At 42.7% G+C, this 115,343-nt stretch carries 80 protein-coding genes and 1 tRNA gene (2 of these 81 cut by a window edge); 31 read left to right on the top strand and 50 right to left on the bottom strand.

Translation table 11 applies throughout. From position 1 onward, the window contains the following. From PP181_RS00690 to PP181_RS00680, 3 genes are all read left to right on the top strand, one after another. A protein-coding gene (locus PP181_RS00690; protein WP_272635595.1) for an outer membrane protein assembly factor BamB family protein crosses the window boundary here: on the top strand, nt 1-1,725 show its 3' portion. Its footprint begins 525 nt before the window's first position; only the last 1,725 of its 2,250 coding nucleotides appear in the window; the start codon falls outside the window, past its left edge; its stop codon occupies nt 1,723-1,725. A gap of 61 nt (nt 1,726-1,786) precedes the next feature. Further along, complete coding sequence (locus PP181_RS00685; protein WP_272635594.1) at nt 1,787-2,998, top strand: cupin domain-containing protein; 1,212 nt, start codon at nt 1,787-1,789, stop codon at nt 2,996-2,998. A gap of 210 nt (nt 2,999-3,208) precedes the next feature. Beyond that, a complete protein-coding gene (locus tag PP181_RS00680; RefSeq protein WP_138257845.1) occupies nt 3,209-4,396 on the top strand; it encodes a fumarylacetoacetate hydrolase family protein in 1,188 nt (395 codons plus the stop codon). Nucleotides 4,397-4,641: 245 nt separating this feature from the next. Here the strand turns inward: PP181_RS00680 and PP181_RS00675 are convergent, their stop codons facing one another. The 7 genes from PP181_RS00675 to PP181_RS00645 all read right to left on the bottom strand — a co-directional run bounded on the left by PP181_RS00675 (nt 4,642) and on the right by PP181_RS00645 (nt 16,744). Further along, nucleotides 4,642-7,353: an alpha/beta hydrolase-fold protein gene (locus PP181_RS00675; RefSeq protein WP_272635593.1), complete on the bottom strand. Its 2,712-nt coding sequence runs from the start codon at nt 7,351-7,353 to the stop codon at nt 4,642-4,644. 36 nt (nt 7,354-7,389) lie between these two features. Then, entirely contained in the window at nt 7,390-8,145 is a 756-nt protein-coding gene (locus PP181_RS00670) for an alpha/beta hydrolase (RefSeq protein WP_272635592.1), read from the bottom strand. 187 nt (nt 8,146-8,332) lie between these two features. Beyond that, complete coding sequence (locus tag PP181_RS00665; RefSeq protein WP_272635591.1) at nt 8,333-10,084, bottom strand: glycoside hydrolase family 43 protein; 1,752 nt, start codon at nt 10,082-10,084, stop codon at nt 8,333-8,335. A gap of 30 nt (nt 10,085-10,114) precedes the next feature. Then, nucleotides 10,115-11,473 (bottom strand): glucuronyl esterase domain-containing protein, encoded by a 1,359-nt coding sequence (locus PP181_RS00660; protein WP_272635590.1) that lies wholly within the window; start codon nt 11,471-11,473, stop codon nt 10,115-10,117. A gap of 17 nt (nt 11,474-11,490) precedes the next feature. After that, a complete protein-coding gene (locus PP181_RS00655; protein ID WP_272635589.1) occupies nt 11,491-12,693 on the bottom strand; it encodes an esterase in 1,203 nt (400 codons plus the stop codon). Nucleotides 12,694-12,704: 11 nt separating this feature from the next. Next, entirely contained in the window at nt 12,705-14,270 is a 1,566-nt protein-coding gene (locus tag PP181_RS00650) for a glycoside hydrolase family 43 protein (protein ID WP_272635588.1), read from the bottom strand. A 2-nt stretch (nt 14,271-14,272) separates the two neighbouring features. Continuing rightward, nucleotides 14,273-16,744, bottom strand: a complete 2,472-nt coding sequence (locus PP181_RS00645) for a glycoside hydrolase family 95 protein (RefSeq protein WP_272635587.1) — start codon at nt 16,742-16,744, stop codon at nt 14,273-14,275. Between the two features lie 211 nt (nt 16,745-16,955). Here PP181_RS00645 and PP181_RS00640 point away from each other — a divergent pair, with 211 nt between their 5' ends. The 8 genes from PP181_RS00640 (at nt 16,956) to PP181_RS00605 (ending at nt 29,906) form a co-directional block, all read left to right on the top strand. Further along, nucleotides 16,956-17,972, top strand: coding sequence for a zinc-binding alcohol dehydrogenase family protein (locus PP181_RS00640; RefSeq protein ID WP_272635586.1), 1,017 nt, complete (start codon nt 16,956-16,958; stop codon nt 17,970-17,972). 13 nt (nt 17,973-17,985) lie between these two features. Next, complete coding sequence (locus tag PP181_RS00635; protein ID WP_154917359.1) at nt 17,986-18,819, top strand: amidohydrolase family protein; 834 nt, start codon at nt 17,986-17,988, stop codon at nt 18,817-18,819. A gap of 6 nt (nt 18,820-18,825) precedes the next feature. Continuing rightward, on the top strand, nt 18,826-19,620 hold the full coding sequence (locus PP181_RS00630) for an SDR family oxidoreductase (RefSeq protein WP_154917358.1): 795 nt from the start codon (nt 18,826-18,828) through the stop codon (nt 19,618-19,620). Between the two features lie 19 nt (nt 19,621-19,639). After that, on the top strand, nt 19,640-20,965 hold the full coding sequence (gene fucP, locus PP181_RS00625) for an L-fucose:H+ symporter permease (protein WP_154917357.1): 1,326 nt from the start codon (nt 19,640-19,642) through the stop codon (nt 20,963-20,965). Beyond that, complete coding sequence (locus PP181_RS00620) at nt 20,962-21,312, top strand: L-rhamnose mutarotase (protein WP_138257833.1); 351 nt, start codon at nt 20,962-20,964, stop codon at nt 21,310-21,312. Before fucP ends, PP181_RS00620 begins: the two co-directional genes overlap by 4 nt. A 510-nt stretch (nt 21,313-21,822) precedes the next feature. Further along, nucleotides 21,823-24,903 carry a SusC/RagA family TonB-linked outer membrane protein gene (locus PP181_RS00615; RefSeq protein WP_154917356.1) on the top strand — a complete coding sequence of 1,027 codons (3,081 nt, stop codon included), beginning with the start codon at nt 21,823-21,825 and terminating at the stop codon, nt 24,901-24,903. A 31-nt stretch (nt 24,904-24,934) separates the two neighbouring features. Then, nucleotides 24,935-26,467: a RagB/SusD family nutrient uptake outer membrane protein gene (locus PP181_RS00610; protein WP_272635584.1), complete on the top strand. Its 1,533-nt coding sequence runs from the start codon at nt 24,935-24,937 to the stop codon at nt 26,465-26,467. A gap of 184 nt (nt 26,468-26,651) precedes the next feature. Continuing rightward, the gene (locus PP181_RS00605) at nt 26,652-29,906 is read left to right on the top strand and encodes a VCBS repeat-containing protein (RefSeq protein ID WP_272635583.1); all 3,255 of its coding nucleotides are present in this window, start codon (nt 26,652-26,654) and stop codon (nt 29,904-29,906) included. 80 nt (nt 29,907-29,986) lie between these two features. Here the strand turns inward: PP181_RS00605 and PP181_RS00600 are convergent, their stop codons facing one another. The 4 genes from PP181_RS00600 to PP181_RS00585 form a co-directional block, all read right to left on the bottom strand. Then, nucleotides 29,987-31,024: a glycoside hydrolase family 43 protein gene (locus PP181_RS00600; RefSeq protein ID WP_272635582.1), complete on the bottom strand. Its 1,038-nt coding sequence runs from the start codon at nt 31,022-31,024 to the stop codon at nt 29,987-29,989. Between the two features lie 5 nt (nt 31,025-31,029). Then, nucleotides 31,030-32,484 carry an MFS transporter gene (locus tag PP181_RS00595; protein WP_272635581.1) on the bottom strand — a complete coding sequence of 485 codons (1,455 nt, stop codon included), beginning with the start codon at nt 32,482-32,484 and terminating at the stop codon, nt 31,030-31,032. A 10-nt stretch (nt 32,485-32,494) separates the two neighbouring features. Continuing rightward, complete coding sequence (locus PP181_RS00590; RefSeq protein WP_272635580.1) at nt 32,495-33,613, bottom strand: endo-1,4-beta-xylanase; 1,119 nt, start codon at nt 33,611-33,613, stop codon at nt 32,495-32,497. A gap of 307 nt (nt 33,614-33,920) precedes the next feature. After that, the gene (locus tag PP181_RS00585) at nt 33,921-38,066 is read right to left on the bottom strand and encodes a hybrid sensor histidine kinase/response regulator transcription factor (protein WP_272635579.1); all 4,146 of its coding nucleotides are present in this window, start codon (nt 38,064-38,066) and stop codon (nt 33,921-33,923) included. Nucleotides 38,067-38,525: 459 nt separating this feature from the next. Between PP181_RS00585 and PP181_RS00580 the strand changes: the two genes are divergently transcribed. Then, nucleotides 38,526-39,611, top strand: a complete 1,086-nt coding sequence (locus tag PP181_RS00580) for a Gfo/Idh/MocA family protein (RefSeq protein WP_272635578.1) — start codon at nt 38,526-38,528, stop codon at nt 39,609-39,611. A 230-nt stretch (nt 39,612-39,841) separates the two neighbouring features. On the opposite strand, the gene PP181_RS00575 is transcribed toward PP181_RS00580, so the two are convergent. After that, nucleotides 39,842-41,194 (bottom strand): hypothetical protein, encoded by a 1,353-nt coding sequence (locus tag PP181_RS00575; protein ID WP_272635577.1) that lies wholly within the window; start codon nt 41,192-41,194, stop codon nt 39,842-39,844. Between the two features lie 99 nt (nt 41,195-41,293). Then, nucleotides 41,294-42,187, bottom strand: a complete 894-nt coding sequence (locus tag PP181_RS00570) for a hypothetical protein (protein ID WP_272635576.1) — start codon at nt 42,185-42,187, stop codon at nt 41,294-41,296. 212 nt (nt 42,188-42,399) lie between these two features. Between PP181_RS00570 and PP181_RS00565 the strand changes: the two genes are divergently transcribed. Further along, entirely contained in the window at nt 42,400-43,515 is a 1,116-nt protein-coding gene (locus PP181_RS00565; RefSeq protein WP_272635575.1) for a Gfo/Idh/MocA family protein, read from the top strand. 87 nt (nt 43,516-43,602) lie between these two features. Here PP181_RS00565 and PP181_RS00560 read toward each other — a convergent pair whose 3' ends face one another. The 3 genes from PP181_RS00560 to PP181_RS00550 form a co-directional block, all read right to left on the bottom strand. Beyond that, on the bottom strand, nt 43,603-44,268 hold the full coding sequence (locus PP181_RS00560) for an outer membrane beta-barrel protein (RefSeq protein ID WP_272635574.1): 666 nt from the start codon (nt 44,266-44,268) through the stop codon (nt 43,603-43,605). A gap of 348 nt (nt 44,269-44,616) precedes the next feature. Continuing rightward, nucleotides 44,617-45,576, bottom strand: coding sequence for a 2-hydroxyacid dehydrogenase (locus tag PP181_RS00555; RefSeq protein WP_272635573.1), 960 nt, complete (start codon nt 45,574-45,576; stop codon nt 44,617-44,619). A 16-nt stretch (nt 45,577-45,592) separates the two neighbouring features. Then, nucleotides 45,593-46,414 carry a 3-keto-disaccharide hydrolase gene (locus PP181_RS00550; protein ID WP_272635572.1) on the bottom strand — a complete coding sequence of 274 codons (822 nt, stop codon included), beginning with the start codon at nt 46,412-46,414 and terminating at the stop codon, nt 45,593-45,595. Nucleotides 46,415-46,542: 128 nt separating this feature from the next. On the opposite strand from PP181_RS00550, the gene dinB reads away from it, so the two are divergent. The 6 genes from dinB (at nt 46,543) to PP181_RS00520 (ending at nt 59,212) form a co-directional block, all read left to right on the top strand. Further along, nucleotides 46,543-47,757, top strand: coding sequence for a DNA polymerase IV (dinB, locus tag PP181_RS00545; protein ID WP_138257992.1), 1,215 nt, complete (start codon nt 46,543-46,545; stop codon nt 47,755-47,757). Nucleotides 47,758-47,867: 110 nt separating this feature from the next. Then, nucleotides 47,868-50,900: a DNA polymerase III subunit alpha gene (locus PP181_RS00540; protein ID WP_272635571.1), complete on the top strand. Its 3,033-nt coding sequence runs from the start codon at nt 47,868-47,870 to the stop codon at nt 50,898-50,900. A 395-nt stretch (nt 50,901-51,295) separates the two neighbouring features. Continuing rightward, the gene (locus PP181_RS00535) at nt 51,296-54,382 is read left to right on the top strand and encodes a SusC/RagA family TonB-linked outer membrane protein (RefSeq protein WP_272635570.1); all 3,087 of its coding nucleotides are present in this window, start codon (nt 51,296-51,298) and stop codon (nt 54,380-54,382) included. 39 nt (nt 54,383-54,421) lie between these two features. Continuing rightward, nucleotides 54,422-56,167, top strand: coding sequence for a RagB/SusD family nutrient uptake outer membrane protein (locus tag PP181_RS00530; RefSeq protein ID WP_272635569.1), 1,746 nt, complete (start codon nt 54,422-54,424; stop codon nt 56,165-56,167). Nucleotides 56,168-56,295: 128 nt separating this feature from the next. Beyond that, nucleotides 56,296-57,342, top strand: a complete 1,047-nt coding sequence (locus PP181_RS00525) for a phosphatidylinositol-specific phospholipase C1-like protein (RefSeq protein WP_272635568.1) — start codon at nt 56,296-56,298, stop codon at nt 57,340-57,342. An 88-nt stretch (nt 57,343-57,430) separates the two neighbouring features. Beyond that, nucleotides 57,431-59,212 (top strand): alkaline phosphatase, encoded by a 1,782-nt coding sequence (locus PP181_RS00520; protein ID WP_272635567.1) that lies wholly within the window; start codon nt 57,431-57,433, stop codon nt 59,210-59,212. 68 nt (nt 59,213-59,280) lie between these two features. Here the strand turns inward: PP181_RS00520 and PP181_RS00515 are convergent, their stop codons facing one another. The 4 genes from PP181_RS00515 to PP181_RS00500 form a co-directional block, all read right to left on the bottom strand. After that, on the bottom strand, nt 59,281-60,732 hold the full coding sequence (locus PP181_RS00515) for a TolC family protein (protein WP_272635566.1): 1,452 nt from the start codon (nt 60,730-60,732) through the stop codon (nt 59,281-59,283). Further along, on the bottom strand, nt 60,725-63,967 hold the full coding sequence (locus PP181_RS00510; RefSeq protein ID WP_272635565.1) for an efflux RND transporter permease subunit: 3,243 nt from the start codon (nt 63,965-63,967) through the stop codon (nt 60,725-60,727). The genes PP181_RS00515 and PP181_RS00510 overlap by 8 nt, the downstream gene beginning before the upstream one ends. A 21-nt stretch (nt 63,968-63,988) precedes the next feature. Further along, on the bottom strand, nt 63,989-65,071 hold the full coding sequence (locus PP181_RS00505; RefSeq protein ID WP_272635564.1) for an efflux RND transporter periplasmic adaptor subunit: 1,083 nt from the start codon (nt 65,069-65,071) through the stop codon (nt 63,989-63,991). Nucleotides 65,072-65,197: 126 nt separating this feature from the next. Then, complete coding sequence (locus tag PP181_RS00500; protein ID WP_272635563.1) at nt 65,198-65,611, bottom strand: hypothetical protein; 414 nt, start codon at nt 65,609-65,611, stop codon at nt 65,198-65,200. A 314-nt stretch (nt 65,612-65,925) separates the two neighbouring features. Here PP181_RS00500 and PP181_RS00495 point away from each other — a divergent pair, with 314 nt between their 5' ends. Together PP181_RS00495 and PP181_RS00490 are read left to right on the top strand one after the other, a co-directional pair. After that, nucleotides 65,926-66,336, top strand: coding sequence for an SRPBCC family protein (locus PP181_RS00495; protein ID WP_138257812.1), 411 nt, complete (start codon nt 65,926-65,928; stop codon nt 66,334-66,336). Nucleotides 66,337-66,473: 137 nt separating this feature from the next. Further along, nucleotides 66,474-66,884, top strand: coding sequence for a VOC family protein (locus PP181_RS00490; protein WP_272635562.1), 411 nt, complete (start codon nt 66,474-66,476; stop codon nt 66,882-66,884). Nucleotides 66,885-66,953: 69 nt separating this feature from the next. Here PP181_RS00490 and PP181_RS00485 read toward each other — a convergent pair. From PP181_RS00485 to PP181_RS00460, 6 genes are all read right to left on the bottom strand, one after another. After that, nucleotides 66,954-67,027: transfer RNA gene (locus tag PP181_RS00485), tRNA-Asp, on the bottom strand. Between the two features lie 72 nt (nt 67,028-67,099). Further along, entirely contained in the window at nt 67,100-68,029 is a 930-nt protein-coding gene (locus tag PP181_RS00480; protein WP_272635561.1) for a DUF58 domain-containing protein, read from the bottom strand. A gap of 73 nt (nt 68,030-68,102) precedes the next feature. Beyond that, entirely contained in the window at nt 68,103-68,420 is a 318-nt protein-coding gene (gene trxA / locus PP181_RS00475; protein WP_138257780.1) for a thioredoxin, read from the bottom strand. A 108-nt stretch (nt 68,421-68,528) separates the two neighbouring features. Further along, nucleotides 68,529-69,749 (bottom strand): multiheme c-type cytochrome, encoded by a 1,221-nt coding sequence (locus tag PP181_RS00470; RefSeq protein WP_272635560.1) that lies wholly within the window; start codon nt 69,747-69,749, stop codon nt 68,529-68,531. Between the two features lie 17 nt (nt 69,750-69,766). Beyond that, a complete protein-coding gene (dnaE, locus tag PP181_RS00465) occupies nt 69,767-74,203 on the bottom strand; it encodes a DNA polymerase III subunit alpha (protein WP_272635559.1) in 4,437 nt (1,478 codons plus the stop codon). Between the two features lie 243 nt (nt 74,204-74,446). Then, nucleotides 74,447-74,902, bottom strand: coding sequence for a ferritin-like domain-containing protein (locus PP181_RS00460; protein WP_138257777.1), 456 nt, complete (start codon nt 74,900-74,902; stop codon nt 74,447-74,449). Between the two features lie 313 nt (nt 74,903-75,215). Here PP181_RS00460 and PP181_RS00455 point away from each other — a divergent pair, with 313 nt between their 5' ends. Together PP181_RS00455 and rimM are read left to right on the top strand one after the other, a co-directional pair. After that, on the top strand, nt 75,216-75,800 hold the full coding sequence (locus PP181_RS00455) for a 30S ribosomal protein S16 (RefSeq protein WP_272635558.1): 585 nt from the start codon (nt 75,216-75,218) through the stop codon (nt 75,798-75,800). A gap of 8 nt (nt 75,801-75,808) precedes the next feature. Continuing rightward, nucleotides 75,809-76,336 (top strand): ribosome maturation factor RimM, encoded by a 528-nt coding sequence (gene rimM / locus PP181_RS00450; RefSeq protein ID WP_272635557.1) that lies wholly within the window; start codon nt 75,809-75,811, stop codon nt 76,334-76,336. Here the strand turns inward: rimM and PP181_RS00445 are convergent. Beyond that, on the bottom strand, nt 76,333-77,376 hold the full coding sequence (locus PP181_RS00445) for a sugar phosphate isomerase/epimerase family protein (RefSeq protein WP_272635556.1): 1,044 nt from the start codon (nt 77,374-77,376) through the stop codon (nt 76,333-76,335). The genes rimM and PP181_RS00445 overlap by 4 nt on opposite strands. Continuing rightward, complete coding sequence (locus PP181_RS00440; RefSeq protein ID WP_272635554.1) at nt 77,373-80,183, bottom strand: DUF7133 domain-containing protein; 2,811 nt, start codon at nt 80,181-80,183, stop codon at nt 77,373-77,375. The genes PP181_RS00445 and PP181_RS00440 overlap by 4 nt, the downstream gene beginning before the upstream one ends. A gap of 186 nt (nt 80,184-80,369) precedes the next feature. Here PP181_RS00440 and PP181_RS00435 point away from each other — a divergent pair, with 186 nt between their 5' ends. Continuing rightward, nucleotides 80,370-81,812, top strand: coding sequence for a sulfatase family protein (locus tag PP181_RS00435; RefSeq protein ID WP_272635553.1), 1,443 nt, complete (start codon nt 80,370-80,372; stop codon nt 81,810-81,812). 70 nt (nt 81,813-81,882) lie between these two features. On the opposite strand, the gene PP181_RS00430 is transcribed toward PP181_RS00435, so the two are convergent. Further along, entirely contained in the window at nt 81,883-83,835 is a 1,953-nt protein-coding gene (locus PP181_RS00430) for a CHRD domain-containing protein (RefSeq protein ID WP_272635552.1), read from the bottom strand. 111 nt (nt 83,836-83,946) lie between these two features. On the opposite strand from PP181_RS00430, the gene PP181_RS00425 reads away from it, so the two are divergent. Beyond that, on the top strand, nt 83,947-84,660 hold the full coding sequence (locus tag PP181_RS00425) for a tRNA1(Val) (adenine(37)-N6)-methyltransferase (protein ID WP_272635551.1): 714 nt from the start codon (nt 83,947-83,949) through the stop codon (nt 84,658-84,660). A 50-nt stretch (nt 84,661-84,710) separates the two neighbouring features. Continuing rightward, on the top strand, nt 84,711-85,889 hold the full coding sequence (locus PP181_RS00420) for an acyl-CoA dehydrogenase family protein (protein ID WP_272635549.1): 1,179 nt from the start codon (nt 84,711-84,713) through the stop codon (nt 85,887-85,889). A gap of 320 nt (nt 85,890-86,209) precedes the next feature. Here the strand turns inward: PP181_RS00420 and PP181_RS00415 are convergent, their stop codons facing one another. From PP181_RS00415 to PP181_RS00400, 4 genes are all read right to left on the bottom strand, one after another. After that, nucleotides 86,210-87,559: a GH1 family beta-glucosidase gene (locus tag PP181_RS00415; protein ID WP_272635548.1), complete on the bottom strand. Its 1,350-nt coding sequence runs from the start codon at nt 87,557-87,559 to the stop codon at nt 86,210-86,212. An 8-nt stretch (nt 87,560-87,567) separates the two neighbouring features. Continuing rightward, a complete protein-coding gene (locus PP181_RS00410; RefSeq protein ID WP_272635547.1) occupies nt 87,568-88,563 on the bottom strand; it encodes a glycosyltransferase family protein in 996 nt (331 codons plus the stop codon). A 14-nt stretch (nt 88,564-88,577) separates the two neighbouring features. After that, a complete protein-coding gene (locus tag PP181_RS00405; RefSeq protein WP_154917303.1) occupies nt 88,578-89,438 on the bottom strand; it encodes a UDP-2,3-diacylglucosamine diphosphatase in 861 nt (286 codons plus the stop codon). A 786-nt stretch (nt 89,439-90,224) separates the two neighbouring features. Beyond that, a complete protein-coding gene (locus tag PP181_RS00400) occupies nt 90,225-91,100 on the bottom strand; it encodes a nucleotidyltransferase family protein (protein ID WP_246160798.1) in 876 nt (291 codons plus the stop codon). Nucleotides 91,101-91,300: 200 nt separating this feature from the next. Between PP181_RS00400 and hemN the strand changes: the two genes are divergently transcribed. Beyond that, nucleotides 91,301-92,662, top strand: a complete 1,362-nt coding sequence (hemN, locus tag PP181_RS00395; RefSeq protein WP_272635546.1) for an oxygen-independent coproporphyrinogen III oxidase — start codon at nt 91,301-91,303, stop codon at nt 92,660-92,662. Between the two features lie 24 nt (nt 92,663-92,686). Continuing rightward, nucleotides 92,687-93,508 carry a universal stress protein gene (locus tag PP181_RS00390; protein ID WP_138257765.1) on the top strand — a complete coding sequence of 274 codons (822 nt, stop codon included), beginning with the start codon at nt 92,687-92,689 and terminating at the stop codon, nt 93,506-93,508. 59 nt (nt 93,509-93,567) lie between these two features. Here PP181_RS00390 and PP181_RS00385 read toward each other — a convergent pair whose 3' ends face one another. From PP181_RS00385 to PP181_RS00335, 11 genes are all read right to left on the bottom strand, one after another. Continuing rightward, nucleotides 93,568-94,959, bottom strand: coding sequence for a Gfo/Idh/MocA family protein (locus PP181_RS00385; protein WP_272635545.1), 1,392 nt, complete (start codon nt 94,957-94,959; stop codon nt 93,568-93,570). Between the two features lie 92 nt (nt 94,960-95,051). Next, nucleotides 95,052-95,447 carry a group III truncated hemoglobin gene (locus PP181_RS00380; RefSeq protein WP_154917299.1) on the bottom strand — a complete coding sequence of 132 codons (396 nt, stop codon included), beginning with the start codon at nt 95,445-95,447 and terminating at the stop codon, nt 95,052-95,054. A 38-nt stretch (nt 95,448-95,485) separates the two neighbouring features. Then, on the bottom strand, nt 95,486-95,974 hold the full coding sequence (locus PP181_RS00375) for a GTP-binding protein (protein ID WP_272635544.1): 489 nt from the start codon (nt 95,972-95,974) through the stop codon (nt 95,486-95,488). A 10-nt stretch (nt 95,975-95,984) separates the two neighbouring features. Continuing rightward, nucleotides 95,985-96,689 (bottom strand): sulfite exporter TauE/SafE family protein, encoded by a 705-nt coding sequence (locus PP181_RS00370; protein WP_272635543.1) that lies wholly within the window; start codon nt 96,687-96,689, stop codon nt 95,985-95,987. A gap of 5 nt (nt 96,690-96,694) precedes the next feature. After that, a complete protein-coding gene (locus tag PP181_RS00365; RefSeq protein ID WP_272635542.1) occupies nt 96,695-97,141 on the bottom strand; it encodes a FixH family protein in 447 nt (148 codons plus the stop codon). Between the two features lie 14 nt (nt 97,142-97,155). Beyond that, on the bottom strand, nt 97,156-98,574 hold the full coding sequence (gene ccoG, locus PP181_RS00360; RefSeq protein WP_154917296.1) for a cytochrome c oxidase accessory protein CcoG: 1,419 nt from the start codon (nt 98,572-98,574) through the stop codon (nt 97,156-97,158). Between the two features lie 132 nt (nt 98,575-98,706). Continuing rightward, nucleotides 98,707-99,690, bottom strand: coding sequence for a cbb3-type cytochrome c oxidase N-terminal domain-containing protein (locus PP181_RS00355; RefSeq protein WP_154917295.1), 984 nt, complete (start codon nt 99,688-99,690; stop codon nt 98,707-98,709). Then, nucleotides 99,687-99,878 carry a CcoQ/FixQ family Cbb3-type cytochrome c oxidase assembly chaperone gene (locus PP181_RS00350; protein WP_125221360.1) on the bottom strand — a complete coding sequence of 64 codons (192 nt, stop codon included), beginning with the start codon at nt 99,876-99,878 and terminating at the stop codon, nt 99,687-99,689. The genes PP181_RS00355 and PP181_RS00350 overlap by 4 nt, the downstream gene beginning before the upstream one ends. 2 nt (nt 99,879-99,880) lie before the next feature. Beyond that, entirely contained in the window at nt 99,881-102,082 is a 2,202-nt protein-coding gene (gene ccoN, locus PP181_RS00345; RefSeq protein WP_154917294.1) for a cytochrome-c oxidase, cbb3-type subunit I, read from the bottom strand. Nucleotides 102,083-102,088: 6 nt separating this feature from the next. Further along, nucleotides 102,089-102,292, bottom strand: a complete 204-nt coding sequence (gene ccoS, locus PP181_RS00340; protein WP_138257756.1) for a cbb3-type cytochrome oxidase assembly protein CcoS — start codon at nt 102,290-102,292, stop codon at nt 102,089-102,091. A 92-nt stretch (nt 102,293-102,384) separates the two neighbouring features. Continuing rightward, on the bottom strand, nt 102,385-104,781 hold the full coding sequence (locus PP181_RS00335; RefSeq protein ID WP_272635540.1) for a heavy metal translocating P-type ATPase: 2,397 nt from the start codon (nt 104,779-104,781) through the stop codon (nt 102,385-102,387). 121 nt (nt 104,782-104,902) lie between these two features. On the opposite strand from PP181_RS00335, the gene PP181_RS00330 reads away from it, so the two are divergent. Next, nucleotides 104,903-105,592: a Crp/Fnr family transcriptional regulator gene (locus tag PP181_RS00330; protein WP_272635539.1), complete on the top strand. Its 690-nt coding sequence runs from the start codon at nt 104,903-104,905 to the stop codon at nt 105,590-105,592. An 86-nt stretch (nt 105,593-105,678) separates the two neighbouring features. Then, on the top strand, nt 105,679-106,584 hold the full coding sequence (locus PP181_RS00325) for a universal stress protein (RefSeq protein WP_272635538.1): 906 nt from the start codon (nt 105,679-105,681) through the stop codon (nt 106,582-106,584). On the opposite strand, the gene PP181_RS00320 is transcribed toward PP181_RS00325, so the two are convergent. The 6 genes from PP181_RS00320 to hutH all read right to left on the bottom strand — a co-directional run bounded on the left by PP181_RS00320 (nt 106,577) and on the right by hutH (nt 114,374). Continuing rightward, nucleotides 106,577-106,804 (bottom strand): hypothetical protein, encoded by a 228-nt coding sequence (locus PP181_RS00320; RefSeq protein WP_272635537.1) that lies wholly within the window; start codon nt 106,802-106,804, stop codon nt 106,577-106,579. The two genes, PP181_RS00325 and PP181_RS00320, sit on opposite strands and share 8 nt — an antisense overlap. Before the next feature lie 62 nt (nt 106,805-106,866). Beyond that, nucleotides 106,867-108,060, bottom strand: coding sequence for a hypothetical protein (locus PP181_RS00315; protein WP_272635536.1), 1,194 nt, complete (start codon nt 108,058-108,060; stop codon nt 106,867-106,869). A 424-nt stretch (nt 108,061-108,484) separates the two neighbouring features. Further along, the gene (gene hutG / locus PP181_RS00310) at nt 108,485-109,462 is read right to left on the bottom strand and encodes a formimidoylglutamase (RefSeq protein ID WP_272635535.1); all 978 of its coding nucleotides are present in this window, start codon (nt 109,460-109,462) and stop codon (nt 108,485-108,487) included. Nucleotides 109,463-109,518: 56 nt separating this feature from the next. Beyond that, the gene (locus PP181_RS00305) at nt 109,519-111,537 is read right to left on the bottom strand and encodes a urocanate hydratase (RefSeq protein WP_272635534.1); all 2,019 of its coding nucleotides are present in this window, start codon (nt 111,535-111,537) and stop codon (nt 109,519-109,521) included. 8 nt (nt 111,538-111,545) lie between these two features. Continuing rightward, nucleotides 111,546-112,796 (bottom strand): imidazolonepropionase, encoded by a 1,251-nt coding sequence (gene hutI / locus PP181_RS00300; protein ID WP_272635533.1) that lies wholly within the window; start codon nt 112,794-112,796, stop codon nt 111,546-111,548. Between the two features lie 3 nt (nt 112,797-112,799). Then, nucleotides 112,800-114,374 carry a histidine ammonia-lyase gene (gene hutH / locus PP181_RS00295; RefSeq protein ID WP_272635532.1) on the bottom strand — a complete coding sequence of 525 codons (1,575 nt, stop codon included), beginning with the start codon at nt 114,372-114,374 and terminating at the stop codon, nt 112,800-112,802. An 85-nt stretch (nt 114,375-114,459) separates the two neighbouring features. Here hutH and PP181_RS00290 point away from each other — a divergent pair, with 85 nt between their 5' ends. Next, nucleotides 114,460-115,343, top strand: partial view of a LysR family transcriptional regulator gene (locus PP181_RS00290; RefSeq protein ID WP_272635531.1) — the 5' portion only. The gene runs 7 nt beyond the window's last position; 884 of the gene's 891 nt are visible here — the first part of the coding sequence; its start codon is at nt 114,460-114,462; its stop codon lies beyond the right edge, outside the window.

The raw sequence follows: 115,343 nt of genomic DNA, 5'->3' as shown, positions 1-115,343 counted from the left end.
TCAATAACCCGTATTCAATCTATGATGCCAGGTGTCATTTATGACAATCTATTGATATTGGGGTCCGCGCCCGGAGAAGGATATTTTTCGCCGCCGGGTCATGTCAGGGCCTATAATGTGGTCACTGGTAAAATGGAGTGGATATTTCATACAATTCCCCATCCTGGCGAATATGGCTATGAAACATGGCCAAAGGATGCTTACAAATACGTGGGCGGTGCCAATGTTTGGAGTGAAATCTCCGTAGATGAGGAAAGGGGAATCGCGTATTTGCCCATTGGTTCACCTACGTATGATTATTACGGGGCCGATAGACTAGGAAGTAATCTTTTTGCAAATTCCTTGGTTGCCGTAGATGCCAAGACAGGAGAAAGATTTTGGCATTACCAAACGGTACATCATGATTTGTGGGATTATGATCTATCACCTGCACCTCAACTACTAACAGTGAACAAGGATGGGAAAAAAATAGATGCGGTTTCCATAGCCACAAAACATGGATTTGTTTTTGTGTTTGATCGGGTATCCGGGGAACCTTTATTTCCAATCGAAGAAAAACCATTTCCAAAAAGCGAAATGCCTGGGGAAGAATCTTGGCCTACCCAACCCATAACATCACTTCCTAGTTTTACAAGACATGAGGTAACCAAGGAAAATTTGAATCCATATTTTTCGGATAGCCTTCGACAGGATTGGCTTAAGCGGCTGGACTCGGCAAAAACCGGTCTGTATGTGCCGCCATCGGATAAATATGAAACCCTAATGATGCCTGGAGCCTTGGGTGGTGCCAACTATGGTAATACTGCTGCAGATCCAGAAAAGGGAATAATGTACATAATGACCCAAGAGTATGCCTCAACGTACAGGTTAAATAAAGTGGAACCACCTAAAAATGAATTGACGAATAATGATGTTGATAAGGTGAAATCGCTCTACGGGTCTTCGTGTATTGCCTGTCATGGTCCAAATATGGAGGGTGGTGCGGGACCTTCCCTAAAAAATTTGGGACACCACATGTTTTATGAGGATTTTAGAAATATCGTAATCAACGGAAAAGGGGTCATGCCTGGTCTGATACATGTGGACGAAGCCTCTTTAATGGCGTTGTTTCAGTTTTTGGGGGGTGATCCTGAACGTAGAAATTTTAGACGTGGCCAACGTGAAGATGTACCGATTAAAGGGCCAGTTGTGGCTTCAGGAGGCGTGGATATTCCCCCGGATACCCAGCGTGGCGCTCCCATGCAAGAGTATCCTGAAGGCACTGATCATCCAGAAGTAAGGTACACCACGGATTATGGTTTGGACTGGCCGGGTTTAATTGACCCACCTTGGTCTTCGATCCTTGCATATGACCTCAATAACGGAACGATAAAATGGAGACGGCCCATTGGCGTGGACTCCCTTTATGCAAAAGGGGATGAGACCAAGGGAGCTCCAAATGGTACACAACGTAAGGGTATGGTAATTACCTCTACGGGTATCGTATTTGCTACTGCCAAAGGAGGCAAGGTATATGCATTTGATAGTGAAGATGGAAGCGTACTATGGGAAACTACTTTGAGCAATGAAACCAATGCCCAACCAAGTATGTTTACTTTGAACGGTAAGGAATATTTGGTCATAAATGCTACTTCCAATTTTAGAAGCGATAGTTACGATCATTCAAAAAAGTCGGGAGCCATTTCCAAAGGGTACGTGGTTTACGGGATACCGGATAAAAAATGACTTCTTTCGTAGGGGTTAAAAATGATAATTTTTCGAATCGATTAAAATATAGTTAACTCTTATGAAACCAATACTTAGTTTTTTGTGCTGTCTTTTGGGCAGTATCTGTATAGCGCAAAACCTCAATGAAAGGGTGGTCCATAATGACCCTTCTACCTATCGGGATTTGTCTAGTGTGCACGCAGGTGCAGGTACAATGGGTTTTACCCAGTTAGTAGGTAGAAATGATCTGGCCACTAATTTTTTGTATTTACATTCTGGAATAATTCAGCCTAAATCTGGGATAGGCCATCATTTTCACCATTCCATTGAAGAGATGTACGTTATTCTGGATGGGGAGGCGGAGTTTACGATTAATGGAAGAACATCGACCCTAAAGGGGCCGGCATTAGTTCCCTGCAAACTTGGCGATTCCCATGGTATTTATAATGCCTCTGGAAAACCTTTAAAGTGGTTGAATTTTGCCGTAAGCGAGGTAAAGGCAAGGGGAGATGCCTTTGATTTGGGAGACGATTTATCCAAAACCAAAAAAGATGGCGCCCCTGTGTTTGTAAATGCTCAATTGAACAGGAGCCAACTTAAAGAGGACGAAAAGGCCCATTATGGAAAGGGAGCAAAGTTTAAAAGAATTTTGGGACCCGAAATCTTTAGAACCGCTTGGCACCATGTGGATCATCTAGTAGTGCCGGCAGGGACCAAAACAGAAATGCATCGATTGGAAGGTACAGAGGAGGTTTATTACATTATGAAAGGAACAGGGTCCGCTACAGTAGGTTCGTCCACGGTAGAGTTAAAGAAAGACGATTCCTTCTTTGCCAGCTTGGGAGAGGAGATATCATGGTCTGGTGATGGTGAAGATTTGGAAATTTTGGTGATTGGTATAGCCGCATCCAATGAAAGTGGGCATAAAATTAATAAACCCTTGAACCGACCCAAGGCCATGGCATTGCAAATGGACTTTGTGGTAGATGCGGAAAATGCGGCAGCTTTTGAAAAAATGTACTATTCCATTTATGTTCCCGCAATGGTCGTACAAGACGGATATTTAAGTTCTAAACTACTTCGTCTTTTTCCTCAAGATTTGTCAAAGGAGATCCAAGCGGAACCAACTATATTCAACTACCAAATTCAAATATCTTTCGATACGGAAGAAAATAGGAGAAAATGGGTGGCCAGCGACCAGCATCAAATTGCATGGCCGGCAGCATCAGGACTTGCCAAGGAATTTAAGTGGCGAGGCTACGATGTTATGGGCGATGATGTGCAGCATTAAAATAGTCGTTCTTAAAATGGGTCGGCATTTTCCTTGTTAGAAATAAAGGCTTAAAAATGGTTTCTTATTTTTAAGATGGGTAAATAAGCATCCAGACATTTATTGAAAACAAGATTCGACACCTCGTAAGGCGATGTTTTAGAATAAAATTAGGCAAATACATGGCAATACAACAACGATTGTACAACCCACTAAATATCAAAACTATACATGGATAAAAATCAAATAATCCCAGAATTGGCTAATGAAGGCATATGGATAGGAAGATGCCACGTTCCAAAAAAAAACGCTTTTAAAAATATAGCGGGACCCCACGTGATTTGGGCCCATAAGGGAATAGTTTATGATCTGTCCTATTATTTTAAATCTACCAGTGAACTTATCAATACTAGTTCTTATAAAGAGTTTCTAAAGGTGAACGACCAAAATATTACCCAAATAGGAAAGCTGGAAGAAATATTGGAGAACTCCATATTCCATAATAGGGATGAAGAAAAACCTTTTCTACTGGCGCCTAACGATACCCAGGCGGTAAAGGCGTGCGGGGTAACTTTCATTAAAAGCCTATTGGAACGTGTAATTGAGGAGAAGGCAAAAGGTGATCCCATGTTGGCGAATGAGATAAGGGAAGAAATTACGGCTACCATAGGGGAGGGTCTAAATAATGTTAGACCTGGCTCTGACCATGCCATGAAATTAAAGGAAGAACTGAAGAAACGGGGTATCTGGTCACAATATTTGGAAGTAGGTATAGGGCCGGATGCCGAAGTATTCACTAAGTCCCAACCCTTTTCTTCCGTTGGTTTTGGCGCTGAAGTAGGGGTTCACCATGATTCTGGTTGGAACAACCCAGAACCAGAAGTGGTATTGGTAGTGACCAATAAAGGGCAAATAGTGGGTGCCACATTGGGCAACGATGTTAACCTGAGGGATTTTGAGGGAAGGAGCGCCTTATTACTTGGCGAAGCGAAGGATCAAAATGGCTCATGCGCCATCGGTCCGTTATTTAGAATGTTTGACGATACGTTCTCCCTGGAGCATTTAAAAGCTTCAAAAGTATCATTAAAAATTGAAGGAAAAGATGGCTTTCTTTTAGAAGACTCCAGTGATATGGGGGAAATAAGCAGGTCTCCGGAGGACTTGGTGAGTCAGGTATTGAGCGATAATCATCAATATCCCGATGGGTTTGTACTTTTTTGCGGAACGATGTTCGCCCCTACGTTGGACCGGGACAAAGAAGGTATGGGCTTTACCCATAAAATAAATGATAAAGTGGTAATTGCATCTCCCAAACTTGGCCAATTGGTTAATTGGGTAAACTTAACGAATAGGATTCCAAGATGGCAATTTGGAATCAATGCCTTTATTGATTATACCCTAAAAAGAATGATCGGCTAGTATTAGCTATAGGTTGATGCTGTGGTAAATTGAAATCCCCCTTCTTAAGAAACTGATTTATTTGTTCCTAAACCTATTGTTTTATTACTCCCAACCTCTGTAAATAGCAATTTTCAATTGTGCTTACAGGGATTGGGAGTCAACATAGATTACATTGTATTGGATAAGTTCAAAGTATAGAATTCATGAGGAAATTGCTTAATAGGCCTTTTGTTTTTTCCATAGTCACTATTTTTCAAAAGGTTTCATTTTGTAAATAAGCGCTGTGCAAATGTATAAAGGTCATGTCGCCATACGGGCCATGTATGTCCTCCTGGATATTCGCTGTACTCATATTTGATACCTATCTCGTCAAATTTTTTCATCATTACTTGACAGTTTTGGTAGGCGATATCCTCTTTACCTCCCATCGAAATAAAGAAGCGGTTCAAATTGTTATTGATTTTCTCGGTATGCTCTTTCATAAGTGCATATTGGGGACCCGATAACTCATCGTTATTCGCGAACCATCCCGAACTGAAAACACCCAGATAAGCGAACATGTCCGTGTTCTGAATGCCTGCGTATAGTGTTTGTAATCCACCCATGGACAGTCCGGCCAAGGCTCTATTTTCAGCTCCTGTCTTAACACGGTATTTGTTTTCCACAAAGGGTATCGCTGCTTGCTTAAGTTCGTTTTCAAAGGCCTTCAGTGAATTTTCGTTGAATCCGGCGAGACCGCCAGAGGAAACATTTCCGTCCAAAATGGCAATAATCATCGGTTCAGCCTCATTTCCGGCAATTAAATTGTCCAATATTAGATTGGTCTTCCCTTGCATGGCCCATCCCCGTTGGTCTTCACCACCGCCGTGTAAGAGGTAGAGTACCGGATAGTTGCCGGTTGACCCATCGTACCCCGGAGGTGTATAAACATACATTTCTCGCCAGGAACGGGATGCCTCGGAATAGTACTTGTTAATTCGAATATCACCATGGGGAACATCCTTTAAGCTGTAGTATCCATCTCCCTTGAACGGTATCTCGATTCCACTGGCCATACGACCCATTCCATAAAATGATTCGCTGGCAGGATCTGCAACCGCTACCCCGTCGATGATCAGGGAATAGTAATGAAAACCTTCGGTGATGGAGTCCGTGGTTACGGTCCAAAAACCTTCATCATCTATTTCCATGTCGTATTTTTTACCCAGGTCTATTTGTAGATTTTTGGCGTCCGGAGCCTTGGTCTTGAAAATAACACGCTTATCCGGTAGTATTTGAGGATAGGACGACCTTCTTATATTGGTACTTGCTGGTAATCCGAGCACGCTGTATTTGTTGAAAAGTGATTTATCAACCGGTTTAAAGAGTAATTGAGAAAACATGTACAAGTCATTTTTCCACACCTCAAAATCATGTCCACCTGGTTCCACATAAAAAATATGGAGTACATCGTGTGCATTCAAGTAATCACTCGTACGTTTGCTAAAGGGCATCAGACCGTCGGCATCGCCACAACTGATCCATAATACTTCCAATTCTTTAGCCTTTTCAGGATTTGGCAGTAATTCTTCAGGTACTTTTGTATTCGGAGCCGAAGAAAAGGCACCTACCCAAGAAAAAGTATCCAAATTGCCCAAACCAAAATTTAGGGTTTGCCCACCACCCATAGAGAGACCTGCAATGGCACGGTGCTCCTTATCCTTGTAGACTTTGAATTTTTTCTCGACGTACGGAATCAAATCGTTCAACAAGTCTTTTTCAAAAGTGGCAAATGCGGCCACTTTATCCTGGGCAAAAATATTACCCTCGGCCCGGTCATTTTTCATGGCGCGACCGTTGGGCATGACCACGATCATTGGTTCCAATTTTCCTTCCGCATAGAGATTGTCCAAAATTACGGCCGGAGCTCCATTTTTATACCATTCCTTTTCATCGCCACCGATGCCATGTAATAAATATAATACTGGATAGCGTTTTGATTTGGAATAACCTGGAGGGGTGTAAATGAGCGCTTTCCTTTGAGCTCCGACCGTTTTTGAATTATACAGAATACTGTCGATACGACCTTTCGCTATTCCGGACTTTTCCATATCAAACCCTTTAGGAGCGTGCCTTTCGGCAATTGGATTGTTGGCCTGATTACGAAGAACATTCAATAGTTTAATGGCATATCTTCTGCCAAGAATACGGTAGCCTTCGGCATTAAAATGAAGATTATCCTTTGCATCCGGCACTCCCTTTGACGAAACAATATGTGCATTGGGTATCGTTTCTGGAAGCGTTGCAACAATTTCGTTCATACTCGAACAAATACCGCCTTGATCCGCATGTACCATCTCACCGGCAATTAAAGGTGTTTTGGAAGCCTCGAGCCCCAAGTCTTTAAGCAGGTTGTCATATACTACTTTTACTTTTTTGGGCCATAGGGTGTCCCCGGTGTTCGATTCTCCCTGATGTAATAAAATACCCTTTATAACACCATCTTTTTGAGCAATCTTTGCCATCTCTACGAGACGACCATATGGATTTCCGTCGTATTCCTTAATCATATTCAGCATCCAATCTGGGGCTGTTTTGACATAATCCTCATAACCATCCTTGTCGAAAAGCTCAATTTTGCAACCTCCTACCGCTACATTTATGACCCCAACTGTAATGCTGTCGGGCAAACTTTCTACCATTGTTCTTCCGAAATAATCTGTAGGTGTAAGGCCTGTTTTACAACGGCATAGGGGTGGTATGGCCGTGTACCAATTTCCTTTCTTTCGATTAAGTTCCGGACAGTCTACTGCTGCCAAAACCTTAAAACGGTCGGTTACATCAATAGTATCCTGTGCTTCTATACGCGCATTGCCTTCCATGTTTGACTGACCAAAACTTAAATAAATATGGAAGTTTGGGTCCTGACCCATAATTTTTATGGAAGACATTAGGAGTATTGCCAAAACGCCGATGTGGATTCTTAGTTTTTTCATTTTTAGTGCTGTGTATCTAGTTTACAATTAAAAATATCAGTCATTCATTAATTGGTTCCTTTTCATCCAATCAAATAAGGGAGTAATCCAGCTGGAGTGTTTGAAAATAAATCCATGACCTCCTTTTGGATAAATATGCATTTCCACATTTACTTTTTTGTGTCTCAATTGTTCGAAATATTCAATACTATTGTCCACATCAACAGTGATATCATCTGCAGCATGCGTTATGTAAGCAATTGGTGTATTTGTATTCACTTGTAATTCATTAGAGAAAAGTTGAACATCTTCTTCACTTGGATTTTCACCAATTAAAGCATTTCGAGAACCATCGTGGGTTAAATTACTGGTCATGCTAATCACTGGATAAACCAAAATTTGAAAGTCGGGCCGTAAGCTTGTGTTCTTTGCATTTTCTATGTGGGCTTTTTCAAAATGGGTGGAAACAGTTGAAGCTAAATGCCCACCAGCAGAAAACCCCATTACACCAATTTTATCTTTGTTCAACCCCCACTTTTCAGCATTTTCACGTACTATTTTTATGGCTTGTTGGGCATCTTGTAAAGGGCCAATTTTTCTATTTACCATGATCTCATCATTTGGTAAGCGATATTTTAGAACAAAAGAGGCAATACCTTTTTCAGCTAAAATTTTTGCATTGTTAATGCCTTCACCTTGATAAACAACAACACTATAACCGCCGCCAGGAATAAGAATAACGGCTGTGCCTGTCGCTTTTTCGGGATTTGGTTTAAAATATTCCAGGGTAGGATGGGTTACATTCCTATACAAACCTTCTCCCGATTCTTTTATTTAAGAGGGTTTTGAATTTGGAATTTCAGAAGAATATAGATTTATTATTTCCTGAGCATTTATAGCGGAAAATGATAAGAAGAATAAAACTATATGATAAAAAATATTTTTCCCCATTAAGTAGATTTTAAGTTACTCGGTAATTACTTTTCAAAAAATAATTGTACTAATCCTCCAGTATGATGTCGTTACCTGATGTTGCATACAATCCTAACAAGGCACCGGTAAAACCTCCGGCAACATCGGTAGAAAGAATATCTCCAGAAACTGTTCCGCCAACCGTTTTGAAATCCGAACCGTTTACTGCATAACTGAATTGATATTCATCCCCTTCGGCTGATATTTTTAGGTCTATTGGGCCATTCAAATCAATCGGTTCCGTTGCTATGATTTTAGAAACTGTTTCTCCACGCCAATTGGGTTTACTGTTTTTCTGAAGAACTAAATAGTTTTGCTTTCCTTTTTTTGTGATACCGAATACATAATTGGAATTTTCATTTTGATAGGCCGTAACTCCGGCCATGTCTTTTTCCGATTTCGGCTCATATTCCAAAGTAGTTGTAAAGGAAAAGGTTCTATGCTGTTGCCGATGAAATAACGTTGAGGTAGGTTTTCGTTCCTTGATGTTGGTACTGAACGGGGAGATTTCCAAGCCTTTCTTTGTTTGTTTGATGAATGCTTCCCGTGTACCCCTTAAACCAATCCATCTATAATCCAGCTTATCCGAAGAGAAATTTTCTTCAAAGGTGAAGTTTCCATTGGGTATAAAACCATCTTGACCGGTTTTATTGGTTACGCCTTGCGGCATTTTAAGCTTTGGCTCCATAGGGACTAAGCCATTTTCGAAGACAGGATATTCACCGGACCAATCCACCGGTAGAATGAAGGTCTCCCGACCCGTATTAACGCGATTTTCTTCATTGGGTCTAATGGCAAGGAATACGCCGTAATATTGGTCATCCGGACCTTTAACCAAATCGGCATGACCGGCCCAGTCCACCATATTTTCTCTGTCTTTTGGAAAGTAACGTTGGGTCAAAATCGGGTTACTCGGAGCAGGAATGTAGGTTCCTTTTGGGCTATCACTTTTAAAAATCACTTCACTATGCCAGTCGCCCGTACCACCTTCCGCGCACATTAAGTAATAACTTCCGTCTTTTTTATAGATATGTGGTGCCTCGATCCAAATAGGTTTTTCGGTAATATCTACGCCACCATCTACAATGATTTCGTCTGTACCGGCTATTACTTGATCCTTCTCAATATCATATTCCCATATCTTGATGACCCTGTGCCCATTGTATAATTCTTTTCCTTTATCCGGGGCATCATTATGTACAACATACCCCTTACCGTCATCATCAAAGAAAATGGAAGGGTCAATTCCGCCAAAATCTAGCTTTTTTGGGCTGCCCCATCCTTTCATAGGATCTTTTGTTTTTACGATGATATTTCCTAGTCCCCCAGAAAAAGCCGTAACAATCATATAAAATGTATCATTATGAGGGTTGTAGGTTATACCAGGGGCATAAACACCTTGACTAATACCGGTATCATGAGGATTGAACTCTGTAATATCATCTAGAACACCACCTAAGTCGGTCCAATTAACTAAATCTTTTGAGTGGAAAATCGGCACGCCGGGAAACATGGCAAAAGAGGAGCAAACCATATAATAGTCGTCTCCCTTTCTGGTAATGGCAGGGTCTGGGTAACAACCCTGTAAAATGGGGTTATAAAATTCCCCTTCTTCCAATGGAAAATCGTTGTAGACCTGATCGTTACCCTCATAGATGACTTTGGTGAATATGGGAACGTTTTTTTTGGGTGGATACGTACTGTATTCCGAAACGGTAAAGCTTACCATTGCAAACAGCGATACAACGGCCATTGCTAAAAGTGTATTTTTTTTTCTCATTTTTAAATTATTCAAAAGTTGTATTAATTCTTATTCATCTTTCCAGTATTTATGTGCCCACGCAATCCAAGTACTCCAGTTGGGCCCTGTGCTATGGCCGCCCGCATGTTGTCTAAAAGCAACTTCTCCAGAAGTTAAAGCTTGACCAATTACCGGATATTCTTCGCTTTCCATACCTTTTTTGCCGAGTAAGGTATATACTGGGGTGGCATGAAGTCCTGCAAGGAACATGCCCTTTCCATCCACCCAATTTCCTTCGATGAGTGGCGAACCCACACTTATAAAAACTGGTCTTGGCGCACATAGGGCAATGAGTTCATGGGCATCAACGGGCAAGTCATTTACCGTGAGCGTGCTAGCGTACTTAATGAAATTGCCAGCAAACCAGTGGTACTCGCCGCTAGAAGCCAAATTTTCTACCATCTCACCATAATTCCTTCGTAATAGGGAAGCTCCTCCAGCACCAGAGCTACCAATAAAGCCCAAAGAAAACCGTGGGTCAAAGGCCATGGTGACCAAGGCCGCCTTACCATAGCGAGAGGTTCCTTCAATACCGATTTTTGAGGCATCGATTTTAGGATTAGTTTCATAGTAGTCCATGGCTCTTTCTGCGCCCCAGGCCCAAGCACGAAGCACGCCCCAATCTTGCGGACTTCTATGTTTTCCTTTGTTTGTCAAGCCGATGATGCCAGAGGTGAGTCCGGCCCCATGATCAGCCTGTACACTTGTGGGTACCAAAATGGCATAGCCCCAGTGCTGTGAGATGAGTTGCTGTTTCCATAAAGGTTCATAAGAGGACATAAAATAACTGCTAGGTTCTGCGGGAGGTGGACCAAAAGGCCAAGTGATAAAGCCAAAACGAGTGACCAATGGCACCGCCTTTTCAATGTTTTTGGGAAGGCCTATCAGCAATTCTATATTGACTTCGATATCAGGATGGTTGGAGTTGTTCACCTTACCCATAAGAAGCGTTTCTGTCACCGGATAGGGGCCTGCCGTGGTATCTTTTTCCGACACGACGGTCCAACTTACATTGGGTACATTTTTTGGGACACGACCATACATCTCCTTTTCAAATTGTACTACTATTTCTGGTCTTCTAATATTCCACCAAGCTTTTTCTGTTGCTACTGGAGTTCCGTTTGAAGTAACTAAAGGGTCGGGTAGGGAATAGAAACCAACTTTGTTCTCATCCGTATTAGCGTCATTGGGGTCAGTGGGATTTCCTGATGGTCCTGGACGATTGGGAATCGTAATCCCCAATTGCTCCTTCATTTGTGCAAAATCTTGTCGGGTATACTTGGCGATACTATCCCTTGACAAATCACTATTCTGGGCACCTACTAGGATAGTACTTAAGAAAATAAAGAAGTATAGTATTTTTTTCAAGTTGGAAGGATTTTTGTTCAGTTATCAAGGTCTTTCCAAAGGTTGGGCAGAAACCTATAATATAAGAGGTGCCGCCAAGTAGACCAGTCATGTCCACCCTTGCCGCCCACATAGTAGTCGTGTTCTATGTTGTGGTTTTTTAAGGCATCGACGAGGCCTTGGACCCTAGCATTGAAAAAACCTTCCGCTTCCTTGGTTCCTTGACCTACGAAAAGATAATCGACCTTGTCATTGACGTTTGGATCATTTAAGAAATCTTTCAAAGAAGTTTCCGCATCGGTATCTCCAGCACTGAGAATTCCAAAGTTCGCAAAAAGATCGAGCGACCTAAAACCGATGAACATACTGTGACGGCCTCCCATGGATAATCCGGAAATGGCTCTTCCTTGAGGAGATTCTATCGTACTGTAATTTCTATCTACTATTGGAATCACATGGTTTCGTAGCTCCTTTTCAAAAATATCAAAAGTCAGTTGTGCATGCTCAGGATGGTTTCTGTGGATGACCTGATTGTTGGGAATGGCAATAATCATTGGCTTTGCCTTGCCTTCTGCCAAAAGGTTGTCCATAATAAAATTTACCCTTCCATCATAAATCCAATTGGATGGGAGCTCGCCACTCCCTCCGACCAAATAGAGTACTGGATATTCTTTACTGGAATCATAGCCGGGAGGAGTGTATACATACAATTCTCTTTCGCCATTGGTGACATCCGAATGATAAACGTGACGCGTGACATTTCCATGGGGTACATTTTTCGCATCATAATACGAAGGTTCGTCACCATGCACCACCAAAGTACTGTATGGTGGCATGGCCGTAAAAGCGGCCTGGGTATTATTGGGATCTGCAATTTGTGCACCATCTACCCTAAAATGATACGAATACATATCCACCGGAAGGGGGCCAATAGTCAATGACCAGACCCCATCATCACCTTTGGTAAAAGGGATGGGCTCTCTTCCCTTGCCCAAGGCAGTGTTGATGGCTCCCGGGTTCAATTCCACATTTTTTGCGTCCGGAGCCTTTACCCGAAAAGTAACGGTGCGGTCATCATGCACTTCAGGAGAATTTACCGCTGCACTAAAAGGAATCAACCCTTCCGTATCTTTCTGGGGGTTATAGTCCAAGTTGACATTCGCTTGCTGACCAAAGCCAAGGGCTGCAGTTAAAAGCAGAGCCGAGGTGATAATTTGTAAATAAAAATTCTTAAAATTCATAGTAGTGTTTTTTAATCCAGTTCATTCTTAATCCGGAAATAGTCGAAATCCACCGAGCCTCCGGTTTGGGAAGTGGCATAATTGAAGAGCCCAAAACGGTATCCCATAAAGTGGGGTAGGGTGTAGGACATTTTTAATTCCGACCCTATTCTCTTCCAATTTTTGTTATCCAAACTATAATAAAACCAAGCCACATCCTTTTTGTCCGTAAAATCACAACTTGCTTTTAAATAGATTGTTTCTTGATTTAGTGCGAGCTCCTCCACCTTTTTTTCAGCTTCATCGTTTCCCTCAACCATGACAATTTTCTTTTTGTCATTTGCATGGGTTACACCCACCCAGCCGTAGTTTTTTTGGAGAAGCGCCAATCCGGCCTTATCACCTTCCTTCATGTTGGAAACGTCTATGGAGGTTACGCCCGTACAAACGGGTCCGATCGTTCGTTGTGTGAGCGTATTTCGGGTATCCACCAAGGTTTCGTCCGTTCGTCCTGTGGTCAATCGTAAAAAGCCCTTACGGTCCGAAAGTGACCATAAACTATCCACAGGGTTGTGGTTCCATTGCCAAACCAATGGAAGTATTAGATCATTATTTTTACGCTTGAACTCATCCGATGCTACAATGTTTGGTATTAGCCCATTACTTGGAGGTAAATCCAAGGAATCAGGGACTTTTCCATCTATGCCAAGTATGGGCCAACCATCTTCCCATTTGACCGGAACTATATATGGAATTCTACCCACGGAGCCATAATCCCTAAAGAGATAAGAAAACCATTTCCCATCCGGGGTATCTATGAGGCCGCCTTGGGCAACTCCTTTGTCCTGGAGCGCAAGTCTGCCTTCCCAAGGACCGTTGATGTTGTCCGCTCGATGAATTAATACGGTGCGCATGCCACCTCTTGGCCAAGTAATGTTGAAGAGATAGTATTTTCCATTGATTTTAAAGAGTTGTGAACCCTCCGCACCCAACATGATATTGTCACCGGCCGGGGCACTGGCGTTTTCAATCAAGACCCTTTCCGTTCCTTTTTTTACGCCGGACAAATCGCTTTCAAGTTCGGCGATCATCAATTTCCCGGCACCCCAAATCATGTATACTTTGCCATCATCGTCAAAATGGACCGTCAAGTCGTGATAGGAAGGTTCAAATGAGGTTTCGTTCCATGGACCATTTTCTATATCCTTGGTAGAAAAGACGTAGGTTTTTCCGGTGGTGGCTGCAAACGTGAAGACATAAAATGTTCCATTATGGTAGCGTATACAACTGGCCCAAGAACCCCTGCCGTAGGCATTTTTACCGTTTTCCATATTTATGGCATCCACCTCCCCGAGTCGGTCATAGGCATAGTTCACCAATTCCCAATTGACCAAGTCTTTGGATTTCATGATAGGAACCCCGGGACTCAAATGCATGGTGGTACTGCTCATATAGTATGTGTCTTCTACACGCACCATGGATGCATCCGGAACATCCGCAAACAAAATGGGGTTCTGTGCGTTTTGCTTTTGGGCATGAGCGGAAAACTGAAGCATCAGTAAAACGAGCAAAATAGTATGGGTGAAAAATCGGATCATGCTTACTTCTCCATTATAAAGGTGTATGTCTTTCCTTTTTCAGTTTCCAAATCGTATAGAAACGTATTTGCCAATTCTAGATTCTTCAAGGTGGCCTCCTTGGAAATTATGGGTGCAGCCGTTTCAGGTACATAAAAGAGTGGATTCGGATTTTCGTCTTCCACTTTTTTCAAGGTTCCTATTCCGACTAATTCTACGGCATTTGGAACTCGAAGTCGGAGGTTTCCTCCCAAATTCGATTTTATCGTAGCGACTACTAATTTTTTATCCTTCCATTCCATCGAAACCAATTCAAAATCACCCCGAGCTTTTAAACCGCCTACATAGCCGGACTTTAAGGCATCTGGAATGGCGGGGAGCAAATGAACCGAGCCATCGGAACTTTGCAACAACATTTCGGCAATACCGGAGGTACACCCAAAATTCCCATCAATTTGAAACGGTGGGTGCGCATCGAAGAGGTTATTGTAGGTACCGCCCCCGCCTTGGTTTATGCCGACCGGGGTCAACTGGTCCTTTATCAATTTATAGGCATGGTTGCCGTCCTGCATTTTGGCCCACCAGTTTACCTTCCAGCCCATGCTCCATCCTGTAGAGACATCACCACGTTGCAGTAATGTATTTTTTGAGGCTGCAAAAAGTTTGGGAGTTCGGTAGGGCGAAATCTGGTTGGACGGAAAGAGACCGTACAAATGAGAAATATGCCTATGATGATCTTCGGGTGAATCCACATCATCCAACCATTCCTGTAATTGATTGTGCTTGCCCACTTGCATAGGTGGGAGTTGTTTTCTTAGCATTTTAAGGGAATCGGCAAAAGCTTCATCCTTTCCCAAAATTTTAGAGGCTTTGATTGCGCTATTGAAAACATCCAGAACCAATTGATTGTCCATGGTGGAGCCAGCCGTAATGGAGGACCCTTGATGTTCTTTTGGGGCGTTTTCGGGAGAATTTCCAGGAGCAACTACCAGATAGGGATAATTCGGATGTTCAACCAAAAAATCGGCATAGAACTCGGCAGTACCTTTTAAAACGGGATAGATGGATTGTAAAAATGAGGTATCACCGGTATATAAATAGTGTTCCCAAAGATGTTGACTGGTCCATGCACCACCGCCGTTCCAAATCCCCCAAAACGCACCGTCTATGGGGCCGGTAATTCGCCAAATATCGGTGTTATGATGCGCCATCCAACCCCTAGCACCATACATGACTTTTGCGGTTTCTTTTCCCGTTTCCGAAAGCTCTTGCACCATGGTCAAAAAAGGTTCGTGCAATTCCGAAAGGTTGGTTCGCTCTGCAGGCCAATAGTTCATTTCCGCGTTTATGTTGATCGTATACTTACTGTCCCATGCGGGTTTCATGCGTCCGTTCCATATTCCCTGCAAGTTTGCCGGTTGTCCACCAGGTTGGGAAGAGGAAATCAATAAATACCTTCCAAATTGAAAATATAGGGACACAAACGAAGGGTCATTAGTATTTCTAAAATTTGCCAATCGCTCATCCGTAGGTAGTTTTGAAGCCTCCGAACTTCCAAAATCCAAAACAACCCTATCAAAGAGCTTTTGATATTTTTTAATGTGGTCAGACTTTAATTGGTCATAGTCTTTTTCAAAAGCAGCATCCAAATACGCTTTTGCCCGTTCCGTTTCATCACCACTCAAGTCATGGTATGAATTAAAGTTTGTAGCAATGGAAATCATGATAACGGCTTCATCCGCATTTTTAACTTCAACGGAGGAATTGGTTTGGGTGACCGTTCCGTTAGTAGTTTTTATTCTGGCCAGCGCATTGAACTTCACTTTACCCTCTACTCCTTCGTGGTCACTCGTTTTGCCCCAAAGTGAAAGTTGGTCGTTACCCTGAGTCTCAATTCTTGGTTCTAGGTGCGGCGTAGTAAAGTTTGCCGTAAATGAAACTTTACCCGGTTCATCAGCCGAAATTTTGATAACTAGCACACGGTCGGCCAAAGAAACAAATGCTTCTCGGTTATAGGTAATCCCATTTAATTGGTAAGAGGTTTTACTAACGGCCTTGCTGATATCCAATTCCCGATAATACTCATTGTATGCTTTATGGTTTGGGAAGGATAGCTCCAGGTTGCCCACGGGTTGGAACATTTGTCCATGTGATTTCTTGGTAATGATTTTCTCATTGGCCAATTGTTCCGCGGCCTTATATTCCCCTTTAAAAATCAGCTCACGTACTTTGGGCAAAGCCTCCAGTGCATCTGGATTATCGTTTCGGTTAGGGCTTCCACTCCATACGGTATGCTCGTTCAATTGAAAAATTTCATTAGACACATTGCCGTAAACCATGGCTCCTATGCGTCCGTTTCCTATGGGCAAAGCATTTTCCCAATCCTTCCCGGAAGGTTCATCATACCATAATTTTAGGTCAGAATTTTGTTGTCCGAAAAATAAAAATGGAGCTAGGAGAATGGCCGTACATATTACTTTATTAAGGGTTACCATCTAACTTATAAAATGAAGGTTTAAATTTAAGTGTTCAATATACACATAAAGCCGATTTAAATTTTATTTTTAAAAAGTATTTTTTGAATAATTGTGAAGGAATCTAAAAAAAACCAATAAATTGTTAGAATAACTTCCGTTATTTTGAGACTTATAACATTTGTGAACCGAATTATTAATTTTTTTGGTTTAAGATAAGTGACGCAGCACCATGAAATATATCATTTGCCAGGAACCTGGCCGTTTTGAATTGAAGGAAAAAGAACGACCGGTTAGAAGGACCGGGGAAGTACTGGTCAAAATACATCGTGTAGGTATTTGTGGAACGGATTTACATGCCTATGGTGGAAATCAAGCTTTTTTCAAATACCCAAGAATACTGGGTCATGAACTCGCCGGGGAGATATTGGATATTGCCCAAGATGAAGATGATTTCAGAATTGGCGATCAAGTAATCGTCATGCCTTATGTAAGTTGCGGCACCTGTGTGGCCTGCAGAAATGGAAAATCAAATTGCTGCACCCAAATCAATGTTTTAGGCGTACATGTGGATGGGGGGATGCAACAAATTATAAGCCTGTCTAAAAATCTGCTTATTCCCGCAAATGATCTTTCCCTCGAGGAAATGGCCATCATAGAGCCTTTGGCTATTGGGGCACATGCCCTAAGAAGGGCAGCTATTCATAAAGGCGAAACAATCGTAGTAATTGGTTGTGGACCTATAGGTATCGGCCTCATGAAGTTGGCCCAAATTAAGGGTGCCAAGGTTATTGCCTTGGATATGAATAAGGACCGATTGAATTACGCTGCCAATCAAATAGGGGTTTCCCATGTTTTGGACGTTAGGGAGAGCCCCCTTGAAAAGATAGCTGAAATTACCAATGGTGACTTGGCTACCGCTGTATTTGACGCTACTGGAAACAAACATGCTTTGGAAACAGGTGTATCCTATATGTCACACGGTGGCAGATTTGTTTTGGTAGGCCTTTCCAAAGGAGAACTTACCTATGTGCACCCCCAGATACATGCCAAGGAAACGACTTTGATGTGCAGTAGAAATGCTACTTTGGAAGATTTTCAGTTCGTAATCGATCATATCAAGGATTTCCCAACAGATTCGTTTATAACGCATAAGGTTCATTATTCTGAAATGATTGAACATTTCGACTCTTGGTTATTACCAGAAACAAATGTGGTCAAGGCCATGGTTACTTTTGATTGGAAATGAAAAGTTCGTTTTTATGATTATTGACTCACATCAGCATTTCTGGATTTTTGAAAAGGAAAAACATGCCTGGATCGATGATAATATGGCCAACATCCGAAGGGATTTTTTACCGATGGATTTGGAGCCCATTTATAATGAAAACAAGGTGGGTGGTTGTATTGCCGTACAGGCGGACCAAACCCTTAAGGAAAACGATTTTCTCCTGGACTTGGCCAGTAAGCACGATTTTATAAAAGGCATCATAGGTTGGGTCGATTTGCGAAGTGAACGTCTTCAGCATGATTTGGACATTTATGGGCAATTCCCCATTGTCAAGGGGTATAGACATGTAGTACAGGCCGAAATAGACCCATTATTTCTTTTAAGGAAAGAATTCCTGGAGGGTATTGGAGAGCTGCAGAATCGCGGCCTGATCTATGAAATTTTGGTCTTTCCGCATCAATTACCTTCCGTATTGGAATTCGTGAGGCTTTTTCCCCACATAACTTTTGTACTTGACCATATGGGCAAACCTTATATTAAATCCGGATATATCCAAGCATGGAAATTACTCATGAAGGAACTAGGGAATGTTGAAAATGTACACTGTAAAATATCGGGTGTAATTACGGAGGCCGATTATAAGAATTGGACGGTTCCGGATTTGCTGCCCTATTTGGAAGTGGCTCTGGAGTCCTTTGGTACCAAGCGTATACTTTATGGTTCTGATTGGCCCGTTTGCCTTGTAGCCGGAAATTATGGCAAAGTCCTGGAATTGGCCAAAGAATTTGCCAATGAACTTTCCGAAAATGAGCAACAGGATTTCTATCATAATAATGCAGGGAGAATATATAACCTAAAAAATTGAAGCAGCATGGATTTAAATCTTAGAGGCAAAATCGTTGTAGTAACGGGTTCAGCGGGGATGGAAGGCAGCATTGGACATGCAATAACATTTGCCTTGGCAGCGGAAGGTGCCATACCGGTACTTATCGATAGAAACATAAGGGGGATTGAGTACGAAAAGCAGTTAGGGCAAACCGGGTTGGATGCCCTTTTTATTCAAACGGACATGACCGATGTAGACCAAATCAAAAATGCGATAGATAAAGTTTCAGAAAAATATGGTCGTATTGATGTGGTCATAAATAATGTGGGCGTAAATGATGGGGCCTCCTTGGACAAATCCATTGAGGATTTTGTAGCCTCTTTAAAACTGAATCTTATCAGCTACTTTGCAACGGTCAAATTTGCGTTACCCCTATTGAAAAAAAGTAAAGGAAATATATTGAACATTGGGTCCAAGGTAGCCCTTACCGGGCAGGGAGGTACTTCTGGTTATGCGGCCGCTAAGGGTGGGGTTTTAGGGCTTACCAGGGAGTGGGCAGTGGATTTGATAAAATTTGGCATACGTTCCAATGCGTTGATGATTGCCGAAAGCTATACACCCGCGTATGAGACTTGGATAAATAGTTTGGAGAACGGAAAACAGAAATTAGAGGAGATAAAAAACAGGATTCCCTTGGATTCAAGAATGACGTTACCGTCTGAAATAGCCGATACCGTTCTTTTTTTAATATCGGAAAGATCCTCCCATACTACAGGTCAGTTCGTTTTTGTAGACGGGGGATATGTACATTTGGATAGAGCTTTGTTATCCACAAAATAAACCAACCCAACCTAAAATCATGGCAAATCAGACCCCAACACCATTACTTAAAAAATCGGTATTAGTTCCCTTTATACTTATTACTTCCCTTTTCGCCCTTTGGGGTTTTGCAAATGATATAACCAATCCAATGGTTTCCGCATTTAAAAAAGTGTTGGAACTGGATAATTTCCAAGCCTCTTTGGTTCAATTGGCATTTTACGGTGGATATTTTACCATGGCCCTACCTGCCGCGATATTCGTTAACCGATATTCCTATAAGAAAGGTATTTTGCTGGGCCTTGCCTTGTATGCCGTAGGAGCCCTTCTTTTCTATCCGGCAGCGGCCTATGAGGAATTTGGGTTTTTTTTGGCGGCCTTGTATATTCTGACATTTGGATTGGCATTTTTGGAAACTACAGCAAACCCTTATATTCTTTCAATGGGCTCCGAAGAAACTGCTACAAGACGCCTTAATTTGGCCCAGGCCTTTAATCCAATTGGAGCACTGCTAGGTCTTTTGGTAGCACAAAAATTCATTCTGGCGTCATTGCAATCAGATGACCTTTTGCCTAACGGAGCGCCTGTTTATGGAACTTTGTCAGAAACAGCTAAGGAATTGGTAAGGACATCGGACCTGGCAGTAATTCGTAATCCATATGTAATCTTGGGTCTTGTGGTCATTGCATTTTTTGTGGTCATTGCATTGATCAAAATGCCACGTAACGAAAGACAGGAAGGCAAAGTGGTTGTATCGGAATCCATAAAAAGACTTTTTAAGTCCAAAAAATTTGTAGGGGGTGTAGTGGCACAGGCTTTCTATGTAGGGGCACAAATTATGTGTTGGACCTACCTTTATCAATATGCGGAATCCTTTGGTATTACCAATGAGAAGGCGGTAAATTTTGGAATTGCGGCGTTGGTCATATTTTTGACTGGTAGATGGGTGGGAACCGCACTTCTCAGGATAATAAGTTCCGGAAAGCTACTGTTTATATTCGCCATAGGAGCATCCATTTTTACATTGATAACCATTTTTGTTTCGGGTATGGTAGGATTGATCGCTTTGGTAGGCATTTCCTTTTTTATGTCCATTATGTTCCCAACAATCTATGGTATTGCATTGGAAGGGCAGGGAGATGATTCCAAATTTGGGGCTGCCTTTTTGGTAATGGCCATCGTTGGCGGTGCGTTGATGCCCACCTTACAAGGATTGATTTTGGATTTGGGGGGAACCGGTTACACGGATATATCGATTTTCGGAGTACCTGAAGTGAATTTCTCATTTGTTCTACCATTGTTATGCTTTATTCTTGTTGGAATCTATGGACGCAATGTGTATACAAAATATAATCCTACATTATGAAACCAACCAAACGCTATTGTTTTGCCTGTGATTTGGTAAATGAGCCTGATTTAATAAAGAAATATAGGGAATATCATGAAGCTGGAAATGTTTGGCCAGAGGTTACTGAAAGTATTAAAGATGCCGGTATTTTGGATATGGAAATTTATTTGGTCGAGAATAGGCTTTTTATGATTATGGAAGTGGACGAAAGCTTTTCCTTTGAACGGAAACAAAAAATTGACAAGGAAAATGCCAAAGTTCAGGAATGGGAACAATTGATGTGGACGTTCCAACAGGCCTTACCGTCTGCACGGGATGGGGAAAAATGGATACCAACCGAATGTATATTCAAGCTATCTCGATAAGTGATAAAATCAATCGTACAATTTTAAACATGCTCTAAATTATTCTTATAAAAAATGCATTGTGTCCCTATATTTTTGGAATTCGATGGCGATTGTACATTTTGAAGACATTTTATTTATAGTTTTTATCAGCGAGAATCAAACCTAAACTTCAAAACAGCCTCATAACATCGTTTATTAACAGTTATTCGGTCCATTCCAACGTAAAATAAGAGGTGTAAAATTTTAATTCATTGAGTATTATCTAGTTTTATGGGATCTAATCATTCCTAAGTAATTTGCATTATTTGGGGCAATAAGATGAAGTACTGTTAAAATTATACCTTGATAAATGGGTGTTGTTTGAATAATTAACAATATAATCAGTTGGGTGCAACAATATTTCAAGAAAGCGCATCATCTGTTTTAATATTTCTTTCCCCTTTGGAATACATTTGGTTTCAGTTTATTGGTGACAATTAAACTTGATTAACATTACTATTGATTGCAACAAACTTTAACCACTTAATTATGAATAGATTTAAAACAGCCTTGATTGCAACATTTATCTTAGGATTGCAATTGGCATTTTCCCAAACGTTGACTGTTACGGGTACAGTGACCGATGATACTGGAACACCGCTACCCGGAGCATCGATTTTGGTTGCAGGCACCAGTAATGGTACCCAAACGGATTTTGATGGAAACTACGTTCTTTCAAACGTTCCCTCCAATGGGTCCTTAGCCTTTAGTTACATTGGATTTAAGACACAACAAATTCAGGTCGATGGTCGGTCTACAATAAACTTAGTTCTTTTAGAGGATACGGAGGCGCTGGATGAGGTAGTTCTAATAGGATATGGTACTCAGAAAAAGGAATCTGTAACCGGAGCCGTTTCTACCGTTTCTTCTCAAGATATCGTTGCGCTCCCGGTTGTGAGTTTTGCCGAGGCACTCCAAGGTCGTGTTCCTGGTATTCAAATCAATAATTCAGGGGGACCTGGTACCGATCCAATTGTGCGTATTCGTGGTATTGGCTCCATTAGTTTTGCATCAAGTCCTCTTTACGTTGTAGATGGATATCCGGTAGGTGGTCTGGGCGACTTCGATAATAATGACATCGCTTCCATTTCAGTACTTAAGGATGCCAGTGCTGCCGCCATTTATGGTTCAAGAGCTGCTAACGGAGTTATATTGGTCACCACTAAAAAAGGCAGGGCCGCAAATGGGGTTGAACTGAATTATCGCACATTTAGCGGGTTTGCAAATGCTTCCAACAAATTGGATTTATTGAACCGAGAGCAATATCTCGAATTTGGAAGGGAATTATTGGATAATGCTGGAGCCACGTATCCTTCCCGTTGGAGTGAATTGAATACGCCTATTTATCCTGGTGCAACCCAAACCTATGCTGAAACCGATTCAGATTATCAGGATGCCGTTTTTACCACGGGTATCACCACCCAGCATCACCTTAGTGTTAGAGGAGGCTCTGAAGCTTCTAGGGTGTATGCTTCATTTGGCTATTTTAAGCAAGACGGTATCATGTTGGGAACCGGTTTTTCTAGATATAATTTTAGGGTGAACTCAGATCATGATATCAATGATTGGTTATCGGTTGGAGAATCTTTCACAATATCCAATGGTGAAAGACTAAATGAAGCGGAGTTGGGAGGAAGAACCCAGATTCAAAACATTATAAGAGGTATACCTTATATACCGTTGAGGGACCCAACATTGCCAGGAGGTCTTAGAGCGCCAGATGGCGCTGATGGTACGGATCCTGAAAACCCATTAAGACCCGCGGTAATAGACAGAAATACAAACTCCAATGTACGGATTTTTGGTACGGCCTACGCCAATGTTAAACTTTTTGATGGATTGGATTATCGTTTTACAGCGGGTATCGATTGGAACAATTTCAGAAACCTGCAATTGCAACCCATATATTTTGACGGATTTGCTGGTAGGGTAGAAAATATTACAATAGATCAACAGAACACCTCCACTGGAAATTATTTTTCAAACCAATTGAACTTTGTTAAGACTTTTGGTAAGCATAATATCGATGCCATAGCCGTTGCAGAAAGACAAGATTTTGATATTTACACTATAACCGGTAATGGTCGTCGTTTAAGTAATGATTTAAATGTTCTCCAGGGAACCCAGGCACAAACAGTTAGCGGAACGGAAGGCTCCAATGTCATTTATTCCTTCTTGGGAAGATTGAACTATGATTTTGGTGGTCGTTATTTGTTAAGCGCTTCATTAAGGCGTGACGGTTCCTCAAAATTTTCCGATGGATTCAAGTGGAAAACCTTTCCGGGAATATCCGCTGGTTGGAATATAGCAGAAGAACCTTTTATGCAAGGACTTGAAAACTTGTCAGAATTAAAAATTAGGGGAAGTTGGGGTCAAGTTGGTTTCGAAGGAATCGGTGATTTTGAAAGTCAGGCCGGTATCTCTACCAACACCAACGCTATTATAAACAATGAGGAAGTACAAGGGGCTTTTTTCAATCGTCTTGCCAATGCTGAATTGGAGTGGGAGGTGACAACTATGACCAACGTAGGTTTTGATTTGGGCTTATATCAAAATAGGGTTCAGTTGTCTGCGGAATGGTATAAGCGAACTACGGACAATTTGATTCTTAATGTTCCTATTCCTGCCTCACTTGGTTTCGCAGGAAACACGATTGCCAATGTAGGGGGTATGGAAAACTGGGGTATGGATTTTAGCACTTCTTATTATTCAAAACCAGGAACCGAATTTCAGTGGAACGTTGCTGCTAATGTTGGGCTTTTTAGAAATGAGGTAGTGGCATTAGCTACTGAATCCGCTAGTATTTTTGGTGGTCAAAATGCCGATGCGGGTGGTTTTGACATAACCCGTACCGCTGTAGGCGACCCTATTCAATCCTTTTATGGATGGAAGGTCGAGGGTATTTTCCAAAGCCAAGCTCAAATTGATCAATATAATGCACTTGATGGTGACGCATCCACACCGTATCAAAGTAATGCTGCGCCTGGAGATCTTATTTTTCAGGATTTGGATGGCAGTGGTGATATAACTGCGGACGACCGTGATGTCATTGGTAGTTTTATTCCTGATTTCTCCTACGGTTTAAACTTTGACGCTTCCTATAAAAATTTATATCTTAATATGTACTGGTATGGAAATCAAGGAAATGATGTTTACAATGCTACAAGGGTATATACTGAAGGAGGGTTAAGACTGTTTAATCATGGTACCCAGGTATTGGATGCTTGGACCCCTACCAACACAGATACGAACATACCAAGAATGGTAAATGGTGATCCCAACCAGAATACCAGAACATCAGATCGCTTTGTGGAGGATGCCTCATTTTTAAGATTGCAGAACCTAAAAATCGGCTATAGGTTTCCACAAGATTGGTTGGACAGGGGCTTGGCCGGTCTTAGCAATTTTAACGTGTATCTTTCTGGAAACAATTTGTTGACTTTCACAAAATACCAAGGATATGACCCTGAAATTGGGGCAAGAAACAACAACCTGAATATCCAAGGTGTGGATTACGGGCAATATCCAAGACCCCGTACTATCTTAATAGGATTGGAATTAGGATTTTAAAATTGTTATAAAAGAAAATAAAATGAAAAATATGAAAAACTTAAAACCCACGATTGCCATAATTGCGGCTTTTCTCTTCAGCTTATCATGCGGAAGGGAAGATTTGGATCTAACGAACCCTAATGAAGTCGTTGTTGCTACATTTTACAAGAACGGAGACGAGTTAAGGAGCGGTGTTTACTCCATCTATGCATCCCTACAGAGTCTTCAGTTGTATGCAAGGGAATATTTCTTTTTACACGATTTAAGGGGCGATGATAATAAAGCCGGCGGAGGCCAATTAGAAACGCCAAGAAATCAGTTGTTAATCGGTACCAATGACCCTGGTAATTCGGTCGCTAGGGATGTATGGACAGGCTTGTACGCTGTAATTTTAAGGTCAAATATTGTAATAACCCAAGGGCCTGAAGTAGCGGATATAAGCGAAAGCTTACGGACGGCCTTAATTGCAGAAGCCAAGTTCACAAGAGGTTGGGCCTATTTTGAGTTAGGAAGTCTTTGGGGAGGAGTTCCCATCTATACCACCTATGCTGGAACATTTGAGGACAGTGCTCCAAAATCATCACAGCAAGAAGTACTGGATTTGGCCATCCAAGACCTAAGGGACGCTGCAGCAGGATTGCCTTTGGCATCACAGACTGAACAACCTGGCAGGTTTTCAAAAGGTTCCGCTCAGGCAATGTTAGGACGTGCTTTAATGTTTACAGGTGACTATGCAGGAGCAAAAACCGCTTTTGAAGCCATAGTAGACTCAGGTGAATACGCCTTGGTAGATGAGTTCGATGATAACTTTCAAGAGGAGAATGAATATAATAGGGAGTCCATTGCAGAGATTGGTTACTCGAACGTTGGTGGTTTCAACTGGAACGGAACGGGTGACGGCGTAGGTAACGAGCAAAGTGTTAGAACACAGGAATATTCTGCTGTGGGTTGGAGAAACTTAATACCTTCAGATGGTCTATTAAATGAGTTTGAACGTGTATCCAAAGGCGATGCGAAAGATGACCCAAGATTTGCAAAAAGTTTTTATTCCTTGGGTGATACTTTTAATAATGGAGAAAGTGTTTTGACAGATGTCCAAGGCGAGGAGACCACATTTGAGGGCGTTACCACAAAAATAAGCTGGAGAAAGTATTCGCTTATGTACAAAACCGATCCTGGAGGATTCCTAACAGGAGGTATCAACATGAGGGTAATTCGCTATGCGGAAGTCCTGATCAACTTGGCAGAATGTGAATTGGAGTTAGGTAACCCTGCAAGGTCAATAGCGTTATTGAATCAAGTTCGTGCAAGGCCTAGTGTAGATATGCCGCCATATCCTACTACTAATTTTCCTGTTAGTAACCCAACCGAGGTTATGGAAGCCATTATCCATGAAAAGCGTGTAGAACTAAGTTCAGAGCAAATTAGGAATAGGGATATTTTAAGATGGAGAAAGGAAGGTAAGTTGCCTGCCGAACCTATTTCACATTTTGAACCAAAATTGGAACTACTCCCTATACCACAAAGTGAGATTGATAACAATGCTAAATTGTCGGAATCTGATCAAAACCCTGGTTATTAGTAGTCATATAAATATTAGTTAGATTGAGTTAGTTTTTATTGGTAGTGCCAAAACCGTGAGGGTTTTGGCACTTCCCTTTTATACTTATCTATATTATTTAGTATTTTACTATATGCGTTGGATTAGCGGTTTTATTTTATGTGTTCTCTTGTTTGGTTGTGAGACCAAAAAGCCTGAAAATACATTGTTTAAAAAGGTAACGACCGAACACTCAGGCCTCACTTTCAGGAACACTATTACAGAGAATGAAACATTGAATATTATAGATTATGAATATCTGTTTAATGGAGGTGGAGTGGGGATTGGGGATTTTAATTCAGATGGTCTGCCTGATGTCGTTTTTTCTGGTAACATGGTCACTAGCCGTATCTATCAAAATATTGGGAACCTTCAGTTTAAAGATGTCACTTCGTCTTCCGGAATCATAACCGATGCTTGGTGTACCGGTGTGTCCATTGTTGATATTAACAATGACGGGAAACCGGATATCCATATTTCGACGGCCCACGATCTTTTTTTGGGAAACACTAAAAACTATTTTTACCTCAATGAAACGGAATCCAAGGAGGAAATAAAATTTAGGAACCTTGCAAGTGAAATGAACATCGCAGATTCTTCCTACACGATGCAGGCCGTTTGGCTGGATTATGATAGGGATGGCGATTTGGACCTTTTTTTGGCCAACAATTCCAAAGAAGAATACCCTAAGAACAATGCTTTTGGTCAACGAAAGGATGGCAGGGGAAAAAGTACGGATAAACTTTACAGGAACAACGGAACCAATAAAAATGGCGTTCTCCAGTTTGAGGATGTTTCAAGGGAAGCGGGAATCTCTATTGAGGGATGGAGCTTGGGCGTTGCTGTAATGGATATTAATGGGGACCAATATCCGGACATTTACGTAGCTAATGACTTTCTGTCCAATGATGTGCTGTACGTGAATAATGGAAACGGCACATTCACCAATAAAGTTTCTGAATATTTTAAGCATCAGAGCCACAATAGTATGGGTATAGATGTAGCCGATATCAACAATGATGGAGGGCTTGATTTTTTGGTTTTGGATATGTTTCCAGAAGATAATTTAAGAAGGAAAACCATGTTTTCCGAAATACCTTTCGACAGGTTTAATTCATCGGTTAAAGCAGGTTACCAACCGCAATTCGTTAGAAACGTACTTCAGGTGAGTACATCCTCAGGATTCAGTGATATTGGAAATTTTGCCGGTGTTTCGGCTACGGATTGGAGTTGGGCACCCTTGATAGCTGATTTTGACAATGACGGACTTCGGGATATCTATATTACCAATGGTTATAAAAAAGATATTACCGATATGGATTTTGTGGATTTCAATAACTCTTCAAATGTCTTTGGTTCTTTTGAAGAAAAGAGAAAGGCACTTGTCGATCAACTGAAAAAAATGGATGGGGTAAAAAAGTCAAACTTCTTCTTCAGAAACAGGGGCCAGAACAAGTTCGAAAATGAAACGGCCACCAGTGGTATACAGGTGCCATCTTATTCAAACGGTGCAGTATATGCAGATTTGGATTTGGATGGCGATCTTGACATTCTTACCAATAACATCGATGATGAAATACTTCTTTTTGAGAATAAAAGTACGGATGTTAAAAAGGATAATTCCAGCTATCTAAGGTTGAAGTTCAAGCCAAATGCAGAGAATATTGGGGCCAAGGTATGGGTCTATTCCAAAAAGGGAAAGCAATACGGGGAATTCCATCCCCAGCGTGGATATCTATCATCTGTTGAACCTTTTATGCACTTTGGTTTGGGAAATGCAGCGATTATCGATTCGATCAGGGTAATCTGGCCCGATGATGCTACAACATTGTTACAAAATGTTGATACCAATCAAACGATTGCTCCAATAAAAGGAAATTCAAAGATTGATGTTAAAATTTCAAAAAAACTTGAAAAAGCCTATTTGGAGGAGATTGCCCCTCCTTTGGACTCCGTCTATGTCCACCAAGAAAACACCTTTGACGATTTTAAAAAATGGCCGCTGCTTTTTAGAGGCTACAGTAGGCCAGGCCCCATTCTTTTAGGAGGAGATATAAATGGCGATGGTCTAGAAGACTTTTTTGTGGGAGGAACTGCAAATAATCCTGCCAACATCTATGTACAGTCAGCAAATGGCAACTTTGTTAAATCTCCATTTCAGAAATCCCAAGATGAAATTAGAAGTGAAAATTCAGCTGGCTGCTTTTTTGATGCGGACAATGATGGGGATTTAGATCTATATCTTGCAAACGGAAGTTCAGAAAATTATGCCGATACTGATTTGTACCAAGACGTTCTTTATTTGAACGACGGAAATGGTTTTTTTAATATGGAAACCGATGCACTTCCCAAAATTTCATTTCCAACCAATACCGTCGTTCCTCTTGATTTCGATAAAGATGGAGATCAAGACCTTTTTGTAGCAGGTCGTTTAGACCCCAATAATTTTCCTTTCTCACCAAGATCCTATCTTTTGGAGAATAACCAAGGTGTTTTTATGGATGTAACAAAGAAAATTGCCCCAGAACTGGTTTACCCTGGAATGATTACGGATGCATCTGCTGCAGACATAAATAATGATGGGTGGATCGACCTTATTTTGGTGGGCGAGTGGAATCCGGTTCAACTTTTTTTGAACAAGCAAGGTCGATTGGCTCTCGATTTGAGCGATAATGGATTAAAAAACACACACGGATGGTGGAATTGTTTAAGGGCTGGAGATTTTGATGGGGACGGCGATATGGATTTCGTAGCCGGTAATTGGGGCTTGAACAATCCCTTTTACGCAACTGGAGAGGAACCACTAAGACTTTACGCCCATGACTTTGATAAAAATGGCTCCATTGAACCTATTATAACGTATTTCAATCAGGGTAAGGAGTACATTTTACAGGCAAGGGGTACTTTGATGAAACAGTTGCCATTAATTAGAAAGTTGACAAAAAATTACCATGATTACGGGGAGAAAACTTTTGGGGAACTATTCGATAAGGAGAAAATGGATTCAAATTCTATTTTCAAAGCATATGAACTGGCCTCGATGTATTTTGAGAATACGGGAAATGGAAAATTTAGGAAATCTCCACTACCCGAGCAGTTGCAATGGTCTCCTATTTTCGATTTTATTGACATCGATATTAATGGTGATGATGCTATGGAATTGTTGAGTGTAGGTAATTTTATGAACACTGAAATCCTAACCGGCCATTATGATGCAGGTATAGGACAGACGCTGGAATATAATCGGACTAAAGGTGAATTTGAATTGATCAAATCAAGTAAAAGTGGTTTTGACATTACTGGGGAAGCACGGTCTTTGTTAAGACTGAAAAGCCATTCCGACGATGAACTAATAATTTTAGGTTTACAAAACGATACTTTAAGGTATTTTAGAAAAACGATTCCACTCTCAAAAAATTAGTAGAAACAAAATCGATTCTTTTAACCTTCGGTTATGTTTCTTAGTACTTTAAAAGCAATAGTCTAATTTTAAAATTATTATCAATCCCTATAAGGTTTGAGCGTTTTTATGGTTCCATCGCTTAGGTGTTCAATTTCCGCAACCTTAACGCACCTTAGATGGGTTACGCCTTTAGATAATGAGGAATCATGGTAGAAAAGATACCATTTTTCGTCTACTTTACATATTGAATGGTGGGTTGTCCAACCAACAACCGGTTCGAGGATCCTTCCCTTATAGGTAAATGGCCCATATGGATTATCACCAACGGCATAACATATAAAATGAGTGTCGCCAGTAGAGTAGGAGAAATAGTACTTTCCTTTGTATTTATGTAACCAGGCGGCCTCAAAGAATCGTCTTTTGTTATCCCCGGCCAAAAGCGGATTGCCATTTTCATCAATGATTAAGGCATCTTTAGGTTTTTCAGCAAACTCAAGTAAATCATCGGTCATTTTTGCAATCTTGGGCATTAGTGCCATTTCATCGTCATTGGGTAGATGTGCTGTTGGACTCTCAGGTTCTTTACCATTAAATGAGCCATTTCGCCATCGTTGCAATTGACCGCCCCAAAGACCACCAAAATACATATAGAAGCTTCCATCTTCATCTTCAAAGACTGCTGGGTCTATGGAAAAGCTATTCTTTATAGCTTGCGGTTGTGGGGTGAAGGGGCCGGTTGGAGAATCGCTTACGGCAACACCTATCCTAAAAATGCCGTCATGGGCCTTTGCAGGAAAAAACAAATAATATTTACCGCCTTTATACGCAGCATCGGGCGCCCACATCTGTCTCTCCGCCCAAGGAACATCATTTACATGGAGGGCAATTCCATGATCAACTGCCGGACCATCAATGGAATCCATGGATAGGACATGATAGTCTTCCATGGCAAAATGACTCCCTAAGTCGTCAAAAGCCTCGCCAGCGTCTATATCATGTGAGGGATAGATGTATATTTTACCATTATAATAATGAGCAGAAGGGTCTGCTGTATATATATGCTTTACTAGTGGACTTGAAATCGCCTTTTCATTCAATTTGTCAAAATTTATTTGATCTAAACTCTCTTCAGGCATGCTATTTATTTTTGTCTATTTCTAATTAAATCGTTTTCAATCTGGGTCTCCATTTTTTTATTAATCTCATAAAAAAATAGTAGTGCTATTCCCATTAAAAATGCTATGGATGGGTATATGCTAACCAACATTCTTGTACCTTCGATTGCGCTATCCGGTTGAACTACAGCACCGTTGGAGGCAAATTTCTTAGGAATGTAATTGTAAATCCCAAGTATCCACGTTACGAGTGAACCGCCAATAGTGAGCCCTAGCTTTAACCCGATCATCATGGCGGAAAAAATAATGGCCGTGGCCCGTCTATTGTTCTTCCATTCGGAATAATCTGCAACATCTGCAATCATGGCCCACAAGAGTGGAATGGTTATGCCGTAGAAAAACCCGTGCAGAATTTGCGAAAGGAACATAAGTTCTACTGAAGTAGAAGAAAAGAAGTAGAAAATGGCTATAAATAGAGTGGATACGAACAATGCACTACCAAATACATCTCTTTTTCCATATTTGTCCGCCAAACGTTTTGATAATGAAATCCCGACAATCATAAAAATAATTCCGCCAGCATTGAACAGTCCAAACCCTGCAGAAGTTGGATCGTCCCCAAAAAAGTCCAAACCTATGCTGGAAAGAGCCCTTAAAAGCGGAGCGATAAATTCTGCCAAACTGGCCGCATCTACATAGTTCTCAAAATAATAAACGTACGATCCTCCCTTCATTGCAAGGGTTATGAACACCAAGGTGGTGAGTACCAACATTATAATCCAAGGTCTGTTTTTTACCAAATCGCCTAAATCTTCCTTTAAGCTAGATTTCTGATCAGGGGTAGGGACAACACGTTCTTTGGTTGTAAAAAAGGTGATCAATAGCATGATGGTCCCAATAACCGCCAAATAGGTCATTACCGTTTCAATGCCTTCCGCTTTATTGCCATCACCAGCATACATTATGATTGGCAACATGAAAACCTGTACAAAGAATTGCGCAAACATCACGGCAACGAATCGGTAGGATGAAATACTATTGCGCTCCTTCATACTTCCTGTTATAACTCCACTAAGAGCGGCATAGGGAAGGTTGTTGGCCGCATACAATAACAGTAATAGGGTATAGGTTATCGCGGCGTAGACTACCTTACCCGTATATTCAAAATTGGGCGTGCTGAATGCTAAAAGTGCAACGATTCCTAAGGGTATCGAAGTAAACAATATCCATGGCCTAAATTTTCCCCACCTACTCCTTGTCCTATCGGCAAGTGCACCAACAATAGGGTTAAAGGCGAATGCGGCAATGATACCAACCACAAATATGATTACCGAGGCATCATCCGTTTCCAATCCATAAATATCCGTATAGAAATACGCCAAGTAGGTAACCAAAGTTTGGAACACAAGGTTGGCGGATAAATCTCCCAAACTATAGCCAACTTTTTCCTTAATGGATAGTTTATGTGAATCAGGATTCATAATCTACAAATTAGTTTGTTGTCTGTAATTGGTCAAGTTTTTCTTTTAGGCCAATTATGCCATAATAAGCTGGCTTTGGTTTTAACTCCCTATCAAAAAGTAAAGGATAGTTGGTCCTACCGCGAATTGGAAATCCGTTTAACCATGACTGTCCGTCATTAACACCCCAAAAGGTAACCCTACTGATTTTATCCCTATGTTTTAGGAATATTTTGAAAATGTCCTTATATCTATTGGCCAATTTTGTTTGTATTGAATCGGGTAGAACTTTGGTGTATGGATTCATCTCTTCGCTGTTCTCGAAATTCTGACTGATTTCGGCCCCTTCCAAATCCCATGGGTTTGGCAATACACTAATATCCAATTCCGTAATTGCTACCTGGACCCCCAATTTTGAATACTCCAAAATGCTTTCTTCTATTTCTTCAAGGGAAGGGTAATCCAAGTGCCAATGTCCCTGCATTCCAACCCCATCAACTTTTATTCCTTTTTCCTGGATTTTCTTTATCATTCTGATAGCACCGTGCCTTTTATCAGGATTTGTCATGTTGTAATCATTATAAAATAACTTTGCATTAGGGTCTACCTCAGAGGTCCACTTAAATGCTAATGGAAGATATTCATCCCCCATTTTCTCAAGAAAAATGGAATTTCTAAGTGTACCGTCTTCATTTAAGGCTTCGTTCACAACATCCCATGAGTCAACGACACCTTTAAAGTGAAGAGCCAAATCCTTGATATGTTTTTCTGTTGCATCCTTAAATTCTAAGCTGTCTTCGATAGTTGCAAACCAAGGAGATAACTGACTGTGCCAAATTAAGGTATGGCCATGTACATGCATGCCGTTATTTTTTCCCAATGCAACAAATTTATCGGCCAATTCAAAATTAAAACTATCCCTTTGAGGATGGATAATGGAAGATTTCATTATGTTTTCGGCGGTAATGCTATTAAATTCTCTTTTTACCAGGCTAAGAGAGGCACTATCACTTTGGTCTATTATTCTACCGTTCAAAGCTACGCCAATATAAAAATCCTTTTCAAAAGCTTCTTTTAGTGATTTTACTTTTACTGGCTTTTCATCCTTTGTCTGCGAGCAACTTATCAGAGATGTTAAAATAACGAACATGAAGGATTGTAAAACGAGTCTCACAATAGAACGGAATTCTTCGGCTTTATTAATTGAAGAACAAATCATTTTAGAATTTATGTAAATCATTGTATTTGGTCATTTAGGCCATAAATCTAACCGAAATCGAATCCTTAGAATATCACATTTGTGGCTTTGTATCCTAAACATGTTGTATAAAAATTTTATGGTATTACGGAACTACCTTAAAACCAAGGTTGGATATGGATTTCATTGAAGCTAAGCCCAGAGTATATCTGATGCTACTATTTAATAAAATTTGGGTGTTTAGAGATTGTTCATTTTTCTATTTTGTTTTAATATCAGTAGGAAGGATACCAAACTCTGACTTAAAACAACGACTGAAGTAGGATGGGGAAGAAAAACCTACTTTGAACCCTACTTCGGCAATCGATTCACACCCTGTTTCTATCATATTTTTCGCCTTTTCCAAACGAACCTTGCGAATCAGTTCATTAGGGGTAAGTCCGGTCATGGCTTTAATTTTTCTATACAGTTGACTTCTGCTTAAGTACATATCTTCTGCCAGATGTTCAACGTTCAATTCTGCTTTTTCAATATTCTTGTTCAAATAGTCCAATACCTTTCTCATAAAGGATTTATCCAATTCAGTTGTTTTTTCTAACAAATTAAGTTTTGAAGGGTCGTTCAAATTTTTGCTTATATAAACTTGTCGATTTTCAATCAAACGGGATAGATAAGAATTTAATAAACGCATATCAAAAGGCTTTGTCAAATATACATCAGCTCCAGAATTTACACCATTTATCATGTCATCAGGCATGGTCTTGGCGGTCAACATAATAATAGGGATATGACTTGTGGCAATATTTTTTTTAAGCTTACTACAGAATTCCAAACCGTCCATTTCTGGCATAACTACATCGGTTATGATTAGGTCAGGTATTTTTCTGTTTGCCAAATCCAGAGCTTGTTGGCCATTAGATGCTTCAAAAACATTATGGTCAAAGGAAAGTTCCTGCTTGAGGTATGACCTCAGTTCAACATTGTCCTCAACGATTAAAATTGTCTTCGCAGATTTATTTCCAAATTTATGGGTCAAAGGTTTTTTTAATGAGCCCATATCCGGCAACATACTTTCGCTGGCCGTATCTTTCAATAGTTCATCTTCTTTAAAGTGTTGATTGCCCAAGGGCAGAAGTATTCTAAATTTTGTCCCTACAGCTTCTTCACTATCTATAATAATTTCTCCTTTCAATAACTCAACGAAATTCCTGACCACCTCTAGTCCTATCCCCGTACCTCCATAATACTGACTATTCATATTTTTAACCTGATAGAATCTATCGAAGATTTTTTTCACTTCCTCTTGGTTGATACCACTACCTGTATCTTCAATTGAAATCTCTAAACATGGCAGTGTTTTGTTATTTACAAGTCTAAAACAGTAATCTGTAGAAGATTTGAAAATGCTTACTGTTATGGCACCATTTTCAGGTGTAACCTTGAATGCGTTGGAAAGTATATTAAAGATTACTTTTTCGAGCATTCCGGCATCGCTCCACAGATAGGGTGTTGTCTCATCGCGCTCTATCAATAGGGCAATGTTCTTTAATAAAGCCTCTTCTTTGAAGTGGTCTGTAATTTCCTTTACAAAATCATTAATGCCTATTTTAGAAACTTTAATGGAAAATTTGTTTAACTGAAGTTTTCTAAAATCCATAAGCTCATCAATAAGACGTTTGAGCCTAGCTGCGTTTTTGTAAATTATGGTATGTTTTTCCGCTACTTCCTTTGGAAGCGGCTGTCCAGTATTTGACATTATGTCCTTTAACGGATTCAAAATAAGGGTCAGTGGGGTTCTGAACTCATGGGATATATTTGTAAAAAACTGTATTTTTTTATTGTTCAGCGCTTCCTCTTGACTGCGTTTGGTGCGTTCAAATTCGACGAGACGTTTTTCTCGAATTCTCGCCCTTACAAGTCTGTACAACCAAGATGAAAAAATAATGATGGTTAGTAGGTAAAGGATTATAGCCATTTTTGTTTTCCACCAGGGGGCTAGAATGGTAAAGGAGAGGGTTTTTATTTCATTGCTCCAAACCCCGTCATTATTAGCTGCCTTTAATTTAAAGGTATAACTGCCCGGGGACAGGTTTGTATATGTTGCACTTCTATTATTGCCCACAAGATTCCAATCTTCCTCGAACCCTTCCAAATAATACGCATACTGATTTTTTTCTGGCCTTGTATAGTTTATACCAATATATTCTATAGTAAAAACACTTTGCTTGTGGTTGAGTGTTACATGTTCGGTTTCTGAAATCACCTTATTTAATGGGGAATTTTTATCGTCGATTTTTACAGATTTGTTGTAGACCTTAAAATCCGTAAAATATATCTGTGGTTCGTACATGTTCTGAGGTAATGTAACAGGTCTTACCTCATTTATACCCTTATAATTGCCAAAGTAGAGAGTGCCATCAACATCCTTAAAGGCGGCATTGAAGTTAAAATCATTGGTGAGAAGACCGTCATTTATGTCATAATTGATAATCTGTTGATTACTTTTATCATAGCACGAAAGTCCTTTGTTGCCAGCCATCCACAATCTTCCATCGTTGGATTCGATTATCGTTGAAATTGTTTCTTGCTGCAATCCTTGTTCTTTATTGTACCACGTTAAAAAATTATTGGTTGTATTGTACTTCCAAACCCCTGCACCGTCCGTACCTATCCAGACATTATGCTCAGAGTCCTCAAAGAGAGAAACGATCACGTCTACCGAGACCATATGACCATTTGGATTCATAAGCTCTGGCTTTAACTCAATTTTATTGAACGATTCCTTTGTACTGGCCTGTCTTTTGAACAGTCCACTTGTGGTTGCGACCCATATGTTGTTATTTCTATCGACCATGACCTTGCGAATTTCCGCACGGCTTGTCTTTAAATCGTTGAACTTTTTATCGTCCACATAACCAAATTTTCCGTCTGCGAGACTATAGAAATGTAAACCATTTGAGAAGGACCCAATCCATATTTTACCATAGGCATCCTCTGAAAAACTCATGACCCGATTTGATTTCAAGGCACCATTAGTACTCTGGTTATCGAAATGTTCAAAAACATTTGAGTTGGACTCAAGAAAGTAAATGCCTGAATTCCAAGTGCCTACCCAAATGTTATCTTGGCTGTCCATGAATATGGTCTGTACATCGTCAGCATTTAATTGCTTGGCTATTGGATTTTTAGGGTCTAAAAGATGTATAAATTGATTTGTTGCAGTGTCATAAACATCTATCCCGCCACCATCCATAGCTATCCAAAGCCTGTCTTCCTTATCCTTTAGGATGCCCGTTACGGAAGATGATTGCAACGAATTTTCAACATTGGGAATGCTTTGTATATCAGGAAATTTATCATAATTGTAATCGTGTACTCCAACACCTTTGTTGTAATATCCTATCCAAATACGATCTTGTGCATCCACCAATAGCGACCATACAGAGTTTGATTTAATACTGTTGCCGTCGAATTTATCGTACCGATAATTTTTAACGAGATCGCCTTTTTTGGAAAGTACGAATAATCCATCATTTTCGGTCCCACACAGAATCCGATCATCAGGAGCTTGAACAATGGTCAATATGCGCTCATCCGTAATATTGAAGGTTTCGATTGTTTTTTCACTATCGGTTCCATTAGGTGCCAAAAATTTTATCAATCCATTGGAATGTGTTCCCATCCAAAGCGAACCTTCGTCATCTACAAAGAGCGATTCGATATTCAATTCATCATTTTCAGTATGAGTAAAGAGATCTTCCTTGAGCAAAACCTTCGTGGCCTCAACACCATTAAATGCATAAAGACCCTTGTTCGTTCCAATGTAAACAGTTTCATCACCGTATTGAACCAGGCAATTGATAAGTGAGGGAGTCTGAATGTTATCATTTATTTTTAAGGGATATCCCATTAAAGATTGAATATCCACTTTAAAAAGTCCGTTCGCAATTGATCCAATTAATAAACTGTTCTGGTTTATTTCTACAATGGATGTAACGACAATATTGTTTAAGACGGTTCCATTTTTATTAAAGGAGACATGTTTGAAGCTATCAAGCTCCTTTTGATAAACATCCAATCCAGTTTCCGTACCCACCCATAGCAGTCCGGAAGAATCAACGTAAGCGGTGTGGACTAATGAACTGTTTAGGGAGTTGGGATTGTCAAATTCCTGCTTATATGTAGTTATATCTATTCCGTTGTATTTGTTTAGCCCCACTCCGTAGGTTCCCATCCATATCAATCCTTGGTTGTCCTGTACAATTGAGGAAACTGCTCTTTGGGTAATGGATTCTTCTATAGCCAAAAAGTTATATGCCGCTTCCTTCTCTTGAGCGGATAGAATTAGGGAGCAAAAGAAGGATACGATAAGGTAACTTGTTTGAACATAATTCCGATGGACCATAGTTTCAAATGTTTTCTAATAGGCAGTACAAGCTGAAAATTCGATAATTTTTCTTACATAACGTATAATTATCAATTTTAGCAATAAATTTCCAAGTAACTGATAATCTTTCATCTAAAAAGGGGGTTTTTTACGAAAATGTTTTAGTGGGTAATGCAAAATAGTATTTTATTGGTTTGAATTGGAGGGTTGAGGCCAGATATTATTTTGAAATTACGAGCTAGGATTCACCCTTTTTTACTTTTAATTCCATTGGCTCTTTTGAATATTGCACAGGAATGTCAATCCTAAATTTATCCCAAGCGACTCCTAAATTTTTACACTATTGTAAAAATCGCCTAGTCCTTTGTAAAGGATGTTTTTTTAGAATGTTTAGTAATAAGTCGAAAACCATTTTAAAGTATTGAAGATGATATCAAATCTTATTTTGTAATTTGATTTAAAATAGGACAGTAAATTATGAACCAGAGAAGAATTTTTATTAAGAATACGCTAATTGCAGGTGCGGCAGCAAGCTTTTCCCCAAGTTTTTTAATGTCTGCAACACGAACTAATAAAGAAAAACTGGGTGTCGCCTTGGTAGGATTGGGATATTATAGCACAGACCTTCTTGCACCGGCTCTTCAGTTGACCGAACATTGTGAACTGAAAGGCATTGTTACGGGGAGTCCAGAGAAAATTCCGGTTTGGCAGGAAAAATATGGTATTCAGGACAAGAATATTTATAATTATGAGAATTTTGATTCCATTGCCAACAATGAGGAAATTGATATAATTTATGTGGTTCTTCCTCCATCAATGCATATGGAATACACGGTTAGGGCTGCAAATGCAGGGAAACATGTTTGGTGTGAAAAGCCCATGGCAACCTCGGTAGAAGAATGTACAACGATGATAAACGCCTGCAAAAGTAATGGCGTAAAGCTGGCGATAGGATATAGATGCCAACATGACCCCAATATTCAAGCTTATATGAAAGTGGCCAAGGAAAGACCTTTTGGAAAGGTCAAAATGATAACATCGGCGGCCGGATATTTTGATGGAAGGACAGATCATTGGAAACAGAAAAAGGACCTGGGTGGAGGTGCCATGGGAGATATGGGGGTCTATGCATTGCAAGGTGCCAGGTTGGCTACTGGGGAGGAACCAATATCCGTATTGGCGCAGGCATCCTCCACTAGGCCGGAGATTTACCATGAAGTTGAAGAGACCATGATGTTTCAGTTAGAGTTTCCCAGTGGAGCACTTGCTTCTTGCCAAACCAGTTTTGGAATACAGATGAACCATTTACATGTAAATTATGAGAAAGGCTGGCTCAAAATGGAACCGCATTCATCTTACAATGGAAATAAAGGTAGCATGTCTGATGGTACAATAATTAATTTTTCTATCAATAGCCAACAGGCAAAACAAATGGATGAGGATGCTTGGTCCATTAAGAACAATCAGAACATGTTGGTTCCTGGTGAGGAAGGTCTAAGGGACATAAGGGTAGTTGAGGCGATTTATAAATCTGCAAGACAAAATTGTGTGGTTAAATTGTAGCATCTGTCTTAAAATGAGTTTGGGATAAAGACTTTGCAATGTTATCCTCTTAGGATTAAAGAGTAGGGATTTTTCTATTTCTTGCAAAGTGTTTAAAATATTGAAAGAAAGCACCTTGCAAGTGAGTATCTTGAAATGATCCTTTCAGATCGACTCCCATCTCCAGTACAAAAGGGGAAAGCCGAGATTCATGTCTTGGCTTTTTTATTTCAATACTTAACACTAAGTTTTCAATTCACGGAATAACTTACAAAGGCCAATTTCTTACTGTCCGGGCTCCAGGAGGGTACATTGATAGTTCCCTGGCCACCAAAGAAAACTGGAGTAATATCACGAATTTCCTTTGTTTCAACGTCCATCAGTCTTAGTTTGACCTGTTTTCCAAATAAGTGATTTTGTTTTTCATCGGTCGTGTATGCTATGTATACGATCCATTTACCATCTGGTGAAGGGTGCGGGAACCAATTGGAATTTTCATCAAATGTTAACTGTTCCGGTTTTTTTCCGTTGGCCAACATCCTCCAAATTTGCATGTGGCCCGTCCTGTAGGAGTTGAAATAAATATATTTTCCATCTGGGGAATACTCGGGTCCGTCGTCTAATCCTTCTGTTGTGGTAAGCCTTTTTTCCTCGCCACCTTTTACGCCAATAGTATAAACGTCGTAATTCCCATTCCGTTCCGCACAATAGGCCAAGGTTTTGCCGTTGGGCGACCAGCCATGCCAGTAAGAAGGGACTTTTGTGGTTACACGCTTTGGTGTTCCTCCACTTATGGGCATGATGAAGATTGCCGATTTATAGGATTTGGTGGAAGGATTATTTTTATCGTTGTGGCTTATGGCCAACCACTTGTTATCTGGCGAAATTCCATGATCATTGTTACACTTATTTGCAAAACCAGTATCAAGCAGGTTCAATTTTTTCGTGTTAAGGTCCAGGGTATATAGTTTTCCTTTACTGTTCACGATCAAATAACCTTCTGGATGCCAGTTGGGTGCCTCAAAATGTTCGTTGATTTGAAGAACCGTCTCAATGCGACCCGTTTCAATATCCACGGTTTGTATGTAGCTAGTCGTATCTATTTTGTTTTCAGGTGGATGATCGTAGAAATGCATGGATTGGCCAACCATTTTCCATTCACCATCGAACCTTTCCAAAAAACGGACTTCATAGGAAAGGCTTTCCTTACCTTGAACGTCCACCGAAACCTCATTATGTCCAACGATTGCAGAATTCCCATCAATACGTATTTTATGATTGCTGTGAAAGGCAAAACCACCGTTACCGATCATATTTGATGGAGGGTCCATCATTATGGACACGGGAACGTCAATAAAGCTGCCATCGGGTCTGGACATGACATTGATTGCATTGGAAGTCGCTTCCCAACATTCGGCATGTCCTTCCTTGTTACCCACTCGCCAGGTAAGTCCTTCTTTTTCCAATAGCTTTATAATTTCTACTGAGTCCTTTTCCCTTTGGGAGTGTATTGTCGTACAAAAGAGAATAGATAAAAGAGGAATGAGCTTCATTAGAAAACGCCCAATTTCAATAGTTGCCCAAAGCCTAAGTATCTGTTTCATTATAATTTACGTGACTTGTATAAAAGTACATATAAATTATCCAAAAATGACGGGCACTGGCTTTATGGACTCCAAGAGAATTAAATTGGGCTTTTGAGACTACTTGTTCACGCTGATCATCACCGCTTCACAACTTTGAAGGTCCGAGTTCAAAATCAGGTTTTCAGACTTTGACCCATCCGATATTTCTACGGATACCGTGTTGGGAGGGGCATCGCCCAAATTGTGCGCGTAGAGGAACAGGTCGTTGGATTTGTTGGGGTTTAGCTTTACCTTGAATTCCCGCTTGTAATAGGTCAAATAGTGTTTGGACACGACCGGCGAACCGTTGAGGTAGATGGATACAATGTCCCCGTCCTGTCTTCCATGGTCCCAAATTTTGATGGTAATGTTCTCACTGTCAAAGGAGAGTTCTTTCGTATAGGAGATTTTCCTGCCTTCAAACTCGTCCCTAAGAGCATTTTTCGTTTTTTGTGTTTCCTTGACCGTATTGGAAGATATTGTCTCGATTTTCTCTTTTTTATCCCGCTGTTTTCTTCTCATTTCGCGCTTTTCCTTTCGGGTCGGTTCCCGTTTCGTTTCTTGTGCCTGTTCGTGCTTTTTCTTTCGCTCGTCCGAAGCCTTGTTGGAAATTGAAAAAAACGGGGTTACGAACTTGGCTATGCTGTATTTGTCATCGGGGAAAAGCTCGATACCTACGACCTGATATTGATTACCGGAACCTATGTTTTTGGCAAGCGATATCCCGTCTGCCCTTCCATTGTTCTTGAAGGATCCAAGTTCCTGCACCACCATTTCATTACGTACCAAAAAGAACCGAATCGATTTTTCCGGACCAATATTTTGGGTGGTCCACTCCAAGGAAACCTCCTGGGGAATGATCCAGACCGTACTTTGGTCCGGATTGTTGATCTCTATACTGGACTTGCTTTCTTGCGTAAATCCTTTGATGCCAATAAAACAAAAAAGAAATGCAATTAAAGGGTATTTCATGTATAATTTAAAAATCAAAATATATCCGCTTTTTCTAGTTTGGTTAAAGCTATGAAATTCGATGTTTTATAATAACGTATTTTCTGCCAAAATGTTGGGGGCAAATACTGGATTGTCCAAAACGGCATTTTTTTATTTTGATATATTTAGCGAACCTGTATTAGGTGTATGAAAAACATTATTTTTATGTGGTTGATTTAAAATAGATTATCATGGCATCAAGAAGAAAATTTTTAGAGAATATCGCAATTTCATCAATAGGTGTTTCGTTATTAAATAGCCCGACCCACCTTTTCGCCGCTCCTGCGGAAAAATATGAAGGCCCAATGCTTCGGGTCGCCATTATGGGACTTGGAAGCTATGGTACTAGGGTAGCGGAAGCCATGTTGGACTGTAAAAAGGCTAAATTGGTGGGTGTCATCAGTGGAACCCCATCAAAAATTACCGATTGGCAATCCAAATACAAAATTCCCGCGAAGAACTGTTATAATTATGAGAATTTTGATGCGATAAAGGACAACAAGGATATAGACGCCGTATATGTCATTACCCCTAACGGATTGCATTGTGAACAGACCATTCGGGTGGCAAAGGCTGGAAAGCACGTCATTTGCGAAAAACCCATGGGAGTGAATGCCGAGGAAGGACAAAGAATGGTGGATGCCTGTAAGGCGGCCAATGTAAAATTGTTGATCGGTTATAGGATGCATTTTGAGCCCAAAACGGTGCACGTCATCCAAATGCGAAAAGATGGTGAATTCGGCCAGCCAAAATTTTTTCAGGGCCAGTCCGGTTTCGTTATCGGAGATCCTACGCAATGGCGGTTAGATAAGGAACTTGCCGGTGGCGGTGCCATGATGGATATAGGTATTTATTCCATAAATGGGGCCAGGTATGTTCTGGGTGAAGACCCTATCTGGGTGACCGCCCAGGAAACCAAGACCGATCCGGTGAAGTTTAGGGAAGGGGTGGATGAGACGATACAGTTTCAAATGGGATTTCCAAGCGGTGCCGTGGCCAATTGTCTGTCTACCTATAACATGAACAATTTGGACCGATTTTTCATGACCGGTACCAAGGGCTGGATGGAGATGAAACCATCCACCGGTTACGGTCCCATTCAAGGACGAACCCACAAAGGAGAATTGGATCAACCCCATTACACTCATCAAACCTTGCAAATGGACGGTATGGCGGAACTTATTTTTGAAGGGAAACAGCCCATTGTGCCCATAGATGGTGAGGAAGGTGTCAAGGACATGAAGATTATCGATGCTATTTTTAAAGCGGCGAAGAGTGGGGAGAAGATACAGATCGAATGGACTTAGTCTTCTAAAATAAAACAGCATATTAAATTACAGAGCGTCGGATTTGATATCAAAGTTTAAATCCGACGCTTTCTGTAAAGTTAGTGCTCAAAAATAATAAGCCAATCCAAAAAATATATTGGATGCATCCAAGTTTAAATTGAAACTATCTGATTTAGTACTCCTACCATCCTCGTATTCAGTCTCGTTAAAGGAATAACCCAATGCGCCGTAATTTGCTTCCATAGCCAATTTTTTACCCAAAAAATAAGTAATACCTGGGCGTATACCTATAAACAGATTATTTCCAGTGAAGTCATTATTTTCACTCTGCCCATTTTGTTCACTTTTTCCCCAATTACGATTGTATCCTGCCTCTCCCTGTAGGTATAGTGCTAGTTGTTTTCCTAAACCTTTAAAACCGCGTATATATGGAACTAATCCTATGGAGTTGTTGGTGGATTTAAAATTGTCAGTGTTATTTAAGCTAGTTGTAGATCCTTCCGTTTTTTGATTGAGATATTGTAGACCTACACCCACGACCAAATTATTTTTTAGGGAGTAGCCAAAAGCGGGGGCAATTGTAAATGAATTCAAAGAATTTTCAGAAACAAAATCCTGTAGATTAAGTCTGTTATCGTTACTTGAAAAACGTATGGAAGCATTGCCCCTAATGTTCCAAGTTCCTTTTTCAATGACCAATTTTTCGTCGGGCTCTTGGGCCGAGGCGGTAAGACAGACCAAAAGAATTGTAAATAGTGAAATTTTTTTCATAAGGATTGTGATTTTATATTCCCTAAACCATGCTCAACTATTATACCGTATTATTTAAAATTTATAGATTTAACCTTTACGTAATCACTTCATAACGCTATGGTTTTATGTAGTGGATTAATGTTTTTTGTTGAAGTATACACTACAGGTAAAACTGTTCGTTCGATTATGATTAATCATAGTTTTAAGGGAAACAAATGATCAGTATTGTAAGCCTTAGGCTATAATTTTGGACACAACGGAGGGCATTCAACAACTAGGATACTTTTTCAACCTATATTATTGATGCGGTAACCAATTTGAATGATTTTGGACTTAGGAAAATTGGAGGTAATAATATTTTATTTTTTAGTCAACCAGGTTTGTCAACGGTTCGCCTCTTGAAAATTGGATAATATTCAAGGCCGCAAATCGGGACATTTCGTTGCGGGCCTCAACGGTCGCGGAACCGATGTGGGGAGTGATCGCTACATTTTCCATGTTCAGTAGGGGATTGTCCTTATTCATGGGTTCTGGATTGGTAACATCGAGACCGGCTCCCCATATGACCTTATTTTGTAAAGCTTCAATGAGGCTTTTTTCATCGTGTAGACCTCCTCTGGCCGTATTTATAAAAATGGCGGAAGATTTCATTTTGGAAAATACATCGGCATTAAACAATCCCTTTGTTTCATTTGAAAGCCCGGCATGAACGGATAATACATCGCTTTCTTTCAATAATTTCTCAAAGGATACATAGCTCGCATCCAGCTCATTTTCCATCTCCGGGCTGGGTGTCCTGTTATGATAAATGACTTTCATATTATAGGCCCCTCGGCAGCGTCTGGCGAATTCGCTTCCTATTCGTCCCATCCCAAAAATGCCGACTGTTTTCCCTTTTAGCTCCATGCCCAAATTGGCTTGTGGCCTAAAATGTCCCCAATCCCCGGATATAATGGTCTTATGCATATGGAACATTTTTCTGGAAACGGCCAACATCAGACCAAAAGCGATATCTGCGGTGGCATCGGTCATGGCATTCGGGGTATTGGTAACCGGGATCCCCAGTTCCTTGGCCTTTTTTATAGCGATATTGTTATAGCCCACGGCAAACTGTGAAATGAGCTTTAAATGTTTGTTCTTTTCCAGAAAATCGGCATCCAACGTATAAATACTAGAGGACAATAGTATATCGTGTTCCTTAGTTGTCTGGATAAGTTCTTCCCGGGTCATAGGGATATCATTTTTCCAAACGGTAACATCCAATCCTTCTTGTTTGAGCATTTCTATACCCAAGGGAGGAAAGTTCAAGGAAACCAATACTTTCATGGTGGTAGTTTTTGGGCTAGTTGTATGGCAAAAGTTCTATTTTTCTAAAATCGATGGGGTGGCTGTTGGATTGCAGGGAAATATAGCCACTTTTTACCGTGGAATCACCTTCTTTGATAAAAGCCCTTGCAAATTCGTTTTCTGGATCATATACGGGATTGGTATAGCTCATGATTTCCTCCCCGTTCACAAAATGCTTCATTTTTCCGTCTTGTACATCAATTTCAACCGTTATCCATTGATCTCCGTGGAAGGTTTTGGCCACTTTGGCCGGATTGCAGAACAGGTCGCTTCGTTCCCCATCTATCTCCACCTTCATTCCTATCCCGCAAATAGCGCCTAAGGGTCTGTTATCGGTACCATTGCCCCCGTGCAGATTGTACTCCAGACAAATGGGGAAACCTTGGTTCAATTGAACAGTATTGGGTGGTTGGGTGTGTATCTGTACCCCGCTGTCCCTATAGCCCCATTCCGGGGCACCTGGAGCGGTTTCGCCCACAAACCGATATTCTACTTTTAATCGGTAATTGGACAGGTCCTCATCATAGAAAAGTGCACCGAAGCGCTCGCCAAATTCGGGGCCGTATCCATCGTAACGTATTTTTAGGATACTGTCCTCTACCCTAAAAGTATTTCCAAAATTCTCCCCTAATGGGTATCCGTTTATCTTCATGGTCCAACCGTTGAGGTCTTCACCATTAAAAATGGCTATCCATTGATCTTTGGGTTGTTCCGGAACAACTTTTTCAGCGGCTTTTTTGTTGTCCTTACAGCTGGTTGAACAGATAAAAGCGGTTAGTAAAAGACCCTTGCAGAGCAATGCGACAGGTTTTATCATAGTTTTTCAATTTTTAGAATGGATTTTAAAAATAATCATATTCTGCATGTAAAGGCATAAAATAAAGATGGATTATTTCCAATAATATGGATTTATTCCATAAATTAGTCTTCCTTTTTTAATCGATGATGGACAAGACGATTTTACATTTGGATTTGGATACCTTTTTTGTGTCCGTAGAGCGTAGGCTGGACAGTAAACTGTTGAAGAAACCTATCCTTGTGGGTGGGTTGAGTGACCGTGGGGTGGTAGCGGCATGTAGTTATGAGACCCGTGGATATGGTGTGCACTCCGGCATGCCCATGAAAATGGCCAAGGAACTTTGCCCCGAAGCGATACAGATTAGGGGAAACGCAGGGACCTACAGTCAATTTTCAGATGTGGTCACGGATATCATCAAGGAAAGCGTGCCCCTTTTTGAAAAGTCCAGTATCGATGAATTCTATGCCGATCTTACAGGGATGGACCGTTTTTTTGGAGCCTATAAATATGCCTCTGAACTACGGCACAGAATTATCAGGGAAACCGGGCTCCCTATTTCCTTTGGACTTTCGGTCAACAAAGTAGTCTCCAAAGTGGCTACCAATGAGGCGAAGCCCAATAACCAATTGAAGATAGATTACGGCCTGGAAAAACCCTTTTTGGCCCCACTTTCCATAAAAAAGATTCCCATGGTGGGCGATAAGACCTATCAAACGCTCAGGAATCTGGGATTACGGAAGGTGCGGACCATACAGGAAATGCCCATGGACGTCATGCAGCGCGTTCTTGGTAAAAATGGCACGGTCATTTGGAAAAGGGCCAATGGCATAGATCATTCCCCGGTGGTCCCGTTTTGTGACCGAAAGTCCATTTCTACGGAGCGTACCTTTGATCAGGACACTATTGACGTGGCAAAGTTGAAAGGGATCCTTATCGCCATGACGGAGAACCTGGCCTACCAGCTCCGCCGGGGCGAAAAGTTAACGGCCTGCATTACGGTAAAGATTCGCTATTCTGATTTTAATACCTATTCCAAGCAGTTGCGGATTCCCTATACGAGTGCGGACCATATCCTGATTCCCAAAATTTTGGAACTGTTCAGGGTACTTTATAACCGAAGGTTATTGGTGCGGTTGATAGGTATCCGGTTCAGTCATTTGGTATCGGGCAATTATCAGATCAATCTTTTTGATGATACCGAGGAGCGGCTCAACCTGTACCATGCCATGGACCATATTAGGAACCGCTTTGGGGAAAAGAGCGTGGTTAGGGCCTCGGCCATGGGAAAGAATACCATTGGACGCATGCACAATCCGTTCGATGGGAGACCGCCCATCGTGCTGGCGCATCGGAAACAGTAAAAATTAGTTACTGGTTGTTAGTTGCTAGTTGTTAGAATTAGATGTTATTGATTACCAACAACCAACAACTAGTAGCTTTTGAACTTGACACTTGAACTTGAATTTGCCCCTTGTATTTAAACTGCCACACATATTACAGTTTGCGCTACGGAACCTTTTCCGAAGAGGAACTTCTGCGCATGGCACAAAAAAATAGGGTGTCGAAATTGGTACTGACCGATATCAACAACACGTCCGCGGCGCTGAATTTTGTACGCAAGGCCCCTGAATATGATGTACGTCCCCTATTGGGAATCGATTTTAGAAATGGTGTCGACCCCTGTTTTATAGGCATAGCCAAAAACAACGAAGGCTATTTGGAACTGAACAATTTCCTGTCCAAACATCTTCATGAGGAAAAAAGGTTCCCTTCCCGGGCTCCACGCTTTCAAAATGCCTATGCAGTCTATCCTTTTGAAAAGGTGCTTCTCAATGAAATGGTACACTTTGGGGCACACGAGTTTATAGGAATATCGATAGCAGACCTGCGTAAGTTGCCATTTTCAAGAATAAAGGGGTTGAGGGACAAGTTGGTGGTGCAACAACCGGTGACCTTTCGGCATAAGGGCGATTTCAATGCCCATAGGTTGCTACGGGCCATTGATAGGAATGTGCTGTTAAGCAAGTTGGAGAAAACGGAGGAAGGCAGCGAGGATGAAAAAATGTATCCTATAGAGAATCTAGTGGCCGCTTTTTCAGAATACTCCTTTATCTTGGAAAACACGGAAAAATTGTTGAACACCTGTTCCATCCATTTTGATTTTTCAAAGGACAGGGTTTCCCAAAACCTACGAACCTATACGGGATCCAAGGAGGAAGATGATACAATGATCGAGCGATTGTGTAGGGAAGGCCTACCGTACCGATACCAAGAGGTGGGCGAGGAGATCATGGAGCGTTTGAAGAAGGAGTTGGGGCTGATCAAGGAAAAAGGTTTTGTTTCCTATTTCCTGATCAACTGGGATATTGTTTCCTATGCGCGAAAACGTGGATTCTTTTACGTGGGCAGGGGTAGCGGCGCCAATAGTATCGTGGCTTATCTGTTGCGAATTACCGATGTGGACCCCATGGAACTCGACCTATATTTTGAGCGCTTCATAAACCTCTATCGAACCAACCCCCCGGATTTTGATATCGATTTTTCACACCATGATCGACCGGTGATGACCCAATATATATTTGACCGTTTTGAGCATGTGGCCCTTTTGGGTACCTACGTTACTTTTAAGGAAAGGGGCGTTATCCGTGAGTTGGGGAAGGTATTTGGGCTTCCAAAAAATGAAATCGATTTTCTCGCCGAAGGAAAGTTCGATCCGGGAAAGCTTGATGAGGTGGCACGGCTGGTGTTGAAATACGGTCGGTTGATCATGGGAATGCCCAATTATCTGAGCATTCATGCCGGAGGTATTTTGATCAGCGAAAGGCCCATACATTGGTTTTCGGCCACGCATTTGCCGCCCAAAGGGTTTCCTACCACACAGTTCGATATGGTGATATCTGAAGACGTGGGACTTTATAAGTTCGATATTTTGGGCCAAAGGGGCCTCTCGAAAATTAAGGAATCCTTGGAGATCATCGCCTATAACCGCATGGGTAATACCCAGGAAATCGATATCCACGATGTCAAAAAGTTCAAAAAAGATCCCAGGATCAACAACCTAATCAAGACGGCCCAATGCATGGGGTGTTTTTATGTGGAGTCCCCTGCCATGCGGATGCTGTTGAAAAAGCTGGAAGTGGATAATTACCTGGGCCTTGTGGCTGCCAGTTCCATCATCCGTCCAGGGGTTGCCAAAAGCGGTATGATGCGGGAGTACATCCTAAGGCATAGGGAAAAGGGGAGGACAGCCGAGAAGGCGCATCCGGTCATGTTGGATATTATGCCGGAGACCTATGGGGTCATGGTCTATCAGGAAGATGTGATCAAAGTGGCCCACTATTTTGCCGACCTTGATTTGGGCGAAGCCGATGTGTTACGGCGGGGAATGAGCGGAAAGTTTCGTTCGCGGGAAGAGTTTGAAAAGGTACGTTTAAAATTTATCGAGAATTGCCGCAAAAAGGGAGAGCCGGACAGTGTTATTTTTGAGGTGTGGGAGCAGATAGCCAGTTTTGCCGGCTATGCCTTTGCCAAGGGACATTCCGCTTCGTATGCGGTGGAAAGCTATCAGACCCTGTTCTTAAGGGCCTACTATCCCTTGGAATATATGGTGGCCGTGCTTAATAACGGGGGCGGTTTCTACCGGACGGAATTCTATGTCCACGAAGCCCGCATGCTGGGGGCTACCATACACCCGCCCTGTGTCAATAGGAGCAATCATAACAATGTAATCTACGGAGAAGCTATTTTCTTGGGACTGGGCTATTTACGCGATTTGGAAAGCAGGGTAGCGGAACGTATCCTCAGGGAAAGGAGTCGGGAAGGAATATTTACCTCCTTGGAGGATTTCTTGGACCGCGTGGTCATATCCATAGAACAGATAAGTATTCTTATACGTATCGATGGGTTCCGGTTTACGGGAGTCAACAAACACCAATTATTGTGGAAGGCCCATTTGTTTCTCAACAGGGGGACAAAGCTGGAGCACCCAAAGCTTTTTCCGGCCGTACATCAAAATTTTAGGATTCCCCCATTGCATACCAGTGATCAAGAGGACGCCTTTACCCAATTGGAACTATTGGGTTTTTGTCTGTGCAGTCCGTTCGAGCTCTTGGCAGAACCTCCAAAGAATACGAACGGGAGCAAGGATCTAATGAACTATGTAAACGGTTATATAGATATTTATGGGTATTTGGTTACGGTGAAAAATACGAGTACCCATACGGGGAAGCGTATGTATTTCGCCACGTTGGTAGATCAGCAGGGAATGGTTTTCGATACGGTGTTGTTTCCACCGGTAGCTGCCAAGTATGCTTTTAGGGGCAGGGGTATTTATCGGTTTTACGGAAAGGTGGTGAGCGAGTTCGATTTCTTGAGCATCGAGGTCATCAAAATGCGCAAGGAGGATTACATCCCGGATCCACGTTATGCCGATATGAAGACCAGTGCCAGAATTTTTTCCGATAAAAAGAATGAAGCTTCACCTTCAGAACTCAAGTTGGAATAGGGAAACTACAATTGGAATAAAACGCTCTTAGTAGAGTAGAAGCAATACAGTATAAATGGCAAGAAGGATAATACACTTTTTCATAATGTATTGGATTTGGTGTTCGATTATTTATACCGCTAAAGTATACAGAACAGCTAATTTCTTGGCAAACTCTTCGAACACCCGAGGGAAATAATCGGTAAAAACCATTTTTCCGTCTTTGGATCACCAAAAAGTATCGATGGAAAGCGTCCTACCTCATTTTAAATTAAACTAATCATAAAGTATCCGTAACCTACCACCTACTCCTTAAGAATTACTTTTGATAGGAAATCTAAAAACAAAAAAGAGCCTGCGGCAACAGGCTCTCTAAAAAGCATCGAAAATCACTAAAACTTCAACACTTTAAAACTATGTATCTTAAAAACCGACTAACTAAAATCGGCTTTGCCTTACTTTTTGCGATTTTAGGAAGCAGTTTCCTCTTCGGGAACTCAAAAACTACCAATAAAAGTATTGAAAAAGAATGGGGATCTGTAGAGGATTCCTATGATTTTATATTTTCTCTGGAACAGAACCCCATAACCGGACAGGTTACGGATGAAACGGGAGCGCCACTACCGGGAGCGTCCGTGTTGGAAAAAGGAACCAGTAACGGTTCCATTACGGACTTTGATGGTAATTTCTCCATCAATGTAAGGTCTGGAGCAACCTTGCAAATTTCCTATTTGGGCTATAGTCCCAAGGAGATAGTGGTAGGCAATAATTCTATTATAAATGTACAATTGGAGCCGGATGCCACGCAATTGGACGATGTAGTGGTCGTAGGTTACGGTACCCAAAGGAAATCTGATATTACAGGTGCTATTGCATCGGTTAAAAGCGAAGATTTCAATCAGGGAGTGGTAACCAACCCTGGGGAATTACTACAAGGTAAATTGGCAGGGGTGAACATCGCGGCAAATAGCGGAGAGCCTGGTGCGGCACAAAATGTGATTATCAGAGGGGTTGGAAGTTTGCGTTCAGGTACACAGCCGCTTTATGTGGTTGATGGCTTTTTGCTGGACAATGCTAACAACGGTTTTGATACCAACCCTTTGAATTTTTTGAACCCCAGCGATATAGCAAGTATTGATGTACTAAAAGATGCCAGTGCTACCGCGGTATACGGATCACGAGCCTCCAATGGAGTCGTTGTGATTACTACAAAGAGGGGAAGAATGGGCAAAACCGAAATGAATTTCTCGGCGTCCACGGCTTTTTCCACCATTTCAAACAAGATCGATGTATTTGATGCGGACACGTTTCGCAACCAAGTAGTAGCGGTAGGTGGTACGCTGGAAGATTTTGGGGCCAATACCAATTGGCAGGACGAATTGACACAAACCGCGGTATCCAACAATGTAAACTTTTCCATGAGTGGCGCCACAACGGAAAAATTTGCCTATTTCGCTTCGGTGGGGTACCAAGAACAAGAGGGTGTTTTGCAAAACAGCAACCTTGAACGCTATTCGGGCAAATTGAACATGAACCAAAAAGCGTTCAACGGCAAGTTGAACGTTGATTATAACCTCACCGCCTCGCGTACCCAAAATTTGAGACCTGTAATAACAGGAACCATAAGTGATATGCTCAGTTTGAACCCCACGATTCCCGCACTTACAAATGGTGTTCCAACAATTTTGAACACAAACGCCTTAAATCCGTTAAAAAGGAACGAACTCTTTAGCGATACTGCCATCAACAATCGTATTTTGGCCAGTATTTCGCCTTCAGTTACAATTTTCGACGGTTTGGTCTATAAATTAAACCTAGGGGTCGACTATTCAACTACCACAAGGGACGAACAGTACAGACCTTTTCCAGAGGTCGTAAATGAATCCAATATCTCACAGGGCTCATTGGAGAGCACAATCAGTTCCAATACGAATGAACTGGTTGAAAATACACTAACGTATAATTGGAACAATGAGGTTCATAATGTAACCGTACTTGCGGGACATTCCTATCAGAAATTTTTAGAAGAGGGGAGAACCTTTTTTTATAGAGGTTTCGCCAACAATAATATTGAGCCACGGTTCCAGGACCAGACCAATACGGATGAATTTCCAACTACGGTAACAGCTGCCGCAGAGCAGAACGAGCTACAATCGTTCTTTGGAAGGGCCAACTATACCTATGATGATAGATATCTTGTGACTGCCACCTTGCGTGCAGATGGTTCTTCAAAATTTGGTGCAAATAACAAATATGGGTATTTCCCTGCATTTGCACTTGGCTGGAATATTAGCAATGAGAATTTTATGGCCAACTCCGTATTTGATAACCTTAAGCTGCGCGCAAGTTGGGGACAAACAGGTAACCAAGAAATCCCCTCCAAAATTACAAAGGCCAGTTTTTCGGAAGATAGATTGTTAACGGGTGCAGGGAGCCTAAGTACCTACCCCATCGATACCCAGGGCAACTCCATTGACGATTATCCGTTCGGTATCGTTTTTACCCGTTTGGCGAACCCCGATCTACAATGGGAGGTTTCCACACAAATTGATTTAGGTCTTGATTTTGCGCTATTCGACTATAAATTGACGGGTACGTTGGATTATTTCAATAAAGTTTCTTCTAATATCTTATTGGAAGTAGTGCCCGCAGACCCCGTGGAACCTACCTCTACTTTCTGGGATAATATCGACAATATGGAAATCCATAACAGTGGCGTCGAATTGGCATTGGACTACAACAGCAATTCACAGGGCGATTTTTCATATAACATTGGGGGCAACGTCACCTATATTCAAAACGAAGTAAGGGATTCACCCTATTCGGTCCTTACTACAGGAGCGGCGCAAGGGTCCGGACAAACAGGTGCAACCATTAATGGGTATATCAACAACGAGCCAATAGGTGCTTTCTACATGCTTGAATTCGATGGTATTGGAGCCGATGGCCTTAACCAGTTCAAGGACACTAATGGAGATGGTGCAGTCTTGGATGATGACCGTAGGGTAGTGGGCAGTGCCATCCCTGATTTTATCTACGCTTTTTATGCGAACTTCAAGTACAAGGCTTTTGATTTGGGGCTAAACTTCAATGGGGTAGCCGGTAATGAAGTATACAATCACACAACAATGTCCCTTTTCAACAAAGCGCAATTGGGTAGGTCTAACAACACTACGGATTTTGCCGTGCAGTTTCCCAATGAGTCGTTGAGCAATTCGAATACGGTATCCACCCGCTATCTAGAGGATGGTTCGTTCTTACGTTTGAACAACGCCACGCTAGGGTATAATTTGAGCGCGGAAAAGGTCGGCTTGGGGGATGCCCTTCAAAACATCCGTTTTTCGATAACCGGGCAAAACCTTTTCGTTCTTACCAATTATACCGGTTTTGACCCAGAAGTCAATACGGGCGCTACCCAAGGCGAAATACAGACCTTTGGTATCGACCGGTTTACATATCCAAGAGCAAGGACCTTACTTTTCGCTCTTAACGTAACATTTTAATGAAAAACAAAGGATTTTAAAATCACATAAAAAAGTATCATGAAAACTATTAGAATTTATAGAGCATTACCGATAGTGCTATTTTTAGTTGCATTTTTTGGTTGCACGGACTTGGAGGAGGATGTACTGGACGAGTCGCTTACCGGGACCGGTCAGGCTGAAATTGTAAGTGGTTCCATTGCGCCCGTTTACGGTCTACTTAGAAATGTATGGCTTCATACACGTAATTTTGGTCTCCAGGAAATCGCTTCGGATGAAGCCATAATTCCCAACCGTGGTGGGAGGGACTGGTTTGACGGTGGCAAGTTCATCGCAGTGCATCAACATCTTATGACCCCTGGTAATAGTCTCGTGGGCGATTCCTGGAACGAAATAACCTTATCCATATCCAGGGCGGTCATCGCCATTGATAGACTGCGTCCTGAGGCTGATAACGGAAATGCCGAGGCGCAAGGCGCTTTGCACGAAATGATCGCCGCAAGGGCCTATCTCAATATGTTGGCGCTGGATAATTGGGGAATTGTTTTTAAAAAAGAAAGTTCAGAAGAAATATCCCAAATCCTTAGAGCGCAAGAAGCTGTGGATTATATTGAAAGTGAACTATTGTCCGTGGTTGAAGTTATCAATAACGACCAAGGTCCCGGTAGGTTTACCAAAGATGCGGTGAAGGCCCTTTTGGCCCGATTGTACTTGAATTCCGCCGTATACCGCGATCCTTATGGTACACCCAATTTTTTGGATGCCGATATGGATAAGGTAATTCAATATACCAATGATATCATTTCGGGACCCTACTCTTTGTCACCGGAGTATTTTGACATATTCAATGACGACAACAATAGCAACCCTGAAGTTATATTTTCGCTCGATCAAAGGGGCGTTTTGCAGACAGAACACAGTCGTTGGCAGTACTGGTCCATATCGGGCGATCAAATTCCAAGACCGGAATTCCCCAATACACGAGGCACCGATGCCGCTGCGGCAACCCCTGATTTCATTCAGACGTGGGCAGATGCCTATGGCAATGTTGATGCGGCCGTGGCCGATGCCCGTTTCTTTCAAGAGAACACCGTAATCCCAGAAAATCTTAGAGACCTCACTGGGGTAAACCCAAACAACGATGCGGACCATTTTTACTGCGTTCCGGCTGAGGAGTTTGAAATTGATAGGGGTATACTTCGAGGAATAATTTGGGGACCTCGAAAAGACGAGCAGGGCAATATTCTCACCTGTGATGATGGGTCTGTCCGTATTTATCCCGTCATAAACAGAAGGACAAGCGGTGCGGACCTTAAGTATGTGGACCATAACCTTGACGTTAATTTTACGGATGAGGGCAGTCTGCACAACACTGGACATCGGTTTTCGAAATATCAATTCAGCCGTACAGCTCCCAATTGCTGTAGCAACAGTAGCGTGGATATAGTATTGCTTCGTTTGGGTGAGATTTATTTGATGCGGGCCGAAGCAAAACTCCGTAAAGGGGACAATGCCGGTGCCTTGGCCGATATTAATACCCTTAGAACCTCAAGAACCGCCAGACCCGAGCAGACACCGGAAGCACTTGCAACGATTGACCTTGATATTCTATTTCGTGAATCTGGATTTGAGCTCTATTGGGAAGGACTGAGAAGAACATATCAAATCCGTTTTGGCAAATATGAGGGCTCCTGGACGGGCAAGACGGATAGCGATCCAAACAAAAGATTGTTTCCCATTCCTCAGAGAGCGATTGATGGAGCATCTAGTGTAGAGGGATTTTTGGTGCAAAATCCCGGTTATTGATGCTCTATATTAAATTAAATACGGCCGGTATGAAAATACCTGCCGTATTTTCCTTTTCTGGTGGTTTTAAATTAGTTTGAACGGGTTAATCGCAATCTATGAAAATGCATAAGCAAATACAGGTATTTATGATTTTAATACTTCCTGTTTTTTGTCTTTCCCAGGAATATGGGAAAGGAAATGTACGGCTGAACGATATCCAGGTGATCGGAAGTCACAATAGTTACAAAATAGGAATTGAAAAGCCTTTATGGGAGTATCTATTTCAATTGGATTCATCAATGGCAAAATCGCTTCAATATGAGCATATCCCATTGACCCAACAGTTGGATTTAGGACTTAGAAACCTGGAACTTGATGTATTTCACGACCCTCAAGGTGGACACTATTCCAATCCAAAAGGATTGGATATTGTAGAGCTATCGGGAGAAAAATTCTTGCCGTTCGATAGGGAGAAAAAATTAAACAAACCCGGCCTCAAAGTATTTCATGTTCAGGATATAGATTTTAGAAGCCACCAATTACTTTTTCAAGAGGCGCTGCAGGAACTTTTGGCCTGGTCCAACAAGAACCCGGAGCATACTCCTATCTTCATCACGTTGAACACTAAAGACGGGATAATACCGCAACTAAAGGATCCTTTGGTTTTTGATGCCGATGCATTGGAAAACCTGGATAAAGAGATAAAAACGGTTCTCCCAAACGAAAAATTGATAACTCCGGATTTGGTAAAGGGGGATGAAGAATCTTTGAAGGAGGCAATACTTGGCGATGGATGGCCCAGTTTGGACGAGGTAAAGGGGCGTTTTCTTTTTGTCTTGGATGAAAGTGAGACTAGGTGTGATCTCTATCTAGATAAATTCCCCGGACTTAAAAATGCGGCACTGTTTATCAATAAACCGGAGGGAAGTCCAGAAGCGGCATTCATAATCGTAAATGATCCCGTTGGGAATTTTGAAAAAATCCAAAATCTGGTTTCCAAGGGTTATATGGTCCGCACCCGTGCAGATTCGGGAACGGTTGAGGCAAGAAATAATGACTATACAAGGTTTGAGAAGGCTAAAACTTCAGGTGCCCAAATAATTACTACCGATTATTATCTGCCTAGCAAATTTTTTGAATCGCGCTACAAAGTTGATTTTGGTATGGGTACATTTGAGAGAATAAAAGAATAGCGCAACCTACAAATTCCGCAAACCATGGTTACCTTGGGGCCTCTTACTAGAACTTTAACCATAAGGACATCGAATAATCTTGTTTAAAATGAAAATTGACGATTTACTAAAACGCCTATTATCGCTTTGGATTCTGGTCTTTGCCCTACAATTCAGCCATGGACAAATACCTTACAAAGTACATTCCCATAACGATTACAATCAGGATTTCCCTTTTGTAGAAGCGTATATAAATAACGCTTCATCTATAGAAGTTGATTTGTTTCTAAAGGATAATACCCTGTACGTTACCCACGAGGAATCAAATATCAAGGAAGGTCGCACGCTATCCTCACTTTACTTGGAACCCTTATCGGAACTAGAGAAAAAAGGTGAACTACGGAACACACAACTCTTATTGGATCTAAAGTCGCCAGCGGGACCTACCCTAAAGGAGATACAAAAGGTCTTAAAGAAATATCCTAATCTTATAAAAGGAGATAAAGTATCCTTTGTGATATCAGGAAATCGTCCAGATCCAAAAGATTATGTCAATTATCCGGATTACATATTCTTTGATCATCAAAATTTGGTCGACTTGGAAACGGTACCAATGGAAAAGGTGGCCATGATCAGCCTTAGCTTTCAAAAGTATTCTGTTTGGAACGGATATGGCCGAATGGTGGAAGAAGAACTGAACAAAGTCAAAGCTGCTTTAACAAGAGCCCATGCGTTCAATAAACCTTTTCGGTTTTGGGCAACCCCAGATACTAAGACCGCTTGGGCACGGTTGGCCACATTGGGGGTGGATTTTATCAACACCGATCAACCGGCCAAGGCATATAATTATTTGGAATCTTTGGATAGCAGGAGTTATAAGGGCGAGGTTAAATCGATATATCAGCCACAATACAAATTTGATCCAAATTCTAAACCCATGAATATCTTGCTTATGATTGGCGATGGTAATGGATTGGCCCAAATTTCGGCCGCTATGTTCGCGAATAGGGGTCAATTGAGTATCACAACTATTAAGGACATTGGGTTGATAAAAACATCCGCGTTTGATGATTTGATAACCGATTCGGCCGCAGGGGCAACGGCCATGGCCACGGGACAAAAAACGAATAATAGGGCCATTGGGTTGGGACCCAATGATGAGGTGTTGCCTAACTTGGTCGATGTCGCATCCGGAAAAGGGTATAGAACGGGAATAATTACGACCGATGCCATTTACGGCGCTACACCGTCGTCATTCTATGCCCATGTAAAGGATAGGGACAATACCGATGGTATTCTAAAGGATTTGAAAACGAGTAAATTGGATTTTTTTATTGCCGGGGGAGCTTCTTATATTGCTGAATTGGGCAAGGTATTTAAGCCAATCACGCTTACAGAATTTACCGATCTAAAAAATAAGTCCGTGATATTTTGGGGAGATAACAAGATGCCGACCCTAGAAATGGGCAGGGGGGATATGTTGCCAAAATCCGTAAAAAAATCCATGGAAGTTCTTTCAAAAGATGGAGAACCTTTTTTCATGGTCGTGGAAGGAGCCCAAATAGATAATGGCGGTCATTCCAATAATATTGCGACCATCATAGATGAAATGTTGGACTTTGACGCAGCGGTTGCCGAGGTATTGAAGTTTGCCGATACAACGGGCAATACGTTGGTTTTGATTACGGCCGATCATGAAACGTCCGGCTTTGGAATCGTGGGAGGAAATTGGGAAGAAGGCGAAGTTCAAGGTGATTTTTTGACCATCGATCATACGGCCATCATGGTTCCTTTATTTGCCTATGGGCCACAAGCTAAAAATTTTCAAGGGGTGTATGAAAACTCCGAGATATTCTCAAAGCTCAAGGAAATTATGGAGGCCAAGAACTAACCATTCTTTGAAAAAAATAGAAAAAGCCCCCTAGAAGGGAGGCTTTTAAATTTAGGTTTCGGGGGAAATCAATTCCATCCACCACCAAGGGCCTGGTAAATAGCCACACGGGCAACAAGTTGGTCCCGTTTCGTTTCAATTAACTCCATTTTAGATTCCAAAGCCTCTCTTTGGGTAAACAGCACCTCTATATACTCGATTCTTGCCGATTGGAACAATTGTGTTGAAAGGTTAATGGATTCTGTAAGAGCTTCCACCTGTTCAGCCTTTAAATCATAGGTTTTTTTGAGGTTCTCAATGTTGGATAATTGATTCGCAACCTCAATGTAGCCTTGAAGAATCGATTTTTCATATTCATAGACCGCCTGTACCTGTCTGGCATTCGCCGTATTGTATTCTGCCTTAATGGCATTTCGGTTTATCAAAGGGGCAACCAAATCGCCCACCGCCGAATATAATAGGGACTGCGGGGTTTCTGTCAGATATTTTGGTTTAAATGCCTGAAGTCCCACCCCGGCTTTTATCCCAATCGAAGGATAAAAGTTGGCCCTGGCCACTTTTATGTCCAGTTTAGCGGCCTGCAACTCATACTCCGCTTGACGAATGTCAGGTCTGTTCAATAGCAGTTGCGAGGGAATACCAGCGTAAATGGTATCGATTTTGCTTTCTATGAACCCTTCCGAATTTCTTTCGATTCGTTGGGGTGACCTACCGATAAGAAAATTCAGTTTGTTTTCCGTTTCCACGATCTGCTGCTGCACCTCAAATTTATGGCTTTGGTTCTTTAGGACTTCGGCCTCAAACCTGCGTACCGCCAACTCGGTTGCCCTTGCCGCCTGCTTTTGTAAACGTACCATTCTCAGGGCATTTCCTTGTATCTCAAGGTTTTGCTCAATGATGGCCAATTGGTTATCCAAAGCGATCAATTCATAGTACAAATCCGCTATCTCGGCAATAAGACTTGTGACCATAAAGTTTTTGCCCTCTACGGTGGCCAAATACTCCATGACCGCTGCCTTTTTTGAGTTACGTAGCTTTTTCCAAACATCCAGTTCCCAAGAAGCGAAAATTCTGGCGGAATAATTGGTCAGGGGCTCTGGAAATTCCTCATCCTCCCGAATGTTCAGGTTTTTTTCAACCGCACCGTTTCGGGTGTATTCTCCCACTTTTTCAATATCGGCACCAGCCTTGACATCGATAAATGGCAGATATTCCCCCTTTCTGGCCTTTACCTCATTTTGTGCGATATCGATATGTTGCAACATAATATTCAGCTCTTGGTTGTTTACCAAGGCAGTATCGATCAACGATACAAGGTAGGCATCGGAAAAGAATTCCCTCCACCTTGTGTTCGCGGTGTTCAAGGTATCATTGGATAAGGCCCTGTAGGTTTCCGGAAGGCATTTGTCCTCCTGCTTTAGCGTTTTCGTTGGAACACAGGAGTGGAAGGCCCCAAATAGAACAATACAGACGAAAAGCCTACCGTAGCTTTTTATTTTAGGTACTCTGTAGTTATTCATTGTCATTTCTTTTAGTTAATTTTTTCAAGAGTTTTTTCATTTCCCTTAGGGCCGTTTTAGTCCTGCTTTCTTCTTCGGAAATTCTCATGAACTCTTCGGAAACCGGTTCGTTGGACTCTCCCTTGATAAGACTTCGACCATCGGTCATCTTTGCGAAAATGTAGTAAAGACCCGGGATTATTAGTACCCCGAATAGGGTTCCCATCAGCATTCCACCCATGGCCGACCCTCCAATGGTCCGGTTACCGATAGCTCCAGCTCCATGGGCGATGACCAAAGGAATAAGTCCGGCGATGAAAGCAAAGGAAGTCATAAGAATAGGTCTAAACCGTACTTTGGCCCCTTCAATGGCGGATGCCAAAATAGTACTTCCCTGCCGCCTTTTCTGAACGGCGAACTCCACGATAAGTACGGCGTTCTTACCTAATAGCCCAACCAGCATGATAAGTCCTATTTGGGCATACACGTCATTGGCAAGTCCCATGCCCTTGAGCATAACAAAGGACCCTAAAATACCAACGGGTAGCGAAAGTAAAATAGCAAAAGGTAAAAGGAAGCTCTCATACTGTGCCGCCAATACAAAGTAGACGAAAATCAGTACAACGATGAATACATACAGCGATTCATTACCTCTTTTAGCTTCGTCATACGAAAGACCTTCCCAATCCACATCATAGCCGCGTGGAAGCGTTTTTTCCGCTACCTCTTTGATGGCGTCAATTGCATCACCACTGGTAAATCCCCTTGCGGGAAGTCCTCTGATGGATGCCGAATTGTAAAGGTTGTACCGGGTAATTTCATTGGGTCCCAAACGTTTTTCCATCGTCATAAAGGCAGAGTAGGGCACCATTTCGCCTTCCTCGTTCTTTACGAACAATTTTTCCAGATCGGAAGGCAACGCCCTGTACTCTGGAGCGGCTTGGGTGTATACCTTGAAAAATCTTCCAAAGCGGATAAAACCTTGCTCATAGGTACTACCGATCAAAATATTCAGGTTTTCCATGGCCTTGTCTATACTCACTCCCTTCTGCATCGCAATTTTGTTGTTGATCTTCAATTCATACTGCGGATAGTTGGCAGAGTAGAAAGTGAAAAGGCCGGTAATCTCTTCACGTTTTGATAGCGCATCCATAAAATTATTGTTGATACGTTCAAACTCATGGTAATCGGTTCCGTCCGTTTTATCCAAAAGACGTAGGGAAAAACCCCCGGAAGAACCAAACCCGGGAACGGCCGGTGGTTCAAAGTATTCGATTACCGCACCCAAATCCTTGGTTTCCTCTTCCAGCTCCTCCATGATCTCGTGTACGGAATGATGGCGTTCCGACCATGGTTTTAGGTTGATCAAACAGGTACCCGCATTGGAACCACGGCCCTCTGTCATAATCTCATAACCCGCTAGGGAAGAAACTGATTCCACGCCCTCCGTCTCTTCACATATCTGTTGCAATTTTCTGGCAACATCGTTGGTTCGTTCCAATGTTGAGCCCGGAGGTGTTTGGATGATCGCGTAGATCATACCTTGGTCCTCATTGGGTATAAAGCCGGCGGGGAGGGTTTCGTTCGTAAAAAATATACCTACACAAAATGCGATAAGGATGCCAAAGGTCAATACCCTTCTAGCCACGATCCGGTCCAATACCTTCCCATATTTACCGGTCAATTTTTCGAATCCACGGTTAAACCAATCGATGAATTTGTCCAACGGGGATTTCTTTCTTTGCTTTCCATGGTTGTTTTTTAAGATCATGGCGCAAAGAACGGGTGTCAAAGTAAGGGCCACCATCGCTGAAATTACGATAGATCCCGCCATGGTAATGGAAAACTGTCGATAGAATACACCCACAGGTCCTGTCATAAAGGCAATGGGAATAAATACGGAAACCATCACCAAGGTAATGGCAATGATCGCGCCCCCAATTTCATTGACGACCACCTTCACGGCCTCAAATGGCCCAACATGTTTTTCCTCCATTTTGGCATGGACGGCCTCCACGACCACAATGGCGTCATCCACCACGATACCAATGGCCAAAACCAAGGCAAATAAGGTTATCAAGTTGATGGACAATCCAAATAGCTGCATTACGAAAAACGCACCTATGAGGGATACGGGAACCGCAATGATGGGTATTAACGTGGAGCGCCAATCGCCCAGGAACAGGAATACCACAATGGCAACCAGGATAAAGGCATCCCTGAGCGTGTGCATTACCTGTTCTATGGAAGCATTCAAGAAACTGGAAACGTCGTAACTGATTTTATAATCAAGTCCGGAAGGGAGGTCTTTCTCCAACTCGGTAAGTTTTTCCTTTACGGCATCGATAACATCACTGGCATTACTGCCAAAAGTCTGTTTCAAAACTATGGAAGCCGATGGTTTACCATCCAGATTGGAATAAATATCGAAAAATTCGCTTCCCAGCTCTACATCGGCCAAATCACCAAGTTTCAAGATTTCACCATCTTCGTTGGCCTTTATGATAATTTCCTCGTATTGTTGGGGTTCGTTATATCGGTCTTGATACATCAACACATACTCCAAGGATTGGGAGGTCTTACCGGAGCTCTGTCCGATCCTACCCGGTCTGGCCAAAATACTTTGCTCCTCCATTGCCGTGAGGATTTCCTCGGCAGAGACATTGTAAGCCCGCATACGGTCCGGTTTTAACCAGACACGCATCGCGTATTTTCGGCTTCCCAAAATTTGGGCACTTGCAATACCATCGATCCTCTGTATTTCTGGAATCATCTTGGTATATGCGTAGTTATAGAGGAAGAGCTCATGATCATCCACGTTATCACTGTATAGGTTAACGTACATAAGCATACTGGGCTGAATAGGGGTTATGATTACCCCTTCGCGTTGCACAAGGTCGGGTAGGTTTGGCATTACCTGGTCAACGCGGGTCTTTACCCGTACGACCGCTTGATCCGGATCGGTACCAGGTTCAAAAATGATACGTATGGTCGCCTCACCGGCACTGGTGGCATCGGAAGCGATATAGCGCATTCCTTGTACACCATTAATGGCGGTTTCCAAAGGAATAAGGGTAGATTTTACCAAAACGTCCGCACTGGAACCAGGATAGGCAATGAAAATGTTTACCGTGGTCGGGGCAATTTCGGGGAACTGTGAAATAGGCAATTGCTTTATGGAAAGCAATCCTACAAATACGATTATTACCGATATGACAATAGCCAAGACCGGTCTCTTGATAAATTTACTGAACATAATACGTTGGATTAATTCTTGTTATTCGGCATAAACGGCCAACTTGGAAATCACCTCGTTCGGCTCCGCGAATTCGGTCTTTATTTTTTCCTTGTTCTTGACCATTCGTATGCCATCCAGTAAAATTTTATCTTTAGGACTTACGCCTTTACTAACAACAAATAAGTGTGGAAGTTCTGCGGCAACGGTAATTTCCGTCTGTTGCACAATGTTATTTTCGTCGATCACAAAAACATATTTTTTGTCCAGGATCTCAAAAGTGGCCTTTTGGGGAATGATGATAGCATCTTTAAAAGGTATGGTCATGAGAATACTTCCAGTCTCTCCGTGCCTAAGAATCCCATCAGGATTGGGGAAGGTGGCCCTAAAGGCTATATTTCCCGTTTCATTGTTGAATTCACCTTCAATGGTCTGTACGATACCCTTCTGGTTGAACTGTTTGTTATTGGCCAACAAAAGACCTACGGTTTTCTTATCGCCCCTGTCCTTGCTCATGATATAATCCAAATATTCGGCTTCCGGTACGTTGAAATAGACCCACATTTCGGAATTATCGGATAGGGTGGTCAATAGTTCTCCTTCATCAAGTAAACTACCTTCCCGAACGTGAAGGTGGTCCATGATACCATCAAAAGGTGCGCGAACATCTGTAAATCCAAGATGTGTTTGGGCCAATGCCACCTCTGCTTTTGCTCTTTCTAAAGTAGCTTTGGCCATGGCGAGCTCATTGGCGGAGACCACATTGCCATCGGCAAGTAATTGGGTGTTATTGAGCTCTATTTCGGCAATTTTGGCTTCGGCCTCTGCCTTTTGTAAATCGGCTTGATAGACATTGGGCATTATGTTGAACATCTTTTGCCCTTTTTTTACGAACTGGCCTTCGTCTACATGAATTTCCTTTAAATACCCTTTTTCAAGGGCCCTAAGTTCTATGTGGCGTATAGAATGAATTTGGGCCACATAATCCTTGGTGATGGAAGTGTCTTTTTTTATGGGACTGGTAACCAAAAATTTGGTGTAGTCCTCGTGGGTTTCTTTTTTGGAGTTACAGCTAGATAGGCCCAAAATAATTAGAAGACCTATAATCATGGGGATTCTCCTCATAATTTTAAATTTAGAAAATGATATTATTTAGAACAATGGATTTGCCTATCACTTCTCCTAAAGAAGGAGTCTAGGTGAGAAAGGCTTTTTGAAAGGGGCCAGCAAAGTGTTGCGGCCTAAAAAATGCTATAGTCTAAATACCTGATACTTGATGTATCTTCTAAATAAGGAAGTTGTATCCGATGCGCTGAAGGCTACAAAGGATTTTTGTGAATCAAAGCGAGTATGCCAAATGAATTGGGTTCTAAGTGAAGTAGCGGAAATGCCACCTAAATATCTACCGTGCTCCGTTGGAACCGTATGTCTTATCTCTTCCTCTTGCTCTTCGGTTTCTGCAACCTCGATGGCAAGTTTTTTATCACTGGATAATGGGTTGATGGCGACCTGGGCATGCTGGTCTACATCATTGAGTTGGATTAAGGCTTCCTTGGAATCGAGTTTTATGGAATCCTCTACCTTTAAATTGGAATGAACAAAGAAAAGCCCACACAGCAAGGTGAGCATCAGTGGTAAGGAATATTTTAAAAGACTTTGCTTCATTACGAGGGTGAAATTATATCAAGAAAACCCTGATAACAAAAAGTGGTTGTTAAAAAAATGCAAAAATCGATAGAAAAGTGATTAATGAAGTTTAACGGGGCTTTTTTTATGTAATTAGTAATTAATGGTTTAGTATACCTTAATCTGTATAAATAGTACGTTAACCTTACGTTCAAGAAAAAATACAATGATTCCGTCCCGGACATTTATTTCCTCATAGTTCAATTGGCAAAATCTCGCATGAAATTGTAAGCTATCTTTAGATCTAATTACACAAAAGAATCAACTATCAATTAAGTATAAATAAACGAAAAATGAAGGCAATAGAAGTAGCTGCTATTGTAAACGCCAAGAAAGAAAAAACTTGGAAGTATTGGACGGAAACAAACCATATCAAAAATTGGAATTTCGCATCGGATGAATGGCACTGCCCAAACGCTGAAAGCGACCTTAGGGAAGGTGGTAGGTTTACTAGTAGGATGGAAGCCAAAGATGGTAGTATGGGCTTTGATTTTGGCGGTCAATTCACCAAAGTAATACCTAATAATCTGTTGGAATACACCTTGGATGACGGACGGGAAGTATCCGTAATATTTGTGGACAAGGAGGGTCAAACGGAAATTGTGGAGACCTTTCAACCCGAAAACCAAAATTCCCTGGAGCTACAGCGGCAAGGTTGGCAGGCCATTTTGGATAATTTCAAGGACTACGTGGAATCCAATTAGACTTATTTTTTTAGGTTGGATACTTGAATTCCTTTAATATCAGGAAAAATGGGATTGTACGGAATCTACGGGTATTGTTGGAGATTTTTTATTTTAAAGTTGGTTATATTTGATGTAACCACCTAACAGTAAATAGTATGAAATCGATTTGGTTGAACCTTCCCGTTAAGGATATACACGTTTCAAAGACATTTTTCAAGCAAATTGGGTTTAGGGAAAATCCCATGCATGCCCATTCCCAGCACATAGGAAGTTTTTTGGTTGGTGAGCACGATTTTGTGTTGATGCTCTTTCCTGAAAATGCCTTTCAGCATTTTGCACAGACGGGGATTTCCGATACCAACAAAGGTTCCGAGATGTTGATCAATTTGGATGCCCAGACCAGAACGGAAGTCGATGATATGGCCCAAAAAGTGAAAAATGCCGGAGGCAGGATTTTTGCCGAACCTTCCGAAGTCGATGGCTGGATGTACGCCATGGGCTTTATCGATAGGGACGGCCACCGTTGGAGCATGCTGCACATGGAAATGGATAAAATGCCGAAATAGATTTAATGGATTTTGCGATTGAAACCCATAAGGAAACAAAAAAGCCCTCAATAAATTGAGGGCTTTTTGCGGTCTGGACGGGACTCGAACCCGCGACCCCCTGCGTGACAGGCAGGTATTCTAACCAACTGAACTACCAGACCGTGGCGTTTAGCGTGTGCAAATATACATTGCTTATTCAATTGCACAAACATTTTCTTTTAAAATATTACCTTCTATAGAAATTTGGAGCGTTCAACCAAAAAGGTATTCAGTATCGTAGAAAAATCCCTTATTATATCGACTTCTACATATTTGATTCGGTATTGGGCACATTTCAACTTTATGGAGGTGAAATATTCCTGTACACCCTTCTCATAGGCTTCTTTAATAGTATCGGCATAAAGATCCAAATGTTCGCCCGTTTCAACATCCAAAAATCGTTTGGGCGTATTGTCAAAATCGAAGTGATATTCTAGTTCCTTGTCCATCAAATGGAAGAGTACCACCTCATGCTTGTTATACTTTAAATGCCTAAGGGCCTCGAACAATTCTTCATCTTCTTTTTCCGTCTGAAGCATATCGGTAAAGAGAAATATGAGACTTCTTCTTTTTATTTTTTCGGCTATCTGATGGATATAGGTATAGGTTCTTGTTTCCTTGCCGCCCGATTTTTCGCTCCCAATTTCATTTAATTTGGCCAAGAGCATTTGAAAATGGCGCTCACTTCCTTTTTCGGTGGTGTAATAGTGGTAATCATCGGAGAACACGCTCAGGCCCACGGCGTCGCGTTGTTTTTTTAATACGTTCATTAAGGCCGCAATGGCCAATATTCCAAAACCGATTTTATTCAGGTTTCCCAAGGTCTGGGTCTTGACCTGCGGATAGAACATGGAGGCCGAGTTGTCCAAAATCATATGGCACCTAAGATTGGTCTCTTCCTCGTAGCGTTTGGTATATAACTTATCCGTTTTAGCGTACAATTTCCAATCGATATGCTTGGTACTTTCGCCGTTGTTGTAAATTTTATGTTCCGCAAACTCCGCAGAAAAACCATGAAAGGGGCTTTTATGGATACCACTGATGAATCCTTCTACGACCTGATTGGCCAATATCTCCAGATTAGGAAATAAGGTGGCGTTGTTTAATTCTTTGCGTATTTCCATAGCCTAAAGATAACATAAAAAAAGTCCAGCGTTCTTCACTGGACTTTCCTTTATAATTATATGGGTAACGGGCCTATAAAAGCGCATCAATAGCGTCCGTATATACCTTTTTGGGTGAAACACCTACTTGTCTACTTACGATTTCCCCGTCCTTGAAAACCAAGACCGTTGGGATATTTCTAACTCCATATTTTGCGGCGAATTCCTGATTGGCATCAACATCCACTTTTCCAACTATGGCCTTGCCCTCGTATTCGTTACTTACTTCGTCAATGATCGGCCCTACCATTCTACAAGGTCCGCACCATGCGGCCCAAAAGTCTACTACTACGGGTTTATCGCTTTTTAAAACTACTTCGTCAAAAGTAGCATCTGTTATTTCTAATGCCATGATTATTACATTTTATTGATTATGCAAAGTTAGTCAAATATTCAACGCTTTCCTTACGCTATTGGTATTCGTTTTGGTTATTTAAAGATTGATGTAATCTATGCCAATTTACTCATTTGCCTCGGCTTCTGGGTAAATGGCAATGTTATGGGTTCTGACCCCAATTGGGGTGGATTCTTCCAATTTGGTCAATTGTACCTGCATGCTCCTAGAAGGGATTATAGGCATATGGCATTGTATACAGTCATTGTTATTTGCTGTCATTTTTGATTGCGAAATAGAACATGTGATTGTATTTGGTTGATGGCACTCGATGCATTTACTGTTGAAATAGCCTGATTGTCCTCTTTGGTTTCTATGGGGGTCATGACAGGTCATACAGTCCATCTGTTCAGATTGGGTAAAACATTTGCTACTGATGAGCAATCCAAACTGGTTTCCGTGAACGTCCAAAGACGTGCTTGGTCTAAGTGAGTTAAAGTTTTTAGAAAACTTGGATAGCGTATCCCCAGGTAAGAATTTAAAGGGGTTTTGAATTTGATTGCTTCTGAGTCCGGAGTGGCATGAGGCGCAAACATCAAGTCTTTGCTGCCTTGACAGGGAAGCCAAGGCTATGAGCGTGGTATCTTTTTGTGTTCCTATACCTTTCCTTTGAAAAATTACGTGTTTTTCCGATGGGCCATGGCATTTTTCACAGTCAACGCCCAAAACCATTCTGGACATATCATACATGTTGGAGTTTAGGTTCTCATTGTTGCTTTTGGCAAAAGTGACATGACATTTTAAGCATTGGTCGTTTACGGGCCTCAATGGTACCAACGAATTTGCATAATTTGGGCTATTTATCCAAGTGTCCGTAGGCACAAAATAGGATGCTTGTAGTTGATGTAAACCATCGGGTTGATTGGTCAAAAAGGTTTGTCCCTTTAGTCCTGAGCCTATGGTGATGTCCATGCTCCAATCAAATTGTTTCCGGTCTCCATAATTTAATCGGGCAACCTGAAACGGATGTCCATTTTTATCCACTATGGTAATATCGGCATCCATTAATCGCACCACATTTTTCCCTTCTTCAAAACTACCATGGATATTGTCCAAGGTGGTGAATTCCGAAGTGTTGTAATGTGCCGTTTGTAAGTGGGTTTCATAAATATCCCCGTGGCATTCCATGCAGGATTCAGATCCTACGTACCCTTCACCGTTATAATGGTAGGCAATCACTTTTACATCAGTGTACTGCTCCGATGGTCCGGAAAGATATTCGTATAGTTTTACCGAAATAAAACCGAGCAATACTAAACCAAGGCCGACAAATATCTTTTTCTTCAATGGAAATGGTCTTTTGGCTAATTAAGTTTAAAATGTACCTGTTGCTCCTCCAGTCGTTGTAATAGTTCACTGGAAATCTGTACTTTTTGTTTTCTGCTGCTCAATCGAACCTTGATCTGTTCCTGCATTTCATACACCACAAAGCTCAAAGGGTGTTCCCCTTTGTGGGAAACCAAGGTATCCTTGAGTTGGTGTACCTGCGCTTCTTCCAATTCATCGATGTTCAGCCTAATGGTCAATTTTTTGGCAAAGGATTCCATGACATCCTGTAACAGCATAAAGCTGTTGAACTGCATTCGTGGCTCTCCCTTGAGTCCGGTTTCCCGGTTGACCCATCCTTCCCGCACGAACAATTTTACATAGGCGAAGGAGTTTAGCATTAGGAAGTGCCTAAACTTGAGGTATTCCTCCCCAAATATCCGGAACTCAAAGGAGTCCGTATAATCTTCCATGGTAAAGGAGGCCCATCCCTTTCCGTTTTTGGAAATCCTGTGTTGTACATCCGTAATGACCCCCGCAAAGGTCAGTTCCCTATTGATATAATTTTGAAGGTCGCTACAATGGGAAAGACTGGCATTGCAGAACGCTTTGATTTCCGTTTTAAAATCATCCAGTGGATGGCCTGAAATGTAGATGCCCACTACCTCCTTTTCCCTTCTTAATTTTTCCATGGTACCCCATTCCTCGCAGGGAGGAACGATGGGCTCGGGGATGGAGACTTCACTGGCATCGCCAAAAAGGCTCACTTGTGCCGAATTTTGGTTCTCCTGGAATTTTGCCCCGTACTTGATGACTTTTTCCAAAAAGGTGATTCCGTCTCCGTCGTTATGAAAGTATTGTGCCCTGTGGGAATTCCCCAAGGAATCGAATCCCCCGGCGAGTGCCAAGTTTTCAAAGGCTTTTTTGTTTGCTGCCCTTAGGTCGATGCGCTTGGCCATATCAAAAACCGATTTATACGGACCATTTTCCTTTCGTTCCTCAACGATTGCCTCTACGGCACCTTTTCCTACTCCTTTTATGGCCCCCATTCCAAACCGGACCGCTCCGTCCTTGTTCACTGCGAATTTGTAATACGATTCGTTAACATCCGGTCCTAGAACATCCAGCCCCATGCGCTTACATTCCTCCATGAAAAAGGTGACCTGCTTAATGTCGTTCATATTGTTACTGAGCACCGCGGCCATGTATTCGGCAGGATAGTGGGCCTTGCAATAGGCCGTTTGATAGGCTATCCATGCGTAACACGTAGAGTGACTTTTATTAAAGGCGTATGCGGCAAAGGCTTCCCAGTCCTTCCATATTTTTTCCAGTTTGTCCTCCGGATGGCCTTTGGCAGAGGCTTGTTGGATGAATTTGGGCTTCATTTTGTCCAGCACGTACTTTTGTTTTTTCCCCATGGCCTTTCGTAGTACATCCGCTTCGCCTTTGGTGAAATCCGCCAATTTTTGGGACAAGAGCATTACCTGCTCTTGATATACCGTAATACCATAGGTTTCGGCCAAGTATTCCTCGCAAGCCTCCAAGTCGTACACGATTTCCTCCGTACCGTGCTTTCTGGCGATAAAGCTGGGAATATATTCCATGGGTCCAGGTCGATACAAGGCATTCATGGCAATAAGATCGGCGAACACGGTAGGTTTTAACGCCCTCATGTGTTTTTGCATCCCGGGCGATTCGTACTGGAACACCCCAATCGTTTCCCCACGTTGAAAAAGCTGGTAGGTTTTTTCATCGTCCAACGGAAAATTCTCAGGATCTAGTTCAATGCCATGTTTGGCCTTGACAATCTTAACGGTGTCCTTGATAAGGGTCAAGGTTTTTAGACCCAAAAAGTCCATTTTGAGGAGTCCGGCACTCTCCACAACGGAGTTGTCGAACTGGGTACAGTACATGTCGGAATCCTTCGCCAAGGCCACTGGTACGAATTTGGTGATATCGTCAGGTGTAATGATGACCCCACAGGCATGGATTCCTGTATTTCGTACGGAACCCTCCAAAACATAGGCTTGGTTCAAGGTTTCGGATTCCAATCCGTCCCCTTCTGAAATGGCCAACAGTTCGTTGATTTTGACCATGTCGTCACTGTTGAACTTGCTTCTGAGGATTTTCTCATCGACCCCCATAATTTTTTTCAACTTGGACATGTTGGGAATCAGTTTCGCCATTCGGTCGGCATCGCCAAGGGGAAGGTCCAAGGCTCGTGCCGTATCACGGATGGAAGATTTGGCGGCCATCGTACCATAGGTAATAATTTGCGCCACCTGGTTTGATCCGTATTTGTCGATCACGTAGTCCATAACTCTGCTACGGCCTTCATCATCAAAGTCGATATCGATATCGGGCATGGAGATACGGTCCGGATTGAGGAAACGCTCAAATAGCAAGTCGTATTCGATAGGGTCGAGATTGGTTATCCAAAGGCAATAGGCCACCGCAGAACCTGCGGCAGATCCCCGGCCAGGTCCTACCGAAACCCCCATATCACGGGCCGCCCTTATGAAATCCTCCACAATCAAAAAGTATCCCGGATACCCCGTTTTTTCAATGACTTTCAACTCGAAATCAAGGCGCTCGTCAATTTCAGGGGTAATTTCCCCGTAACGTTTTTTGGCACCTTCATAGGTGATGTGACGTAGGTACTTATTTTCACCGCGTTTGCCCCCATCAAGTTTATCCTCTTCAAATTGGAATTCTTCGGGAATATTAAAAGCGGGTAACAAGACATCCCTTGCCAAGGTAAAGGTCTCTACTTTGTCAACGATTTCCTGAATGTTGATGATGGCCTCTGGGATGTCCTTGAAAAGCTCCTTCATTTCATCCGAGGACTTGAAATAGTACTCCTGATTGGGCAACCCATAACGATAGCCACGGCCCCTACCAATGGGCGTGGATTGTTTTTCGCCGTCCTTTACACAAAGCAAAATATCATGGGCATGTGCATTTTCCTTTTTTTCGTAATAGGTGTTGTTGGTGGCCACCAACTTAATTTGGTGCTTTTGTGCAAACTGGATCAAAACCTGGTTGACACGGTCCTCGTCTTCCTGCCCGTGGCGCATGATTTCAATATACAGGTCGTCGCCAAAGGTTTCCTTCCACCATATCAGAGCTTCCTCGGCTTGGTTTTCACCTACATTTAAAACTTTGCTCGGTACCTCGCCATACAGGTTTCCCGTTAGGACAATGATGTCATCCTTGTATTGTTCAATGATTTTTTTATCGATTCTGGGAACATAATATTTACCGTCCACGAAAGCAATGGAGGACATTTTGGCCAAATTGAGATAGCCGTTCTTGTTTTTCGCCAGCATCACGATTTGGTACCCATTGTCCTTTAGGGTCTTATTGGTATGGTCCTCGCACACCTGGAACTCACAACCCACAATGGGCGTAATTTCCCGCTCCGGTTCCGGTAATGTTTCCAGGGGTTCCTGACCTTCTTCCAAGGTGCCGTTTTTGGTAGCCTCGTAACGCTTTCTGTTTTCTTCGTTCCTGGCCGCAACCCCGTTATTATGGTTGATGATACCGTTCACAAAGTGAAAGGCACCCATCATGTTGGCATGGTCCGTTATGGAAACCGCAGGCATTTTTGCCTTGGCCGTCGCCGCGATGAGGTCAGGTACGCTGATGGTGGATTGCAATATGGAAAACTGGGTATGATTGTGGAGATGGGCAAAAGCGGCCGTCTCCAAGGTGGCCAAGTTTTCCTTTATTTCTTCCTTGGTGATACCGCCTGTATCCTTTTCCCAGAGGGCATCGGCAATTTTTTTGGATGCTTTTTTTAGGTTGATATGCTTTAGGCCGATAAGCTGAATCTCCTGCGGATTGGCTTCGGAGAAATTCCTGAAATAATCGGGCTGTACATCCAATTGCTCGGCCGTAAACTGTCTGAGCCGGACCAACTCCAAAAAGCAGCGGGTAGTGGCCTCCACGTCCGCGGTGGCGTTATGGGCTTCCGCAAAGGGTTCCTTAAAAAGATATTCGTGCAATTCGGTTAGCGTGGGAAGCTTGAACTTACCTCCGCGCCCACCCGGGATTTGGCAAAGTTCGGCCGTATGTTCCGTACAGGTATCCAAGACCGGAAGTTCCTGCAAGGGGTTTTCAACGCCAATCCGGTGGAATTCCGCTCCCATGATTTTGATATCGAACCCAACGTTCTGTCCTACGATGAACTTGGTCTTGGACATGGCATCATTGAACTTTTCCAATACCTCGGCCAAAGGGACTCCCTCTTGTTCCGCCAAGGCAGTGGAGATACCATGGATTTTCTCGGCATCATAAGGAATGTTGAAACCTTCAGGTTTTACCAGATAATCCTGCTGGTCCAAAAGGTTGCCCATGGCATCGTGCAATTGCCATGCGATTTGGATACATCGGGGCCAGTTATCCGTGTCGGTTATGGGGGCGTCCCAGCGTTTTGGCAGTCCAGTGGTTTCGGTGTCGAAAATTAGGTACATATATTTTTTTTAATTCCGAGGGAATCGGAACATATTGACGAATCTTGTGTTCAATTCCAAAAAGTCGAAGCCCAAATTCAAAAAAAATTTTGCGAAAACTGATGTTTGGGATTCAAAAGAAATGGATTTATAAAAATACTCAAAAGTGACGTTTGGAAAAAGTGTAGTTGCTAGGAGTTATCAACCAAAAAAAGCGGACGTTTTAGCGTCCGCTTTACATTCATATTTATGGTTAGATATTTTTTAGGAAATCGCTTCCTCATAAATCCTGGCATTGTTTAAAGCGCTCTCAATCTGGTTTCTATGCTTGATCAGGATTTCTTGGGTAGTTGGTGCGAGTTCCATATTATCGTCCTTTAGAATTTCGTTGTATTCTTCCAGACTGGCCTTTTCACCGCGCTCTACCTCTTCCAGGATGCGTTCAGTACTATTCGAACTGAGGCTTGCACTTAAATTCATCCATGTTCTGTGCAAGTCGCCTTTGGTGCTTCCACCTTTATCCGGCAGTTCTCCGTAAGTTTGAATTTCTCTCTTAAGTTCATGGCCAAAATTATAGCGCTGTTGAACCTTATCCGCAAGAAATTTTTTTACGGTTGGATTATCTACTTTATCCTGTGCCAGTTTATATCCCTTTTCTGCGTCGTACGTTTTGGTCAACAAATCATTTAACCTGTTAGAAATTTTTTCTGAATACTTCATAATCTATCTTATCATTTAAATTTATAACGGTTATTGTCTTTCAATAACTACATGACATAAGATACAGGAATATCTTGGAAAACCAAGTGTTTAAGGGGGTTTTGCATAGATTTAACTTGCTAAGTTAAAAGCTCTTAAAGGTTTTAACAATGTGCTTCTAAATTTTGTGGAAGCAATGATTGCCAAATCAAGGAAATTAAATTACATTTGCAGCCCTTTTTCAAGGATAATGATTCCCATCTTTGTGGGAATGGCGGAATAAAAAATAATGAATTAATAACCAAGGGTCGGGCACCCTACAAATTAATGTGATATGCCAGTTAAGATTAGATTACAGAGACACGGTAAAAAAGGTAAACCATTTTATTGGGTGGTTGCCGCCGATTCAAGAGCCAAAAGAGACGGTAAATTCTTGGAAAAATTAGGAATCTACAATCCCAATACCAATCCAGCAACCATAGATTTGAATGTGGATAGTTCCGTAAAGTGGTTGCAGAACGGAGCTCAGCCAACGGATACTGCCAAAGCCATCCTTTCATATAAGGGTGTTCTATTGAAAAAACACCTATTAGGAGGTGTTGCGAAAGGCGCATTGACAGAGGAGCAGGCTGAGGAAAAATTCAATGCCTGGGTTTCCGAGAAGGAAGCTGCAATCGATGCCAAAAAGGGTGGATTGGATAAAGCGAAGGAAGAAGCTAAAGCAAAAGCATTGGCTGCTGAAAAAGAAATAAACGAGAAAAGGGCTGCTGAAGCTGCGGCTGCTGCACTTCCAGAAACTCCAGAAGGAGAAAGTGCAGAGGAAGAAGTTGAAGCTGTAGAGGAAGCACCTGAAGTACCGGAAGAGGCCCCTGCCGCTCCTGAGATGAAAGAGGAAGAAGCTCCAAAAGAAGGCGAGTAGTTTTAACGATGCGAAAGGAAGATTGTTTCTACCTAGGCAAAATCGTTTCAAAATATAGTTTTAAGGGTGAAGTCCTGGTTAAGTTGGACACAGACGACCCCGAGATTTACGAAAATATGGAATCAGTATTTGTTTCATTGAGAAACAATCTGGTTCCATTTTTTATTAAACGTTCCCGCCTTCACAAATCCAACTTGCTTCGTATCGATTTTGAAGAAGTGAAGGACGAGTCCGATGCGGACAGAATCATGCGTTGTGAACTTTACCTTCCCCTAACTATGTTGCCTAAACTTTCGGGCAACAAGTTCTATTATCATGAGGTTATCGGCTTTACCGTCTTGGATGATGTCCATGGGGACATAGGTATTGTTGAAGGTGTAAACGATACTACCTCCCAAGCACTTTTCGAGATTAAAAAAGGGGACAAACAGTTGTTGATTCCCATCAATGATGAAATTATTAAAAAAGTAGACCGGCAATCCAAAACCATTGAAGTGGCTACCCCAGAAGGTCTGGTAGGTCTATATCTAAACTAGCCTTCCAAAGCTTCTTTAGCGAAGGCCAAGCATTTTTTTACTTCAGCAATGGCATCCGAACCTTCGGGAATATCATATTCCAATTCAATGGTAGCAGGAAATGAATAACCATTATCGCGCATCATTTGCAAAGCCTCTACTAGCGGGGTATCTCCCTCTCCCCAAACCACATTGCCCTGGCCATGTTCAGGAGTTTGCCTGTCCTTTACGTGCATGCTTTTTATATGATCGTGTTTTTCCTTGATAATATTCAAGGGGGCTTCATTTCCAGCAGCAACAAAATGTCCTAAATCCAAGTTAAGCGCATTGTATTTGGATTGTTCCAAAGCTGTGTCCCAAAAGGTGGGTGTTTGCTGTGTATGGCCATGATAGGCAACAAATATGCCATGTTTCGAGGCCATTTCCCCTAGTTTTTTAGTGTGTGCATCATCACTTGGGTGTTCCAGGGTCACATGGGATGCCCCTAAGGCCTTAGCAGCTTTGAACCCATAGTTTATTTCTTCATCGGTATTGTCCTTGCCAAAAGCATTGGGCTTAAATGCGTAAATGATTACCCCGGCATCATTATACATTTTCTTAAGTTCCTTAAACTTGTCCATAGAAACTTGAGACCTCCAGGTAGCCACTTTTTCATTATAGACGCCCATGGCCTCTTGTATTTCCGTCAATTTTTTTTCATCCGCTGCTGTTATTGTTCCTTCCCTTTTGGAGCGCATTAATCCCCAAAGCGTTCGTCTGTCCAAAGAACTTTCGGGTTTTCCTGCAAAGGATTCAGCCGGATCTCCCATTAATTCAATGGCGTTAATGCCCGAATCCAACACATATTGTAGCGTAGCTTCTGCACTTTGGTCAGGCATACTTCTAAAGGAATACGTAATTACCCCGATTTGCACCCCATTTATTTTAGAGTTTGGGACAGCTGAATTCAGCAACCTATTTTTTCCAAAAATATTTGGACCAATCAGTGTTGTCCCAATGGCCAAAGCGGCTGAATTCGCTACGAAGTTTCTTCTTGAAACTGTGTTTTTTTTGTTATTCATAATACAGGTTTTTTTGATGCTCCATAAATCTTCATTTGTCTCATGGACCATGGTATTTCACGGTCCTCTTGTGGGCCAAAGTTTTTCGTTAAGCTCATACGAATAAACTTGGCCTCAACAGGGTCGAAAATCAGGGAAACATCTGCCTGTTCTCCTTCGCCTTTTTCAATTTCTTTCCATGAAATTCCATCCATGGAGGTTTCTAATCTATAGCCACGCGGATAGGTGTGAAGTGGCGGTGGCGATCCGGGACGCCAACCTCTAGAAATTGGGGTCGCGTTATAGTGAACTTCAGAGACGCTCATAGGTTCCGGGAACTCTACTTGAAACCACATGCCCTCTTCCTGATTACCTCCAGAACTCCATCCCTCAAAATTAAACGCACTGGTAGGTGAGGCCCGGCCACCAATTCTTGTGGGTACGGAATGGCTTGCCGTAATATTCCAATCTTCGCTTGGCACAAGGAGTTGCGGAACGGATGTCATTAACTCATCATATACAAAAGGCGTGTTACGCTCCTCCGTTTTGGTCCTAACATTATGGACATCCTCCGCGGATACCAAGGTGGCTTCATTAGATAAGTTGGTTCGAATGTAGGATACAATGGACGCAATCCAATCATCGGATTGTTCTTTGTTGCCCACCATAATACCCGCTGGGTAGGTTTTTCCATCCAATGGGCCTTCCAGTCCGTGCATCACCGTTTTAATAACATATTCCGGGTGCGATTGTACTCGGGTGGAACCGCTTAAGGCCGGTGCCATGACCAAACCATCTCCAACGGGTGTTCCTGTGCCATCGTTTCCATGACACTGTACACACAGTTCATTGAAAATGACCCGTCCCCGTTCCAAGGAGTTTTTCTGTGCCCCTGTAAGCTGGTTGTTGCCTACTTCCCACCAATTTTTGACTTCTTTTGGTTCTAAAATCTGTTTGCCAATGGTCTGTATTCCTTTGGCCGAATTGGACTTGAGTAATTTTTTAAGGGCAATGTCGAAGGATGGGACTTCAAGAATGTGTGCCGACAAAACTGCCTGTAATACTACATCTACATTTTTTTCCTCAAGTAATTTTAAATAATCCTTTCCAAGCGATTTTTTACCCGACTTATAAAGTGTTTCCCCCGCACGCATGGCTTGAATACGCATTCTGGGATTGGGGTCTTCCATTAATTTTTCAACCATTTTCTCTTTCAACGAACCCAGGCCCTCCAAGCACCACAAGGCATGGAAACGAGCCAATGTATTATCGCTATTATTAACCATGGCTTCAAGTTCTGGAACGATACTTCTATCCTGTGACAACACGATCAACTGTTGTGCCTTGTCCCGCCACCAACCATTGGGATGCTCCAAATGTTTTACAAGTTGGGCAGGTGTTTCATTCAGCATATTCGGCTTGGTCTTGTCCCGCTCCTTGCTGTCATGGGTAATACGCCAGATACGCCCTAATCCAATGACCTTGTCCAGTTGGTATTGCTCAATTTTTGCGCGAAGGTAGGTACCCTTTTGCGCCCATTGCCCTTCCTGTATAATTCCATGGTACATATCCGTAATATACATGGTTCCGTCTGGTGCGGTGGTCATATCTACCGGTCTGAACAAAGGGTCTGTGGATCGAAGGAACTCGGATTTTTGGTCCTGAAATGCGTTGTGCAAGGTGGTGATTCCTTCGTTGACCACCGGATCAACCTGGCGAACAATCCGAGCTACTGGTTCTCCATAGAACAATTGTCCGTATAATTCTTTGGGTAATCGGTCGCCACGGTAGATATCGTTTCCGGCCGCACCGGTTACCCTCTTTGGACCACCATTGTTTTCACGAACTCGATCCATTCCTTCCTGAAGATCGCCGATCAATACAGGTGCGCCCCACGGTTCCTCAAAACCTTCGGCATAATTGTCGGTATCCTCATAATCGAAATTACCATAATGTACGGGTTGTTGAAATTGGGATGGTAGGCCGCTTGCACCTCCCAAAAACCAAACCTTTCCATCATCATCGTGTGTTACGCCCCATTGTGCCCGGTTATATCCCGTATTTTCACGGATGACTCCAGTAGGCGTTTCCCTGACCCGGAAGGCGTTATAGGTGCTGTACATCCAGTTGTCCATGTTGTAATACATAAAGGCCTGTTGGTGCTCTACGTTCCCTGATCTACCGTAATTTGTGGTGAAGAGTTCTTTTTTATCGGCCTTGCCGTCACCATTGGTGTCGGAAAATTTATATACATTATCCTCATCTGAATTCATGGTCAGTACGGCATCCTTTCCGTAGGGCAGTACAAATCGGGGAAAAATAAGACTGTCCACGAAGACAGTTCCCGTTTCATAGATTCCGTCATTATCGGTATCCTCCCATCTGGAGATTCTACTTGTAGGTTCCAAGGTGCCGTCAGAATCGGCCGTAAGCATATAAGTACGCAATTCTAGAACGAACATTCTCCCATTACCGTCGAAAGCGATGGCACCGGGCTGTTCAATTTGGGGTTCGGTAAGTATCGGTTCAATATGGTAGCCTTCGGGCAATAGAAATTTTTTGGCCTCTTCTTCTGGATATAAGGGAAGTACGGGGGATTTTGGATCTAGATCCGCGCCTTTCCAATCTTCATGCTCTGGATCCACATCCGGAGGTAAGGAAACAATAGGAAGGGTATCTGACATCGAGGCGATCACATCTGCCACACTATCTTTATCTACTTCCTTTTTTTCTTGGTTTGAGCAGCTAAGTAATCCTACAATCAAAAAGCCGTAAACTAAAAGAAATGAAAATGAGCGGTTCTTCTTAAAGATCTTATTTAAATTCATTTTGGTCAAGGTCATTCAAAATATACGTTCGGAAATTAACTATATTCATGGCATCTTACAAGTAATTTAACTGGGTATTTTTGAAAAAGTGTCAATGAAACCGACATGATTTAGAATAATCCTTAAAAAAATAGTGTAATCGTTAATGGTTACATGTGACTTATCAAAAACAACAATAAAAAACACATGAAAGAACTAAATTTTAAAGGATTTGTCTTTTTAATGCTGATTACTATGTGTTCTTGTCAAGAGAGACCACAAAAATCAACTTCAAAAGAAGTTCAGCCACCTAATGTCGTTTTAATTTTTACAGATGACCAGGGATACAATGATGTAGGTGTTTTTGGAGCCGATGACATCGCTACCCCTAATTTGGACCAAATGGCCAAGGAGGGACTGAAGCTCACTAGTTTTTATGCTGCACAGGCGGTCTGTTCCGCATCTAGGGCCGGTATTCTTACCGGATGCTACCCCAATAGAATTGGCATCCACAATGCATTGATGCCCAATAGCGAGATCGGATTGAACCCTGAGGAAACTACCTTGGCCGAAATGCTCAAGTCCCAGGGATATACTACCGGAATTTTTGGGAAATGGCATTTGGGCGATGCGCCTGAATTGATGCCCAATAATCATGGATTTGATGAATATTTTGGTATTCCCTATTCCAATGATATGTGGCCATTGCATCCGCAGCAAGGGCCTGTGTTCAATTTCGGTCCTTTACCGTTGTACGAAAACGAAAAAATACTGGACACGCTAACGGACCAATCAGACCTCACAAAAAGCATTACCGAAAGGAGCGTGGATTTTATCAACAAAAATAAAGAGAAGCCATTTTTTCTTTACGTGCCCCATCCACAACCACATGTTCCCTTATTTGTATCCGATAAATTTAAGGGGAAATCCGGAAGGGGTTTGTACGGTGACGTTATCATGGAGTTGGACTGGTCCGTTGGGGAAATCCTAAAGGCCTTGGAGGAAAACGCACTGACCGAAAATACCATAGTGATTTTTACTTCGGATAACGGGCCTTGGCTTTCCTACGGCAACCATGCGGGGAGTGCCTATCCGCTCAGGGAAGGCAAAGGTACTGCTTGGGAAGGCGGCCAGCGCGAACCTTTTTTGGTGAAATACCCCAAGAAAATCCCATCCAATAGGGTGGTGGATGCACCTGTCATGTCCATCGATATTTTACCTACCATTGCCGAGGCAACAAATTCACAATTGCCCCAAAAGAAAATCGATGGTAAAAGCGCTTGGGGCCTCTTTACGGGTGAAACCGACAATAGTCCCCAAAAGGCCTATTTCTATTACTATCGCGTCAATGAACTCTTTGGGGTGCGCTATGGAAAATGGAAACTTTATTTTCCCCATACCTATAGAACCATGGAAGGTCAAGAACTCGGTAAGGACGGGCTGCCAGGAGATTATAAAATGGTGAAACTAAAAGATATTGAACTGTATGATTTGGAGGCCGATGTTAGTGAGACCACCAACATTGCGGATTTACATCCGGATATTATTTCAGAAATTACCGCTATGGCCGATGCCATGCGGGCCGAATTGGGAGATAGCCTTACTGGAATGGAAGGCAGTGAACGCAGGGAGCCAGCTAGGGTACGATAAAATGATCTTTTTATAATAAAATAGGGCGACCAAATTTGGTCGCCCTATTTTATCAAATAATGAAACGTGTTTACTCATTTATTCCGATGTCAGCTTGCGCAACCAAGGTTGCCAAGTCATCCGGACTTAAATGCACATTGATATATCCGTCTACTTCCAACACATCCTGATAGCTGAACGGGGTCTCGTCATCCAAGATTTCCACATGGGTGCTACTCATCCCCGTAGTTCCATCAACGGGATTAAAGCTAAAGATTATCGGACCGGTTTCCGCAGCGCTGTTCGCATGGATATGGGCCGGGTGCACACCGTCTGCCGGGGTGCCTGTGAGTTCTATTATCGCCAGGGCATTTCCGCTTACACGTTCAAAAAAGGTGGCACTTCCACTTATTCCTGGTACATCTACTGTGGCCAAGGCATAGGTTTTGGAGGTCCCGGTGAGCTCATTTTCGCCAATATCTCCTTGGGCTACCAAAGTGGCCAAATCATCCGCACTCAAGTGAATATTGATATATCCGTCTACTTCCAATACATCATCATATCCAAAAGCCGAGTCATCGTCCAAGGTAGCTACATTGGTCACGCTCATTCCGGTAGTTCCATCCACGGGATTGAAGGTAAATAAAATGTCGCCCGTTTCCGCCGCGCTATTGGCGTGTATGTGTCCGGGGTGCATACCACCATCTGGGGTACCTTCAAGCATGATAGTTGCCAAAGCCTCTCCATTTAGACGCTCTTCGAAGGTCGCTGTACCAGAGATGGTCGGTACCGCAACGGAACCTAATTCGTAGGTTTTGGCTTCCCCGGTCAATTCATTTTGGCCAATATCACTTTGTGCAACCAAAGTGGCCAAATCATCGGCACTTAAATGAACATTAATATATCCATCAACTTCCAATACTTGGGCATATCCAAATGAAGTATCGTCATCCAACGCGGTTACATTGGTCATGCTCATACCGGTAGCACCATCGACTGGATTGAACGTAAAGATGATGTCTCCACCTTCTGCGGCCGTATTCATATGAATGTGCGCAGGATGTGTTCCGTCTTCAGGGGTGTTGTTCAACATAAGTGTTGCCAAGGCTTCACCGTTTACCCGTTCTTCAAAAGTAGCCATACCATCAATCCCATCAACGTCAACAGAATCAAGTTCGTAGCTTTTGGCCTCACCGGTCAATTCATTTTGTCCAATATCCCCCTGGGCTACTAAAGTAGCGAGGTCATCCGCGCTTAGGTGAATGTTGATATATCCGTCATAGGTTAGCACATCGTTGTAACCAAAAGCGGTGCCATCATCCAACGCGGAGACATTCGTATTACTTATGCCGGTAGCACCATTGACTGGATTGAAAGTGAAGGCAATATCACCACCTTCTGCAGCCGTATTCATATGTATGTGTCCCGGGTGTATACCATCAGCGGGCGTATTGTTCAATATAATAGTAGCTAAAGCTTCTCCATTTACTCGTTCTGAGAATGTAGCCGTACCGCTGATTTCTTCAATGGCTACGCTTCCCAGTTCATAAACCTTGGTCTCGCCGTTCAGCTCGTTCTGACCTATATCGCCTTGGGCGACCAAAGTTGCAAGGTCATCTGCACTGGCATGGACATTGATGTATCCGTCAAAATCCAACAATTCTTCGTAGGTAATGGGAGTACCGTCGTCAAGCGTAGAAAACGTAACGGAACTCATGCCGGTTGAACCATCCACCGTCCCCAGGGTAATTGCTATATCCCCACCTTCCGCGGCTGTATTAAAATGGATATGAGCGGGATGCATTCCTCCACATGGGGTATTCTGCAGCTCCAGTTCTACGGTTATGGAGTTGTCCTCATTGTCAATAATTTTGGCTGTACCCGAGATGTCGGGGTTGGAAACGGAGCTCAGTTGATAGGTTTCGGAATCGCCTCCATCGACTATTGGAGGTATGAAGTCACCGTCGTCATCACTACAGGAGGTGAAGAGCATTGCGCCCATGACTATGGGCAGGATAAATCTGATTGTTTTTCTTAGTTTCATAATAATTGTTTTTATGTATGTTTATGTACGGAAGAATTTCCAAGGGGTTTGGTTAATGTTTATTGAACCCATGGCCCTTTCCATTTTCGATACATCCCAAAAAACAATTCGTTGAAGGAAACTTTTTGCTTTAAAAAATTTAAAATTGACCAGGAACGTTGTGCGATGAAAATTGGGACCGATGGTGTCCTTTTAGGCGCTTGGACGAACGTAGATTTTGAGCCACAATCCATTTTGGATATTGGTGCAGGTACAGGTGTATTATCCTTAATGTTGGCTCAAAGATGCGATGCGCCTACAATCGATGCCCTTGAAATCGATGAAAATGCCTACGAACAGTGTGTCGAAAATTTTGAGGCCTCACCGTGGGGCGACCGACTATACTGCTATCATGCTGGATTGGACGAGTTTGTAGATGAAGTGGACGAGGTCTATGATTTGATCATAAGTAATCCGCCATTTTATAGTGAAACCGTATCCAGTGGTAATACCTCAAGGGACTTGGCGCGCCAGAACGATACGTTGCCCTTTACGGAATTGGTGGAAAGTGTTTCCAAGTTATTGTCCGATAGAGGTACGTTTTCGGTCATAATCCCCTACAAGGAAACCGAGGAGTTTATCGCACTGGCAAATACCTCGGGTCTTTACGTCTGGAGGATATGTAGCGTAAGGGGACACAGCGATGCCCCATTAAAGCGTAGTCTGATAGAATTTTCGAGGACAAAGGCCGATGCAATAGTCGAAACATTGACCATCGAAAAGGAAAGGCATGAATATACCGAAGCATACGTGGCCTTGACCAAGGACTTTTATCTAAAAATGTAACTTATTGTTTTTACAATGTTATATTTTTACGTCACTTATAAATCCTATATATGAGAACCGACTTATTCGAAGCGCCCGACTATTATAATTTGGATGACTTACTCTCCGATGAACATAAATTGGTACGTGATGCCGCTAGGCAATGGGTAAAAAGGGATATTTCCCCCATTATAGAAACGTATGCCCAAAAGGCCCAATTCCCTAAGCAGATTATTGGTGGATTAGCAGAAATAGGGGCGTTTGGCCCGTATATCCCAGAAGAGTATGGAGGAGCAGGTCTAGATCAGATCAGTTATGGGCTTATCATGCAGGAAATAGAGCGCGGGGACAGTGGGGTGCGTTCCACAGCTTCCGTGCAGTCCTCGTTGGTGATGTATCCAATCTATACCTATGGAACTGAGGAACAGCGTAAAAAGTACCTACCTAAATTGGCAAGCGGTGAAATGATGGGCTGTTTCGGGTTAACGGAACCCAATCACGGTTCCAATCCGGGCGGTATGGAGACCAAGTTTAAGGATATGGGCGACCATTATCTGTTGAACGGGGCAAAATTGTGGATTTCCAATTCGCCATTTGCGGACATTGCCGTGGTTTGGGCCAAGAACGAGGAGGGCAGGATCCATGGACTCATCGTGGAAAGGGGCATGGAAGGGTTTTCCACACCTGAAACGCATAACAAATGGTCTCTAAGGGCGTCGGCAACAGGCGAACTTATTTTCGACAATGTAAAAGTGCCCAAGGAGAATTTATTACCGAACAAATCGGGTCTAGGAGCGCCATTGGGCTGCTTGGACTCTGCCCGATATGGAATTTCATGGGGCGCCATTGGAGCAGCTATGGATTGCTATGATACGGCCCTGCGATATGCCAAGGAGCGCATGCAATTTGGCAAGCCAATCGCCGCTTTTCAATTGCAACAGAAAAAATTGGCCGAAATGATCACGGAAATCACCAAGGCCCAATTGTTGGCCTTCCGTCTGGGACAGTTAAAGAATGAGGGGCGGGCCACTACGGCCCAGATTTCCATGGCAAAACGTAACAATGTGGAAATGGCCATCAACATAGCTAGGGAAGCCAGACAGGTTTTGGGCGGTATGGGCATTACCGGGGACTACAGTATCATGCGCCATATGATGAACTTGGAGAGTGTCATTACCTATGAGGGTACCCACGATATTCATCTCTTGATTACCGGAGCGGATATTACGGGGCATCAGGCCTTTAAATAAGATAACAAATTGCTTAGGTTATCTTAACATATCCTCAAAAATAGGATCTTATTTTTGCCCTGCGTGTAATTAAGATTCATGTAATTTTTTGAGTTAGTTAGCTTAAGCCGATGGGAGCATCGGCTTTTTTGTTTTAAGTATCCAATAAGTGGGAAACCTTCAAAAGACTTTTTGGATTCTCCATTATATCACAATCCAGTGTAACCTCGAGCAGCCTTTATTGAGCCTGGACAACGGTCAGTCGAGAAGTAATTGAACCTAATGCTTTTAAAATGAGGTTTCGACTGCGCTTGACCTGACATTATAGTTTGTATATATGACTAATTGCGTACATCCAAAAAGGTCTTATACCACTTTCCCGATTTTTTCACGGTGCGTTTTTGCGTTTTAAAATCGACATGGACCAAACCAAAACCGGGGTGGTAGCCTTCGGCCCACTCAAAATTATCCGTGAGCGTCCACACGAAGTATCCATGAACGTTTAGGCCTTTCTTTTTGGCTTTTAGCACTTGCTCCAAGTGGTCCTTAAGGAACTTTTGTCTTTTCTTGTCCTTTATTTTTCCCTCCGTGAACGTATCCTGAAATGCGGCCCCGTTCTCGGTGATGATAAGATTCGGCATAGTACAATACTCACTGTATTTGCGTATCATTTCATAGATACTGGGTGGATATACTTCCCAATCCATCAACGTGGTAATTACCTTTCTTTTCGGTGCTTCAATGATTTTAGCTCTGATATAAGGTATAAAATAACTGTGTTGTACGACCTCCCTCGTATAATTTTGTATGCCGATGAAGTCAAATTCAAATTGGCTTTTTCCCATATCCCCGGGTAGGATAAAAGGCTTTAGTTTTTTTAAGATCGGCAAATCTTTTTCGGGATAGCCCAGACCTAGGACGGGCTCTATGAAGAGTCGGTTTAAAAGGGCATCCACCCTTTTTGCCGCCCTGATGTTCCTTGGTGATTTGTTTTTTGGTACAATGTAGGAACAGGAGTATGTAGTTCCAATTTTTGCATCGTGAATCCATTTTCGAATCATGCGTCCCCCAACCGCTTGAGACAATTGCGCGTGATGAACGGCAGGAAGAAAATTGCGCATTCCTTTTTTTCCCGGGGCGTGGACTCCCAAAAAATAGCCACCGCCGGTAAACACCATAGGTTCGTTCAGTACCATCCAATGTTTGACCCGGTCGCCAAAGGATTGGGCGCAAACCTTAGTGTATTCCTCGAACCAATCCAGGATTTCCCTGTTGGTCCATCCTCCCTTCAACTCAAGCTCGTGGGGTAGGTCCCAATGGTATAAAGTGATCCAAGGAGTTATGTCCTGTTCCAGGCAATAGTCGATGACCCTATTGTAGAAGGCAATTCCCTCCGTATTTATTTTACCCGTGCCCATAGGCAATATCCTGCTCCAGGAAATGGAGAACCTAAAATTTGGGATATTCAAGGATTTCATCAGGTAGATATCTTCCTTGTACCTGTGGTAAAAATCACAACTGGTTTTGGCCGTATCGTTTCCGCGAATTTTTCCCTTCCTCGAGGTAAAAACGTCCCAAATGGAGGGCCCTTTGCCATGTTTGTCATGGGCCCCCTCAATCTGGAAAGCGGCCGTGGAGACCCCCCAAATAAAATTCTTGCCAAAATCTGAGGAGTGAATCTTTTTCGTCATTTGGAGACTTATTCCTGCAAGCTTTTCTGAAGTAGTTTTTGAACTATTTCACTGGTAATATTGGGGTAATCTACTTCAATTTTTTTATTGGATTCCACCCAATCCATGACCTTGGGCAGGTGCTTTTCCTTTAAGGATTTTATGACGGGAATGTTCATTTCCTGCAAAGCGGCCGCATTGCATTGTTGTTCATATTGACCTTTCATAGGAACTACGAGTAGCTTCTTTTGCATATAAAGTGCTTCCGCTGGCGTTTCAAAACCTGCCCCGCATAGAACACCCTTGCTAGTGGCCATACTTTGCACAAAGGCTTCATTGGTAATGGGGCGTATGCTCAAATTCTTGGTGACCGTTTCCCGGTTGTTGTGCTTGGAAAATACATCCCACTTTACATTGGGTATTTGTGAAAGAAAATGAATGATTTTTCCATCACTGTAGGATGGAAGATAGACCGTGTAGTGTTCCCCCTCGTAAACGTTTGCATTACGAATATCGGCCCTGATAATGGGCGTAAAAATACCCTCGTCATAGGATTTAAAATGCAGTCCAAAGTTATGGCTGCCAGGCGCATAGTTCTTTAGTATCATTTTACCCAAGCTGTCCTTTTTCTTTGGTTTGGGGGCGTTGTTGGATAGTACGGCCGATTGATGGCTGAAACTAAAGCAAGGCTTTTCCGCCAGTTTGCAGGCCCATGCGGAAACAGGTTCAAAATCATTGATGATCAAATGGTAGTCCTGGACCGGAATGCTTCGGATTTCCTTTTGCAATCGCAAGGTGTTCGATTTTACGTAGGTCTTCCACATATCCACACCCCCTTTTTTGCCGAATATGAAACTCAATCCCTTGCATCGGTATTTTATCGTATAGGGTAAGTCTATATCGGCCTGTGTACCACTGATTAGGATATCCAGGTCTATATTTTCATCGAGCAGGGCCGGAATTACGTCCCTTGCCCTGCTTAAATGGCCGTTTCCGGTACCTTGAATGGCATATAATACCCGCATAAACTTCTGTCGTATTATTTTAGTTTTACCAATCCGCTTGTCCTGAATTCATCCAAAAGGCTTTGGAACAGTTCGGCCCTTTCAAGGACCGGATGTTCCTCATGAGGATCCTCCAATTGATTTTGTATGCCCTTATCATTGTAAAAGGAGTAGAGCTCCCATTGACCGTGGTTGTATTCCAACGCAGTTAGGTTTTCTATCCAATCCCCAGAATTTAGGTAGGTTACTTCTCCTTTATCCGTAGAAATTTTGCGAATTTCGGGTTGATGAATATGTCCGCATACAACGTATTCATAGCCATTTTCTATGGCTATTTCAGAGGCCGTCGTTTCAAAGTTGTTGATGAATTTGACTGCGGATTTTACGCCGTTCTTTATTTTTTTGGACATGGAAATAGGTCCGCGTCCCAATTGTTTGCTGATAAAGTTAATACCCTTGTTCAACAGAATCAAAAAGTCATAGCCCTTGGCCCCAAGTTTGGCGACCCACTTGGAATGCTGCATGGTCACATCAAAGACATCCCCGTGAAAAAACCATGCTTTTTTACCGTGAACGGGCAAAACCACTTTGTTGACAATACTTAAGGAACCCATTTGAAAGCCCGTAAATTTTCGTAGCATTTCATCGTGGTTCCCTGTAATGTAATGCACTTTGATGCCCTTTGTGATCCAGCCCATAAGGTATTTGACCACCTTCATATGCGATTTGGGCCAGAAGCGTTTACTGAACTGCCAAATGTCAATAATGTCACCGTTTAGTATAACTTCCTTGGGAGCAATTGACTTGAGGTATTGCAATAGTTCGTTGGCATGGCATCCATAGGTGCCTAAATGCACATCTGATATGACCACGATATCAACAGGTCTTTTTTTCATAAGGGTCGATGAATTGGTGGTGATTTTTTCTTAAGTAGGATAGACTTACCGGTGAGTTTACTGAAAAACTTGAGGAAAATGAAGTAAGAGGTTTCAGTCTTATTTTCACAGGTTCATATAAAGTATAAGAGATCCCTAAATGAATATTTCCTTTAAGTGAGATATATAGTTCACCCTAAAAAATCCCTCGATGAGGGTTTCATACAAAGAAAATCTCCGACTACAAAATTGATGCTTTAACGCGCTATTTCGGTTAGGTGTAACTTATCATTTAGTTATCTGATTGTTAAGCTATTTTCCCATAGCGCTAGTAAGAATCAGCTGAGATTGGCCGCTTATGTTGAAGGAAATTTCGGCAAACCACAATTTAAGTTGGTTTGACAACAAATAGCACTTCACTCACAACAAATAGTTCTTGAGCGAAAGGAAAGCTGCTACATTTACATCAAAATAAAGAAGTAAATAATTTTTCATTTTCATATAGTGTTCTCGTAAAAGAGTCTGGCTTCACAAAGTCGGACTCTTTTTAGTTTCAACCCTTTTGGTAATCCTTAAACCCAAAATATGCAATAGAAAATCTATTACGGCTTCAAACTACTTCAAAAACACACCCTGTTTAAGCTGTTTTTTAATTTAACCATAGCGATGCTATGCTAAATTTAAGAAAACACGTGTGTTTATTGTATTTTGAACCCTCATGACGAAGTCCTAAAGCATAATTTGGGTTAAAACACAAAAAAGGCCGGTAGCAACAACTACCGGCCTTTTTAATTTTTTAAGAGTTTTCTACCACAAAGGTGTCTTGTAAAGTCCCTCATTGGTCTTGGCCTGTAGGTTTTCCACGGCCTTTTCACGATCGCTGGCATAGGTTACCCCAAACCATTCCGCGCCGGAGGGGATACATTTCACCTCGGCTTCATTAGCTTGCAGCATCTCTTGGATCATGAAGGGCAGATACAGCTCGCTGGATGCGATTTTGTTCTCGTCCTGTAGGAATACCTTCAACTCGGCATCTATCTTTTCAAAAATGGAAGGCCTGCAAACCCAAAAGTTCATACTGGCCTGTTCATCGCCCGTAAATTCCAGACCGGTGTCCTCATCAACGATTTTGTCGCCTTTTTGAACCAATTTTAACCGTTCGTTTACGGAAACCAAGTTATCTCCTTCAACCTTACAAACACCTCGGGACACGGAACCGTGTTCGGATAGGGTATCCTTTAGGGTGTAGCCCAGAAGGGCGTATGCCTCATTATTGGATTTTATAAAGTCGGCAGCCTTTTTATAAACGGCCTGTCCGTAATAATCGTCCGCATTCAAGACCACAAAAGGTCCGTCAATGACATTTCTGGCCGTCCATACCGCGTGTGCGGTTCCCCAAGGTTTTTGACGGTCACCTTTGTAATCTACACCATCGGGCAGATCCGTCAATTCCTGGGCCAGTACATTTATTTTAATGTTTTTTGGCAATCTTTCACTTAAATATTCCTCCAAAAAGGACACATTTTCCTTTTTGGTGATGACCACGATCTGTTCAAAATCGTTCTGTAGTGCATCGTAGATGGCAAACTCCATTAGGAATTCCCCTTTGGGGCCCAAATCATCGAACTGTTTCAGTTTTCCATATCTACTTCCGCTTCCTGCGGCCATTAAAAGTAATGTCATGATTTTAAATTTTAAGGTCCAAAAATACGGATTGTGATGAAAATAGCGGGGAAGAAATAGGCGAACAGTTTAGGATTCCCCATGAAGTTACTTATTTCTTCCAAAGTATGCTTATTGGCCAAGATGGGTATTCCAAACTGACAATTATCATATTTTTTGGTATGCACAGGGAGTAGCTTTGTACCATATTCAAACCAACTATGTGCAATCTTATTCAAAAATATAATATTCCGGGTCCCAGGTATACCAGTTATCCAACTGTACCTTTTTGGGATATTCATTCGTTTTCCGGCAAAAAATGGGAAGCGACCGTGAAACAGAGTTTTTCCGAATCGAATTCCAAGGAAGGCATCAGTCTATACATCCATCTTCCCTTTTGTGAAAGTATGTGTACGTTTTGTGGGTGCCATAAGCGCATCACCAAAAGACATGATGTTGAGGTGCCTTATATACGCACCTTGTTGAAGGAATGGTCCCTTTATTTGGAGTTGTTCGATGAAAGGCCGATTATCAAGGAACTCCATTTGGGAGGAGGTACCCCTACATTTTTTAGTCCGGAGAACCTTCAAATGCTTATCAACGGACTCTTTAAAAGGGCCGATAGGGCAAAGGATTACGAATTTAGTTTTGAGGGCCATCCCAACAATACGACCAAGGAGCACCTTAAGGCGCTGTACGATGTTGGGTTCAGACGTGTGAGTTATGGTGTACAAGATTACAACGAGACCGTGCAAAAGGCCATCCACCGGGTGCAATCCTTTGAGAATGTTAAGAACGTTACGGATTGGGCCAGGGAAATTGGGTATACATCCATAGGTCACGATATCATTTTTGGGTTACCCCACCAAACCTTGGAACACGTACTCGAAACCATAGAAAAAACGAAAACCCTAAAGCCGGATAGATTGGCCTTTTATAGCTATGCCCATGTACCATGGCTCAAGGGAAACGGTCAGCGTGGTTATAAGGATACCGATCTGCCGTCCGCCGAGGAAAAGCGTACACAGTATGAAGCAGGGAAACTGGAACTGGCTAAGGCCGGGTATACGGAAATAGGGATGGATCATTTCGCCTTGGATACGGACAGTCTGTATCGATCCATGCAAAATGGCAAACTGCACCGGAACTTTATGGGTTACACCGCTTCCAAGACCCAATTGATGGTAGGTCTGGGAGCCTCCAGTATTAGCGATAGTTGGTACGGTTTTGCCCAAAATGTCAAAAGCCTGGAAGAATATCAGCACTTGGTGGAGAATAACATCATACCCATTTTCAGAGGCCACATTTTAACCGATGAGGATAGGATCATCAGAAAACATATCCTTAACTTAATGTGTCAACTTGAAACTATTTGGTTCCAGGAGTCCATGCAGTTCAAGGAATTACCTGTGGTGATGGACAGGTTGAAGGAGATGCAGGACGACGGACTTCTGGAAATGACCCAATATCAACTGCGGGTCACTGAAAAGGGGCGTCCATTTGTTCGTAATATATGTATGGCGTTCGATTTGAAATTGCACGAAAAAACACCGGAGACCCGATTGTTCTCCATGACCATTTGATTGTTTAACCTAAATCTTGTAAAAATGAAAAGTATCATAGTTCCCATAGATTTTTCGGAAATATCCGAGTATGCCTTTGAGGTAGCGGCTTCCATAGCCAAAAAACACGATGCCACGCTGTACGTGCTGCACATGCTGGAATTGAATCAGGCAATGCTTACCTCCACCGAAGGTTTCCACCCGGAACAGACGGTCTTTTTGATAAAATTGGCCGAAAAGCGATTGAATGAATTCTTGGACAAACCGTATTTGAAAGGTGTAAAGGTTGAGCCGATTATAAAGCACTACAAGGTCTTTGGTGAGATCAGCGAAGTTGCCGAGGAGAACGATGTGGATTTGATTGTGATGGGCAGCCAGGGTGCGGACGGACTCAAGGAAATGTTCGTAGGTTCCAATACAGAAAAAGTGGTTAGAAATTCTGATATCCCCGTTTTGGTCATCAAATCCAAAATATCCGATTTTAATCCGAAGCAGATTGTATTTGCCTGTGATCTCAAAAATGAAAATATCCATGCCCTACAACGGGCCAAGTACATCGCTGACAGCTTTTCGGCGGAACTAAAATTGGTCTATATCAACACCCCAGGTGACGATTTTTTAAGCACCGCAGAAATACAAAAGAGGATAAAATCCTTTTGCGAGCTGGTCGGGTTTGAACTATTGATCGCCATCTACAACGATTATAACGTGGAACGGGGCGTACTGAATTTTGGAATGGAGAGCAATGCCGATATGATCGGGGTTCCCACCCATGGTAGAAAGGGACTTTCCCATTTCTTTATGGGCAGCATAGGGGAGGACATTGCTAACCATGCAACGCTACCTGTGGTCACCTTTAAGATTTAGTTAGAAGCAAGGAATCACAGTTTTTAGTTGGTTGAAAAGGGTGCGTAGGCACCCTTTTTTTATATGAGCTTCATTTTTACGGGATCCCAGTTCACGGGTTGCTGTTTATAATAACTGTCATTCGCCAAGAGCGCGGCACCAGCGGCCCTTAATCCAAAGGTTGGATCTTGGATTACGGAACCCTTGTTCCTAATGGCAGTAAAGAAATTGTTGAAATGATCATAGTGGCCTCCTTTATAATCCCGTTCCGCCTCCCAAGTGGTAGTGCCTGTACTTAAGGAAGACGATCTTGGTTCCAAGGTTTCCAAATCATAACCTGCCCTTATCTTTTCCTGCATTTCCTCGGTAAATGAAACCAGGGAGTATCCATGGGGTACCATACTCAGTTTGGAACGTCTTACGGTGACCGAATTTTGTCCGACTTCCATTTCCCCTTCGGTACCGATTAGCTTAAAGCCCCCACCACCGCCACTACCGGCAATGAAATTGATCCTGAAGGCCGCATTAAACGCCGCATGCGTATCGGTTTGAGGATAATCGTATAAGGTAATGGAAACATCGGGTACATCCCGGCCATCCTTCCAATAACGGAGTCCGCCGGTTGCCAGGGCACGGTTAGGCCCCATGGAACTGATTACGTGGTTTAGCGTAGAGAACGCATGTACGAAAAGATCGCCCGCAACTCCTGTCCCGTAGTCCCTGTAGTTTCGCCACCTGAAAAAGCGTTTGGGCTCAAAAGGAACTTTGGGCGCTTTTCCTAGAAAGGTATCGAAATCAACGGTTTTTGTATCGGCATCCGGAGGGATGGGATATTGCCAGGCGCCTTCGGCGGAATATCGGTCGTTGTACATGTCCAACATCACCAAATCGCCAATGGCCCCTTCTTCGTATAACTGTTTTGCCTTTTCATTCCCAAGGGAGGACATGCCTTGGCTCCCGATCTGACAAATCTTTCCGCTTTCTTTTTGTGCCTTGATGATGGCCTCTCCTTCCTCAGGTTTTTGGACCATGGGTTTCTCACAGTACACATGCTTTCCAGCATTCAAAGCTTCGATCGTGATTTTTTGATGCCAATGGTCCGGGGTGGCGATAATGACGGCATCGATATTCTTTCTATTCAATATATCCCGATAATCCTTTGTTGTGTAAATAGATGCCCCCCAAAGTTCCTTGGCCCTTTCCAATCTGCCTGTGTACAGGTCGCACGCAGCGACCAGCTGAACACCATCCACCTGCAAAGCGGTCTGGGTATCATAAATGCCTTGGATTCCCGTGCCGATAAGCGCCAAGTTGATGCGGTCATTGGCCGAAAAGGATTTGGGTGTGTAATTTCTGCTCAATATCAATTTTTCCTCAAATCCTGAGGCCCATAGAAATGGACTTGTTGTTACGGTGGCTGAGGTCAAGGTAGCCTTTTTAAGAAAGGACCTTCGGGTGTTTTTCTTGCTCATAATCGAAAAGGGCTTGGTTACAATTTGAATTCGTCGGTTTTAAAAATAGGAATTTTTAAACGATAAATCCGAAGTGAAAACCTCAGGAACGGTTATTTGGCCGCCCGATGTTCGAATATCTTCAGGAAAAGCATCGTATTCATTTTGCGGGCCCTATTTTTTGCGATCCAGGCCGTTTCCCCAGAAAATAGCTCGTCTATAGTAGCGAACCATAGATTGAGCCAAATACCAAAGTGTTCCATGGTCATGGTGTTCCCCATGTAATCATCGGTCTTAATGTGGGCCTTAATCGGGTCGCCGGTATACTTTCTTTTAAGGAACAATTGGGATTCCCAAAAATCGGTCAAGATTTGCAAATGAGCCTCCCAATCGGAGATTATTCCGTTGAAAATAGGCCCTAGGGTATCCTCCTTCCGCACTTTTTCATAAAAAGTGTTTACAAGGAGTGCTATATCTTTTCGGGTCTTGATTTCCGGCTTATCGCTCATACTAGTAAAATAGGACTTTCAATGGAAAAGGGTTGTATCTACCCCAATGTTTCCATCATAAAGGCGTAAAGTTCCTGTATTTGGGGCTTCCCTTTTCTTTTGCCCATTTGTCCAAAGGTATAGAGTGCGAACCAAACGACCACCAATAATACCATAAATCCAACTTGAAGTCCGTAGGGTTTGTTGAGCGATGCACTTACATAGGCCCAAATACCCACAATAATAAACAGGGTGGCTACCACAAAATGCAGAAACATGAAAAAGGTCCATAACGTTGGGTTAGGACCAAAAAAACCATAGATTTTAGATGTTCTATCGTCCAAGGCATCTATTTCCAAATGTAATTGGGGAGAGCCAAAATGGGTGGTCTCCTTGTTGTATTTTATGAAGATATGGTTGTCCAGGCATTTGACCAGAAAGGGGGCTTTTTTGGAATCGATAAACTTTCGCAACAATTGCTCCCTATTTCCCAAAATTTCGAGCTGAAACCTTGGCCTAAGGACGATATCATTGGATAGTTTCTTCATTAGTATTATATCATGGATGACATTCCATTTCTGCCGATACCATTTGGGTCACCGGTTTTGGAGAGACGTAGGGGATACCCAATCCAAGTCCGCGTAAAATGAAAAGCGTTCCCATAAGGACCACAAAAACGGGGATCAGTTTTTGAATCCGTTTCTTCGCGTTTCCTTTCAAAAATGTACTAAAATAAACGGCCGTGGTCATCAAGGGAACGGTACCCAGTCCAAAAAGCACCATGTAAAGGCTGCCCTGGGCCACCTCGCCCATGGCAATGGCCCCAAACAGTGCCATATAGACCAAGCCACAAGGGAGAAAGCCATTTAGAAATCCTATGGTCAAAAAGGTATCGGCCGATTTCTTTTTGAACTCTTGGCCCAATTTGCTTTTTATTTTTGATATGGCCCTGTATACAGGGCGTCCCAATTGAAATCTGTTTAAGGTTTTGGCAGGAATCAGCACCAACAGAATCATTACAATACCTACTGCAATGGATAGTCTTTGCTGCATTCCAAAGACATACAGCCCTTTCCCCAATAGCCCAAAAACCAACCCAATGATACCATAGGCCAGTAGCCTACCTATGTGATACAGGCTGATCTGGCCAAACTTTTTAAGATTGTTTTTACGGTCCACCGGCAACATAAAGGCTATGGGGCCGCACATACCTACGCAGTGAAGACTTCCCATAAAACCTAATATGAGGGCAGAAAGAAGCATGATTTCTAATAGGTTATGTTTTCCTTATGCAAGTAATCCGTGCCGTTGTAGTTCCAACTGACTTTAATGTCCCAGCGACCATCCAACAAGCGGTTGTCAGGTATGAGCAAATGGTTATTGGACAAACTTATGGGTAAGTCAAAATCCAATTGCTTATTAGATGGTCTATATAGGGACACTGTGCCTTCAATTTCTTTGGGGTTCACTTTTTCGGGGAAACGTATTTCAAGTCCATCCGGACTTTTTCTCACCTGTAATTTATTGATGTCCTTAGTGGCATTATTTTGGGCATCGATTTCCTTTTGATAGGCCAATTCCTGCCTGTAGTAATCCTCTGTTACAAGGTCATGGTTGGCACGTTTGTCCGTACTCATCCGTACCACAAAGAAGAGGATAAAGCCAATAAAACCTATAAATGCCAGTACAATTCCGGTTCCCCAATTAATTTTCATCTTTTATTTTTTTATCATTTATAACTCCTTGGAGCCATGAAGGAGCAAAGGGTAGTTTCTACCAACTCATCTCCACTATATACCCCAACCTTCACTTTTTCCTTATCGCTTTTTACGGCGGCGTTGTTGATCTCTATAAAGAGCGTTCCTTCGGCCAAATCCTGTGCGGGAACCTCAAAGTTTTCGTTACGGACCAGTTTTACGGTTCCCTTGTGGGAAATCAACTTAAAGCTAACGTCCTCCACAGGTTTGGTGGTCTTGTTCACCAATTTATAGGTGTACACGTTGCTTATGATGTTCCCTTCCTTGTGCTCATATAGTTGCCCCGGTAACCGAAGGATATTGGCTTCCAGGTCGTTCCTTAAAAACAGCATCCCTACCAAGACACCAATTAAAATGGTCAATACTGCGGAGTACCCTTTTAAGCGTGGTGTGAATTTGAATTTCTCCTTTTTGGTAATTTCGTCTTCGCTTGCATACCTGATAAGTCCCTTTGGGAGATTTACCTTTTCCATAATGGTATCGCACTCATCGATACAGGCGGTACAGTTGACACATTCCAGTTGGGTTCCGTTTCTGATATCTATGCCCGTTGGGCAAACGTTCACGCATTGAAAACAATCGATACAATCCCCATAGCCAAGGGCTTCCCTATCCTCGTTTTTACGCCATTTTTTGCGGCCGTTTTCCGCTTCGCCACGTTTGTGGTCGTAGGCGACGACAATGGATTTATTGTCCAACAGGACTCCTTGCATTCTACCATAAGGGCATGCGATGATACAGACCTGCTCCCTGAACCAAGCAAATACAAAGTAGAATACCCCGGTAAAAATCAGTAAGGAGACAATAGTGCTTAAGTGCTCAAAAGGTCCGTCCGTAATATACCTGATCAATCGGTCGCTACCGATGAGATAGGCCAGGAATACATTGGCGATCAAAAAGGAAATGATAAAGAAGATGAACCACTTTAATACCCTTTTCCTAATCTTTTCGGCATCCCATGCTTGTCGGTCCAATTTCATTTGGGCCCCACGGTCCCCATCGATCCAATACTCGATCCTTCTGAAGACCATTTCCATAAAAATGGTCTGAGGGCACATCCATCCGCAGAAAATACGTCCGAAAGCAACCGTAAACAGTGCGACAAATATCACACCGATGATCATGGAAATGACGAACAAATGAAAATCCTGGGGCCAAAATGGAAACCCAAAAATATTGAAACGGCGTTCCAATACATTGAACATTAAAAACTGGTTGCCATTTATTTTTATGAAAGGAGCGGCAAACAAAAAAGCCAGCAGAAAATAACTAACATATTTCCGATACTCGTAGAACTTGCCACTGGGTTTTTTTGGAAAAACCCATGCTCTTTTCCCTTCTTCGTTTATCGTTCCAATGGAATCCCTAAAGTTTTCTTGATCTTGTGCCATTACGGTTTAATTTGTCTTGCTTTTACTAGGGATAGGAATGCTGTCATTATTGGCTTTTGGTTATTTGGTATCGGTTTTTTGAACCGCCACATACCAAATTTGTATGGCATGTGGCAATCCAAAAGGATCTCGTTATTCAATTACGGTACCCTCTTCGTCAATGGTTTTAATGAATTCTAAGGTGTCGACTTCAACTTCAATCATGGCCGAATCCACGGCGGGCGCTCCCTCCACATCCATATGCGGGTTTACGATAATATCACCTTCCGGAGCTTTTGGGTTGGCTGGTGTGGTTCCTTGAAAGTTAAGTACATAGCTGGCAACTTGCGCCATCTCCACAGGTTTTAGGCTCTGTTTCCAGGCAATCATACCTTTACCGTCCCTTCCACCTTCTGAAATGGTGTTGAAAACCGATTTAATATCGCCACCCAATATCCAGTTTTGATCGGTCAGGTTAGGACCAATTCCCCCACCACCGTCAGCCATATGACAGGCCACACAATTCGTTTCAAAAACGGCCTTACCCGCGGCAATATCGGATGCATCGGTCAATAGTTCCACGGTATTGACATCTACTAGGTCCTTGGCGTTTTTCTTGTATTCTTCTATTTCGGCTTCGGCCAAGGTCATTTCCGTTAGATATTCGGTATCCTGATCATAATCATTGAAAATGTGGAACCGCACCAAATACACTACCCCAAAAATGATGGTGGCGTAGAACATGTATACCCACCAGGGTGGAAGCTTGTTATCAAGCTCGCGAATGCCATCATAGTTGTGGTCCAGGATGATTTCACCTTCGGCCTCGATAGGTTTGGAGCCCAAAAGCTTCTGGTACATTCTTTTGCCCCAGGCCCATTCAAAGCCTTGTTCCTTGGAAGCCAAGTAGCGTTCCTTTGCTTCTTCCGATAGTGTCTGGAACATGACGTTCTCAATGGAGGCCAGGATAAGCTCTATGCCCACAAGCAAAAGGATTATAAAGCCTAGAAATAGTGCGACTATGGGTTGGTCCAGAAAGGCTGGCTTATCCCCCGAGTCTATAAAAAACTCCGTCAATCCAAATATGATAAAAAATAGTAGTGGAAGTCTGATCCACCAAGGTCCTAGGTTCTTCATAATTCAATGTTTTGTTGGTTGTTATTGTCTAGTGGGATGTCGCTCACCTCTTTGACATACTCCTTGGATGCGGTAAAGACCCACCAGAAGAGAACGACGAAGAAGACGAAGAAAATCATCAGTGAAATCATTGGGTAGGTGGCCACCCCCTCAATGTTTTCCATATATCCTTTTACAAACTTTAGCATGGCTATTTATTTTCTGAGATTAATTCGTTGGTTTCCTTAATTTTTATATCCGTACCCAATCGTTGTAGGTAGGCGATCATGGCCACAATTTCCCTGTCGCGCATTTCAATGAATTCCTCCCCGTTTTCAGCGGCGTATTTTTTATCGGCCTCGTAGGTCGATGCAAAATCCGGGTCGCTATAGAGGTTCTTCTCAATTTGTATGGCCTGTTCGCTCATACTGGCTTCGGCATTGGCAATATCCTCATCGGTATAAGGTACTCCCAAGGTAACCATGGCCTCCATTTTGTCCTGAACCCCACTTCTGTCATGTCTGTTGCGTACCAACCAGGAGTAGGAGGGCATTATGGAACCGGAGGAGGTCGTTTGTGGATCGTACATGTGGTTTAAGTGCCAGTTATCCGAATACTTTCCACCAACCCGTAGCAAATCAGGACCCGTTCTCTTACTTCCCCAAAGGAATGGGTGGTCGTATACGAACTCACCGGCCTTGGCATATTCCCCATAGCGTTCTACCTCACTTCTAAATGGCCTGATCATTTGGGAATGGCATCCTACACAACCTTCGCGTATATATAGGTCCCTTCCTTCCAATTCTAACGGTGTATAAGGTTTGACACTGGTGATGGTAGGAATATTGGACTTCACCATGATGGTTGGTACAATTTGTACAATACCACCTATCAGAATGGCTACGGTAGCCAAAATGGTCAATTGGATGGGTTTACGCTCCAACCATGTGTGGAAGGTTTCCCCTGCGGTCCTGTTTTTGGATACCCGGGTAAGGGCAGCGGCTTCGGCCAACTCATCCTCCACTTTTTGACCGGATTTGATGGTAACAACGATATTGTACACCATAACTATGGCACCTACAATGTAAAGACTACCCCCAATAGCACGCATCCAATACATTGGGATGATCTCGTTTACGGTTTCCAAGAAGTTACCGTAGACCAAGGTTCCATCCGGATTAAAATCTTTCCACATCAAGGCCTGGGTGAAACCGGCTACATACATGGGCAGCGCATATAATATGATACCTAGGGTCCCAATCCAGAAGTGGAAGTTTGCCATTCCTACCGAAGCCAAACGGGTCTTGAACATTTTGGGAACCAACCAATAGATCATACCAAAGGTCAAGAAACCGTTCCAAGCCAAGGCACCTACATGTACGTGGGCAATGATCCAGTCGCTAAAATGGGCTATGGCGTTTACGTTCTTTAAGGAAAGCATTGGACCTTCAAAAGTGGCCATCCCGTACCCTGTAATCGCAACTACCATAAATTTAAGTGTTGGGTCCGTACGAACCTTGTCCCAAGCACCCCTCAAGGTCAAAAGGCCGTTGATCATACCGCCCCAGGAAGGAGCGATCAACATGACCGAAAAGGCAACACCAAGGTTTTGGGCCCAATCCGGCAATGCGGAGTATAGCAAGTGGTGAGGTCCTGCCCAGATATAAATGAATATCAAGGACCAAAAGTGAACTATGGAAAGTCTATAGGAATATACAGGCCTGTTCGCCGCTTTAGGAACAAAATAGTACATCAATCCCAAGAAAGGGGTTGTCAAGAAGAAGGCAACCGCGTTGTGGCCGTACCACCATTGTACCAAGGCATCCTGAACCCCCGCATATACGGAGTAGCTCTTTAAGGCGCTTACAGGTAACTCCAAACTATTGAAGATATGTAGTACCGCTACGGTTACAAAAGTGGCCAAGTAGAACCAAATGGCAACGTATAAATGGCGTTGTCTTCTTTTGATCATGGTCCCGATCAGGTTGACGCCAAAGGCTACCCACACAAGGGCAATGGCAATATCGATGGGCCACTCCAATTCCGCATATTCCTTAGATGTGGTAATTCCCAGTGGCAATGTAATGGCTGCGGCCACAATAATCAATTGCCAGCCCCAAAAATTGATGTTGCTCAGCACATCACTGAACATTCGTGCCTTTAGGAGGCGCTGGGTCGAGTAATACACACCGGCAAAAATGGCATTACCTACAAAGGCAAAAATGACCGCGTTGGTGTGCAAGGGTCTTAAACGGCCAAAACTGAGCCAAGAAATTCCGTCCGTAACATTCGGGAACAAGAACATAAAGGCCAATAATAGGCCAACGGACATACCAACAATACCCCAAAGCATTGTGGCATAGATGAACTTTTTTACGATTTTGTTATCGTAATAAAACTGCTGTACTTCCATAGTTGATTAGTTATTTGATTCTATTGATGTATCCATATTGGATTTTTGTAAACTCTTTTTCTGTTTGACCAATTCGTCCTCAAAGAGCATCCGGACGGATGGCGTATAGGAATCGTCATATTGCCCATTTTTTACAGAGAAAATGAACGCTGCAAAAAAGACAATGGCGACGATGATACTAATGGCCAATAACACATAAATTACACTCATACCTACCTGAATTTCGGGGTAAAATTACCGTTGTTGCTTCCTTTTAAATATGACATTTATCAGTTTTAAAAATTTTATTGAATGCCTCATTTTTACTTTAATTTCTTGCCCAAAAGGTTGGTCATTAGTGTTGTAAACCCAACTACGCTAATGGAACTCAAGGGCATTAAAATGGCCGCGATAACGGGTTCCAGTTGCCCGGTAACCGCAAAATAGAGTCCCACCACATTGTAAAGGAGCGACAATAAAAAACTGAGCTTTATGATTTTCATGGCCTTTTTGGAGGCGATGATGTATTGGTACAATTGCTGGAATTTTGAGGCATCCATAATACCATCACAAGCAGGGGAAAATACATTGATGTTCTCCGATATGGCAATGCCCACTTCCGCTTGGGCGAGGGCACCGGCATCGTTCAATCCGTCACCTACCATAAGGACTTTTTTGCCCTGTTCCTGTAAGGAAGTGATAAAGGCCAGTTTGTCCTCCGGTTTTTGGTTGAAATACAACGGAGTCAATTTGGGCAACAGTTTTTCCAAGTTGCGTTTTTCGCCCTCGTTATCCCCGGAAAGAATGGCCAATTGTAGTTGTTCCGACATTTGTTCAAAGACTTCGGAAACACCATCCCTGTATTGATTGTGAAAGACGTATTTGCCCTTGTACGCATTGTTGCTCGCTACGTGCACCGCCGTGTTCAAACTGTCCGAAACCTCTTCCTTACCCACAAATTCAGGGGAGCCTATTTTTATATGCCTTTCGCCCTTACTTCCTTCCAGGCCTTTGCCAATGTGTTCCTCATAATCGTCCAGTGTATATATGTTATGGTCCGATAAAATATCGTACAAGGTCCTGCTCAACGGGTGGTTGGAGGCCCTCAAGGTATTTTTTAGAAGGGACTCCTCTTCCTTTGTCAACGGCATGCCTTGATAGGTGGCCGTACTTTGTTTGGAAGTGGTAATGGTCCCGGTCTTGTCAAATATGGCCGTGTCTACTTGGGCCAATTGTTCAATGGCACCGGTATCCCTCAAATAGAATTTTTTCTGACCAAATATGCGGAGCATATTGCCCAGGGTGAAGGGCGAGGCCAAGGCTATGGCGCACGGGCATGCGATGATCAACACCGCCGTAAAAACGTTCATTGCCAAGGATGGGTCAAAAAACAACCAGTAGGCTGTGGCCAAAAAAGCAATGGTCAATACCCCAAAGGTAAATCGTTTACCAATGCTATCGGTAATGTTTTGGAATCGGGTGGACTTGTCCGTTTTAAAGACCGAATTGCTCCAAAGCTGGGTGAGGTAACTTTGAGAAACCGATTTTAACGCTTCTACCTCAATAGTGCCGTTCATTTGTCTGCCCCCTGCAAATACCTTTTCGCCAAATTCCTTTTCTACAGGGACCGATTCCCCCGTTACAAAACTGTAATCAATCTGTGCTTTGCCTTTATATAGGAGTCCGTCTACCGGAATCAGTTCCCCGTTTCTGATCAATAGCAGGTCGCCCTGTTTGATTTCGTGCACTTGGGTACTTTCCTCGGTACCATCATCATTAATTTTGGTGACCGCGATAGGGAAATACGATTTATAGTCCCGTTCAAAAGAGAGAAAGGAATAGGTTTTTTGTTGGAAGAACTTCCCTAGAAGCAGGAAGAAGACCAAACCTGTAAGGGAGTCAAAAAAGCCGCTTCCCCAATCGAACATAATTTCCAAGGTACTTCGTACAAAAAGTACCAAAATACCCAAGGAAATGGGAACGTCAATGTTGAGGATTTTGGAACGAAGGCCTTTATAGGCCGAAACAAAGTAATCGGCACCTGCATAAAAAACGACGGGAAGTGAAAAGGCGAACATCAGCCATCTAAAAACCACTTCATATTGGTTCAACCAGAATTCGCCACCGGAAGTTTTGCTGGAGCTTAGATCAAAATAATCCGGAAAGGAAAGGAACATCACGTTACCAAAAGCAAATCCGGCGACGCCCAACTTATAAATAAGGCTTCGGTCTACCTTTTTTTCTTTTCCATCAATATCCTCCAAGGATATATAGGGTTCGTAACCAATTCTGGCCAATAGCACCACCACGTCCTTCAAAGAGGTTTTTTGGCTGTTATAGGAAATCCGTACCGTTTTCTTGGAAAAGTTTACTTGGGAGGAGGAGATAAACGGGTTGAGCTTGTTCAGGTTTTCCAATACCCAGATACAGGAACTACAATGTATTAAAGGAATATAGAGATTTACGATTTGTAGGTTGCCGTCGTTGAATTCCGTTAATTTTTCAACGATACGCTCGGTTTCCAAAAAATCGTACTTGCCTTCTATGGCTGTAGGCGTAGAACCTGCCGAAGTTTGCAAGTCGTAATAATAGGATAAATCGTTTTCCGAAAAAATCTCGTAGACCGTTTTGCAACCGTTGCAACAGAAGCACTTTTCATCGTACTGGATACTCTCGGAGCTGCAATCGTCCCCACAATGATAACAGGGTTGCTTTTCCATAATTCATTTGCTAATACCTGGGGCAAAGGTTTGCAATGTTGGGTTTTTGAAATATGATATTTATCAGTTTTTGCCTAACTTGTAGTGGTTACCTTTGTTTCGTCAGGTAAATTTTAGTTCAATGGAAAGCAGATGTGAAAATTGTATCGTACGGCAATTCAACTCCTTACGCGCTATGTCTAAGGAGGAATTAAAAAGGGTGTCCGATTCAAAAACTACACGAACAATCAAAAAGGGAGAGTCCCTCTTTAAGGAGGGTGAAAAGTTGGATGGCGTATTTTGCGTACGCGATGGGGTATCCAAATTATCCAAATTAAGCGAAAACGGTAAAGATCAAATCGTAAAGCTTGCGAGCAAGGGGGAGGTCATTGGACAACGCTCCGTGGTGGCGGAAGAAAACGTAAACTTGAGCGCCATTGCCGTAAGTGATATGGAGGTTTGTTTCATACCCAAGGAAGGTATCGTTTCCAGTTTGCATACCAATCCCAATTTTACCCTTGAGGTATTACGGCATATGGCCCACGACCTGAAGGAGGCCGATGACGTTATCGTGAACATGAGCCAAAAAAACGTTAAACAACGAATGGCGGAAGCTTTCCTGTACCTGAAAAATAATTTTGGGGAGGATGGGGAAGGCTATCTAAGACTTGTGTTGTCAAGGGAGGATATTTCCAATGTGGTAGGTACGGCCATTGAATCGTGTATCCGAATCATTTCAGAATTCAAGAAAAAAGGGTATCTAAAAACTTCCGGGAAAAGAATTGGGATCACCGATGAAAAGGCGCTTAAAAACCTTGTGGAAGGTTTTTAAGTCGTTTATTTCCCAAAGATGACAATTGTCATAGTTTCCCCGTAAGGTTAGGTCTAATTTTATCCTATATTCAAATATGAAATTAGATGAAGAATATTTTAATCCCTACGGACTTTTCGGATAATTCCTGCAATGCCATCAAGTATGCCATTTCCATGTTCTGGGATCAGGAATGTACCTTCTATTTATTGAATACCTATACCCCCGCCATCGCCGGAAGCAGGTTTATGGCGGCATCTTTTGAGGAAAGTATGCTAACCAACAGTGCCGCCAAATATTCCCAAAAGGGCCTGGATGATCTATTGGCGCGGGTCAAGAATGACTTTGTGAACGAGCATCATCATTTTGAGACCATTTCTTCTTTTAGTTTGTTGGTGGACGAGATCATTGAAAGTATTTCGGCCTATGACATTGAACTGGTCATTATGGGAACCACGGGGGCAACAGGAATGGAAGAGGTTTTCATGGGCAGCAATACGGTACGTGTCATCAAATCCGTAAAGGATTGTCCCGTATTGGCCATTCCGCAAAACTTTGAATTTCAAAAACCAACCGAAATCGCTTTCGCTACAGATTTCACCCGATTTTATACCAAATCAGAGCTAAGGCCTTTGGTAGAACTGGCCGGCATTTTTGATGCCACCGTTCGAATCGTACATGTACAATACGAAATAAAGACCCTGTCCGAGCTTCAATTGTTCAATTTGGGAATGTTACGAAAGTATTTGGGCGAAGTGGAGCATTATGTCCACACCGTATCTGAGTTGAATTCCGTTTCCAAGACCTTGGAGGTCTTTTCCAGGGAAATGGATATTCACTTACTGGCCATGTTGAACTACCAACACAGCTATATGGAACAATTGGTACGTGAGCCCGTGGTAAAAAGAGTGGCCTTTCATACGCAAATACCACTACTGGTCATACCGGAACTGGGCATGACCTCCCATTTGAAGGAATCAAATAAAAGGGAAAACGAAGTCGTACCTAATTAACGCGGTTCCCAATGGGATTGTCCTCGTAAAAATCCTTGAATGTTTTGTCCGTCTTGTAATTATCGGTCAGTACTTTATAGACCATGATGACAATAAGGGCCTGGCCTAGCACGGTGCAATAAAATATCCAATTAAAGGGGAGGTTCATTACAGACATTATGGTGACCGTGACCAAGGCCAATGTGGTAATCAATACCCAGACGTAGACTGAATCTTTCATTTTTAATTGAAAGATAGTGTTTAGGGACTCGTGAATGCGTTAAAGGTTTTTTAAAACTGGAGCTAAAAATCGTATTCCCAAAATTTATCGGCTTCTGGAATTACCGATTTCTTGCCAGCATAAAAAGGATTGAAATTGGTTTTGGCGAAGTAATACCATAGGGTGGAGGAAAGCGCTGGGGTGATATCCGTATGGTCCCAAAGTTCGTTGCTTCCATAGGAAGTGCCAAAGTTGGCGGTATAGGGTATGCCCTTAGCGTTTTCGGTCATAGTGCTCTGGATGACCGTTTTTTCAATGTCTTCCATTATTTTTTCCGAAAGGTCGAACCGCTGTATGCTGTTGAAGGCAACGGCCATTTGTGCGGTACCTTCCAACCAAATGACGTCCTTGTCCTCATCAAAACAATACCCTGAAACCATTTCCCCGCTCAAGGTGGCTGTTTGATTGTTCAGGAACTTGTTGGCTTGGAACAGCACATCGTCAGAAAGGTCGTTGAAAATTAGTTTGCTTAGGGAAAGTACGTCCAGGGCAAAGGCATATTCCGGATTTTCAGGCCAGGCCATAAGCAAATCAAGATCTTCGTCCCACCGATTGTTTTTTAGGAATTGCAACATGTTTTTATGGAATGCATCGTAACCCTTTACAGCGTGAAAGGCCGTGATCATACCTTCCGTAACATTGGGTATCTCCGTTCCATCTGAATTAGTTCCTCCTCTCAAAGCACCATTTTCCATTTGTAGGGAACGGATCCAGTTTTCCAATTGGAGCGAAAGTGATTCATATTTTCCAGATCCGTATTTGGTGGCATATTGGTTCAAAGCGATCAGCAACCAGGCATTGTCGCCCATCCAGACCCTTTCCGCATCGGAACCATCTGATTTTCTAAATTGATAGAACCCGCCCGTTTGCGGTAGTTCCGTTTCCTGAATAGCGTAATAATAATCGAATATCTTTTCCGCATTTTCCTTTCTATCCTCTTGGATGAAGAATATCGCGGCCAAAGCATTGTCGTATAAGGAAGTGAAATTGGAGATTTCCGTACTTTCCATAAGGCCCGATGCTTGCTGACGGTTTACGATCCAATGAACAAAGGCCTCATCAAAATACTGGGATTTTTCATCGATTTTATGGGATGCTGTCTCAATTTCCTCGTCCAAACGTACCACTAAATCCTCTTGGTAGGTGGAAATATCCTCTTTCGAACACGAAAAAAACAGCAATAGGACAATTATGGAGGCAACCGGTCGTAGGTTCATGGGATAGTTCGATTTGGATTTGGACCTGCAAATTACGTAGCTCTTTAGAGTAACTACCCAAGTGTCGACCAGTGGAAGGTTTCCTTGGTAACTTGTATTGGTTGGATTTATTTATCTGATTATATGGTTTTTAATCGGGAATTCCCTTCATGGTCAAATTTCAATTCAAAGGAAAAAGGAGACCGCTTATCCGATGATAATTTTAGAATGACCTTAAAAAATAAAAATCCTTTCTTATCTTTGCCCTGTTGTGTTGTGTCCCGAAAGTGATTTTGGGACAGTGGTAAAAATAGGATTATACCTATTGAACCAATGAAAGGCTTTCCATTTGGGAGGCTTTTTTTGTTAGTGAAACCCAGATAGGTGAAACGAGGTGCACACTTATCTGTTGGTTGAACTAATTCCGCTAGAAAGCGGAATCCTTTCAGTTAAATTCAGCATGTAAAACGTAATGCACTAAGGATGCCGCCAATTTTGCCGTTTGATCGTCCCGATCAAAATCCGGATTTAATTCTGCAATGTCCAAAACCCGCAGTTTGCCGGATGCCATAATGGTCTTTAGGGATTCTAGGACAACATCCGGGGTGAAACCCATGGGAGAGGGAGCACTTACCCCTGGCGCGTACGCCGAAGAAAATCCGTCCAAATCAATGGTCACATAGATGTGGTCCAAATTGCCTGTAAAGGCATTGATCCAGGCGTTTATCTCATTGTGGAATTGGATTCTAAAAGTGTCCCGCATGATGTACTTAACGTCCAGTTCCTTGGCCGTTTCAAAGAGAACCCTGTCATTCGCATCTTGTCTGATACCCAAACAGAGATACTTGAAAAGGGTGCCGTCCGCTTGGCAGTCCTGGGCTATTTGGTAAAACGGGGTTCCGGAATTGTTCACAGTGTGACCGTTGTCCTGTCTGTTGTTTCTTAGGTCAAAATGGGCGTCAAAATTTATGATACCGATGGTTTCCCCTTTTCCAACATATTTTTTGAGTCCGTTGTAGCTGCCGTAGGCCATATCGTGTCCGCCGCCAAGTACGATGGGGAAGTGTTTATGTTGAAGCAATTGGCAAATGGAATCGCTGAGGGCCCGTTGGGTTACTTCCATATCGCCTTCCAAACATTGTAGTGTGCCCACATCATAGAGCAGCGTCTCCGTGGGAAGATGGTTGGGCAGTTTGCCCAAGTGCTTTCTGATCTCTTCAGGGCCATTGGCGGCACCAGGCCGACCCAAATTTCTTTTCACCCCTTCATCGCAGGCATAGCCCAAAAGGGAAAAGGATTTTTCGGAAGCGACCGTTGATACCTTGGAAATGGGAACGCAAGAAATCTTTTCATGTAGATACAACTGCTGGCTTGAAGTTCTTCCGGTATAAATGTTCGAAAAAGTTTCTGAGTAGTTGCTCATTACGTGTCATTTATTTAAGCCCCCATTTATTGGATTCATGAAATCCATTTCCATAGTTACCTTTCGGTTTTCGTTTTGAATACAGATTCCAAAACATGGTCCTCCACGAAGTTAGGCAAATTAACCTGCAAATTGGGCGTACGTTCCATTTCCCTTTTTATTGCAAACACAGCTTCCTTGTTTCGGGCCCAACTTCTTCGGGCGATGCCATTGTTTACGTCAAAGAACAACATGTTTTTTAGTCGGTTCGATGCTTCCTTTGTCCCGTCGAGCACCATGCCAAAACCGCCGTTGATGACCTCGCCCCAACCTACGCCGCCACCGTTGTGGATGGATACCCAGGTGGCGCCCCTAAAGCTGTCGCCGATTACGTTGTGGATGGCCATATCTGCCGTGAACTTACTTCCGTCGTAAATATTACTGGTTTCCCTATACGGACTGTCCGTGCCGCTTACGTCATGGTGGTCCCTACCCAAAACAACCGGCGCGGAAATTTCGCCCGACTTCACCGCTTGGTTAAAGGATTCGGCAATGGCTGCCCTACCTTCCGCATCGGCATATAAAATCCGTGCTTGGGAACCAACGACCAAGTTATTTTCTTCGGCCTCTTGAATCCATTGGATGTTATCCTCCAGTTGTTGCCGAATCTCAGCTGGTGCGGTCGTTTTTATACCTAACATCACCTCCAGCGCAATCTGGTCCGTTTTACGTAAATCTTCCGGATTCCCCGACGTGCAGACCCATCGAAACGGACCAAATCCAAAATCGAAACACATAGGTCCCAATATATCCTGAACATAAGAGGGATATTTAAAATCAACTTGGTTTTCTGCCATTACCTCTGCCCCTGCCCTGGACGCTTCCAACAAAAAGGCGTTACCGTAGTCAAAGAAATAGCAACCTCGTTCCGTATGCTTGTTTATGGCACTCGCATGTCTCCGTAGCGATTCCTGTACCTTGGCTTTGAAAAGTGCGGGATTTGTGCTCATCAATTCATTGGCCTCTTCATAACCGAGTCCCACGGGGTAATAGCCCCCGGCCCAAGGATTGTGCAAGGAGGTCTGGTCCGAACCCAAATGCACAAAAATGTTTTCTTTATAGAAGCGCTCCCAAACATCCACTACATTTCCTATATAGGCCAATGAAACAACTTCTTTTTGTGCGATGGCGGTTTTGGTTCGTTCAAGAAGGTTGTCAATACTTTCCAAAAGTTCATCCACCCAACCCTGTTCAAAGCGTTTTCGGGCGGCCGCCGGATTCACTTCGGCGCAGACGGTAATGCAGCCCGCAATGTTTCCAGCTTTGGGCTGGGCCCCGCTCATACCGCCCAGTCCGGCCGTAAGGAAGATTTTACCTTCGGGTGTTTCTCCAGATTTCAACACTTTTCTAAAGGCGTTCATGACCGTAATCGTAGTGCCATGAACAATGCCCTGCGGACCTATGTACATATACGAACCTGCCGTCATTTGCCCGTATTGCGTGACACCCAAGGCGTTAAAACGTTCCCAGTCATCGGGTTTGGAATAATTGGGAATCATCATACCGTTGGTCACGACCACCCTAGGGGCTTCCTTGGAAGACGGGAACAGGCCCATTGGATGCCCGGAATAGATATGAAGCGTTTGCGCTTCGGTCATCGTGGCCAAAAATTGTATGGTCAACAGGTATTGTGCCCAATTCTGGAAAACGGCCCCATTCCCTCCATAGGTAATCAATTCTTCCGGATGTTGTGCCACCGCAGGGTCCAAGTTGTTCTGGATCATCAACATAATGGCGGCCGCTTGAGTAGTCTTGGCGGGATATTTGGAAATGGGTCGGGCATACATTTTATAATCCGGATGGAAGCGGTACATGTAAATCCGACCGTATTCCATGAGTTCTTGGACGAATTCCTCCGCAAGTTCTTGGTGCCATTCCTGTGGAAAATACCGCAACGCATTGCGTATGGCCAGTTTTTTTTCCTGGGTTGAAAGGATATCCTTTCTTATAGGGGCATGTGAAACCGTGGAAGAACGTTCTTTTTTCTTTGGTAGTTCCGATGGGATTCCCGCAAGAATCTGTGCTTTAAAATCCATGCTTGTCTTTAGGTTTTATGCTTGTTGTACACCAAATTTCCGTTTTTCCAGACCATGCAGGGTTTCAGGTTTCCTTGGTTGTACAGGATTTCCTGATAGTTATCGGTATGGAAAAGACTAAAATCCGCTAGGCAACCCTTCGCCAGTTTCCCCCGGTCCTTGAGCCCCAAGGCAGCTGCCGCCCTTACGGTAATTCCGGCCAGGACCTCTGCATTCGATAATTTTTCAAAAGCACCCAATATGGCCGCTTGGGTCAACAGGTCTCCCATGGGGGCGGAGCCCGGGTTGTGGTCGCTTGCAATGGCCAAGGTGGCCCCGGCATCCAATAGTTTTCGGGCAGGCGTAAAATTGCAGCCAAGTCCCAAAGAGGCTCCCGGTAAGGCCGTGGCAATGGTATTGCTTTTGGCCAAAAGTTCAATTTCTATATCCGTGCTCGCCTCCAAATGGTCCGCACTGATGGCCCCAAAATCAACGGCCACTTTGCTGCCGCCCGTGGAAAATTGGTCGGCATGCACCGTGATATCAAATCCAAGTTGTTTGGCCGTTTCAAAATACGGGGCTATTTCCTCCGATGAAAAGGCACTCTCTTCAATAAAGGCGTCGATTCTCTTGGTGAGATTTTCGGCTTTCAGTTTGGGCAATAACTTTTGGGCCAATTCCTGTAAATAGTCAGTTTTGGTACCTTCATAATCCTTGGGGAACATGTGCGCGGCCAGACAGGTCGGGACTAGGTCCGATGGAACTTCGTTGTGCGCTTCCCGTATCGCTTCCAGCATTTTCAATTCTTCATCCAATGAAAGTCCGTATCCACTTTTCACCTCCAGCGTGGTAACGCCCGTTTTAAGGTGCCGATTGGCCAATTTTGCCGTCTTCTTTGTCAAGGTTTCTTTGTCCGATTTTCTGGTTTGGGTAACCGTATCCCAAATACCACCACCCGCTTTGGCGATTTCCAAATAGGTTTTTCCCGAATTTCTGAGCGCATAGTCGTTGGCACGGCTTCCACCGAAACAAATGTGGGTATGGGCATCTATAAAACCGGGAAGACACACATGGGCACCTTTTAATTCGTGACATTTTGCGGAGGCATGTTCTTTTTTTAGGGAAGCGTAATTTCCCGTGGCCATCACTTTTCCATCGGAAATTAATAGGCCTGCATCCTCAGTGATCCAAAGTTGGCTATCGGACAGCGCACCTTTTAAAGGCAGGGCCTCCATGGTCAATAATTGTTTGAAGGGTCCGATTAATTGCAATGCTTCCATATATCAATAGCTTTCAAATTCCGACGAATATTTCGTTTTGAGCGAAATGTTTCTGTTCTTTTCAACTTTTTCAATCACCGATATGATCGTTTTGTTTTCAATCATTTCGATGCCCTTTTCGATATCGTCCGAAAAAACACGGTCCTTCTCGGCAAAGGATACCTTTTTCCGAACCGCTTTGTGTATTTCATCCAAAAAGATGCCCGATTTTAAGGGCTTTCTATATTCAAAGGCCTGTGCCGCCGTTAGCAATTCTACGGCCAATATCTTTTCTACATTTTCTATGACGCGAAGCGCCTTCCTGCCTCCAATGGAGCCCATGCTTACATGATCCTCCTGCCCTAGAGAAGTGGGAATACTGTCGGCACTGGACGGAAAGCACATCCCCTTGTTTTCGCTGGCCAGGGCCGCACTGGTGTATTGTAGTATCATGTACCCGGAATTGATACCCGTGTCCTTCATCAACAATTTGGGTACGCCGGGACTGTTTCCTTCCAAGGCCAAATAAATGCGTCGGTCTGAAATATTTCCCACTTCCGATGCCGCCAAGCAGGCATAGTCCAGGGCCAGTGCCAAGGGCTGCCCGTGAAAATTTCCGCCACTAATCGTGAGTTCCTCGTCAATGATGACGGGATTGTCCGTAACCGAATTCAGTTCGGTTTCCAAAAGTTCCTTCAGGTGCAACCAGGCATTTCTGGAGGCACCGTGTACTTGAGGAATACATCGCAGGGAATATGGGTCCTGTACGCGGTCACAATCGATATGGTCCTCCATGATTTCTGAACCCTTTAGCAATCGCTTGACGCGTCGGGCCACATGAATATTGCCCTTAAAGGGACGTAGTTCGTGCAGTTCCTTGTAAAAGGGCTTTACGGAACCCTGCAGGCCCTCGATCATCATGGCCCCAATGATATCTGCCTGGGACAAAACGGAATGCAATTTTTCCACGACCTTGACGGCGTGGGCGGCAATGAACTGGGTACCGTTGATAAGGGCGAGCCCTTCCTTGGGCCCCAAGTTTAAGGCTGCCAGCCCCGTTTTTTCAAATAAGGTCTGGGTCGGGATAATTTTACCTTGATAATCGACCTTGCCCAGCCCTATGAGGGGAAGGAACAAATGGGACAAAGGGGCCAAATCACCGGATGCGCCAACGGAACCTTGGGAGGGAACCACAGGTATCGCATCATTTTCTATATGCCAAATAATTCGTTCCAACGTGTCAAGTGCTATGCCGGAATATCCTTTTGCCAATGAATGGGCCTTCAAAATCAGCATGATTTTGGCCAATTCCATAGAAATAGGTTCCCCTACGCCCACACTATGGCTTTTAAGGATATTTGTCTGTAAAATGCGCGTCTCCTCTTTGGAAATTTTTGTAGTGCATAGGGGCCCAAAGCCTGTATTGATTCCGTAAACGGGATGTCCTTTTTCCACGATGGATGCGACTACCTGTGAACTGTTCTCGATCCGTTTTTGAACCGAATGTGGAAGAACGATTGTAGTACCTCCTTTTGCAATACTTAAGACCTTACCTGCACTAAGCCAGTCTTCTCCAAATTTAAAGGTGTCCAACGCCAAAATCTGCCTTTTAGATATTAGTTTTATAAAGATATTGCTTAAGTTTGATAATTACCAATACCATTTTGTTGAACAATCAATAACCATGAGTTCTCAAATAGAATTACGGCACCTTACGTATTTTTTGGCGGTAGCCGATGAACTACATTTTAGAAAGGCTGCGGAAAAGCTCTTTATCTCCCAACCGGGACTGTCACGCCAAATAAAGCAAATGGAGGAAATATTGCAGGCGGAACTTTTCGTGAGGGATAAAAAGAAGGTTGCACTGACCCCGGCAGGCCATTACCTGAAGCACCAATCCGAATCGCTGTTTAAACAATTAAAGGAGATAAAACGACAATTACAGCTGATGGGGGAGGGCGATACGGGTGAAATTCGGATCGGGTTTTTGGGTTCCGCCATGCAGGATGTCATCCCAAATCTGCTCTTAAAATTGAGGGATACCTTTCCAAAGATAAAGACCTCTTTGGAGGAGCTGTCCAATTTGAACCAAGTGGATGCTGTTTTAAAGGGAGATTTGGATATAGGCTTTGTTCGATTGGCCAAAGTTCCGGCCAATTTGCACATGCGAACGGTCTATGAGGACACCTTCTCCTTGGTATTGCCCGAAAGCTATCCCATGCTTACAAGGGAATACTCGGGGATGGAACGCTTTTCCGAAGATAACTTTATTTTGTTCAGTCAGGATTACAGTCCCTATTACTACGAAACAATCATGAGCATCTGTTCCGATGCGGGATTCGTACCCAAGGTTTCCCATAAATCCGTGCACGCCCAGACCATTTTTAAATTGGTGGAGAACAATTTGGGCATTGCCATTGTCCCAACGGCCCTACAATACGGCTTTCAAATGCGGGTGAAGTTTATAGAGCTCAGGGATATTGAACAAAAGGCACTGCTATCTGCCATTTGGAAAAAGGAGCATAGGAATCCTGTTTTACAGAACTGCATCGATTTGTTGTTTGAAAC

Origin of the sequence: Maribacter sp. PR66, assembly GCF_028464205.1 — a bacterium.
GTDB classification, from domain to species: domain Bacteria; phylum Bacteroidota; class Bacteroidia; order Flavobacteriales; family Flavobacteriaceae; genus Maribacter; species Maribacter flavus.
Note: the sequence above shows the minus strand (reverse complement) of the source record. Positions and strands in the feature narration are given on the sequence as shown.

What these genes read in the sequence shown, in the direction of transcription:
- PP181_RS00685 (WP_272635594.1), top strand. Translation starts at nt 1,787, where the DNA reads ATGAAACCAATACTTAGTTTTTTGTGCTGTCTTTTGGGCAGTATCTGT.
- PP181_RS00680 (WP_138257845.1), top strand. Translation starts at nt 3,209, where the DNA reads ATGGATAAAAATCAAATAATCCCAGAATTGGCTAATGAAGGCATATGG.
- PP181_RS00675 (WP_272635593.1), bottom strand. Translation starts at nt 7,353, where the DNA reads ATGAAAAAACTAAGAATCCACATCGGCGTTTTGGCAATACTCCTAATG.
- PP181_RS00665 (WP_272635591.1), bottom strand. Translation starts at nt 10,084, where the DNA reads ATGAGAAAAAAAAATACACTTTTAGCAATGGCCGTTGTATCGCTGTTT.
- PP181_RS00655 (WP_272635589.1), bottom strand. Translation starts at nt 12,693, where the DNA reads ATGAATTTTAAGAATTTTTATTTACAAATTATCACCTCGGCTCTGCTT.
- PP181_RS00650 (WP_272635588.1), bottom strand. Translation starts at nt 14,270, where the DNA reads ATGATCCGATTTTTCACCCATACTATTTTGCTCGTTTTACTGATGCTT.
- PP181_RS00645 (WP_272635587.1), bottom strand. Translation starts at nt 16,744, where the DNA reads ATGGTAACCCTTAATAAAGTAATATGTACGGCCATTCTCCTAGCTCCA.
- PP181_RS00640 (WP_272635586.1), top strand. Translation starts at nt 16,956, where the DNA reads ATGAAATATATCATTTGCCAGGAACCTGGCCGTTTTGAATTGAAGGAA.
- PP181_RS00635 (WP_154917359.1), top strand. Translation starts at nt 17,986, where the DNA reads ATGATTATTGACTCACATCAGCATTTCTGGATTTTTGAAAAGGAAAAA.
- PP181_RS00630 (WP_154917358.1), top strand. Translation starts at nt 18,826, where the DNA reads ATGGATTTAAATCTTAGAGGCAAAATCGTTGTAGTAACGGGTTCAGCG.
- fucP (WP_154917357.1), top strand. Translation starts at nt 19,640, where the DNA reads ATGGCAAATCAGACCCCAACACCATTACTTAAAAAATCGGTATTAGTT.
- PP181_RS00620 (WP_138257833.1), top strand. Translation starts at nt 20,962, where the DNA reads ATGAAACCAACCAAACGCTATTGTTTTGCCTGTGATTTGGTAAATGAG.
- PP181_RS00615 (WP_154917356.1), top strand. Translation starts at nt 21,823, where the DNA reads ATGAATAGATTTAAAACAGCCTTGATTGCAACATTTATCTTAGGATTG.
- PP181_RS00610 (WP_272635584.1), top strand. Translation starts at nt 24,935, where the DNA reads ATGAAAAACTTAAAACCCACGATTGCCATAATTGCGGCTTTTCTCTTC.
- PP181_RS00600 (WP_272635582.1), bottom strand. Translation starts at nt 31,024, where the DNA reads ATGCCTGAAGAGAGTTTAGATCAAATAAATTTTGACAAATTGAATGAA.
- PP181_RS00595 (WP_272635581.1), bottom strand. Translation starts at nt 32,484, where the DNA reads ATGAATCCTGATTCACATAAACTATCCATTAAGGAAAAAGTTGGCTAT.
- PP181_RS00590 (WP_272635580.1), bottom strand. Translation starts at nt 33,613, where the DNA reads ATGTTCGTTATTTTAACATCTCTGATAAGTTGCTCGCAGACAAAGGAT.
- PP181_RS00585 (WP_272635579.1), bottom strand. Translation starts at nt 38,066, where the DNA reads ATGGTCCATCGGAATTATGTTCAAACAAGTTACCTTATCGTATCCTTC.
- PP181_RS00580 (WP_272635578.1), top strand. Translation starts at nt 38,526, where the DNA reads ATGAACCAGAGAAGAATTTTTATTAAGAATACGCTAATTGCAGGTGCG.
- PP181_RS00575 (WP_272635577.1), bottom strand. Translation starts at nt 41,194, where the DNA reads ATGAAACAGATACTTAGGCTTTGGGCAACTATTGAAATTGGGCGTTTT.
- PP181_RS00570 (WP_272635576.1), bottom strand. Translation starts at nt 42,187, where the DNA reads ATGAAATACCCTTTAATTGCATTTCTTTTTTGTTTTATTGGCATCAAA.
- PP181_RS00565 (WP_272635575.1), top strand. Translation starts at nt 42,400, where the DNA reads ATGGCATCAAGAAGAAAATTTTTAGAGAATATCGCAATTTCATCAATA.
- PP181_RS00560 (WP_272635574.1), bottom strand. Translation starts at nt 44,268, where the DNA reads ATGAAAAAAATTTCACTATTTACAATTCTTTTGGTCTGTCTTACCGCC.
- PP181_RS00555 (WP_272635573.1), bottom strand. Translation starts at nt 45,576, where the DNA reads ATGAAAGTATTGGTTTCCTTGAACTTTCCTCCCTTGGGTATAGAAATG.
- PP181_RS00550 (WP_272635572.1), bottom strand. Translation starts at nt 46,414, where the DNA reads ATGATAAAACCTGTCGCATTGCTCTGCAAGGGTCTTTTACTAACCGCT.
- dinB (WP_138257992.1), top strand. Translation starts at nt 46,543, where the DNA reads ATGGACAAGACGATTTTACATTTGGATTTGGATACCTTTTTTGTGTCC.
- PP181_RS00535 (WP_272635570.1), top strand. Translation starts at nt 51,296, where the DNA reads ATGTATCTTAAAAACCGACTAACTAAAATCGGCTTTGCCTTACTTTTT.
- PP181_RS00530 (WP_272635569.1), top strand. Translation starts at nt 54,422, where the DNA reads ATGAAAACTATTAGAATTTATAGAGCATTACCGATAGTGCTATTTTTA.
- PP181_RS00525 (WP_272635568.1), top strand. Translation starts at nt 56,296, where the DNA reads ATGATTTTAATACTTCCTGTTTTTTGTCTTTCCCAGGAATATGGGAAA.
- PP181_RS00520 (WP_272635567.1), top strand. Translation starts at nt 57,431, where the DNA reads ATGAAAATTGACGATTTACTAAAACGCCTATTATCGCTTTGGATTCTG.
- PP181_RS00515 (WP_272635566.1), bottom strand. Translation starts at nt 60,732, where the DNA reads ATGAATAACTACAGAGTACCTAAAATAAAAAGCTACGGTAGGCTTTTC.
- PP181_RS00510 (WP_272635565.1), bottom strand. Translation starts at nt 63,967, where the DNA reads ATGTTCAGTAAATTTATCAAGAGACCGGTCTTGGCTATTGTCATATCG.
- PP181_RS00505 (WP_272635564.1), bottom strand. Translation starts at nt 65,071, where the DNA reads ATGAGGAGAATCCCCATGATTATAGGTCTTCTAATTATTTTGGGCCTA.
- PP181_RS00500 (WP_272635563.1), bottom strand. Translation starts at nt 65,611, where the DNA reads ATGAAGCAAAGTCTTTTAAAATATTCCTTACCACTGATGCTCACCTTG.
- PP181_RS00495 (WP_138257812.1), top strand. Translation starts at nt 65,926, where the DNA reads ATGAAGGCAATAGAAGTAGCTGCTATTGTAAACGCCAAGAAAGAAAAA.
- PP181_RS00490 (WP_272635562.1), top strand. Translation starts at nt 66,474, where the DNA reads ATGAAATCGATTTGGTTGAACCTTCCCGTTAAGGATATACACGTTTCA.
- PP181_RS00480 (WP_272635561.1), bottom strand. Translation starts at nt 68,029, where the DNA reads ATGGAAATACGCAAAGAATTAAACAACGCCACCTTATTTCCTAATCTG.
- trxA (WP_138257780.1), bottom strand. Translation starts at nt 68,420, where the DNA reads ATGGCATTAGAAATAACAGATGCTACTTTTGACGAAGTAGTTTTAAAA.
- dnaE (WP_272635559.1), bottom strand. Translation starts at nt 74,203, where the DNA reads ATGTACCTAATTTTCGACACCGAAACCACTGGACTGCCAAAACGCTGG.
- PP181_RS00460 (WP_138257777.1), bottom strand. Translation starts at nt 74,902, where the DNA reads ATGAAGTATTCAGAAAAAATTTCTAACAGGTTAAATGATTTGTTGACC.
- PP181_RS00455 (WP_272635558.1), top strand. Translation starts at nt 75,216, where the DNA reads ATGCCAGTTAAGATTAGATTACAGAGACACGGTAAAAAAGGTAAACCA.
- rimM (WP_272635557.1), top strand. Translation starts at nt 75,809, where the DNA reads ATGCGAAAGGAAGATTGTTTCTACCTAGGCAAAATCGTTTCAAAATAT.
- PP181_RS00445 (WP_272635556.1), bottom strand. Translation starts at nt 77,376, where the DNA reads ATGAATAACAAAAAAAACACAGTTTCAAGAAGAAACTTCGTAGCGAAT.
- PP181_RS00440 (WP_272635554.1), bottom strand. Translation starts at nt 80,183, where the DNA reads ATGAATTTAAATAAGATCTTTAAGAAGAACCGCTCATTTTCATTTCTT.
- PP181_RS00435 (WP_272635553.1), top strand. Translation starts at nt 80,370, where the DNA reads ATGAAAGAACTAAATTTTAAAGGATTTGTCTTTTTAATGCTGATTACT.
- PP181_RS00430 (WP_272635552.1), bottom strand. Translation starts at nt 83,835, where the DNA reads ATGAAACTAAGAAAAACAATCAGATTTATCCTGCCCATAGTCATGGGC.
- PP181_RS00420 (WP_272635549.1), top strand. Translation starts at nt 84,711, where the DNA reads ATGAGAACCGACTTATTCGAAGCGCCCGACTATTATAATTTGGATGAC.
- PP181_RS00415 (WP_272635548.1), bottom strand. Translation starts at nt 87,559, where the DNA reads ATGACGAAAAAGATTCACTCCTCAGATTTTGGCAAGAATTTTATTTGG.
- PP181_RS00410 (WP_272635547.1), bottom strand. Translation starts at nt 88,563, where the DNA reads ATGCGGGTATTATATGCCATTCAAGGTACCGGAAACGGCCATTTAAGC.
- PP181_RS00405 (WP_154917303.1), bottom strand. Translation starts at nt 89,438, where the DNA reads ATGAAAAAAAGACCTGTTGATATCGTGGTCATATCAGATGTGCATTTA.
- PP181_RS00400 (WP_246160798.1), bottom strand. Translation starts at nt 91,100, where the DNA reads ATGACATTACTTTTAATGGCCGCAGGAAGCGGAAGTAGATATGGAAAA.
- hemN (WP_272635546.1), top strand. Translation starts at nt 91,301, where the DNA reads ATGTGCAATCTTATTCAAAAATATAATATTCCGGGTCCCAGGTATACC.
- PP181_RS00390 (WP_138257765.1), top strand. Translation starts at nt 92,687, where the DNA reads ATGAAAAGTATCATAGTTCCCATAGATTTTTCGGAAATATCCGAGTAT.
- PP181_RS00385 (WP_272635545.1), bottom strand. Translation starts at nt 94,959, where the DNA reads ATGAGCAAGAAAAACACCCGAAGGTCCTTTCTTAAAAAGGCTACCTTG.
- PP181_RS00380 (WP_154917299.1), bottom strand. Translation starts at nt 95,447, where the DNA reads ATGAGCGATAAGCCGGAAATCAAGACCCGAAAAGATATAGCACTCCTT.
- PP181_RS00375 (WP_272635544.1), bottom strand. Translation starts at nt 95,974, where the DNA reads ATGAAGAAACTATCCAATGATATCGTCCTTAGGCCAAGGTTTCAGCTC.
- PP181_RS00370 (WP_272635543.1), bottom strand. Translation starts at nt 96,689, where the DNA reads ATGCTTCTTTCTGCCCTCATATTAGGTTTTATGGGAAGTCTTCACTGC.
- PP181_RS00365 (WP_272635542.1), bottom strand. Translation starts at nt 97,141, where the DNA reads ATGAAAATTAATTGGGGAACCGGAATTGTACTGGCATTTATAGGTTTT.
- ccoG (WP_154917296.1), bottom strand. Translation starts at nt 98,574, where the DNA reads ATGGCACAAGATCAAGAAAACTTTAGGGATTCCATTGGAACGATAAAC.
- PP181_RS00355 (WP_154917295.1), bottom strand. Translation starts at nt 99,690, where the DNA reads ATGAAGAACCTAGGACCTTGGTGGATCAGACTTCCACTACTATTTTTT.
- PP181_RS00350 (WP_125221360.1), bottom strand. Translation starts at nt 99,878, where the DNA reads ATGCTAAAGTTTGTAAAAGGATATATGGAAAACATTGAGGGGGTGGCC.
- ccoN (WP_154917294.1), bottom strand. Translation starts at nt 102,082, where the DNA reads ATGGAAGTACAGCAGTTTTATTACGATAACAAAATCGTAAAAAAGTTC.
- ccoS (WP_138257756.1), bottom strand. Translation starts at nt 102,292, where the DNA reads ATGAGTGTAATTTATGTGTTATTGGCCATTAGTATCATCGTCGCCATT.
- PP181_RS00335 (WP_272635540.1), bottom strand. Translation starts at nt 104,781, where the DNA reads ATGGAAAAGCAACCCTGTTATCATTGTGGGGACGATTGCAGCTCCGAG.
- PP181_RS00330 (WP_272635539.1), top strand. Translation starts at nt 104,903, where the DNA reads ATGGAAAGCAGATGTGAAAATTGTATCGTACGGCAATTCAACTCCTTA.
- PP181_RS00325 (WP_272635538.1), top strand. Translation starts at nt 105,679, where the DNA reads ATGAAGAATATTTTAATCCCTACGGACTTTTCGGATAATTCCTGCAAT.
- PP181_RS00320 (WP_272635537.1), bottom strand. Translation starts at nt 106,804, where the DNA reads ATGAAAGATTCAGTCTACGTCTGGGTATTGATTACCACATTGGCCTTG.
- PP181_RS00315 (WP_272635536.1), bottom strand. Translation starts at nt 108,060, where the DNA reads ATGAACCTACGACCGGTTGCCTCCATAATTGTCCTATTGCTGTTTTTT.
- hutG (WP_272635535.1), bottom strand. Translation starts at nt 109,462, where the DNA reads ATGAGCAACTACTCAGAAACTTTTTCGAACATTTATACCGGAAGAACT.
- PP181_RS00305 (WP_272635534.1), bottom strand. Translation starts at nt 111,537, where the DNA reads ATGGATTTTAAAGCACAGATTCTTGCGGGAATCCCATCGGAACTACCA.
- hutI (WP_272635533.1), bottom strand. Translation starts at nt 112,796, where the DNA reads ATGGAAGCATTGCAATTAATCGGACCCTTCAAACAATTATTGACCATG.